This is a genomic window from Paenibacillus prosopidis, from assembly GCF_003337375.1.
In the GTDB taxonomy this organism is placed as follows: domain Bacteria; phylum Bacillota; class Bacilli; order Paenibacillales; family Paenibacillaceae; genus Pristimantibacillus; species Pristimantibacillus prosopidis.
Genome location: NZ_QPJD01000019.1, coordinates 1 through 115,343, shown reverse-complemented (window position 1 = coordinate 115,343; position 115,343 = coordinate 1). Strand labels below are relative to the sequence as shown.

General features: G+C 48.7%; 113 protein-coding genes, 16 tRNA genes and 1 pseudogene. 27 read left to right on the top strand and 103 right to left on the bottom strand.

The features are described 5' to 3' along the window. Nucleotides 1–36: 36 nt before the first annotated feature. Both DFP97_RS25155 and DFP97_RS25150 read right to left on the bottom strand, forming a co-directional pair. On the bottom strand, nt 37–315 hold the full coding sequence (locus DFP97_RS25155) for a DUF2277 domain-containing protein (protein ID WP_114383454.1): 279 nt from the start codon (nt 313–315) through the stop codon (nt 37–39). Between the two features lie 227 nt (nt 316–542). Next, nucleotides 543–1,898, bottom strand: coding sequence for an MFS transporter (locus DFP97_RS25150; RefSeq protein ID WP_245976592.1), 1,356 nt, complete (start codon nt 1,896–1,898; stop codon nt 543–545). A 124-nt stretch (nt 1,899–2,022) separates the two neighbouring features. Here DFP97_RS25150 and DFP97_RS25145 point away from each other — a divergent pair, with 124 nt between their 5' ends. Further along, nucleotides 2,023–4,260: a UvrD-helicase domain-containing protein gene (locus DFP97_RS25145; RefSeq protein ID WP_245976591.1), complete on the top strand. Its 2,238-nt coding sequence runs from the start codon at nt 2,023–2,025 to the stop codon at nt 4,258–4,260. Between the two features lie 91 nt (nt 4,261–4,351). Here the strand turns inward: DFP97_RS25145 and DFP97_RS25140 are convergent, their stop codons facing one another. From DFP97_RS25140 to DFP97_RS25130, 3 genes are all read right to left on the bottom strand, one after another. Further along, nucleotides 4,352–4,855, bottom strand: coding sequence for a ferritin (locus tag DFP97_RS25140; protein WP_114383410.1), 504 nt, complete (start codon nt 4,853–4,855; stop codon nt 4,352–4,354). A 97-nt stretch (nt 4,856–4,952) separates the two neighbouring features. Continuing rightward, the gene (locus tag DFP97_RS25135) at nt 4,953–5,174 is read right to left on the bottom strand and encodes a DUF1450 domain-containing protein (RefSeq protein ID WP_114383452.1); all 222 of its coding nucleotides are present in this window, start codon (nt 5,172–5,174) and stop codon (nt 4,953–4,955) included. 121 nt (nt 5,175–5,295) lie between these two features. Beyond that, nucleotides 5,296–6,729 carry a S41 family peptidase gene (locus DFP97_RS25130; RefSeq protein WP_114383409.1) on the bottom strand — a complete coding sequence of 478 codons (1,434 nt, stop codon included), beginning with the start codon at nt 6,727–6,729 and terminating at the stop codon, nt 5,296–5,298. 137 nt (nt 6,730–6,866) lie between these two features. Between DFP97_RS25130 and DFP97_RS25125 the strand changes: the two genes are divergently transcribed. After that, nucleotides 6,867–7,673, top strand: coding sequence for a Cof-type HAD-IIB family hydrolase (locus tag DFP97_RS25125; protein WP_114383408.1), 807 nt, complete (start codon nt 6,867–6,869; stop codon nt 7,671–7,673). A gap of 87 nt (nt 7,674–7,760) precedes the next feature. Continuing rightward, nucleotides 7,761–7,958 carry a cysteine-rich CWC family protein gene (locus DFP97_RS25120; protein ID WP_114383407.1) on the top strand — a complete coding sequence of 66 codons (198 nt, stop codon included), beginning with the start codon at nt 7,761–7,763 and terminating at the stop codon, nt 7,956–7,958. Here the strand turns inward: DFP97_RS25120 and DFP97_RS25115 are convergent. The 8 genes from DFP97_RS25115 to DFP97_RS25080 form a co-directional block, all read right to left on the bottom strand. Continuing rightward, a complete protein-coding gene (locus DFP97_RS25115; RefSeq protein ID WP_114383406.1) occupies nt 7,955–8,422 on the bottom strand; it encodes a hypothetical protein in 468 nt (155 codons plus the stop codon). The genes DFP97_RS25120 and DFP97_RS25115 overlap by 4 nt on opposite strands. A gap of 38 nt (nt 8,423–8,460) precedes the next feature. Further along, nucleotides 8,461–8,976, bottom strand: a complete 516-nt coding sequence (locus DFP97_RS25110; protein ID WP_114383405.1) for a GNAT family N-acetyltransferase — start codon at nt 8,974–8,976, stop codon at nt 8,461–8,463. 159 nt (nt 8,977–9,135) lie between these two features. After that, complete coding sequence (gene fur, locus DFP97_RS25105; protein WP_114383404.1) at nt 9,136–9,615, bottom strand: ferric iron uptake transcriptional regulator; 480 nt, start codon at nt 9,613–9,615, stop codon at nt 9,136–9,138. Between the two features lie 154 nt (nt 9,616–9,769). After that, complete coding sequence (locus DFP97_RS25100) at nt 9,770–10,552, bottom strand: SDR family NAD(P)-dependent oxidoreductase (protein ID WP_114383403.1); 783 nt, start codon at nt 10,550–10,552, stop codon at nt 9,770–9,772. 19 nt (nt 10,553–10,571) lie between these two features. Further along, nucleotides 10,572–10,982 carry a DUF4265 domain-containing protein gene (locus tag DFP97_RS25095; protein ID WP_114383402.1) on the bottom strand — a complete coding sequence of 137 codons (411 nt, stop codon included), beginning with the start codon at nt 10,980–10,982 and terminating at the stop codon, nt 10,572–10,574. A gap of 41 nt (nt 10,983–11,023) precedes the next feature. Further along, on the bottom strand, nt 11,024–11,320 hold the full coding sequence (locus DFP97_RS25090; protein WP_114383401.1) for an antibiotic biosynthesis monooxygenase family protein: 297 nt from the start codon (nt 11,318–11,320) through the stop codon (nt 11,024–11,026). 89 nt (nt 11,321–11,409) lie between these two features. Beyond that, nucleotides 11,410–11,691, bottom strand: a complete 282-nt coding sequence (locus DFP97_RS25085; protein WP_114383400.1) for a hypothetical protein — start codon at nt 11,689–11,691, stop codon at nt 11,410–11,412. A gap of 2 nt (nt 11,692–11,693) precedes the next feature. After that, nucleotides 11,694–12,068, bottom strand: a complete 375-nt coding sequence (locus DFP97_RS25080; protein ID WP_114383399.1) for a VOC family protein — start codon at nt 12,066–12,068, stop codon at nt 11,694–11,696. Nucleotides 12,069–12,272: 204 nt separating this feature from the next. Between DFP97_RS25080 and DFP97_RS25075 the strand changes: the two genes are divergently transcribed. Beyond that, complete coding sequence (locus tag DFP97_RS25075; RefSeq protein ID WP_114383398.1) at nt 12,273–13,274, top strand: serine hydrolase domain-containing protein; 1,002 nt, start codon at nt 12,273–12,275, stop codon at nt 13,272–13,274. Nucleotides 13,275–13,458: 184 nt separating this feature from the next. Here DFP97_RS25075 and DFP97_RS25070 read toward each other — a convergent pair whose 3' ends face one another. The 9 genes from DFP97_RS25070 to DFP97_RS25030 all read right to left on the bottom strand — a co-directional run bounded on the left by DFP97_RS25070 (nt 13,459) and on the right by DFP97_RS25030 (nt 22,969). Further along, entirely contained in the window at nt 13,459–15,561 is a 2,103-nt protein-coding gene (locus DFP97_RS25070; RefSeq protein ID WP_114383397.1) for a transglycosylase domain-containing protein, read from the bottom strand. Between the two features lie 167 nt (nt 15,562–15,728). Next, nucleotides 15,729–15,962: a hypothetical protein gene (locus DFP97_RS25065; protein ID WP_114383396.1), complete on the bottom strand. Its 234-nt coding sequence runs from the start codon at nt 15,960–15,962 to the stop codon at nt 15,729–15,731. A 205-nt stretch (nt 15,963–16,167) separates the two neighbouring features. Continuing rightward, nucleotides 16,168–16,779: a spore coat protein gene (locus tag DFP97_RS25060; RefSeq protein ID WP_114383395.1), complete on the bottom strand. Its 612-nt coding sequence runs from the start codon at nt 16,777–16,779 to the stop codon at nt 16,168–16,170. A 156-nt stretch (nt 16,780–16,935) separates the two neighbouring features. Then, nucleotides 16,936–18,003 (bottom strand): sulfate ABC transporter substrate-binding protein, encoded by a 1,068-nt coding sequence (locus DFP97_RS25055; RefSeq protein WP_114383394.1) that lies wholly within the window; start codon nt 18,001–18,003, stop codon nt 16,936–16,938. Between the two features lie 29 nt (nt 18,004–18,032). Further along, nucleotides 18,033–19,097, bottom strand: coding sequence for a sulfate/molybdate ABC transporter ATP-binding protein (locus tag DFP97_RS25050; protein WP_114383393.1), 1,065 nt, complete (start codon nt 19,095–19,097; stop codon nt 18,033–18,035). Between the two features lie 3 nt (nt 19,098–19,100). Further along, nucleotides 19,101–19,898, bottom strand: a complete 798-nt coding sequence (locus DFP97_RS25045; RefSeq protein WP_114383451.1) for a sulfate ABC transporter permease — start codon at nt 19,896–19,898, stop codon at nt 19,101–19,103. Next, the gene (cysT, locus tag DFP97_RS25040) at nt 19,898–20,704 is read right to left on the bottom strand and encodes a sulfate ABC transporter permease subunit CysT (protein WP_114383450.1); all 807 of its coding nucleotides are present in this window, start codon (nt 20,702–20,704) and stop codon (nt 19,898–19,900) included. Before cysT ends, DFP97_RS25045 begins: the two co-directional genes overlap by 1 nt. Nucleotides 20,705–20,950: 246 nt before the next feature. After that, entirely contained in the window at nt 20,951–21,583 is a 633-nt protein-coding gene (locus DFP97_RS25035) for a YigZ family protein (protein WP_114383392.1), read from the bottom strand. Nucleotides 21,584–21,619: 36 nt separating this feature from the next. After that, the gene (locus DFP97_RS25030) at nt 21,620–22,969 is read right to left on the bottom strand and encodes a glucose-6-phosphate isomerase (protein WP_114383391.1); all 1,350 of its coding nucleotides are present in this window, start codon (nt 22,967–22,969) and stop codon (nt 21,620–21,622) included. Nucleotides 22,970–23,165: 196 nt separating this feature from the next. On the opposite strand from DFP97_RS25030, the gene DFP97_RS25025 reads away from it, so the two are divergent. Continuing rightward, nucleotides 23,166–24,059 (top strand): NAD(P)-dependent oxidoreductase, encoded by an 894-nt coding sequence (locus DFP97_RS25025; protein WP_114383390.1) that lies wholly within the window; start codon nt 23,166–23,168, stop codon nt 24,057–24,059. A gap of 125 nt (nt 24,060–24,184) precedes the next feature. Here the strand turns inward: DFP97_RS25025 and DFP97_RS25020 are convergent, their stop codons facing one another. Genes DFP97_RS25020 through DFP97_RS25010 form a run of 3 tightly spaced genes read right to left on the bottom strand, consistent with a single transcriptional unit; the run spans nt 24,185 to nt 26,646 of the window. Then, nucleotides 24,185–24,376, bottom strand: coding sequence for a twin-arginine translocase TatA/TatE family subunit (locus DFP97_RS25020; protein ID WP_114383389.1), 192 nt, complete (start codon nt 24,374–24,376; stop codon nt 24,185–24,187). 47 nt (nt 24,377–24,423) lie between these two features. Continuing rightward, the gene (locus DFP97_RS25015) at nt 24,424–24,993 is read right to left on the bottom strand and encodes a RidA family protein (RefSeq protein ID WP_245976590.1); all 570 of its coding nucleotides are present in this window, start codon (nt 24,991–24,993) and stop codon (nt 24,424–24,426) included. A gap of 48 nt (nt 24,994–25,041) precedes the next feature. Then, entirely contained in the window at nt 25,042–26,646 is a 1,605-nt protein-coding gene (locus DFP97_RS25010; protein ID WP_114383388.1) for a flavin monoamine oxidase family protein, read from the bottom strand. Nucleotides 26,647–26,986: 340 nt separating this feature from the next. Between DFP97_RS25010 and DFP97_RS25005 the strand changes: the two genes are divergently transcribed. Then, nucleotides 26,987–27,223, top strand: coding sequence for a MerR family transcriptional regulator (locus tag DFP97_RS25005; RefSeq protein WP_114383387.1), 237 nt, complete (start codon nt 26,987–26,989; stop codon nt 27,221–27,223). A 24-nt stretch (nt 27,224–27,247) separates the two neighbouring features. Further along, the gene (gene tatC, locus DFP97_RS25000; RefSeq protein WP_114383386.1) at nt 27,248–27,997 is read left to right on the top strand and encodes a twin-arginine translocase subunit TatC; all 750 of its coding nucleotides are present in this window, start codon (nt 27,248–27,250) and stop codon (nt 27,995–27,997) included. Nucleotides 27,998–28,054: 57 nt separating this feature from the next. On the opposite strand, the gene DFP97_RS24995 is transcribed toward tatC, so the two are convergent. The 5 genes from DFP97_RS24995 to DFP97_RS24975 all read right to left on the bottom strand — a co-directional run bounded on the left by DFP97_RS24995 (nt 28,055) and on the right by DFP97_RS24975 (nt 33,385). Beyond that, complete coding sequence (locus DFP97_RS24995) at nt 28,055–28,576, bottom strand: DUF420 domain-containing protein (RefSeq protein WP_114383385.1); 522 nt, start codon at nt 28,574–28,576, stop codon at nt 28,055–28,057. Between the two features lie 195 nt (nt 28,577–28,771). Next, nucleotides 28,772–29,089: a pyrimidine/purine nucleoside phosphorylase gene (gene ppnP / locus DFP97_RS24990; protein WP_114383384.1), complete on the bottom strand. Its 318-nt coding sequence runs from the start codon at nt 29,087–29,089 to the stop codon at nt 28,772–28,774. 50 nt (nt 29,090–29,139) lie between these two features. Continuing rightward, nucleotides 29,140–31,158 (bottom strand): transketolase, encoded by a 2,019-nt coding sequence (tkt, locus tag DFP97_RS24985; protein ID WP_114383383.1) that lies wholly within the window; start codon nt 31,156–31,158, stop codon nt 29,140–29,142. Nucleotides 31,159–31,321: 163 nt separating this feature from the next. After that, nucleotides 31,322–32,224: a formyltetrahydrofolate deformylase gene (gene purU, locus DFP97_RS24980; protein ID WP_114383382.1), complete on the bottom strand. Its 903-nt coding sequence runs from the start codon at nt 32,222–32,224 to the stop codon at nt 31,322–31,324. Between the two features lie 30 nt (nt 32,225–32,254). Beyond that, the gene (locus tag DFP97_RS24975) at nt 32,255–33,385 is read right to left on the bottom strand and encodes a deoxyribonuclease IV (protein WP_114383381.1); all 1,131 of its coding nucleotides are present in this window, start codon (nt 33,383–33,385) and stop codon (nt 32,255–32,257) included. A gap of 99 nt (nt 33,386–33,484) precedes the next feature. Between DFP97_RS24975 and DFP97_RS24970 the strand changes: the two genes are divergently transcribed. The 3 genes from DFP97_RS24970 (at nt 33,485) to DFP97_RS24960 (ending at nt 35,512) form a co-directional block, all read left to right on the top strand. Next, nucleotides 33,485–33,922, top strand: coding sequence for a DUF2621 domain-containing protein (locus tag DFP97_RS24970; protein WP_114383380.1), 438 nt, complete (start codon nt 33,485–33,487; stop codon nt 33,920–33,922). 170 nt (nt 33,923–34,092) lie between these two features. Next, entirely contained in the window at nt 34,093–34,578 is a 486-nt protein-coding gene (locus DFP97_RS24965; RefSeq protein WP_114383379.1) for a hypothetical protein, read from the top strand. Between the two features lie 25 nt (nt 34,579–34,603). Continuing rightward, complete coding sequence (locus DFP97_RS24960) at nt 34,604–35,512, top strand: TIGR01777 family oxidoreductase (protein ID WP_114383378.1); 909 nt, start codon at nt 34,604–34,606, stop codon at nt 35,510–35,512. 2 nt (nt 35,513–35,514) lie between these two features. On the opposite strand, the gene DFP97_RS24955 is transcribed toward DFP97_RS24960, so the two are convergent. The 15 genes from DFP97_RS24955 to DFP97_RS24885 form a co-directional block, all read right to left on the bottom strand. Beyond that, nucleotides 35,515–37,017, bottom strand: a complete 1,503-nt coding sequence (locus DFP97_RS24955; protein ID WP_181873671.1) for a DUF6382 and FHA domain-containing protein — start codon at nt 37,015–37,017, stop codon at nt 35,515–35,517. A gap of 29 nt (nt 37,018–37,046) precedes the next feature. After that, the gene (locus DFP97_RS24950; protein WP_114383376.1) at nt 37,047–37,559 is read right to left on the bottom strand and encodes an A24 family peptidase; all 513 of its coding nucleotides are present in this window, start codon (nt 37,557–37,559) and stop codon (nt 37,047–37,049) included. Nucleotides 37,560–37,583: 24 nt separating this feature from the next. Next, the gene (locus DFP97_RS24945) at nt 37,584–38,555 is read right to left on the bottom strand and encodes a TadE/TadG family type IV pilus assembly protein (protein ID WP_114383375.1); all 972 of its coding nucleotides are present in this window, start codon (nt 38,553–38,555) and stop codon (nt 37,584–37,586) included. After that, nucleotides 38,521–40,788 (bottom strand): hypothetical protein, encoded by a 2,268-nt coding sequence (locus DFP97_RS24940; protein WP_114383374.1) that lies wholly within the window; start codon nt 40,786–40,788, stop codon nt 38,521–38,523. Before DFP97_RS24940 ends, DFP97_RS24945 begins: the two co-directional genes overlap by 35 nt. A gap of 25 nt (nt 40,789–40,813) precedes the next feature. Beyond that, nucleotides 40,814–41,536: a TadE/TadG family type IV pilus assembly protein gene (locus DFP97_RS24935; RefSeq protein ID WP_114383373.1), complete on the bottom strand. Its 723-nt coding sequence runs from the start codon at nt 41,534–41,536 to the stop codon at nt 40,814–40,816. 12 nt (nt 41,537–41,548) lie between these two features. Continuing rightward, nucleotides 41,549–41,734: a Flp1 family type IVb pilin gene (locus DFP97_RS24930; RefSeq protein WP_114383372.1), complete on the bottom strand. Its 186-nt coding sequence runs from the start codon at nt 41,732–41,734 to the stop codon at nt 41,549–41,551. A gap of 26 nt (nt 41,735–41,760) precedes the next feature. Continuing rightward, nucleotides 41,761–42,645: a type II secretion system F family protein gene (locus DFP97_RS24925; protein WP_114383371.1), complete on the bottom strand. Its 885-nt coding sequence runs from the start codon at nt 42,643–42,645 to the stop codon at nt 41,761–41,763. 15 nt (nt 42,646–42,660) lie between these two features. Then, nucleotides 42,661–43,524: a type II secretion system F family protein gene (locus tag DFP97_RS24920; protein ID WP_114383370.1), complete on the bottom strand. Its 864-nt coding sequence runs from the start codon at nt 43,522–43,524 to the stop codon at nt 42,661–42,663. After that, nucleotides 43,521–44,756 (bottom strand): TadA family conjugal transfer-associated ATPase, encoded by a 1,236-nt coding sequence (locus DFP97_RS24915; protein WP_425453559.1) that lies wholly within the window; start codon nt 44,754–44,756, stop codon nt 43,521–43,523. Before DFP97_RS24915 ends, DFP97_RS24920 begins: the two co-directional genes overlap by 4 nt. Then, entirely contained in the window at nt 44,746–45,915 is a 1,170-nt protein-coding gene (locus tag DFP97_RS24910) for a P-loop NTPase family protein (protein ID WP_114383369.1), read from the bottom strand. Before DFP97_RS24910 ends, DFP97_RS24915 begins: the two co-directional genes overlap by 11 nt. A gap of 162 nt (nt 45,916–46,077) precedes the next feature. Continuing rightward, the gene (fsa, locus tag DFP97_RS24905) at nt 46,078–46,719 is read right to left on the bottom strand and encodes a fructose-6-phosphate aldolase (protein WP_114383368.1); all 642 of its coding nucleotides are present in this window, start codon (nt 46,717–46,719) and stop codon (nt 46,078–46,080) included. Between the two features lie 21 nt (nt 46,720–46,740). Continuing rightward, a complete protein-coding gene (gene ndk, locus DFP97_RS24900; RefSeq protein ID WP_114383367.1) occupies nt 46,741–47,139 on the bottom strand; it encodes a nucleoside-diphosphate kinase in 399 nt (132 codons plus the stop codon). A gap of 35 nt (nt 47,140–47,174) precedes the next feature. Continuing rightward, entirely contained in the window at nt 47,175–47,975 is an 801-nt protein-coding gene (locus tag DFP97_RS24895; protein WP_114383366.1) for a pyruvate, water dikinase regulatory protein, read from the bottom strand. After that, nucleotides 47,972–48,658, bottom strand: coding sequence for a CBS domain-containing protein (locus tag DFP97_RS24890; protein WP_114383365.1), 687 nt, complete (start codon nt 48,656–48,658; stop codon nt 47,972–47,974). Before DFP97_RS24890 ends, DFP97_RS24895 begins: the two co-directional genes overlap by 4 nt. 44 nt (nt 48,659–48,702) lie before the next feature. Continuing rightward, entirely contained in the window at nt 48,703–50,502 is a 1,800-nt protein-coding gene (locus DFP97_RS24885; protein WP_114383364.1) for a M3 family oligoendopeptidase, read from the bottom strand. A gap of 115 nt (nt 50,503–50,617) precedes the next feature. Here DFP97_RS24885 and DFP97_RS24880 point away from each other — a divergent pair, with 115 nt between their 5' ends. Together DFP97_RS24880 and DFP97_RS24875 are read left to right on the top strand one after the other, a co-directional pair. Further along, nucleotides 50,618–50,788: a YycC family protein gene (locus tag DFP97_RS24880; protein ID WP_114383363.1), complete on the top strand. Its 171-nt coding sequence runs from the start codon at nt 50,618–50,620 to the stop codon at nt 50,786–50,788. Next, nucleotides 50,785–51,027, top strand: a complete 243-nt coding sequence (locus DFP97_RS24875) for a hypothetical protein (RefSeq protein ID WP_114383362.1) — start codon at nt 50,785–50,787, stop codon at nt 51,025–51,027. Before DFP97_RS24880 ends, DFP97_RS24875 begins: the two co-directional genes overlap by 4 nt. Here DFP97_RS24875 and DFP97_RS24870 read toward each other — a convergent pair. Together DFP97_RS24870 and DFP97_RS24865 are read right to left on the bottom strand one after the other, a co-directional pair. Further along, complete coding sequence (locus tag DFP97_RS24870) at nt 51,024–51,764, bottom strand: DUF2225 domain-containing protein (RefSeq protein ID WP_114383361.1); 741 nt, start codon at nt 51,762–51,764, stop codon at nt 51,024–51,026. The two genes, DFP97_RS24875 and DFP97_RS24870, sit on opposite strands and share 4 nt — an antisense overlap. A 5-nt stretch (nt 51,765–51,769) precedes the next feature. Beyond that, nucleotides 51,770–52,159 carry a globin domain-containing protein gene (locus DFP97_RS24865; protein WP_114383360.1) on the bottom strand — a complete coding sequence of 130 codons (390 nt, stop codon included), beginning with the start codon at nt 52,157–52,159 and terminating at the stop codon, nt 51,770–51,772. 424 nt (nt 52,160–52,583) lie between these two features. Between DFP97_RS24865 and ylbJ the strand changes: the two genes are divergently transcribed. The 3 genes from ylbJ to DFP97_RS24850 all read left to right on the top strand — a co-directional run bounded on the left by ylbJ (nt 52,584) and on the right by DFP97_RS24850 (nt 56,235). Beyond that, nucleotides 52,584–53,684, top strand: a complete 1,101-nt coding sequence (gene ylbJ / locus DFP97_RS24860; RefSeq protein WP_181873670.1) for a sporulation integral membrane protein YlbJ — start codon at nt 52,584–52,586, stop codon at nt 53,682–53,684. A 98-nt stretch (nt 53,685–53,782) separates the two neighbouring features. Beyond that, entirely contained in the window at nt 53,783–54,580 is a 798-nt protein-coding gene (locus DFP97_RS24855) for an NAD kinase (protein WP_114383356.1), read from the top strand. A gap of 239 nt (nt 54,581–54,819) precedes the next feature. Next, nucleotides 54,820–56,235, top strand: coding sequence for an immunoglobulin-like domain-containing protein (locus DFP97_RS24850; RefSeq protein ID WP_114383354.1), 1,416 nt, complete (start codon nt 54,820–54,822; stop codon nt 56,233–56,235). 79 nt (nt 56,236–56,314) lie between these two features. On the opposite strand, the gene DFP97_RS24845 is transcribed toward DFP97_RS24850, so the two are convergent. The 3 genes from DFP97_RS24845 to DFP97_RS24835 form a co-directional block, all read right to left on the bottom strand. Further along, nucleotides 56,315–57,580: an ATP-binding protein gene (locus tag DFP97_RS24845; protein WP_114383352.1), complete on the bottom strand. Its 1,266-nt coding sequence runs from the start codon at nt 57,578–57,580 to the stop codon at nt 56,315–56,317. A 487-nt stretch (nt 57,581–58,067) separates the two neighbouring features. Beyond that, a complete protein-coding gene (locus DFP97_RS24840) occupies nt 58,068–59,174 on the bottom strand; it encodes a rhamnogalacturonan acetylesterase (protein ID WP_245976596.1) in 1,107 nt (368 codons plus the stop codon). Between the two features lie 58 nt (nt 59,175–59,232). Beyond that, the gene (locus DFP97_RS24835) at nt 59,233–60,885 is read right to left on the bottom strand and encodes a rhamnogalacturonan acetylesterase (protein WP_114383350.1); all 1,653 of its coding nucleotides are present in this window, start codon (nt 60,883–60,885) and stop codon (nt 59,233–59,235) included. A gap of 295 nt (nt 60,886–61,180) precedes the next feature. Here DFP97_RS24835 and DFP97_RS24825 point away from each other — a divergent pair, with 295 nt between their 5' ends. After that, a complete protein-coding gene (locus DFP97_RS24825; RefSeq protein ID WP_114383346.1) occupies nt 61,181–63,124 on the top strand; it encodes a rhamnogalacturonan lyase in 1,944 nt (647 codons plus the stop codon). A gap of 59 nt (nt 63,125–63,183) precedes the next feature. Here DFP97_RS24825 and DFP97_RS24820 read toward each other — a convergent pair whose 3' ends face one another. Further along, nucleotides 63,184–63,846, bottom strand: a complete 663-nt coding sequence (locus tag DFP97_RS24820) for a YutD family protein (protein WP_245976588.1) — start codon at nt 63,844–63,846, stop codon at nt 63,184–63,186. A 25-nt stretch (nt 63,847–63,871) separates the two neighbouring features. Beyond that, complete coding sequence (lipA, locus tag DFP97_RS24815; RefSeq protein ID WP_114383344.1) at nt 63,872–64,816, bottom strand: lipoyl synthase; 945 nt, start codon at nt 64,814–64,816, stop codon at nt 63,872–63,874. A gap of 132 nt (nt 64,817–64,948) precedes the next feature. Between lipA and DFP97_RS24810 the strand changes: the two genes are divergently transcribed. Further along, entirely contained in the window at nt 64,949–66,004 is a 1,056-nt protein-coding gene (locus tag DFP97_RS24810; RefSeq protein ID WP_245976587.1) for a M23 family metallopeptidase, read from the top strand. 65 nt (nt 66,005–66,069) lie between these two features. Here the strand turns inward: DFP97_RS24810 and yunB are convergent, their stop codons facing one another. Beyond that, the gene (gene yunB, locus DFP97_RS24805) at nt 66,070–67,224 is read right to left on the bottom strand and encodes a sporulation protein YunB (protein ID WP_245976586.1); all 1,155 of its coding nucleotides are present in this window, start codon (nt 67,222–67,224) and stop codon (nt 66,070–66,072) included. Between the two features lie 276 nt (nt 67,225–67,500). After that, complete coding sequence (locus DFP97_RS24800; RefSeq protein ID WP_114383343.1) at nt 67,501–68,400, bottom strand: sugar phosphate isomerase/epimerase family protein; 900 nt, start codon at nt 68,398–68,400, stop codon at nt 67,501–67,503. A gap of 199 nt (nt 68,401–68,599) precedes the next feature. Here DFP97_RS24800 and DFP97_RS24795 point away from each other — a divergent pair, with 199 nt between their 5' ends. The 3 genes and pseudogenes from DFP97_RS24795 to DFP97_RS31760 all read left to right on the top strand — a co-directional run bounded on the left by DFP97_RS24795 (nt 68,600) and on the right by DFP97_RS31760 (nt 69,501). Beyond that, nucleotides 68,600–68,815, top strand: a complete 216-nt coding sequence (locus DFP97_RS24795) for a hypothetical protein (RefSeq protein WP_114383341.1) — start codon at nt 68,600–68,602, stop codon at nt 68,813–68,815. Between the two features lie 185 nt (nt 68,816–69,000). Continuing rightward, nucleotides 69,001–69,216: pseudogene (locus DFP97_RS32155) on the top strand (YiaA/YiaB family inner membrane protein); the annotation flags it as partial. Nucleotides 69,217–69,300: 84 nt separating this feature from the next. After that, complete coding sequence (locus tag DFP97_RS31760) at nt 69,301–69,501, top strand: YiaA/YiaB family inner membrane protein (RefSeq protein WP_245976594.1); 201 nt, start codon at nt 69,301–69,303, stop codon at nt 69,499–69,501. A gap of 304 nt (nt 69,502–69,805) precedes the next feature. Here the strand turns inward: DFP97_RS31760 and iolB are convergent, their stop codons facing one another. The 10 genes from iolB to DFP97_RS24740 all read right to left on the bottom strand — a co-directional run bounded on the left by iolB (nt 69,806) and on the right by DFP97_RS24740 (nt 81,108). Next, nucleotides 69,806–70,624 carry a 5-deoxy-glucuronate isomerase gene (gene iolB, locus DFP97_RS24785; protein WP_114383339.1) on the bottom strand — a complete coding sequence of 273 codons (819 nt, stop codon included), beginning with the start codon at nt 70,622–70,624 and terminating at the stop codon, nt 69,806–69,808. A 27-nt stretch (nt 70,625–70,651) separates the two neighbouring features. Beyond that, nucleotides 70,652–71,686 carry an inositol 2-dehydrogenase gene (gene iolG, locus DFP97_RS24780; protein WP_114383338.1) on the bottom strand — a complete coding sequence of 345 codons (1,035 nt, stop codon included), beginning with the start codon at nt 71,684–71,686 and terminating at the stop codon, nt 70,652–70,654. Nucleotides 71,687–71,738: 52 nt separating this feature from the next. Then, entirely contained in the window at nt 71,739–73,184 is a 1,446-nt protein-coding gene (locus DFP97_RS24775) for a CoA-acylating methylmalonate-semialdehyde dehydrogenase (RefSeq protein ID WP_114383336.1), read from the bottom strand. A gap of 17 nt (nt 73,185–73,201) precedes the next feature. Then, nucleotides 73,202–74,221, bottom strand: a complete 1,020-nt coding sequence (gene iolC, locus DFP97_RS24770; RefSeq protein ID WP_114383334.1) for a 5-dehydro-2-deoxygluconokinase — start codon at nt 74,219–74,221, stop codon at nt 73,202–73,204. 3 nt (nt 74,222–74,224) lie between these two features. After that, on the bottom strand, nt 74,225–75,136 hold the full coding sequence (gene iolE, locus DFP97_RS24765) for a myo-inosose-2 dehydratase (RefSeq protein ID WP_114383332.1): 912 nt from the start codon (nt 75,134–75,136) through the stop codon (nt 74,225–74,227). A gap of 26 nt (nt 75,137–75,162) precedes the next feature. Then, nucleotides 75,163–77,028 carry a 3D-(3,5/4)-trihydroxycyclohexane-1,2-dione acylhydrolase (decyclizing) gene (gene iolD / locus DFP97_RS24760; RefSeq protein WP_114383330.1) on the bottom strand — a complete coding sequence of 622 codons (1,866 nt, stop codon included), beginning with the start codon at nt 77,026–77,028 and terminating at the stop codon, nt 75,163–75,165. Between the two features lie 513 nt (nt 77,029–77,541). After that, complete coding sequence (locus DFP97_RS24755) at nt 77,542–78,543, bottom strand: LacI family DNA-binding transcriptional regulator (protein ID WP_114383442.1); 1,002 nt, start codon at nt 78,541–78,543, stop codon at nt 77,542–77,544. Nucleotides 78,544–78,697: 154 nt separating this feature from the next. After that, nucleotides 78,698–79,501, bottom strand: coding sequence for a sugar phosphate isomerase/epimerase family protein (locus tag DFP97_RS24750; RefSeq protein WP_114383329.1), 804 nt, complete (start codon nt 79,499–79,501; stop codon nt 78,698–78,700). A 105-nt stretch (nt 79,502–79,606) separates the two neighbouring features. Further along, a complete protein-coding gene (locus DFP97_RS24745) occupies nt 79,607–80,434 on the bottom strand; it encodes a TrmH family RNA methyltransferase (protein ID WP_114383327.1) in 828 nt (275 codons plus the stop codon). A gap of 8 nt (nt 80,435–80,442) precedes the next feature. Beyond that, nucleotides 80,443–81,108 (bottom strand): potassium channel family protein, encoded by a 666-nt coding sequence (locus DFP97_RS24740; RefSeq protein WP_114383325.1) that lies wholly within the window; start codon nt 81,106–81,108, stop codon nt 80,443–80,445. 178 nt (nt 81,109–81,286) lie between these two features. Between DFP97_RS24740 and sspI the strand changes: the two genes are divergently transcribed. After that, nucleotides 81,287–81,526, top strand: coding sequence for a small acid-soluble spore protein SspI (gene sspI / locus DFP97_RS24735; RefSeq protein ID WP_281271013.1), 240 nt, complete (start codon nt 81,287–81,289; stop codon nt 81,524–81,526). On the opposite strand, the gene DFP97_RS24730 is transcribed toward sspI, so the two are convergent. Together DFP97_RS24730 and DFP97_RS24725 are read right to left on the bottom strand one after the other, a co-directional pair. After that, nucleotides 81,520–82,725 (bottom strand): alpha-D-ribose 1-methylphosphonate 5-triphosphate diphosphatase, encoded by a 1,206-nt coding sequence (locus tag DFP97_RS24730; RefSeq protein WP_114383323.1) that lies wholly within the window; start codon nt 82,723–82,725, stop codon nt 81,520–81,522. The two genes, sspI and DFP97_RS24730, sit on opposite strands and share 7 nt — an antisense overlap. Before the next feature lie 170 nt (nt 82,726–82,895). Further along, entirely contained in the window at nt 82,896–83,459 is a 564-nt protein-coding gene (locus DFP97_RS24725) for a GbsR/MarR family transcriptional regulator (protein ID WP_114383321.1), read from the bottom strand. 242 nt (nt 83,460–83,701) lie between these two features. Between DFP97_RS24725 and DFP97_RS24720 the strand changes: the two genes are divergently transcribed. Genes DFP97_RS24720 through DFP97_RS24710 form a run of 3 tightly spaced genes read left to right on the top strand, consistent with a single transcriptional unit; the run spans nt 83,702 to nt 86,617 of the window. Further along, a complete protein-coding gene (locus tag DFP97_RS24720) occupies nt 83,702–84,910 on the top strand; it encodes a quaternary amine ABC transporter ATP-binding protein (RefSeq protein WP_114383319.1) in 1,209 nt (402 codons plus the stop codon). After that, nucleotides 84,897–85,733, top strand: a complete 837-nt coding sequence (locus DFP97_RS24715; protein ID WP_114383318.1) for an ABC transporter permease — start codon at nt 84,897–84,899, stop codon at nt 85,731–85,733. Before DFP97_RS24720 ends, DFP97_RS24715 begins: the two co-directional genes overlap by 14 nt. A gap of 20 nt (nt 85,734–85,753) precedes the next feature. Beyond that, the gene (locus DFP97_RS24710; protein WP_342773308.1) at nt 85,754–86,617 is read left to right on the top strand and encodes a glycine betaine ABC transporter substrate-binding protein; all 864 of its coding nucleotides are present in this window, start codon (nt 85,754–85,756) and stop codon (nt 86,615–86,617) included. A gap of 63 nt (nt 86,618–86,680) precedes the next feature. Here DFP97_RS24710 and DFP97_RS24705 read toward each other — a convergent pair whose 3' ends face one another. The 8 genes from DFP97_RS24705 to DFP97_RS24670 form a co-directional block, all read right to left on the bottom strand. Further along, nucleotides 86,681–87,781 carry a Gfo/Idh/MocA family protein gene (locus tag DFP97_RS24705; RefSeq protein ID WP_114383316.1) on the bottom strand — a complete coding sequence of 367 codons (1,101 nt, stop codon included), beginning with the start codon at nt 87,779–87,781 and terminating at the stop codon, nt 86,681–86,683. Between the two features lie 58 nt (nt 87,782–87,839). Beyond that, nucleotides 87,840–88,562, bottom strand: coding sequence for a ThuA domain-containing protein (locus DFP97_RS24700; RefSeq protein ID WP_114383314.1), 723 nt, complete (start codon nt 88,560–88,562; stop codon nt 87,840–87,842). A 39-nt stretch (nt 88,563–88,601) separates the two neighbouring features. Then, nucleotides 88,602–89,765 (bottom strand): Gfo/Idh/MocA family protein, encoded by a 1,164-nt coding sequence (locus DFP97_RS24695; RefSeq protein ID WP_114383312.1) that lies wholly within the window; start codon nt 89,763–89,765, stop codon nt 88,602–88,604. Between the two features lie 21 nt (nt 89,766–89,786). Beyond that, nucleotides 89,787–90,827, bottom strand: a complete 1,041-nt coding sequence (locus tag DFP97_RS24690; RefSeq protein ID WP_114383310.1) for a LacI family DNA-binding transcriptional regulator — start codon at nt 90,825–90,827, stop codon at nt 89,787–89,789. A 161-nt stretch (nt 90,828–90,988) separates the two neighbouring features. Then, entirely contained in the window at nt 90,989–92,056 is a 1,068-nt protein-coding gene (locus tag DFP97_RS24685; protein ID WP_114383308.1) for an undecaprenyldiphospho-muramoylpentapeptide beta-N-acetylglucosaminyltransferase, read from the bottom strand. A gap of 174 nt (nt 92,057–92,230) precedes the next feature. Further along, nucleotides 92,231–93,817, bottom strand: a complete 1,587-nt coding sequence (locus tag DFP97_RS24680) for a peptide chain release factor 3 (protein WP_114383306.1) — start codon at nt 93,815–93,817, stop codon at nt 92,231–92,233. Nucleotides 93,818–93,859: 42 nt separating this feature from the next. After that, on the bottom strand, nt 93,860–95,416 hold the full coding sequence (zwf, locus tag DFP97_RS24675) for a glucose-6-phosphate dehydrogenase (protein WP_114383304.1): 1,557 nt from the start codon (nt 95,414–95,416) through the stop codon (nt 93,860–93,862). 139 nt (nt 95,417–95,555) lie between these two features. Further along, nucleotides 95,556–96,389 (bottom strand): YwmB family TATA-box binding protein, encoded by an 834-nt coding sequence (locus DFP97_RS24670; RefSeq protein ID WP_114383302.1) that lies wholly within the window; start codon nt 96,387–96,389, stop codon nt 95,556–95,558. Between the two features lie 142 nt (nt 96,390–96,531). Here DFP97_RS24670 and DFP97_RS24665 point away from each other — a divergent pair, with 142 nt between their 5' ends. Then, nucleotides 96,532–96,891: a hypothetical protein gene (locus DFP97_RS24665; protein ID WP_114383300.1), complete on the top strand. Its 360-nt coding sequence runs from the start codon at nt 96,532–96,534 to the stop codon at nt 96,889–96,891. Between the two features lie 175 nt (nt 96,892–97,066). Then, nucleotides 97,067–97,834, top strand: a complete 768-nt coding sequence (locus tag DFP97_RS24660; RefSeq protein WP_114383298.1) for a hypothetical protein — start codon at nt 97,067–97,069, stop codon at nt 97,832–97,834. A gap of 316 nt (nt 97,835–98,150) precedes the next feature. Here the strand turns inward: DFP97_RS24660 and DFP97_RS24655 are convergent, their stop codons facing one another. Beyond that, on the bottom strand, nt 98,151–99,533 hold the full coding sequence (locus DFP97_RS24655) for a molybdopterin molybdotransferase MoeA (RefSeq protein WP_245976585.1): 1,383 nt from the start codon (nt 99,531–99,533) through the stop codon (nt 98,151–98,153). Nucleotides 99,534–99,883: 350 nt separating this feature from the next. On the opposite strand from DFP97_RS24655, the gene mobB reads away from it, so the two are divergent. Further along, nucleotides 99,884–100,405, top strand: a complete 522-nt coding sequence (mobB, locus tag DFP97_RS24650) for a molybdopterin-guanine dinucleotide biosynthesis protein B (RefSeq protein WP_114383296.1) — start codon at nt 99,884–99,886, stop codon at nt 100,403–100,405. A 5-nt stretch (nt 100,406–100,410) separates the two neighbouring features. Here the strand turns inward: mobB and DFP97_RS24645 are convergent, their stop codons facing one another. The 28 genes from DFP97_RS24645 to DFP97_RS24510 all read right to left on the bottom strand — a co-directional run bounded on the left by DFP97_RS24645 (nt 100,411) and on the right by DFP97_RS24510 (nt 115,195). Beyond that, nucleotides 100,411–101,061 carry a response regulator transcription factor gene (locus DFP97_RS24645; RefSeq protein ID WP_114383438.1) on the bottom strand — a complete coding sequence of 217 codons (651 nt, stop codon included), beginning with the start codon at nt 101,059–101,061 and terminating at the stop codon, nt 100,411–100,413. A 67-nt stretch (nt 101,062–101,128) separates the two neighbouring features. Beyond that, on the bottom strand, nt 101,129–102,127 hold the full coding sequence (locus DFP97_RS24640; protein WP_114383294.1) for a sensor histidine kinase: 999 nt from the start codon (nt 102,125–102,127) through the stop codon (nt 101,129–101,131). Nucleotides 102,128–102,246: 119 nt separating this feature from the next. Beyond that, complete coding sequence (locus tag DFP97_RS24635; protein WP_114383292.1) at nt 102,247–102,936, bottom strand: PspA/IM30 family protein; 690 nt, start codon at nt 102,934–102,936, stop codon at nt 102,247–102,249. Nucleotide 102,937: 1 nt separating this feature from the next. Beyond that, nucleotides 102,938–103,426 (bottom strand): PspC domain-containing protein, encoded by a 489-nt coding sequence (locus tag DFP97_RS24630; protein WP_181873669.1) that lies wholly within the window; start codon nt 103,424–103,426, stop codon nt 102,938–102,940. Continuing rightward, complete coding sequence (locus DFP97_RS24625; RefSeq protein ID WP_114383290.1) at nt 103,414–104,100, bottom strand: PspA/IM30 family protein; 687 nt, start codon at nt 104,098–104,100, stop codon at nt 103,414–103,416. The genes DFP97_RS24630 and DFP97_RS24625 overlap by 13 nt, the downstream gene beginning before the upstream one ends. Before the next feature lie 35 nt (nt 104,101–104,135). Further along, nucleotides 104,136–104,432, bottom strand: a complete 297-nt coding sequence (locus DFP97_RS24620; protein ID WP_114383288.1) for a LiaF transmembrane domain-containing protein — start codon at nt 104,430–104,432, stop codon at nt 104,136–104,138. Nucleotides 104,433–104,707: 275 nt separating this feature from the next. Next, on the bottom strand, nt 104,708–106,294 hold the full coding sequence (locus DFP97_RS24615; RefSeq protein ID WP_245976584.1) for an ABC transporter substrate-binding protein: 1,587 nt from the start codon (nt 106,292–106,294) through the stop codon (nt 104,708–104,710). 140 nt (nt 106,295–106,434) lie between these two features. Beyond that, entirely contained in the window at nt 106,435–107,979 is a 1,545-nt protein-coding gene (locus DFP97_RS24610) for an ABC transporter substrate-binding protein (RefSeq protein WP_114383287.1), read from the bottom strand. 84 nt (nt 107,980–108,063) lie between these two features. Beyond that, on the bottom strand, nt 108,064–108,996 hold the full coding sequence (locus tag DFP97_RS24605) for a carbohydrate ABC transporter permease (RefSeq protein ID WP_114383285.1): 933 nt from the start codon (nt 108,994–108,996) through the stop codon (nt 108,064–108,066). Nucleotides 108,997–109,047: 51 nt separating this feature from the next. Continuing rightward, entirely contained in the window at nt 109,048–110,025 is a 978-nt protein-coding gene (locus tag DFP97_RS24600) for an ABC transporter permease (RefSeq protein WP_114383283.1), read from the bottom strand. A 115-nt stretch (nt 110,026–110,140) separates the two neighbouring features. Further along, nucleotides 110,141–111,757, bottom strand: a complete 1,617-nt coding sequence (locus tag DFP97_RS24595; RefSeq protein WP_114383281.1) for a helix-turn-helix domain-containing protein — start codon at nt 111,755–111,757, stop codon at nt 110,141–110,143. Next, the gene (locus DFP97_RS24590) at nt 111,750–113,501 is read right to left on the bottom strand and encodes a sensor histidine kinase (RefSeq protein ID WP_114383279.1); all 1,752 of its coding nucleotides are present in this window, start codon (nt 113,499–113,501) and stop codon (nt 111,750–111,752) included. Before DFP97_RS24590 ends, DFP97_RS24595 begins: the two co-directional genes overlap by 8 nt. 173 nt (nt 113,502–113,674) lie before the next feature. Next, nucleotides 113,675–113,756 (bottom strand) — tRNA-Leu (locus tag DFP97_RS24585). Between the two features lie 14 nt (nt 113,757–113,770). After that, a tRNA-Arg gene (locus DFP97_RS24580) sits at nt 113,771–113,847 on the bottom strand. A gap of 23 nt (nt 113,848–113,870) precedes the next feature. Continuing rightward, a tRNA-Cys gene (locus DFP97_RS24575) sits at nt 113,871–113,944 on the bottom strand. A gap of 7 nt (nt 113,945–113,951) precedes the next feature. After that, nucleotides 113,952–114,026, bottom strand: a tRNA-Gly gene (locus DFP97_RS24570). A 7-nt stretch (nt 114,027–114,033) separates the two neighbouring features. After that, nucleotides 114,034–114,108, bottom strand: a tRNA-Gln gene (locus DFP97_RS24565). Nucleotides 114,109–114,139: 31 nt separating this feature from the next. Further along, nucleotides 114,140–114,215, bottom strand: a tRNA-His gene (locus tag DFP97_RS24560). A 17-nt stretch (nt 114,216–114,232) separates the two neighbouring features. Continuing rightward, nucleotides 114,233–114,306, bottom strand: a tRNA-Trp gene (locus tag DFP97_RS24555). A 9-nt stretch (nt 114,307–114,315) separates the two neighbouring features. Next, nucleotides 114,316–114,400, bottom strand: a tRNA-Tyr gene (locus tag DFP97_RS24550). Nucleotides 114,401–114,403: 3 nt separating this feature from the next. After that, a tRNA-Thr gene (locus tag DFP97_RS24545) sits at nt 114,404–114,479 on the bottom strand. A gap of 29 nt (nt 114,480–114,508) precedes the next feature. Then, nucleotides 114,509–114,584, bottom strand: a tRNA-Phe gene (locus DFP97_RS24540). 12 nt (nt 114,585–114,596) lie between these two features. Continuing rightward, a tRNA-Asp gene (locus tag DFP97_RS24535) sits at nt 114,597–114,673 on the bottom strand. A 36-nt stretch (nt 114,674–114,709) separates the two neighbouring features. Next, a tRNA-Met gene (locus DFP97_RS24530) sits at nt 114,710–114,786 on the bottom strand. Between the two features lie 15 nt (nt 114,787–114,801). Next, nucleotides 114,802–114,877 (bottom strand) — tRNA-Val (locus DFP97_RS24525). A gap of 69 nt (nt 114,878–114,946) precedes the next feature. After that, nucleotides 114,947–115,021: transfer RNA gene (locus DFP97_RS24520), tRNA-Glu, on the bottom strand. A 4-nt stretch (nt 115,022–115,025) separates the two neighbouring features. Continuing rightward, a tRNA-Ser gene (locus DFP97_RS24515) sits at nt 115,026–115,116 on the bottom strand. Nucleotides 115,117–115,119: 3 nt separating this feature from the next. Further along, a tRNA-Asn gene (locus tag DFP97_RS24510) sits at nt 115,120–115,195 on the bottom strand. Between the last annotated feature and the right edge of the window lie 148 nt (nt 115,196–115,343).

Below are 115,343 nucleotides of genomic sequence, written 5' to 3'. Positions count from 1 at the left end.
CGTTCTCAGCTAACCTCCTACGTTGGCCTGATTGCCTTAATCCTCTTTATCACCGAACCTTTTTGCCGATCTAGCGCGTGCACGTTCGATTTCGACCTCGCGATTGCGAGGCTCGGCACTGGTAACCAACGAACCTAACAGATTACGGGCAACCTCAGCCACCTGCCCGACGGCACGATTAAACGCCGCCTCGTTCGCCTTCGAGGGCTCGTTGAAGCCCGAGATCTTCCTCACGAATTGGAGCGAGGCCGCATGAATTTCATCATCGGTAACCTGAGGGTCAAAGTTGAAAAGTGTCTTGATGTTTCGGCACATAGTGTTCTCCTTTTGATAACCGTTTTTTATCAATCTTACTACACTCCGATTTCTCCCCTCAAGGAGCAGCCACCGTACCCATGCCGCTAACGTCCGCGTAACGCTTGAACTATAACCGGAATCTACTCCCGGCAGCTGGTCGCCATTCGTGAAAATATAAGCGGCATCTTCGCCCGGTCTTAGCTGCAGCTCCTGCGGATTTTGCTTTTTCCAATCAAATGCTTTCTTCATTGGCTGATATCAGCCTTGGCATGGATCGTACTTCCACTGCGGATGGGATATAAGTAAAAGAAGACAAGCGCAAGAACTAAAGCAACTAACGGAATAACGCTCAGCATGGAACGGATGCCCCATACCGCCGCTTCCGTTTGCACGGCATCCTTCACATAGCCGGTTACTTCCAAAATAAGGCCGATAACGACCGCCTGCAGCGATATGCCCCATTTTACAATGAACCCGTTCATTCCGAAGTACATGCCTTCTCTGCGGACGTTTGTTCGTTTTTCATCCTCATCAATGATTTCGGACAATAGCACGTCAAGCAAAACGAGCAAGCCAGCCAAGCCGATTCCGATTGCAGCAGCCGCAATAGCAGCGGCAGTCACGCTCGATACGAACAGAAACGGGATCATCGCAGCCGCGTAAATGCATACTGCATAAATAACCGTTCTGCGCGGACCCCACTTTTGAACGAATCTTCCCCATATGTATACGCAAGGAATGGCAGCGATAAATATAACGCCAAGCAGTACCGTATTGCTGTCTTCTGAGGCCACCAGCACGTATTTCGTGAAAAACGGAATCGCGGCGGGAAGCACGGCGAACGTGAACTGTACAAAAAAGCTGCCGATCACATAAAAAACAAAAGCCCTATTTGAAAATGTGAATTTTAGCGACTTCAGAAACCCTACCTCTTCGCGTTGAACGACTGTTTTCTCTTTACTGGACGATACCATAATGATGAAAAACAGCAGCGCAATACCGGCAAAAATAGCCCCCATCGGTCCCCAGCCCAGCTTGCCGTATAAGAGCGGCGGCAGCGCAACGCCGATAATCATTCCGACGATACCGAACATTTGGCGCCAGGACGATACGGATGCGCGCTCCTTAATGGTCGTGAACATTTCCGGAAACAAAGCAGAATAATTGAGAACAACCATCACAAATAAAATATCATAGAGAAGAATAACCGTCAGAAAATACCAAAACAACGCAGAGCCCGTAACGACCGGAAACCAGACTGCCGTAAATAACGCTGCTAACGGCACCATACCGAACATCATATAAGGAATTCGTCTGCCCCAGCGGGAATTCGTCCGGTCGGATATATGGCCGAATAGAGGATTGAGCACCGCATTCACGATGCCGTGAATAACCATCGCAACGCTTATTAAGCTCGGTCTGACGCCAAGCACGTCCACATAATAAAATACAATGTAGGATGCAAATGCCTGCGCTAGCAGATTGACGGATAAATTTCCTGAGCTGTACGCTAATTTCGATTTAAAGCTTGAATTGGCCATGAATAACACGCTCCCGGTTACGATGAAAGTCAACATATAATCCGCTTGCAACATTTTCATCTTACCGTACAAATCCTTTTTATTCCATAATTAACTTTTAAAATGGCATGCAGCGGTCATTCATCAACCCGCTTCTCCAATGCATCTGCTATAATAAATGAATATTATTTCTGAAGGTGATGAAGTGAGCAGCAACTATTATACATTTCCGATCGGTATCCATAAAAGCGAGGTTCCCTTTGCCCCAAAAGCAGAGGCGGAAACAAGCTGTCAGCTCGTCGGCGCAGAAGAGGCTGATGCTTCATTTTTCCGCGCTTTTGAGCAATACGGGATCTCTCTCAACAGACCGCAAATCGCCGCGGTCCGCCACAATACAGGCGCTGCGCTACTACTTGCAGGCGCCGGCTCGGGCAAGACGTCCGTCCTCGTATGCCGTACTGCTTATTTGATAGCGGTGCGCAGCGTTCAGCCGCAGCATATCTTACTTATGACCTTCTCCAAAAAAGCGGCGGATGAAATGCGCGGCCGAATACGTTCGCTTCCTGTTCTTGATGCCCGCGCAGCAGGCGGCGTAGAAGCGCGTACCTTCCACTCGTTCTGTCTCCAGCTGCTGCGGGGACGGGGTTACCGTCAAGCCATTCTCGGAGAAACCGGACAGAAGCATATTTTTTTCAAAAGGCTAATGCGTGAGCTTTTACTGCAAAATGACTATGAGCCGGAAACGCTGCTAGCCCGGCTCTCAGCGATTAAGCTGCAAATGATCAGCATTAACGATCTGCCCGAAACGACGACGGAGGAGAAGGAGCTGAAGCTGCTTTTCTCGCGCTATGAACAGTGGAAGAAGGACATGGACAAGCTCGACTACGATGACCTTCTGCTGGAAGCCTACCGGCTGCTCCGCGATGATCCGGCGCTGCTGGCCTCGCTGCAAAGTCGTTTCCAATACATCATGATCGACGAGTTTCAAGATACGAACCAAGTCCAGTATGTGCTTGTGCAAATGCTTGCCGACAAACACCAAAATTTAATGGTTGTCGGTGATGACGATCAGACGATTTACTCCTTTAACGGCGCACGGAACGATTATATTTTAAATTTTGAGCATCAATATCCGGGAGCGGTTACGATTGTTCTAGACATTAATTACCGCTCTACCAGCACGATCGTCGGACTTGGCAATGCCATCATTCAAAATAACAAGCTGCGCAAGGAGAAGACGCTGCTGGCCGTCAAGCCGAAAGGAGTCAATCCTTCCTACGCCCGGCTCAAAACAACTCAAGACGAAGCGCAATTAATTGCTGATACAATCATTGCGCAAACCGCGCAAGGAGGCAAACGGTCATTTGGTGAATTTGCCGTTCTCTTCCGAACAGCGAGCAGCAGCAGGGCGCTCATCGAGCTTCTGCTGACGCGGCAGCTCCCGTTTATCGATTTCGGAGACGGTCAGCTGTTTTATGACCAATGGGCCATTAAGCCGTTACTCGCCCATTTACGGCTCGTGATGGACCGCCGGAACTTTGATGCGATGGAAACGATGCTTCCGACGCTTTACATGAACCGTGAGCAGGCAATGGCCTTTATATGGAATCAAGATAAGCAGCGGGCGAAGAAATGGCCGCTCATTCATTTGCTGGAATATCCGCAGCTGAAGGATTTTCAGAAGGACAAAATTAAGGAACGGATTAAGCTGATTAAGTCGTTAACTGAATGCAAGCCTGCCGCCGCTATTACCCAGCTTCGCCAAGGCTTCTATGATCAATTCCTTGAAACAAGCAAACGTCATGAAGTGACCGAGCATAAGGAAGGACTGAAGGAGGTTCTCGATGAATTCGAGGCTGCGGCAAGCACGTTTGATACGATAGAAGCTTTTATAAAATACATTGATGATATTACGGATAAACATGCTGCCGTGCAGCAGCAGCAGAAGCATGAGCCGAATCGCAGCGCTATATCTCTCATGTCCATCCACAAATCGAAGGGACTGGAATTTCCGGTCGTATTCGTGATCGGGGCTTCGGAGGGCATCCTTCCTCACAGCTCCGCGCTCGCCGCGGACAAGCATAGCGACCGAAGCTCCATACAAACGGGAAACGATACAAAGGCTGAGGCTTTGGAGGAAGAAAGACGTCTGGTATACGTTGCCGTTACAAGAGCTCAAGAGGAGCTTTATATCAGCTCACCTGCCTTATACCGCGGCAAGCCTACTGAATTATCCCGCTTCATCCGTTCCGCATTTGTCGCTGAACAAGAGGCAGATGCTGGCGCCGAGACGGCCCTCGCCTGGATTTGCTCCAGCGATTCATGCCAGGTGTGGCAGCGAATTATTACGTACGAGGATTCTCAGGCTGCTTCGCGCGCTTGTCCGATGTGCAATTCGCCAATGGAGCAGGGGACCAAAGTGCTGCCCAAAAAATCAAAGTGAGAAGATGCGGGAACCAGAAGAGGCCGTTCCTTCAGTAGATAGTTCTACTGCGGGAACGGCCTCTTCATTGCAATTTGGTTAGAGGAGTAAGCTACAGCGCAGGAGGCGTGAAAGACCGTCCCGCGAACTCGGCATCCAGCATATAGAAGGCATTGCTGTCTTTGTCGATCCGTTTTAGCTTCTGGATAATGTTGTCGAACAAAGCTTCTTCTTCAACCTGCTCGTCAATGAACCATTTCAGGAAGTTGATCGTCGCATGCTCGCGATCATTCATCGCAAGGTCGGACAAATGATAAAACCGCTTCGTGTTCTGCTGCTCGTGTCCATATCCCTGCTCAAAGGTGTCCAGTATCGACGCATAGCTGTTGTTCGGCTCTCCCAAAGCGGAAAGCGTCGCACGGCGTCCGCGGTCATTAAGGAACTTGTATATTTTCATAGCGTGAAACCGTTCTTCCTCAGCTTGTACAATAAAGAAGTTGGCAAAGCCGTCAAGGCTTTCACCGGAACAATACGCAGCCATCGCAAGATACACATGCGCCGAATAAAACTCAAAATTCATCTGCTCATTTAACGCTTCCGCTAATCCATCATTCATAGCTAGTGCACCTCAGCTTTCCTAGTTTGTACTTATTCTAACATAAAAATAAAGAACGGCAAATGCCGTCCTTTGTAAATGTATCCATTTTATATTGTTATCCGATCATTTTTTTCAACTGCTTATACAGCTTCTCTGCTGACGGCGCGCTTACCGTCTTCGACTTAACGACGACAAAGCATTCCAGCTTACACGTCTTACAGTTGCCTAGGCAATCGCTCTTTTTCTGCTTGATGTCCGGATAGCGATCCTTCATTGCTTTATAAATCGGCTTTAATCCGTTCTTGAAATTATGCTTGCAATATTTAATCTTCTTCATCCGAATCACCCCGCAGCGCAACGGCGTATTAGCTTCCTACTATATGATAATGATTATCATCCTCGTTGTCAACTGCGAAATTTTTAATGAATGAAACAAGCAGCTTCCTTCCAAGCTTTCTTTATTGCTTCTTCAGTAATTGATTCAGCACTTCCTGTCCCTTTATCAGCTGGCTGTCCTCGCGTTCAAGCTTCTCGCGGAGGCGGTCAAGAAGCTTATATCCGGTCTTGTCATTAAACTGTCCGGTAACCTTGAGCTTCTCATCCGATTGGAATCTGCTAATCGCTTCAGCTGTTTGATCATCAAACAATCCTTCTTGACCCGTTGGCCCGTAGCCAAGCTCTTTCAGCATCAGCTGCAGCGTCTTCACCTCTTCGCCGTAGCTTCCCGCCTTCATGTCCGTGCCGATTGCGAGCGGCTTTAGCTGGGCATAGTCCGGGAGAGCGACAGCATAATCCGGCGATACGCCTGTTTTGTTAATCCAGGTCCCTCCCGGCGTCTTCCACTGCGCCTCGGTCAAGCTTAATACGGAGCCGTCCCTGAATTGATTGAACGCTTGAACGACGCCTTTACCGTACGTCTTCTCACCAATGACAGCAGCTCCAGCCGACTCCTTGAGCGCCGCAGTCAATACTTCGCTCGCACTGGCCGATTGACCGTTTACCAATACGGCAATCGGCAAAGTCCACGCCTTTTCCTGCTCTGATTTGTACGTAACCGTTTGCCGCTCATTTTTGTATACAACGTTTAAAATCACTTTATCCTTCGGAATAAGCGTATTCGCGATTTTAATCGTTGGCTGCAGTAAGCCGCCCGGATTCGAGCGCATATCGAGCAAAAGGCCTTTGAGCGGCTGCTTCGCTTGCAGCTCCTTAAGTGCTGCAGCAAATTCATCCGCCGTTTTCTCGCCGAAACGGCTTATCGTCACATGACCGATTCCGCCTTCTAACAGCTCTGAAGTTACCGTATGAATAGGAATGGCTTCCCGCTTCAACGTTACATCGAACGGCTCTACCTCAACTCCGCGTTGAATTTGCAGCGCCACGGAGGTTCCCTCTTCGCCTCTAATAACGCCCAGCAGCTCCTGAAATGTCTTTCCTATCAGCTTTTGCCCGTCAACCGTAACGATAACATCGCCTGGCAGCAGTCCGCCGCGCTCAGCAGGCGCCCCTTTCGTAAGTGCGGAAATAACGAACTGCTCCTCTTCTTGTCTGATCTCCGCTCCGATTCCGTATATTTGCCCTTCATACGATTGCGTATAGGCGTCTCCTTCTTCCTCAACCAAATAATTGGAGTACGGATCATCCAGCGACGCGACCATGCCTTCTGTTGCTCCGTGAATTAAATTTTTCGGCTCCGCGCCGTTCAAGTAATCATTTATAATTTTTTTATAGGACACGGTGAATTGCTGGAACGTTGGCTCTCCCAGCATCGGATATCTAAATCCCATCCAAAGCAGCCCCAGTGCAAATCCAATTGCCGTAAACAATACCGCTCCCAGCGCGCAAAGTGTCAGAAACCGTTGTTTCGCGGCGGCAGTCGTAAAATAGTTCATTCGTTCATCTCCTTAAAAGTTTTACGAAGCAAAACTTACTTCGAAAGCACACGATCGGTCTTGTATGTAGGGTTCTTTTTCGCTACAATCAACCTATTCTTAAATATAGAGAGCTGGAGAGGAGCATCACCGCTAGTATGTATAAACTAATCGCTATTGATGTGGATGATACCTTGTTGACGGATGACATCATTGTAACGGAAGGCACGAAGCGTGCGATGGCGGCAGCTATAGCGCAAGGCGTAACCGTAACGCTGGCAACAGGCCGCATGTTTGCATCCGCCCAAAAAATCGCAAAACAAATCGAACTCAATGTTCCTATTATTACTTATCAAGGGGCACTCGTCAAAACACTGCTCGACGGACAGGTTTTATATGAAAGAAATGTACCGACCGATGCAGCCAAAGAGATTCATGCTTTCGCTGAAGCACACGGCCTTCACTTGCAGCTTTATGTAGATGATGAGCTTTACGGTACGGAAAACAATGACAAAATAAAGGCCTATTCCAAGCTTTCCAATATTCCTTACAAGATAGAGCCTGACTTCAACAAATTGCTCGACTATCCGATGAACAAAATGCTCATTATCGATGAGCCCGCCCGCCTCGATGAGATAGCGGAGCAGCTAAAGCCGCTAGTCGGCGATCGAGTTCATATTACGAAATCCAAAGCGCACTACTTGGAGTTTATGCATAAGGAAGGAACGAAAGGTCACGCCTTGCGTTTCATGGCAGAGCATCTCGGCTGTACGATGGACCAAACGATCGCCATGGGCGATGCTTGGAATGACAACGAAATGATTCTAGCCGCTGGTCTTGGCGTGGCGATGGGCAACGCCATACAATCATTGAAGGACATCGCCGACTATGTAACGCTAAGCAACAACGAGGAGGGCGTCCGTCACGTCATCGAGAAATTCGTGTTGAACGCTTCAGCAGAATAGCCTTTTAATCGGTTATAACAAGCGAAATAGCCCCTTCGCTTCTAGCTAGCGAAAGGGCTGTTCCATTAAGAGAAGGAGTAAGAAGATATGAACTGTCCAATTTGCGGACGACCGAATGAATGCGGCATCATCGCGTTCAAAGAGCAAGGCACAGAATGCTGGTGCTTCAATGAGGAGTTTCCGAAGGGGCTTCTTGAGCAAGTTCCTGAAGAAAGCCGTGGCAAGTCATGTATTTGCCGGCAATGCACGATCACATATAATGATTCGGTCCAGCCTAAGGTCTAGATGAATGGCTCATACGTTTCTGCACAGCGCTGCATCAGTAGGCAAAATGACCGGTTATGACCAATAAAAAATGAGGAGAGATCATACCGGTTCCGTGCCGGTTCGTATGTAACGAGCAGTCGATGTTTCATGAACGCCATAGCGAAGCTTACGAATCTTGTGGCGCTATCCGAAGCATGTAAGGTTATATAGGCATAAAGCGAATGATCCTCTGGATCGTCCAATAAACTCACGCCCGCACACGAAAACTCGGTCGGTATTTGTAATCGGCGAAGCAGCGACAGCGCCGGGTACAGCTCCGCATCCACAGTGAACGATTCTAGAGTCATCGTATGCTTGGCCTTTCTCCTTCGCTTATCCAACTTAGTCCAAGCTGTGAGCTCTTTAGCTCTGCGAAGCCAATGCTGCTCCGACTGGGCGCTCAGTACATGCTCTTTATCATCATTCAATGTGATGCTCACCATTTCCCCCTCCTTTAACAATCTCGTGCAGCGATCTTGACCTAATATATTCCGCCGATCCGTTTCGTCATATGAACGAGCTGTTCCGTCGCCCAATGCCGTTCCACGTAGCCGCTCGACTTCCAGAATGGATAGCCGCCTGGCAAGTGCAGCTCCGTATGCAAATATCCATCCGTATAGCCCGCTCGGCGCGCGAATGTCTCCCATTCTGCATACAAAGCCGAGCCTACACCTTGTCCTCGGTAGTTTTGACTGACATAAACCTTCGTTACTTCACCAATAGCCGGACCTTGAAAGAACGGCTCCATAAACGGAAACCTTCCATCATATGGCCGCACCGCCGCTGTACCGATAATTTGGCCAATTTCATTTTCGGCTAGAAAAAAGCATGCATGGTCAGGCTTTACATATATATCGTCGAAATGCGCCAAATCAGCTGGATTTTCGTTATATGTACCAGGGGCATACAGCTGCTTCATTGTACTTAACACAAATTCGAATATGTCGCCTCTCCGCTCGCTGCCGGCAGCCGTAATTCGATAGCTTTTATTATTCATTTATTATGCTCCTTAGTTGCATATAATTTTATACGTAATTATTACGATTTATTATATCAGAATCATTGCGATTTGCAAGGAAGGCTTCAACCGTTTATTCAGAAAGGAGCCTCTCCACAATAGTGGAAAGACTCCTTTTTTCAAATTGCGACTTGTCTATTAAGATACGGCTTTGCATTCTTTCTTGCATTCGCCTTTGCTGCAGCTTTTATAAGTACCGGTAAAGTCGAGACGGTGATCGGACACTTTAAAGCCGTATTCACGTTCTAGCCGCTCCTCAAGTTCACCTAACCAATCCTCTTTAATTTCCTGCAGCGATCCGCAAACATCGCAAATCAAATGATGGTGCATATGCTCATGATCTTCGCCGCGAAGGTCATATCTGGCCACTCCGTCGCCGAAATTCATTTTCTCAACAATGTGCAGCTCTGCCAGCAGCTCTAACGTCCGATATACCGTGGCAAGGCCGATTTCAGAATATTTTTGCTTCACAAGCATGAACATGCCTTCTGCGCTCAAATGATCTCTTTCATTTTCGAGCAGAACCCGCAAAATAATTTCCCGCTGAGTAGTCAATTTGTATCCGTTCGCCATCATGTGCCGGTTAATTCTATCCATTTCCGCCGTGATGTTCAACATGCCTGGATACCTCCTTTTATGAAAAGCCTTTTACATGAACACAACACGAATATGTTTTTATCATCTTTGTAAAGGCTTACTTTTAGAATGATTATAATCTAATGGTAGTATACTTTTGGGAATTAAGCAAATACCATATTTTAATGACTCATACTTATAAGACAGAGGATATGCCGCCGTCGATATTAACTGAAGTACCCGTCACAAAGGAAGCGGCCTCGGAAACAAGGAATCCAATAACATTAGCGGCTTCTTCTGTCCGTCCAATTCTTCCAAGCGGTATATTATGCCGGGGATCTGATGCGAACTCATCCCATGATAATTCAGGAGCGTTCTTCTGCCACATTTTTTCTATTTGGGCACTGCGTATTAACCCGATGCAAACCGCATTGACACGTATACGGTCAGCAGCCAAATCTTTGCTCATTGCCTTGGTAAGCGCAAGTCCTGCCGCACGGCTTACGGACGAAGGCAGCGACGATGCGGACGGCGTTTTTCCCCCGATAGCGGTTACGTTGACGATCGCCCCTCCTCCCGCTTTACGCATGTATGGAAGGACCGCTTGCGAGAAATGTACGGCCCCGAAAAGCTTCAAGTCCAAATCAGCCGTCCAAGCATCCGCCTCTACTTCCTCGAACGGCCTTGCAGCTGCTGTGCCCGCATTGTTAATGAGAATATCTATCCTGCCGAACCGTTCTACCGTTTCAGCAACTGCTATGCGTATATCCTCCGGTATTGACACGTCCGCACGGATCGCCAAAGGCTCTCTTCCCGTCTGTTCCTTTATATGTTGCGAAGCACTCCCCAGCGTATCCGTATCTCTGGCAACGATCGCCACCTCTGCTCCCTCGGCAGCAAGCAATCGCGCAACAGCAAGCCCAATCCCTCTGCTCCCGCCGGTAATAACCGCAACTTTCCCGTTTAGTCCCAGCTCCATATTAATTCCCTCCATTTGCTTATTTTTGGACCGTTTTTATAACCTTTTGCACCTCTTTATGAATATCTATTTCCGTATTCGCAGGCAGATTAACGATGAATATTCCGCCAAAAACCTGCTCCGACTTGCCCTGCCAATCACGAATTTTATTTTTAAGCAGCTTCAGCTCTAAGGAATGAACGACCTCTTTGCTAAGCAGCCAGTTGAATCTTGTGAATTCTGATTTTTTAACTGTTTCTATGTATATGGAAACATCCCGTATCGTATTTACTTTAATAACGTCCCCGAAAGAGACCTTCTCCGTAAACACAGGATTTTCCTCAATTTTATAAATATCTTCATCCAGCTGCGTTACATCTAATACTTCAACCTCTAGACCCGCGCCATCAAAGCAAAGATGTAATTGTATAAAGTCTTGAATGCTGCTCACCCTCTATGCCTAATATCAAATTAAAGTTATGCGAATTCCTTTTAACCAAGGTCTACATTCGTATAGTGCTCTACAGTAGGAAACGGGTCATAGAAGTGGTGCAATAAGCTTTTCCATTCCAAATACTCCGCCGATCCCCGAAAACCTTCGGTATGATCCTCGAGCGTCTCCCATCTCACCAGCAAAATATATTTACTATCTTCCTCTATACATGTCTGCAATTCATGGCTGATATAACCTTTTATTTTAGAAATGATAGTCGAGGCCTGCTTAAAATTACGTTCAAACTCGTCAGAAAGCCCTGATTTCACTTGTAGTACCGCAACTTCCAGGATCATATTAAAATGCCTCCTCTACTAATGCATAGCATATACGAATTGCTAAAAAAACACCACATACAGCAATGAAAAAAAGCCCAAACCGGGGCTTATTTCGTACGTTTAGCAATCAAAACGACTCTAGTTACATAATAAACCGAGCCAACGAATAAACAAACCGCTGCGATAAATAACCCGCTTACGTTGCTTCTGGTGCCAAACGCAACCTTATTCTGCAAATTGTCTACACTTGCATAGCTGTTAACAATATCCGGAACATATGCTTTTGTAAGTAAATATCCATTCACTACTTGCCAACCAATGAAAACAACTGCAGTTAAAAATGTAACCATGAGTGATTCAATCAAAACTTTTACTCTACTTTTCTTCATGTTCACCCTCCGAAAGCGATTCGGTAGCCATCTACGTCTTGAATCGTAAACTCACTAAAGAAATCATTCAAATCCGGTCCCTTAACAATTGGAATCCCTTTCTCCTTAATTTCCTCAAGCAGCGCCCGTACATCGGTATAACAAAAAGCATCGAAATACAGTCCGCCCTCCACGGAAGAAAAAGGCTTTACGTCCTCTTGATTTTGTGCCGGGTGAAGGATAAAGGTAACCGCATCCCTGTTCATATGAACGTTCCGTACGTCCGGACCGCCGATTAGCTCATAGCTAAAGCCAAGCTTTTTGTAAAATTCAATCGATTTCTCTAGATTCTTTACGAGCAAAACCATTGTGGGTCCGTTCAATTTGATGTCTTTCATCTTTAAGTAACTCCTCTCGGTTCATTTCTCATACGCTATATGACTATTCGTTAAAATGTTTTTAATTTCCTTTTTTTAGCTTAGTAAATCTCTCCTTGAAGCATATGTATTTTCTAGGAAAGGAAAATCCATATATTTCACGAATACTTCAAAAATAGAAATTAGATCGGTTTTTGAGAAATATCAGAACCATTGGAGGATTAGATGATCTTAGATAATCGGATATCAAATCATGCGTTTGCGGATCTAAATGAATATGTTCTAGAAACAAAAAATCTTATTTCTGCCTCTGCCGCATCTACTTTTATTATTCAAAACGATTGTATCGTAAATGAATGGTATGCAGGCTTTCATGACAATAGTGACGGGAGCCGCATGGTAGATGCAGAATCCCAGTTCAATGTCGCCTCCATTCGCAAAACTTATCTGGGCATTGCTATAAGTCTGGCTCTGTATGAAGGAAAGATAAAGAGCCTCAATGACCGCGTGACAGACTACTTGGATGATGTGAACGAATCCGTAATGAGTAATACGACGATCCGCCATTTGCTAACCCATACGCATGGTTTAGAGGGCCTTCATAAAAGAAGTTTTCCACCGGGTTCAAATTGGAAATATAATAATGCAGGTGTTAATTTGCTCATTCAAATGATTCAAAAACTTTTCGATCAACCGCTCGCTCATGTAATGGAGGAGAGAGTGTTCAAGCCTTATGGCTTTATGGAAACAGGCTGGAGAAAACACAAGAAAAACAAACTGGTATGGATGAATGAATCCTATGCGGGAGATCAAGGCGGGGAAGCCAACCTCTTTGTAAGCACGCGGGAGCTGGCAGCCTGGGGTTATATACATCTAACTAAAGGCAAATTAGAGGGTAAACAAATCATTCCCAGTAAAGTATTTGAACAAGCTGTCTCGATTATCTCACCTGCACACCCTCATGGATCCTTGCCTCAGCATGGATTTTTTTGGTGGGTACAGGATCAACCGAGGCCTACATCCGAGCTAGGAAGTGATCTTCCAAGGGGGACGTATCAATCCCTTGGCTTGTATGGTAATGCCTGTATAGTCATTCCGGAATGTAAAGCAGTCGTAGTACGAATGATTAACCAGACCGAATCTAATCCTCCGGGCTATGATTATTTAAAGGATATTCGAACTTTTGGTAACATTGCTTACAGATGCATTCGCAACCTTAAACGCTAATTTCCGCTGGATAAAATAGACTGCCATTTATTACCGTTCCTCTATCGACTGTTGAGCTCACAGGTTTCAATCAGCGGGATATGAGAACTCACGTTAAGTTATTCTTTCTTGAAAGAAAGGCTGCCCCTAAAGCAGGTTTACCTACCTTTGGGACAGCCACTTATCCATTCTAATCAACAATTATTCAGTCATTATCATTGTCATCATCATCATTACCTCCTTTACCTTCTTTTCGTTCTTTCTCTCGTTCTTTCTCTTGTTCTTTCTCTTGTTCTTTCTCTCGTTCTTTCCTTTCCTTTCTCTCTTGTTTACTTTCTTTCTCTCTCTCTTTCTTCTCATCTTTATCATTATCATCGTTATCATCATTATCATTTTTATCTTTGTTGTTCTTCTTCAGCACATTGACGGGTGCCTTAGGAAACGACATGACCGGCTCATCCTCCAATGCTCCTGACATTAGCGCTTGGAATACAACAGCCGCAGCCTTTGAGCTCGTCGTTAGATAATGAGTGCTGTCGCTCTGGTCGTAGCCTAACCATACCGCGCCTACAAGCTGAGGCGTATAGCCGACAAACCAATTATCCTTGGCGCCATATCCGGTTGTACCAGACATCTGAGTCGTACCTGATTTCCCGGCGAGAGGACGGCCCTCTATAGCAGCCGACTCGCCGGTTCCTTCTCGAATGACGCCTTCAAGCATAGCCGTCATCGTGCGTGCAATTGCCGGCTCCGTAACCTTTACTCCAGACGTCCCCTCCGCTTCTGCTAAAACGGTACCATCAGCCGACTCTATCCGGATAATGGCATGTGCTTGCATTCGGATGCCGTCATTGGCAAAAACGCCAAATGCTTCAGCCATATGAAGCGGCGATACGCCTTCTTGAAGTCCGCCGAGCGCAAGCCCAAGCATCCGGTCCTCATCCGTTAACGGAATTCCGAATCGCGAGGCGGCATCTATTCCTTTATCGATCCCGATCTCATTGAGGATTTTTACGGCCGGTATATTATAAGAGTTAATAAGCGCTTCATACAGCGTTACTTCTCCATGATAGCCTCCTCCCGCGTTTTGAGGCTCGTAGCCGCCGATATTAATCGGTTCATCAATTAGCTTATCGTTCGGTTGATAACCCAGCTCAAGAGCAGGCGTATAGACAGCAACCGGCTTTAACGTTGAACCCGGCTGACGCTTCAGCTGCGTGGCCCGGTTAAATCCTCGGAACGGCTGCTCGCCTCTGCCTCCGACTAGCGCTCGAATCCCTCCATCGCGTGGATCAACCAGTATGGCTCCGCTTTGAATAAGCTGGTCTTGCGAGCTATCCGGAAACAGCGATGCCTCTGCGTACACTCGCTCCGCCGCTTCCTGCATTTTAGTATCCAGCGCGCTATAGATCCGAAGACCGCCTTGCAGCACTTCATTTTCCGATAATCCGTATTGCGTCATGGCCTCTCGAATCATGTGATCCACGTAATACGGATAACGAATGTCATCCACTCTGCTAGGCTTCGAGGTTAATATTTCAATCGGCTCGTTGACAGACACGTTATATTCCGTCTCAGTAATCAAGGATTGGTCCTTCATAAGCTGCAGAACAAGGTTACGTCTTTCCTTAGCCTTTTCCATATGCTTATAAGGTGTGAGCGCCGAAGGGGCCTTAATCAGACCTGCCAGCAAAGCGGATTCCGCCACCGTCAGTTGATTGACCTGCTTTCCGAAATAGGTATACGCCGCTCTTTTGATCCCCCACGCCCCATCGCCGTAATAGATTTGATTGAGATACATTTCCATAATTTCTTGCTTGTTATAGTTCTCTTCAATCTTCTTTGCTAAAAGCACTTCGTTCCATTTCCGCGACCAGGTTCGTTCATGCGATAAAAAGACGTTTTTGGCAAGCTGCTGCGTTATCGTGCTGCCGCCTTGAACTGTGCCGCCCGCAGAAAAATTAGTAAAAAAAGCGCGTGCGATCGCCCGCATGTCCATTCCATCGTGCTCGAAATAACGCTTGTCCTCAACCGCAACAACCGCATCGACCATATGCTTAGGGATATCGGCATAGCCGATCTCCTCGATTTTATTGAAGGACAAGCGCGTTGCCTCTTGCCCGTTTTGATCATACAAAATCGTTGCCGCAGGCAGCGGCACCTCAAGCTGGTCAATATCTTGCGCAGCCACCAGCACCCGGAACGTAGCCCATCCTCCTAGTACAATCGCCGCAAGCACAGCAGCGGCAAAGATCACAGCTTTTTTGGCATTTATTTTTTTAAACTTAAGTGCCGTATTTATATTCATCCATGTTTCCCCCTGATAGCCCACTTCTCTTTTCCTTATACATTTCGTTAAAGGGAATGTTTTTTAGTACGTTTGGCTCAGCCGATATCCACTAAAATAGAAATAGGGTGGACCCGCAGTTCAGATCTCTCTGATGCGAATCCACCCTTTTTAAAGACGCTATTTGGTTATGCATGCATTTCCGAATCAGAATCCTCATCGTAATCATTCGTCAAAACCTGAAAGAAGTCTTTCCGCTTGCCCAAAAACTGCCGATATTGCACCTGGGCAATTTCATCATCCGGATTGGCTGCCAAATAAATCTCCAACTCCGCTATCGTTTGTTCAATGTTTTGAAGGACGTCCTTGCCGGCATAGCTGTTTTCAAAAAGCTTACGTAAATGCTTCATTGCATCATTCAACTTATGTTCCTCCTGCTGCCCTATTCTATTGTTTTGCAAATATAATGGTAGACCTGCAAAAATCGGGCTTCGTTACTTAATATATTCAGGAGCTGCAAAAGTAGAACGGCTTTCGTATAGAATGGGCAATGGGTTGAAACGCTAAAAAACCCCACTGAAAGAGTCAGCGGGGTTTGATTTAGAAATCCGACTGGTTTGCCGATTTTTACTGCTGCATATACATTGGAGCTGCCGTCTGTTGCCGGTTCTGCTGCATTCCCATGTTATTCATCATATTTCCTGCCGTTTGATAACTGTTTAACACTGTATTTGTTGTTTCCTCTTTCATGGTCGGCACTTGATAGTAACCGCTTTGGTTCATGAATTGCCATACCTCATATGCTTGCTCTGAACAGTTTATTGCACCTTGCTGCATCATTCGGCGAAGCTGCGGATCTGCGCATTCAAGCGAGGCAATCATCTTCATGGTTGCAGACGATTTATGGCACCCAAGCAGACCGCTCGCAACATCCCGGTCATCCATTTGGTTCATCGATAAGTTCGGGCTTTGCTGAGCAGGATTATCAAGACCGTAAATCGGAGCCATATTATTAGGTGAACGGTAAGGTACTGCTTGGCCTCTTCCTTGCTGATTCAAGACTTGAACGGTTTGATTGTACTCGTTAATCGTAAACTGAAGCTGACGATCAAGCATTTGAAGTAAACGTTGATCCTTCACGTGCGGACGGTACAATTGAAATAGATTGATACTATCAATCGTAGCTGTCAAAATTTCATGTACTTCCATTGTTTCATGTGCGCCCATATGTGCTGTCAATGCAAACTACCCCCTGTAAAGGTTTGATGTGGTCATAAACCTCGATTAGTATATCCATATATAAATAAGGTATCCATTCAATTTTAAGGCCCAAAGAAAAAAAGCCGTCCAAAGCAATCCACGCATGGAATAGCTTCAAACCGACTTTCTTTTGACTTATATATCCGCCAGCACCTGATACCAGATGCCCTTCTTGGAATAAAGGTTTTTTCTGACCTCGGACCAGCCGCCCAGGTACGAAATATCGAACAGATCCTCTGGCACTTCAAAACGGTCCTTCGTATCCGATGCAACCTTCTCGTCTACCGAACGGAAACCGTGTTCGACGAAAAGCCGCTGCGCTTCTTCGCTATGTAAGTAAGCGATGAAGGCTTCCGCTACCTCGCGGGTTCCATGCTTATCCGCATTTTTATCGACGACCGCGGCAGGATTTTCAATCAAAATCGTACTCTTCGGAACGACGATTTCATACTCCATACCTTTCTTCAGCCGGGCCAGCAGCTCATTCTCATATGTTACGATGACGTCGCCAACGCCATATTCGAAAGCCGCCATCGATGCCCGGCCGCTTTTATCAAGCGATTCGACATTAGCGTGAATGGACTTCAGGTAGCTTTTTGCATATTCAGGGTCCTTTGTACCGTTCTTTTCTTCGGACTTCTTCAGTCCCGCTCCGTAGATCGCGTTTATATCCCATTGCGCTCCGCCGGAAGTTTTCGGATTCGGATAAAGCACTTTAACTCCATCCCGAGTCAAATCGTCCCAATCCTTAACGCCTAACGGGTTCCCGGCACGCGTCCCCATTACGACTATGGAATTGGTGATAAAACCTTTATTAATTTGAGACTTCCAATCATGCGTAATAAAACCGGCATCCGCTACCTTGTCAAGATCGCCTTCCATCGCAAGAATAGCAACGTCTGCTTCGAAGCCGCCGGCTATGGCACGCGCTTGCGTACCTGAAGCCTCGTAGGATTCTTGGAACGTCACCTTCTGCCCAGTCTCCTGAAGCCAGTACGACTGGAACGCAGGCAGAAGTTCAGCGAAAGCGTCCTTTACAACCGAATATGCACCGATTACAAGCGTTACGTCGCCGTCTTGTACGGAAGAATCAGCCGGATGATCGTTCGGCTCAGCTTTGCCGCAGCCTGCTGCAACGAGCAGCATAACTGCAGCAAGCAGCAGCGCGATCATGCGCTGGCTTGTTGCTCGATTTATTTTCATGTTCGTATACAACTCTTTCTAAGTTGATATTAAATATGAATAGGCATTGGATCTACCTTCAGTTTATTTTCCGCAATCCAGCTTTCGTTATCGTTGAACAGATAGGCACGATGCACAAGCACGCTTACCTGGTCGCCAGGGTGCAGCACTTCCTTCTCAAGCGAACGGTAAGTGATCAGCTTTGTATCGCCGACCAGCAGCTCTACCATCCACTCGCTGCCGCGGAAATGCAAATGCTTCACTTTCCCTGGCAGTGTTGCGGATGCCAGCCTAATCTCTCCCGGCTTGCCGATTTCAATATATTCCGGACGAATGAGCGCTTTTGTTCCCGGACGGCTTCCCGCATCCTCAAAGCCCTTGAGCTTCCCAATGTTGTCAACGATCGTCGATTCGCCAATAAAGCTTGCAACGAACGGAGTCTCCGGATTTTTGTAAATATCCCACGGACTGCCCTTTTGCTCCAGCTTACCCTTGCTAATGATCATAATTTCATCGGCTACCTCGATCGCTTCCTCTTGGTCATGCGTCACGAAAATAGACGTAATACCGACGCGCTCAATCATGTCCTTAAGCCATGTACGCAGCTCCGTACGGATTTTCGCATCGATCGCAGCGAATGGCTCATCGAGCAGCAGCAATTGCGGCTCAGGCGCAAGCGCTCTAGCGAATGCGACACGCTGCCGTTGTCCGCCGGACAGCTGATGCGCATAACGGTGCTCAAAGCCTTTAAGGCCTGTAAGCTCCACTAAGTACATAACGCGTTCGCGGATTTGCTCCTTCGACTGCTTCTTTACCTTAAGGCCGAAAGCAATGTTATCATATACGGTCATATGCTTGAATAGAGCATAGTTTTGAAATACGAAGCCGATTCCGCGCTCCTGCGGCGGGAGGTCGTTAACGCGTTTGCCATGGAAAATAATATCGCCTGAGGAAGGCGTCTCAAGCCCCGCAAGCATACGAAGTATGGACGTTTTACCGCCGCCGCTCGGTCCGAGCAAGCCGATCAAATGACCTTTTTCGATTTCAAAGCTGACATCCTTCACTGCGTGAAAATCGCCAAAGTTTTTGTTTAAGTTCCGTACTTCGATATGCATGGCTTAATGCACTTCCTTTCGTTTTTTTGCCCATTCCATCAGCAGCAGCAGTCCGACTGAAAATGCCGCAAGGACAAGGGCAACGCCGTTGGCGGCAACAACGTTAAAATTTTCAACATCCTGATAAACGAGTGTCGTCGCGGTTTGCGTCTTATTCATAATGTTTCCGGAAACCACGAGTACGGCGCCAAACTCACCGAGCGACCGCGCCACTGTCAGCACAACGCCATAGATGACGCCCCACCGGATCGAAGGCCATGTTACTTTCCAGAACGTATACCACGAGTAAGCACCAAGCGTGGAGGCCGCCTCCTCCTGCTGCGCTCCAATTTCCTGAAGCACCGGCATAACCTCACGCACCATAAGCGGGAAAGTCACGAATAATGTCGCGAGAATCATCCCTGGCAGCGCGTATACGATTTTGAAGCCGGCATCCTCGAACAATGCTCCGAGTACGGTGTTAGGTCCGAGAATGAGGACGATCATCAGACCGCCAATTACCGGCGATACCGCGAACGGCAAATCGACAAGACTATTCAACAACCTCTTCATCCGCCGGCCAATCCATTCCGCACGAACGAGATACATCGCAAGCATAATGCCAAACAACGTATTTAAAGCCGTCACCACGACAACGATAATTCCAGTCATCATTAGCGCATGCAGCGACTCCGGACGAGTAATTCCTTCAACAAATCCGCTCCAGCCTTCCGCCCATGAGCCGGTGAAAATTTTGATCAAAGGCGCAATAAGCAGCAGCGCGAATACAATATAAGTTAACGTAATCCACAGTCTTCTCATCATTGACCGGACCTCCTTGCTTGAATGAGGTTAACCGTCCATAAGATGATAAACGATAGCGTCAGCAGCAGTACAGAAACTGCGGCCGCTCCCTGTGGATTGCTGCTTTCTATTTCCCCGAAAATATAAACGGATGCGATTAACGTCTTGCCCGGAATGTTGCCGGCAACGAGCACGACTGCGCCAAACTCTGCGAGTCCGCGCGAGAAGGCCAGCATAGCGCCGCTTAAAATGCCAGGCAGCATGGTCGGGAATATTACTCTAAAAAATGTCTTTGCGCGTGTTGCACCTAACGTATAAGCCGCTTCTTCCTCCGATTTGTCCATTTCCTCGAGCAGGGGCTGTATAGCCCGAATAACGAAAGGAAACGTGACGAACAGCATTGCCACTACGATAGCCGGCTCATGGAATACGATCTCAAAACCGGCTTTCCCAGCTAAACCGCCAACGAGACTATTGGGTCCAAGCAGCAGCAAAATCATCAGACCGCCTACCGCTGTAGGCAATGCAAATGGTAAGTCGACTAGACTATTAAGCAATCTTCGTCCGGGAAACCGATAACGAATAAGCACCCAGCCAATCATCGTTCCAAGGAAGATATTCAAGAGCGTTGCGATGACCGCTAATTTTACTGTAAGCAGCACGGCTTTCCAGGCTAACGGATCCGAGACGCTTTCCCAAAAGGGAGTCCATCCGAGCGAAAATGACTGCGTGTAAATTCCGGCGATCGGTAAAACGATAAGAAAGATAAAGTAGAGCATAATGGTGCTCCGAAAACCGAAGCTCCACCACTTGCCGCGAAACATAGCATTCACTGTGACTTAACCTCCAGACCATCGGCTCATGCCGTAGGTGTAGCAAAACGACTAAAAACATAATTCCTATTAAATTACTAGGTATTAATAATGTAGCATCCAAACTGGGATTAAGTCAATGCTAAATTTAGAAAAACTAATCGCTTTTATAGCATATTCTTATGAACGTTTCTCAAGGTTTTATTCGTATGTAAAAAAAGAGAGGAGATCAGCCTAATGCCGATACTCCTCCATTTCTTATTCACCTTCGATATAATAGACGCTTTCGCCCTCGGTAATGATAGCTTGTCCTTGCGTCAGGTCGGTTATCCAAGCGACAAATGCCTCTGCCTTAGGCGCCTCAGGCAAACAGCGTACGATGACACGGTCCGTAAAGTCCGTGCCGCCGACGCGTGTGCCCCTGCCGTGCAGCTCATTTTCCAGCTTGCCATACCACGTATAGTCTACATCTACGAACACCTCGCGATGCAGCACATTGACGATTTCATCCGCCGCCTCGATGCCGGCAACCGCTCCTTCGGTGTAAGCGCGGACGAGGCCGCCTGCTCCTAGCATAATGCCGCCAAAATACCGCGTCACTACGACAGCGACATTTTTGAGTCCCTTATGCTTAATGACTTCTAGAATCGGCTTGCCCGCCGTACCGCTCGGTTCTCCGTCATCGGACGCCTTCTGGAACTGATCCCGTTCGCCAACCAAATAGGCTGAGCAGTTATGTGTCGCTTGCCGGTGCAGAAGCTTAATTTCATTGATGAAAGCGACTGCTTCCTCCTCCGACTCCACCGGCTTCGCGTGCCCGATGAAACGGGACTTCTTAATCACGATCTCTGCGCTTTCCTGCCGTCTGACCGTTGAATACTTTTCGAGCATAAGCTGCGGCTCCCGTATACCGGTCGTGCCGGTTTATTACAGCCGCGCTTCCAGCTCGGCTTTCTCTTTCTCGAAGCCCGGCTTGCCTAGCAGGGCAAACATGTTCTTTTTGTAGGCTTCAACGCCCGGCTGGTCGAATGGATTAACGCCAAGCAGGTAACCGCTGATTCCGCAGGCTTTCTCAAAGAAATAAACGAGGTAGCCGAAGGAGTAAGGCGTCATATCCGCAATATTAACGATCAGGTTCGGTACTTGGCCATCCGTATGCGCAAGCAGCGTTCCTTCGAATGCTTTCTTGTTCACGAAGTCCATCGTTTTGCCTGTCAGGAAGTTTAGGCCGTCAAGATCCGCATCGTCGTGCCCGATCGTGATTTGTTCAGCCACTTCATTCACCTGAATGACCGTTTCGAAAATGTTCCGGTTGCCCTCTTGGATGAATTGACCCATCGAATGAAGGTCAGTCGAGAAATCTACCGCTGCCGGGAAGATTCCCTTGTAGTCCTTGCCTTCGCTTTCGCCGAAGAGCTGCTTCCACCACTCGGATACAAAATGCAGCGATGGCTCGTAGTTAACGAGAATTTCGGTTGCTTTGCCTTTGCGGTAAAGCGCGTTGCGGGCAGCCGCATATTGGTAAGCCTCGTTCTCGGCGAGGTTAGGGTTGCTGTATTCTTTCGACGCGTCAGCCGCGCCTTGCATCATCGACTCGATGTTGATGCCCGCAGCGGCAATTGGCAATAAGCCTACGGCCGTAAGCACGGAATAACGTCCGCCTACATCGTCGGGGATTACGAAAGACTCATAGCCTTCCTCAGTAGAAAGCTTCTTCAGAGCGCCCTTCTCTCTGTCTGTCGTTGCGTAGATGCGTTTGCGGGCCTCTTCCTTGCCGTATTTCTTCTCAAGCGCGGCACGAAATACCCGGAATGCGATGGCAGGCTCAGTTGTCGTACCGGATTTCGAAATAACGTTGATCGACCAGTCGCGTCCTTCAACCAATTGCAGCAAATGAGTTACGTATGTCGAGCTGATGTTGTTACCAGCGAATAGCACTTGCGGCGTTTTACGCTCCTCCTTAGGTAAAATATTATAGAACGAGTGCGACAGCATTTCGATCGCCGCGCGGGCTCCCAGGTAAGAGCCGCCGATGCCGATTACGATCAGCACTTCGGAATCCGATTTGATCTTTTCAGCGGCCTTCTGAATGCGGGCAAACTCTTCCTTATCGTAGTTAGTCGGAAGGTCGATCCAGCCCAGGTAGTCCGAGCCTGCTCCCGTTCCGTTATGTAATTGCTCGTGCGCGAGGCGAACCGACTCCGCCAAATAATCGATTTCATGCTTGCCGACGAAAGTCAGCGCTTTGCTGTAGTCAAATTTAACTGTTTTACTCATGAAACAAAGACCTCCTAAAATTTTTGCGAAGTAAAATAACTTCGTAAGCCTATTCTTGAGAAAAAAAGCACAATTTCAACTTTTGTGTTTAGGATATCGGATTATCCCGTCAAACACAAGCGTACGAAGAATGAATTCTTCATGAAGACCATGTATAATCGTAGGAAAATACATAATAGGCGTGGAGGGAAAAGCAATGATAAAAGTAGGATTTATCGGACTTGGCGTTATGGGCTTAGGCATGACGGCAAATTTATTGCAAAAAGGGTTCGAGGTGACGGTATATAATCGTACGCCGGGCAAAGCTGCCTCGCTAACCGCCCTTGGCGCGAAAGAACTGGACAGCCCGGCTGCCGTGGCGCAAGCCTCGGAGGTCGTTATTACGATGATTAGCAACGATGCGGCCATACGCGAGGTCTATTGGGGCGAGAACGGCATCTTCGCCGGAACTCGCAAAGGCCATACGCTCATTGACTGCAGCACAATCTCGCCGACTTTGGCGAAGGAGCTCGCGGCTGCAGCGGAGAGCCTCGGTGCCTCGTTCCTCGACGCTCCGGTAACAGGCAGCAAGCCGGCCGCAGAGGGCGGAACGCTTGTCTTTATGGTAGGCGGGCCGGCAGAGACACTTCACGGAGCCCAGGACGTCTTGCTTGCAATGGGACGCAAGGTTATTCCAATGGGCGCCAACGGCAACGGCTCGGTGGCGAAGCTTGCTCATAACACGATCGTTGGCATCAATGTTGTCGCGCTGGCAGAAGGCATGGCGATCGCCGCAAAAGGCGGCATAGACGGCGCCTCGTTCATCGAGCTCGTCCAATCGGGCGGTGCAGCGAGCAAAGCAGCTGAGCTCAAAGGCGCTAAGCTGCTCGAAGGCAATTACGATGTTCAATTTTCGCTTGAGCTGATGCTGAAGGACTTGAAGCTCAGCTCCGTCCTGTCGGACGGCTTGAAGGTGCCAACGCCAATGCTGGAGGCGGCGAAGAGCCAGTTCCAGATCGGAGACAGCATGGGCCTTGGCGAGCTGGATATGTGCAGCGTAGCCCAAGCCTATGAGCAATGGATCGGCCGCAAGCTTGGCGATAAAGCATAGGGAGCCTTCCGAGGCGTCTGCGCCACAACCGTGGCAGAGACCATTACAGTGACCATTACAAACACAAATAAAGGGTTGCCCATCGAGTAGATTTGTCTACAATCGAGGCAACCCTTTGTTTATCGCTACTTAGCAACCTCCTGTTTCTCAATGACATCGTCTTTCGTCTCTGCGACAAGTTCCTTGGCTGACGACTTGAACTCATGCAGCGTTCGTCCTACTGCTCTGCCCAGCTCTGGCAGCTTGGACGGTCCGAATATTATTAATACCACTACAAGAATCATTATAAGTCCTGGCAAACCAATACTTTGCAGCATCAACCATCATCTCCGTTTCTTTATTGTACAGTGCACGGCTTCTGCGCTTAATCTTGATTGTGAGGGATCGGATAAGCAGCTACCGCCTCAATCTCGATCAGCCAATCCTTGTTGACCAGGCTTGCGACGCCGACTGTGGAACGCGCCGTCTTGACGGGATTGTCCTTCGTATTAAAGAACTTCGCATACGCGTTGAACCAGCCTTGATAATCGAATTCCCCCTTCTTGGCAGCGTCTGGGGTAATGTACACCCGGAGATAGACTACATCCTTCATGGTAAGCCCTTGCTCCATAAGCTGCTTCTCGATGTTCAGAAGTATCCCTTCCCCTTGCTTCTCCGTATCACCGTAACGCTCGTACACCGTCTTGCCGTCCTTGTTCAGCAGCGGCGGAACAGTGCCGCTCGTTGAGAATGTCGCCGTCCTCGCCGGTATAGCCACCGCGCTTGAGATTGACGAGCTCGGGCTTCCGTAGAATTCAGGCTCGTGGACTGGCGTTAACGGTAATTTATTAGGCGTCAGCGCGCTGGCATAGACGGATGCCCCCAGGAAACATGACAATAGGATGCCTCCGACAGCTATTTTCGCATTGCGCTTCATCTTGATCTTCATTTCCATATCCAGCATTCCTCCTATATTTTCATGATCCGATACGGATCCGCCTGCTTACTCTTTCATAACGCGCTGATGAATATCGGTGACGACTGCGCGGGCCGACTCGATGCCGCCTGCCATCCATGCCGTAATATAGCTCATATGCTCACCCGCGAGGTAGACTCTCCGGTCCGGTTTGCATAGCGTCGGATATACCGTTGTGCGCTGATCTCCCGTATACGATACCCAGCCGCCGAGATTATACTTGATTCGTTTCCAGTCAACGGAGAAAGAAGCCTCGAACTCCTTGTGATATTGCGGATGAATCTTTGCACCCTGCTGCAGCGCATGCGCTTCCCGCCCAAGATACGTCATCTCACCCAGCTTGTCTGCATTTGCGCCGAACGTATAGTAACCTAGCAGCAACCCTTTTTTCTGCATATAGCCTGTCGGAGGATAATAGATCGAAGTGATATCCATGTTGGTAAGTGTATTGCCTCCGTAGATTTGCTCGTCCTCTTCCCAGAATCGGCGACTGAACTGCAGGCCGATCTTGCCCGCAGACGCATAGCCGATACTGTCGATTGCCTGCTTCATCTCAGGAGAGAAATCGGATTTGATCGATTTCAGCACGGATAAAGGTATCGTACAAATGCAATATTCGCCTTCGATCTTGCGCTCCTCTCCTGAAGCAAGATCCTTATAATGAACGGTAACGCCCGTGTCGCTTTGCAAAATCTCAATAACCTCGGAATGGAATTTGATCTTGCCCTTCAGCCGTTTCTCGAAAGCATTTGGGATCGCATCAATGCCGCCGACCGGATGGAACATCATCATTTGCTGGTCATAGCTGTATTCGCTGCTAAAGTAATTGCCGAAGCCCGAATTCAGGATCGCCTTCATGCTGAACGGATCCCGGACAACACCGGCATCGAGCCTCGCGCCCGGCTCATCCTTGTAGCCGCCTCGCGAAGAGGCTTTATAGAACAGATCGGCATCCAGACCACCTTCCGAGCGCAGATAGGCAACCAGCTTCTCCTTCTCCTCTGCGGTGAGCGGCATATCCAGTGCGTTTTGGTTAACCGCTTTGGCCATCAATTCGCTTACGTATCCGCGAACGTCCGCTTTCGCTTCGCGCTTCCTGATCTTTTTCCCGGACAGCTCGCCTACATTCTCGTTATAGTAATAGGCGTGTTCATTCACATTATTGAACGGCTCAATCGGAATACCGAACTTCCGGATGTACTCCATCGTGACATGGAACTGCGGAATACGCATCGGGCCTGCATTAAAATATAAGCCGTCCGCGAAGCGCGCCACTTGCTTCGAAGCCCCTACTTCAGCGACCGTTGTGCCGCGGCGCACAGACCAGATGCGTCCTCCCGAACGAGCGCGTGCTTCAAGAATCGTGCAATCGTAGCCGGCTTGCCCCAACTCGTAAGCGGCGGTCATCCCAGCGATGCCGGCGCCTAATATAATAATTTTTTTGCCGCCGCGCTTGCTCATCGACAGCTCGTTCCCATCCGGCGGGACGAAATCTGCTGCCTTCATCGTCTCCGGGGACAGCAGCCCAAGTGTACCCATTACACTGAATACGGCCGCCCCTCCACCGAGCTTTCCCACTGTGCTCAGAAATTGCCGCCTTGACATCTCACCAGGCGTTTTCGTCGACTCCATTCCGCTCACTCCATTCGTCGGCTTTGTATGTATCACACCGACAAGATAACATGGACTGCAGAACAGACACTATTGTTATGTCAGAAAAACTTACATAAATATTCTTTATCTCTTATTTGCTTATTGATAAACAAGTCAATTATAGTCATATTCACCTATAAGAATCAGGTTATAATTGCCATATTTGAGAACTGTAGTCCATCAAGACCATTGTTATTTTACATACAGCCTGCTAAAATCTCCATCAAAGCCAATCTGTTGTTAGAATATCTAACCTAAACCTATCATCTGTATGCAGAAAAGCACCCACTTATTTTCAAATGTTCTAGGAGGCGAAGCAATGAACAGTAAAGTGATGACTATCGGAACGGTTCGCGAATTAACCGGCTTAACGGAGAGGCAGATTCGTTATTACGAGGAGAAGCAGCTCATATTCCCCGACAGGACGCAGGGCAGAGCCAGGAAGTTCTCATTCGAGGATGTGGACATTCTTAAGGAAATTCATACGAAGCTTCAAGATGGCTTCCATACGTACGAGCTTCGTAAGTCGCTTGCTCATCATCATGTGCGTTCCTAATACTCGGAAAGGATGTGCATCTTAATGAGCAAACGAACAATCATGCCGTTATTGGAGCATATCATCGAGCTTCGCAGACAGCTGATTTGGATTATTGCCGTATTCGCCGTCTTCACTGCTGTCGGCCTTGCTTTATCTCCGGTCATACTCGATTATATCAAAAGCACACCGCCGGCTTCGACGCTCGAATGGAATGTTTTCTCACCCTTCGATGGTATCCGCATGTATATGAGCGTTGCGCTCGTATTCGCATTCGCCGCCTCTTTGCCCGTCACGCTTTATTTGATCTGGGGCTTCGTCAAGAAAGGTCTTCACCAGCACGAACGCAGCGCCGCACTCAGATATATCCCTTACAGCGTTATATGCCTGCTTCTTGGACTGAGCTTTGGGTACTATGTCGTGCTGCCAATGAGCTTCTCTTTCATCACTGATGTGTCCGAGAAGATGAATCTTGTCGAAACCTACGGCGTTACCCAGTACTTCAGCTTCATGATTAACATCGTCCTGCCGATCGCCGTCGCTTTTGAGCTTCCGATTATCGTCATGTTCCTGACCAAAATCGGCTTATTGACACCTGAGCGCCTTAAGAAATCGCGGCGTTATGCTTATCTCATTCTTGTTATCGTCGCCAACGTGATCTCGCCGCCTGACTTTGTCTCCGCCTTTATCATCTTGATCCCGCTTGTGGCACTCTATGAGACCAGCGTATTCCTCTCACGGGCTGTGCACCGCAGGAGGCTTGAGCTTATAGAAGGCGCAAGCACGGCCGTTTAACGGTTTTATATGCAGTCAAGGCCGCCGGGATCTACCCGGCGGCCTTGACTGTTTTTTTCAATAATAAGGAGAAATCATAAGATATACGACAACACCCGTGAAGCTAACATACAACCAGATCGGCATCGTCCATCTGGCAATCCGCCGATGCTTCTCCACGTTCATCTGCAGCCCTCTGACAACAGACATCAACGCAAGCGGTACTACGACAATGGCTAGCACGATGTGAGTAAGCAGGACGAAGAAATAGATGCCGCGCAGCACGCCTTCCCCGCCATATTTCGTCGATTCCGTCAAGTAATGGTACGTCACATAGGAAACCAGGAACAAGGTTGTGGACGTGAAAGCAGCCCCGACAAATGCGCGATGCATGCGTACGTTCTTCTTCAGAATGGCGATTAGCGCCACAAGCAGCGTGATGAACGTAAAGCAATTGAAGATCGCGTTCAGCAGCGGCAAAATCGTGACATCAAAGTGAACCTCGCCCTCGTAAGCCGGCAGGAAGAACAGCACTGCGATAATTGCAACAAGAACGAGCGACAGGATGGCGATGAGCGGCGTATAGTTTTTTTTCTTCATGATCGGAATCCTCCAGTCTGAATAACATTAAGCTTGTATTAACTGTATCCGATACGTCCTGCCAAAACAATTCGATTCCGCCGTTCTTTGTCACGAAATATCGAATTTTCGGCGTTTTTTCACCTATACCTGCTGCAAGAACGGAAAAAGGCTGCAGCGCCTAAGCGTTGCAGCCTTCTTCCTGGTATGCCTTGCTTACTCGTAGATGTACGAGCAGCAATAATCTGTTACTTCAGCAACCTGAAGCTTGAACTTCGTGTTCGCAGGCACTTTGAATTCGCCTTCGCCTTGAATGTGCAGCCATTCCGTTTCGCCCGGGAGCAGCACCTTCAAATCGCCAGCCAAAATCTCCATAATTTCGAGACAGTCCGTTCCAAACTCGTAGTCGCCCGGCAGCATGATGCCGAGTGTTTTTTTCGTGCCGTCCGCGAACAAAACAGCGCGGCTCGTTACTTTACCGTCGAAGTAGACGTTAGCCTTTTTGACGACTGTTACATTTTCGAATTGAGACATGGTAGAAATAATCCCCTTTATCTATCGGATGCTAAGGCTTGATGCCGTTATTACAGCATTGCTTTCACTTTGCTAACAACGTTCTCAACCGTAAAGCCATACTCTTTAATTACGCGATCGCCAGGTGCGGATGCGCCGAAACGGTCGATGGCAAGAATGTCGCCTTGATCTCCCGTGTAACGCTCCCAGCCAAATGGGTGAGCCATTTCGATAGCCAGACGAGCTTTAACCTCAGGAAGCAGGACGGAATTTTTGTATTCCTTCGATTGCTTCTCGAACAGATCCCAGCTCGGCATGCTGATGACACGAACTTGAATGCCCTCTTCCGCCAAAGCTTTTTGAGCTGCTACCGCCAGCTGTACTTCAGAGCCGGTTGCAAGAATTTGCGCTTGAGGCTTGCCGTTTGCTGCATCGGATACAACATAAGCGCCGCGGCGTACGTTTTCGTGAACGTTGCTCACTGTGCCTTCAAGAATCGGCAGGTTTTGACGAGTCAGAACAAGCGCTACCGGGTTGCCTGTATTCTCAACAGCGTAAGCCCATGCAGCGGAAGTTTCGTTAGCGTCAGCAGGACGAATAACCGTCAGGTCTGGAATGATGCGGATCGAAGCCAACTGCTCGATCGGCTCATGCGTAGGGCCGTCTTCACCGACAGCAATACTGTCATGCGTCAAAACATAAACGACAGGAAGCTTCATTAGAGCAGCAAGCCGGATAGCTGGACGCAGGTAGTCGGTAAATACGAAGAACGTACCGCCGAATACTTTCAACCCGCTGTGAAGAGCGATACCGTTCATAGCAGCAGCCATTCCGAACTCACGAACGCCGAAGTAGATGTTGCGGCCGTCATAGCTGCCTGGCTTAAATTGCGGCAAGCCTTTCAGGTGAGTCATAGTCGAACTCTCCAGGTCAGCGGATCCGCCAACGAGGTTAGGCACGTTTTTCGCCAAGCCGTTCAGCGCGTTACCGGAAGCTACGCGAGTCGAAAGCGGCTTGTCTTCTGTAGTGTATTTAGGAAGATCTGCATCCCAGCCCTTTGGCAATGCGCCGGATACCGCAGTCTCGAATTGAGCGGCAAGCTCAGGATAAGCTTCTTTGTACGCCGCGAAATTAGCACTCCACTCAGCGTTTGCTTGTTCGCCGTTCTTTTTCACTTCTGCAAAATGAGCTTTAACTTCATCAGGTACGTGGAACTCAAGATCTTCCGACCAGCCGTAGGCTTGCTTAGTAAGCTTAGTCTCGTCAGCGCCAAGCGGAGACCCGTGAGTACCTGCGTGACCGCCTTTGCCGCCTTTATTCGGGCTGCCGTAACCGATAACCGTCTTCACTTCGATCAAAGTCGGCTTGGACAGATCCGCTTGAGCCGCAGCAATTGCTTTGGACAGTGCACCCAGATCGTTACCGTCCTCTACGCGCAGCACTTGCCAGCCGTAGCCTTCAAAACGTTTTTGAACGCTTTCGGAGAATGAAAGGCTCAGTTCACCGTCAAGCGAGATGTCGTTCGAGTCATATAGTACAACCAATTTGCCGAGACCGAGGTGTCCCGCGAAGGAAGCAGCCTCGTGAGAAATACCTTCCATCAAGTCGCCGTCGCCGCAAATCGAATACGTGAAGTGATTAATAAGCTCGTGACCTTCTTTATTATAAGTAGCCGCAAGCTGTGCTTCCGCAATTGCCATACCAACTGCCATCGCAACACCTTGTCCCAGTGGACCAGTCGTAGCATCAACGCCAGCCGTGTGGCCGAACTCAGGGTGTCCCGGTGTCAGCGATCCCCATTGACGGAAGCTTTTCAGCTCTTCAAGCGGCAGATCGTATCCGGAAAGGTGAAGCAGGCTGTACAACAGCATCGAGCCGTGACCTGCCGAGAGAACAAAGCGGTCGCGGTTTATCCATGTAGGGTTCGACGGGTTATGCTTCATGTTTTTTGCAAATAGTTGATATCCCATTGGTGCAGCGCCCATAGGCATACCAGGGTGGCCTGATTTTGCTTTCTCGATAGCGTCGATTGCGAGAGTACGGATTGTATCGATCGAAAGCTGTTCAATCGATTTTTGTGTAACAGTCATTCCAATTTCCTCCTATGATCTAGTCTAATCTAATGTCACCCTCGTTATATGGTTTCTCAATAACGATACAGCGTCATACCAGTACACAATAGCTTTGAATATTGTATCACTCTGAATGTATGTTTTCCATCATAAAAAATAGAAATCCCGTATAAAGATACAGTTAATTGAATACGACAGTCTTGTTTTGGTGTACGATTACACGATCTTCGATATGCCACTTCACGGCGCGCGCAAGCACGACGCGTTCGATGGTGCGTCCGATCCGTTTTAAATCATCCACATTGTCGCGGTGGCTTACACGCTGCACGTCCTGCTCAATGATCGGACCGCCGTCAAGCTCCTCCGTTACGTAATGCGCCGTTGCTCCGATAATTTTCACGCCGCGGGTGTATGCTTGTGCGTATGGCTTGCCGCCGACAAAGGCCGGAAGGAACGAATGATGGATATTTATGATGCGGTTCGGGAACTGCTCAATAAACTTCGGCGAAATGATTTGCATGTAGCGGGCCAGAACAATGATATCCGCCTTGTCCGCAACCACTTCCAGCTGCTCGCGTTCCGCCTCTGCCTTCGTGCTGGCCGTAACCGGAATATGGTGGTAGGGAATTCCAAACGACTCGACAAGCTCCCTCATATCCGGATGATTGCTAATAACCATTGAGATATCGGCATCGAGGTCTCCAGCCTTCCACTGCCACAGCAGCTCAAGCAAGCAGTGATCCTCTTTCGATACGAAAACGGCAAGACGCTTCTTGCGGCTGGCGCGGAACGTATGCCACTTCATATCGAAACGATCGGCAACTCTTGCGAAATCTTCAACCAGCACAGGCAGCTCTTTATCCAAATCGTTCAGATCAAATTCGAAGCGGATAAAAAACATTCCGCCCTCCGGATCCATCGAATATTGATCCGACTGCACGATATTCGCTCCGTGCTCATACAAGAAATGTGATACGGCCGCTACGATACCCGGGCGGTCAGGACAAGAGATCAGCATGCGCGCACGGCCGCTGGGTCCGCTTGGTTGCTTCGTATTTTCGGGTGAGATAGATTGAGATGACATGAACTTTAAACTTCCTTCCTATGACAATTACTAAACATTCGCCAGCAGTTGTTTGCCGGCAAACCATGCTGTAATCCGTTGATTGATTTGTTCCTCTGTTAATGAGGAAGTTAATGCTCCGCCAGCAACGAGAAGGTCATACAAACGCTCCATCGGCTCGCGCGGATCTGCTTTTTTCGCTTTTGCGTCGTTTTTGAGCAGCTCCCAAGTGGAAAGAATAAATAATCTTGGATCAATCTCTTGTTTGCCAAAAAAGTGATGCAGGCGCTCCACGTCTTCGAAGAACTCATCGCCAAAGCGACTGCCGGCATTACCGCTGAGCAAAGCGATTTCCGCCTCGTACATCGGACGTTCCAATTTATCTTCTTTGCCGATCCAAGGCGTCTCTAGGATAAATGGCCTTCCTTTGAGCGCGTCATGATGCACGATGGAACGGATGGCATCGTGTCCAAGCCAGCCTGCGCCAACCGGAGCGTGCCTGTCTTTGCCTGCTCCTCGCGAATTTTTACTATCATTCACGTGGACAACCGCTACACGGTCCAAGCCGACAACATGGTCGAAATGCTCAAGCACACCATCCAAGTCATTTATTAGATCATAGCCTGCATCGTGCATATGGCAAGTATCCATACATACAGTCAAACGGTGATTGTCGTGAACCTTGTCAATGATAGCAGCCAGCTCTTCGAAGCTGCGGCCGATTTCCGTACCTTTGCCTGCCATAGTCTCAAGCGCGATGTTGACATTCGTTTCTTTCGTACCCGACAGCACCTCGTTTAGCCCTTCTGCTATACGGGCAATGCCGTATTCGGCATCCTTATCTGTATAAGCGCCGGGATGCAGGACAATATTACGGACACCAATGTAGTCGGTACGGCGAATTTCTTCCTGAAGGAAAGAAACCGCGAGCTCGAACGTATCACCCTTGTACGAGCCCAGATTCACAATATACGGCGCATGAACTACAATCTCATTAATACCCGATTGCTCCATAAGCGCTTTGCCTTCTTCAATATATAAGGTGTCGATCGGCTTCCGTCTGGTGTTTTGCGGCGCGCCGGTGTAGATCATGAATGTGCTTGAACCATATGATACTGCTTCTTGAGCCGCCGTGAGCAGCCCCTTGTCCGAAAATGATACATGGGAACCTATTTTTAACATGAATTACGCCCCTTTCGGTTGATCAAACCTTATTTTACAAGGAATGTCGAAATAAATCTAGGAATACGGTATAATTCATTATTGAGGTGAACGACACATATGAAATTTGCGCCTGATTGGTTCATGTATTTTATCGTTTTTTGGGCGGTCGTCATGGTTGGCGCTATGTCGATTGGCGGTTTTTTCATGTTTCGAAAATTTCTCAAGGTGCTTCCGATGCGGGACGGCAAGTCCAAGCTCGATTGGCAAAATTACTGGGTTGAGCGGAGCCGCAGCATGTGGACTGATGATTCCAAGCAGCTGCTCGACGAGCTCGTGTCCCCGGTGCCAAGCGCTTTTCGCGATATAGCTAAACATTCCATCGCCGCCAAAATCGGCCAAGTGGCGATTGAACATGGTGCATCGTCTGTTACGCGCGAGCATTGCATCGAAGGCTACATACGCGCCACTCCGAAACGTGATTACCGCAGTCTGGTCAGCTTTCTTGACCGGCAAGGAATCGACTACGGACCGTATAAGCATCTACTCAACAAATGAGTTTAGGCCGCTTCGAGCGGCTTAAACTCATTTGTGTTTTTGAACAACCATACGGCCGACGTATCCTATGGGACCATGCAGCTTTTGCGTCGTAGCACCTTTTGAGGGTTAAATATAAAATGTAACCTTACTTGCGCCTATTTCGTTTAAAACTACAGGAGGTGTTTTTGATGAATACATCAAAGCGAAGAAGAAACAAAAAAGCAGCTACAGCAGGAGCAGTTCTTCTAGCTGTTATGCTCGCCGCATCAGCCTGCAGCGGTGCTGAGACAACGAATACGTCCAATGAGCAGCAAGGTACTGTAACCGAGGGACCGGTGGTCGACCAGCTGCCTGACGAAAGCGGAGTAATTGAGCCTGATGTCTCTGCACCTGAACCAACTGCGGATACGAACAACAGCGGTGATGCAGAGGATCCTGCCCCAGATGAAGTCAAACGCGGAGAAGGAACCTTTATCGGCCTGGCGGACTCGCACTCCATTGAGATTGAAACGGAAGCTGGGGCTATGCCCCTTCAGATAACGGAGGAGCTTGCAAGCACGGTAGAAAATTTGCCTTCCGATACGAAAGTAGCCTTTGAGTATACGGAAAAGGCAATTGAAGGCGAAACCGAGCTCAAGCAGTATTGGCTCGTCAAGATCGAACAGATTAAATAGCGGTTGTAGAAGGAGCGAAAGCAGGATGCGTGTTGCAATTGCCGGCGGGACAGGCTTTATCGGAAGTGCGCTGACGAAGGCTTTGCTGGCGAGAAACGACGAGGTATGGATTATTTCTCGAAAGATCCCGAAGGCACAGCACACTCGTGCCGGTCTCCAACATGTTACGTGGAGCGGGCTTGCAGCCAATCCATCATTTCTAGAAGGAATGGACGCAATTGTTAATCTCACGGGTGAGACCATTAATCAACGATGGACAGCCGCAGCGAAGCAGCGTGTTCTTGATTCAAGGCTAACGGCAGCATCCCGCATCGCTGAGCTTCTTATAACGCAAAAGCACACGCCGCCGCTCGTCATAAATGCATCCGGCATTTCGGCATATGGCATTTCGGCTGACGGTATTTTTGATGAAACAAGCCCGACCGCGGTTACTGACTTTTTATCGAAAGTAATAAGAAAGTGGGAGCAAGCGGCAGACGCTATACCAGCTGAGCGTATTGTCAAGCTGCGTATCGGCGTCGTGTTGGACAAACAGGCTGGCGCATTTCCGTTAATGGCGATCCCCTACCGTCTGTTCGGAGGCGGCAAAATCGGCATCGGAAAGCAGTGGCTATCGTGGATTCATCTCGAAGACATCGTCAGGCTCATCTTGTTCTGTTTAGACAATGACCATATCAAAGGTCCAGTCAACGCTTCCGCGCCAGTTCCGGTGACAAATGATGCTTTCGGCCGCGCGATAGGCAAGGCGATGGGAAGACCTCACTGGTTTCCCGTTCCGGCGGTTTTTGTGCGTGCGTTGTTAGGTGAAATGGCTGATATGGTTCTCTACGGACAACGTGCACTGCCAAGCAAAGCGCTCGATAACGGATTTATCTTTCGTTACCCGACCATCGACAGCGCTATGCTCGAATTGTTTGGCCGAAGCAAAGCATAATCTCATCCTGATTTCAGCTCATAGGTAGGACCCTTATAGCCTGCTAGTTGGATGACGTCTCCTGTCGCAAGCTTATAAGTCTTGTATGGGATCATCGTTTGACCATTTAGCAGGCTTCCGTTTCTAGAGCCAAGATCCTTTCCTCCATACTCCCCATTTAAGTACTCAATCTCCAAATGAATGCGGGACACTCCGTTAGCAGGATCCGCATAGCTTACCTGTTCTCCTCCTCTACCGATTTTAAAGCAATGCTCTACCAGCTCGATTTTCGTTTCTTGTCCATCCCAGCATCGCTTGAGCCATGCTATCTGCTCGCGAGGCAATTGCTTCTGATGCTCCGCCTCAAGCAGTACCGTTGGCTCAGCAAGCGGAAGAGGCCGATTGGCTGCCACAACATGCAGGGTGTTTTCCGGCATCTCTACACTACCTTCACTCCTGTCATTCCGTGATTTTACTAGGGTAGATTCATTCAGCTCATCCTCTGTATGCCAATTGTGAAGCTTTGCAAAAGGCGCCGAATCCGGCAAATGCTGCTCCATCTCGATTTGCTCTTCTTCTAAGGATGGCAATTGGCTTATACGTTTGCGCCATACGAGTAAAACACCAATGATCAGCAGCAAGGTAATGCCTGCGCTGATCAGCAAGCTTTGACGTGTTGGTGCAGCTAAATGTATAAACCGCCATACACATGCTATAGCGACTGCAAGTCCCGCAGTAACCAGCCAGTTCCTCTTGGTTACTTGATTATCCTGTTCCTCCTCCTCCACATATGGAATATCATCAAATGTGCTTTTGACAGTAACAGAGCTGCTGAAGGGCTTTGGTTTTGCATGGGATTCGCGCGTAGGCTGCATCATCTGTTGTTGCTGCGGTTCAATGACCTGTTGCTGATAAAGTTGGCGCGGCTCTTCCTGATTATCAGATTTTGAGCGATGGCCGCCAATCAAATCCAGCAGCGTCGCCCGCAGCTCAGCGAGCGGCCATTTCGATGCATTTAAATGATGCAAAACACGCTTTAATCCTTCTCCATCAATTTGTCCTATATAGGAAGTCCACCTTACGATCAAAGAGAGTAAATCTCCTGAACCTTTCGGCTGCTCTCCGCCATTGCCTTTCAAAGGTATATATACCAGCCGAATGTCATGCAGCTGCTCTCCGATAAATATGTATTGGTCATCGAGCAAGCAGCCTTCTGGCCGAAGCATGTAATGCTTGCACTCATTTAATGCATCCGTAACACCTAAAAGGAGCAGATAGTATTGATCCATCGTGAGCGTCTGCTGCTGAAGACGGTGTAAAAGCATTTTCTTGCCTGTCAGCTCATAACGAAATGTAACTTTACCATCCAGCTCAAACCAATCAATCGGCAGTAAGTAAGGTATTCTCTGGCCGTGAAGCATGTTCAGCTCGATTTCGTCTAATTCGTTTCTATGTATGCCTTCAGCTCGGTCCAATATCATTTCATGTCCGCGATTCATAGCAAAATCAATTCGATAGCTTTTCATTTTACCTGTCTCCTTTCTCATGTGATGACTTAATTTATCATTGACCATACGGTAACAGCAGCAGGTGCTACCGCCAGCATAAACGGAAACTTTTTGCCTGATTCGGCCCATTGCAGCCACTGGTGCTTTCTCCAGCCTAATCCGGGAACGATAAATGAGGTTACTCCAGCAGTGACCTTTTTCCCAAAAGAGCGATTAACGAAAACAAAACATACCCCGATTAACCCTGCGTACAAAATGGCATACAGCATCATTTGCAGTACGGTCCAAACGCCTACCCACGCGCCGAGCGCTCCAAACAGCTTTACATCCCCCGCTCCAATACCTTTCGCAAGGTGGAGAAGCAGAAGTGGAACAAAGCCTGCTGCTGCACCCCCAGCTGCCGCAGCTGCTCCAGCCATTCCATTTACAGCTATATGGTATATACATGCGGCCGCGAAGAAGCTTACCGTTAATCGATTCGGAATAATTTGCGCCCTGACATCTGTGATAAAAGCGATAATTAAAAATAAGGTGATTGCTGCTGTTTGAACGATGTTCATTACCCGCTCCCTCCTGACCAGCTGCTACTGGCTTTCACTGCTCTTCTCTACTACAAAGTGCATCGATACTTGATTGTTTGGATTAGCGGCCTCTGAGGCAGTAAGCTGCCACACTCCAGGGGTCGTATTGCCGGAAACGTGCCATGTCCACTGCGCAAATCCATTTGCGTCGGCAGACGCTGCTCCCAGATGCTTTGCTTTGCTCGAGCCGCTTTTGTACATGACACCCAATGATACAGCAGCGCCTGGAGACGTCTTCACAATGACGGTTGCCTTCCTGCCAGGGCGAAGCGGCGTCGGTTCTATGGAAACAATTTTCAGCGGAATAACGTTATCGGTGCCGCTTTCCATGCCGTACCTTGCAGGAGCAGCATCGCTTACCCACACACGCTCGGCAGCCTGTTCCTTGAGAACGATCGGCTTGCCGTAAAACGGAAGCTTGAGGGGAAAGTCATATTCCACTTCTATTGCCAAATAGGGCTCATCGCTCTTGGTCAAATCAGGCAATGATAACAATTGCAGTCTTAGCCGTTCAGGATCTATGATCGCTTTGTCGGCGAATTCTCTTATTAACGGTTCAACTACAGTGCGGCCAATTTCAGTTGCAGCCATATTTTGCAAGGGACGAAAGTCGCCGCGAAGCGCGGACGAAACTAACCCTCCGGCTGGCGCCGGCAGCCATTCCGCAGCTTCCGCAGCAATCTCACTCCATGAAGAAAGCTGCCCTATGACCGGTGCCGACAGCGGTTTGCTGGCGGCTGCCTGCTCCCAGGCTAAATTCGCGGGATGAATATGAACAGCAATTTGCCTTACGGTTTGCGAGGCAGCAGAATGAAGTGCCATCTGTGCGGCGCAAAGACGGATAAGCACAACAAACACTAGCAGTACAACGATGATTAAAGGCATTACTAATGCGGCTTCTACTACGATTGAGCCTTGTTCATTGGTTCGGCGTCGGCAATCAATATGACCAGCCAATGGTTTGCGTTGTCTCATAACGGTTGCCGACAACCTTTCCTTCCAAAAGTCCGAAACGTCCTAACACTCGCATCAGTCCAGGAACGAACCAAAGCTCCGTGGACACGAGCGCTTCTCCCGTCACAGCGCTAGGAACGGCAGACAAAATCGTTCCGCTGTTTTGTTCAATAACGGCAATCATGCGAGCCAGCCTCACTGCCTCATTTCCGCTGTGCATGAGCATGAACAGCCTTAGATAATCCGTATAAGCAAGCTCGACCTTCACAAATTTGGACAAGGGAGCTGTACCCCGCTCCGTGAACGCCAGCATATCCTCGATCGACTTTTCCAAGCCGTAAATAAGAGCTGCTGATAAAATTAGCAAAGGATGGCCTAGCGATCTGCTTTCAATAAGCCCTTCCATCATCCGCACAGCCAATCGGGCGGCAAACAGCTCCCCATATGCAGCAGCTATATTTCCTACAGGATTGTGAAATCCATAAAGGACATATTCCGCTTCTTGATTATTGAAGGAAATGGCATGGGACAGCTCAGTCGTATCTCCTTCAATGATCATGGTACGCAGATTTTGCGGAGCAAAGGATGCGTAGCGATGAACAACATATTCGCCGAAATAGAGTGAGTCTCTGGTTCGCTCGAGCATACCTGCCATCCCGGTGAATAAGCCTTCCATAAGTACCGTCGATTGCTCCGCAGCTTCATGTGCACCGCTTGCTTGCTCTGTACCAGTCACAGCATTCACCGCTTCAGCAGACTGTTGACTGAACAACAGGTTAGCGTCGAAACGCCTCTTCACCTGCTCGAAGAGCTTAATATGCTCCTCCGTTTGAGGCACAGCCGTCAAACCGTGAAGCATGCCGCGTGCCTGCTTCCATAATGATCCGGCTTGCTCCTCCTGCTGCTTCAGTTGTGCTTTTAAATTGCTGCTCTCGAGCGTTTGCTTTCGCTTCTCCATAATGGATGCTGGACGAATGTACCTCTCCCCATAAATCCCGTAGGCAAGCCGCAAGTTTGTTACGCCTTCAAGCAATGCATCTGCTGATGGATTAATGACCGGCTTCGACAACGAGGCTGAAATATTCGATTGAAAACCACCAGCCTCCATATCGAGCGCAGCAGCAGCACTCCCTTGCTCCTCCAGCTCCTGTTTGTATGTGACAAACCAACTATCAGACAAAACCAGCTCATCCGCAGATTGCTTTACTTGCTCAATGTCGGATGCGGAGCCTGCCGGTACTTGATGCTGCTCGGAACCGGTGACCTTACTTTTTGACACCTTATCATAGCCCGTATCGGGCGGTGACTGATTGGCTTGCTGAACGAGCTGCTGCATATCCTCGTTAAGCGTCCTAGCCAATTCCCATTCCTTTAAAGCCTCTCCTTGAAGCTTAACATGCTGCTTCAGCATCGCAGCGCTCTGCCGCCGCAGCTCTATGGCTGCCGATCTCGCTTTCTCTTCGTACGCTTCAATCTCATTCGTATATTTCGCATCACCGTCATTCGGAGGCGATTGATCATGTATGACATGAGCCGCATACGCGCTGTACTCACTGGCAATGCTCAAGGCCGTATCGCCGCCAGAGGCTAACGCTGTCGTTTGCACAGGGATCATAGCATCGATACCGCTGCCGCTTATTGCTGCCGCTGCCTGCTGCTGCAGTTGAAGAACCCGGGCTAAATGTGCTTCCCGCCTCTCATATAGCTTGCGCATCCTTTCCAGTAGACCTATCGTTACAGCAGATTCCTTCATGGCTCCGGCCATCGGTGCAAACTTCGCTGCCAGCTCCAGTGTAAAATCAACCGGTGCCTTATATTTCATTTCTTCGAGCACTTGTCTGGCGAACACATCATGACTCCCAAGAACTGCAGCCGTATGCAGCGATGAATCTTCCACCTTCGAACGAACAAGCTGAAGCGTTTGCTTCGCCGAAGAGGCGCTGCCTTTTGTATTCGCATTCATGGCTTCGGCAAAAATCGTCTGGCCTTCCGTTCCTCCGCGGCCAAACAAGCCGTATCTCTCATATAACGTGGAATCATATGCGGAAAGGACAGACCGCACTCCCGAGCGGACAGCATCTTCGCTCAGCTTATGAAGAGCAGCAATTCTTGCATAATCAATGAGCAGAGAGAAGAACAGCAGGAGCGAAGAGAGGACGATAACCGCGAACACCGTTACCGCACCATCATCCCGTAAAAGAAGCCTCTTTAGCTGGCGAATGCATTCGGTCATATTCCTTTTATGAACAACCACCCCCGCCTTGCACCTCCCTTCATTTTCACTGCGCCGCAGCTTCTGCAGCCCCTTTGTAAGGAGCAAGAACCTTGCCCGCCTGAGACTTGGATTGTGCTGCTCCGCCTCCGTTATTCGCAAACTTCGTGGAATAATAGCGCACCAAATCAACGCTTCGAATAAACTCCATAGGATCAACAATAGAAGCCGAGGCTGCCGATTTTGGTTCTCGCTTCAACCAGCCTTGTTCTAAAGACACCGATAACGGCTGCTTCAGCTTTACTTCGATCAATCGTTTTAATGCGCCGCGCGAATAACTGATTTTACCCTCGTACATAAGCCCTGCTTGCTTCATCCACAGGACCGACTGCTCCATTTTGCGCCCGGCTAATTCGGACTTATTCTCCCCATCCGGAATTTCCAGCGGAAGAGCAACTGATGCATCAGCAGCATCGCCTGCCATTCCAAACAAGCTGGTGAGCATTTCATCCTCTCCGACACGCCAATATAAACCGTCATACTTCGAATCCGCAAGCATGCCGCTCCTCGGATCGCGGTAGCTGTTATCCCAGCTGAAGGCCGCACGCTCAGCCGTTGCCGAAGCTGCATAATACAGCACGACCTTCTGATACATGTACATGCCGAAGAGAATAAATAGCAGAATGATTGCCATCAGCATTGGAAATACGAAAGTCGATTCCAGGGTAAAGCTGCCCTGCTCCTTCTTTAACCAATGCAGCAGCCTCTTTCTAAGTCTTAGCCCTCTCACCGCCGCCACCCGCTAACTAAAAATTTTATCAGCCTCATCATCCGCTTTGCCCATTAGCCGTTCGACCAGCTCAACAATCCAGTCCTTAAACAAAAGCGCGATTATAATGACAACCGCAATAATTAAAATGATTTCAAGCGTTCCAAGTCCGTCTTCCTCATTCCAAAATGACCGTAGAGCATGACCTAGCTTTTTCATCGTCCCATCTTCCTCTCCCTGTTTGGTTAAGACATTAGAAGCACTGCCGGCGCAGCTACTAAAATCATTAATATAAGTAAAATACCTATAAGGGGAAACACAAGCTTGGAGGAGGCTTCCTCGCCCCGTGTCCTCGCTATTGCCTTTCGCTTCTCCCACAGCGTATAGGACAGCTCTCGCAAAGCGAGTACAAAATGCTCGCCTCCGCGGCGGTAATTAAGCAGCAGCACTGTCGTGAATATAGAAACCTCCTGAACGGCGCACCTTCGGTTAAATCTCTCCATGGCGGAGCTGAACGATTGCCCGTTGCGAAGTGATGCAACCGCATCGCTCCACTCCTTATAAAGCGGGTGCTTGTCCGTTTCCTTCAACACCAAGCAGCGTACCAACGCATGCTGCACCGTTTCACCGGCGCCTACGAGCAGCATGAGCTTGCTAAGCATTTCCGGCAGCTCTATAATGATCAGCTGCTTGCGCTGCTCGACCTTACGACCTGCTTCAATGATCGGCCGTACGGCAAGCAAGCTGCCGAATACGATGCCTATCATAAGCAGCAATTGCTCCTTAGCAAGAAAACTGAGCCATGCGCAGACGGTTAAGGCCGCATAGCCGTTACTGACAGAAGCAGCAACATTTGCCTTCGTTCGCTCTATAGTCCAGTCGCTGCCATTCAAAATAAGCAGCTTCATATGGTAGCTGCCGAGCGGAAGCTGTAAGGAATCGAACAAATGAAGCCGCTCCAAAATTCGTGCAAACGGGTCAATCATGATGCTCTGTTGAAACCAAGGCTCCGTTTTTTTGGTATGGGTCCCCTTTTGCATAGCTCGGGACCAAACAACGTGCATAGCTCTTACGCCAACGATATAAAGCCATATTGCAGTAAGAATAGTCGCGGCGACTGCAGCAGTCATCCATCCGCCTCCCTTCTACATCCGTATGCCCATCATTTTTGCCATGAACCAGAAGCATAGGAGCAGGAGAAGCAGCGCTATCGTCAGCAATACGTATCCGGCTCCTCCATATAGAGGGGCCATGTAATCCGGTGCAGCAAAGCCCAGGAAGGCCAGAAAGACGAATGGTACGCCCATCATTATGCGCGACTCGAACCTTTTCTGGGCGATCATGACGGAAATCTCCTGTTCGATTCCCAGCTTCTCACCGATGATGATCGAGGTTCGTTTCATTACCTCAAGCAAATCTCCGCCTGAGCGTTTGCAGGCTGCCAGCGCATCAACAAACTGTGTGATTTCGTCGATTTCCGCCCGATTGGCGAAGTTTCGCAGCGCGTACTCCAGCGGCTCGGCATTCTCTAGACGAAAGCGGACAATTTGAAATTCCAACAGCAGCTCCGTTCGCGGATCGGGATAAAGCAGCTTCAAATCATCAAGCGTTGACAGAAAAGCATTTTCGAGCGAGCGTCCGGCTGCAAGCGATGAAGTTAATGAAAATAGCGCTTCCTTAAATTGCAGCTTCAATCGTTCCTTTCGTCTTAGTAGAAGTGTTCGCCGCCTATAACGCGGGGCAAGCGTTCCGAGTATGGCTGCCATACATGAAACAGTAATCGAATGATAGAATAAGTAGAATGCAGCAAATATAACTAAGGATCCAACGGCAGCAGCAGCAATAAACTGTTGCCGACTCAAGCGGTATTGCCCGTAATTCGTCAATTCACGGCCTGCTCGAATGATTGCTATAGCGGCATCGCTCTCCCAGCCGCACCATTCAAGTCCCCTTTGAATACGTCTAGCCGTCAGGCTGTTCAGGCTATTCAAACGATTCCAGCTGCTCATCCAGCCATTCCCCCGCTCATGCTCTTCCCGGCCAACGCTAGCTTGTCCGTTCTCGCGAGTCGGTTGCCTGTCCGCTTCAGCCCGCCAAGCACCTGCCCATCCGATTCGCCTTGCTCCTCGAACAGGAACAGCGGATTAAGCTGTACCTCACCCGCTTCTACTCCTGTGATCTCACATATTTCAGTTACTTTGCGCGATCGGTCGCGAAACCGCGATAAATGAATAACGATATCAATTGCCGAGGCGATTTGCTGACGGATGACCTGCACAGGCAAGTCCGCTGCGCTAAGCACCATTGTTTCCAGACGGGCCATCATATCCTTGGCACCGTTCGAATGTCCCGTCGACATAGATCCAGCATGTCCTGTGTTAAGCGCCTGCAGCATATCTAACGCTTCTCCGCCCCGCACCTCGCCGACGATAATACGGTTAGGCCGCATGCGGAGGGAAGCACGAATGAGGTCGCGTATCGTTATCTCCCCCTTGCCTTCCGTATTCGCGTTACGCGTCTCCATTGAAACCAAATTAGGCATTGTCCGAATTTGCAGCTCAGCAGAGTCCTCAATCGTTACGATCCGTTCATCGTTCGGAATAAACTGCGAAAGCGCATTTAGGAACGTCGTTTTGCCAGTTCCGGTACCACCGCTTATGAATATGTTGTACTGCGCCCCGATGATATCCTTAAGAAAAGCTGCGGCATCCGCAGTCAACGACCCGATCGATACGAGCTGCTCCATCGTGAGCGGCTGCTCGGGAAACTTTCGAATCGTCATACATGGTCCCTTCAAGGCTACAGGGGGCAGCACGACATGCACTCTTGAGCCGTCCTTCAAACGGGCATCGACAATCGGCGATGACTCGTTCACGACGCGGTTTACGCTGGCTACGACGGTTTGGATCAGATCCTCCAGCCGCTCCCTGTTTTCGAATGATACGGGAAGCAGAGTCATCCGCCCTTTCCGTTCAACGAAAATTTCTGCGTGATGGTTAATCATAATCTCACTAATCGAAGCATCCTCCATTAACGGCTGTAATATATCGAGGCCTCTGAACGAATGAAACAGCCTGCGTACCAGCTTAACCTTATCCGTTGCGGTGAGCGGATTGCATTCGCACCACTCGAACACGATTTCCTCAGCAATTCGCAGCAGGCTGTCGTCGGATAACTCACCGCTAAAATCAATCCGCGAACGCACCTTGTTACGCAGCTCGAGCACTGTTTCATCGGTCAGCAACCCCCTCGCCTCCTTCCTTCAGGATGTATTTAAACAGCCGGTCCACCGCAGCCCGAAACAAAGGGGAAGAAAGCAGCGTTACAGTTGCTTCTCCGCGCCATTCCGGTACCTCTGGCAATGGAACAGGCGCGCATGCCAGTCCGCCCAGCTCATTCGCTATCGGTTGCGCCGTAGAAGCAGCATGATTTTTCACAAATATAAATTTGTGCGATAGCCGTTCAAACCTCTTGCCCCACTTTTGCTCACCGTACCGTAATGCCATCATTTGCTTCCTGCGTATGGAAGCATCGTCGTTTAGAACCCATAGCACCTCATCGGATCGCTCAAAAATAGCAGTGTGCAGTTCATCCAGTCCGTCATCCAAATCAATGACGATGAGATCGTAATGTCCGCTCCCGGCAATAACATTCACTATGCTAAGCGCATCCTCCGCTCCAAGGGTGATCCGGTCTTCCGGATTCGTACAAGCTGCCAAATAATCCCCCTTCAGCAGCGGATGCCGCTTGCGATGCTCCATGAGCCATCTCAAGGCTTGGTCTGGCTGAGATTTCAAACCGTACAGAAGCTCGGAAAGCCCTTCCCCTTCCCCTTCACCCTCTCCCTCGCTGCTGCCTTCAGCCTGCATCCGCCCAAGCCATACATCCGACGTATGCCACCGTTCCAAATTCAAATAAAACGTTCGATAGCGGTGTGAGCTCGCAGCATGCACGAAATGCAGCGCCAATGCGGTTTTCCCGACGCCGCCCGATGCCGAATAAACGGAAATAACCTGCACCCCTGAAGCCTCCTCGACAGCTGCAGCTGTATGCGCTAGTTTGCCGGCAGCAGCCGCATGGAACTCGAATAAACGCTGAAGCAATAATGGTAGCGGTTGAAACTGCTGCAGCTCATTCTCCTCCTTGCTTTCTCCGGGCTTCATCACTAGCGCAACAGTCGGAACATTAGGGAGCCTTTCCTTCAACTCATTTAACAACTCCGGCTGCGCAGCCAATAAATCAATACTGTAGCCTTGCTTCACGTACTCCTTACAGGCTTCCGCATTCGTAAAGGCCGTTACCTGCCACTGCTCGCCAAGCGGACTTTCGCGGACATAGTCCGCTAACCGTCTCATATATTCCTGCTCCTTCACCGCAACAGCAAGCTGATATCTCTTCAATTATTTCCCCTCCCTTCAGCTCCGAAAACACAAAAAAAGCACCATAAAAGGCGCAGAAATCTGCAGCCTAATACGGTGCTTCCGTGTTTGAAAGTTAACTTGTTAAAAATTTACCATATTCATATTCCATTCGTCAACTACTCAATTTATTCTTTCTGAACCTTATTTTTGTTTAGCCCAGTCGCTTAGAAACTTCTCGATCCCGATATCGGTAAGCGGGTGCTTCCATAGAGACGGCAGCAGCGATCCTGGTATTGTCGCAATATGCGCTCCCGCAATAGCCGCTTGCTCCAGATGGCCGATATGACGAATGCTTGCAACGATGATTTCGGTTGAATATCCGTAGTTTCGGATAATAGCGTTCAGGTCACGAACCAACTTTAAGCCCTCTACGCCAATATCGTCAAGCCTTCCAACAAACGGACTTATGAAGGTGGCTCCGGCTTTGGCAGCCATAAGCCCCTGGGCAGCGGAGAAAACAAGCGTCACGTTCGTTTTAATTCCTTTCTCCGCTAGCGCGTGCGTTGCGTACAGGCCATCCTCCGTCAATGGGAGCTTAATAACTACGTTCGGAGCCCATTCCGCTATTTCAAAAGCTTCCTTCAGCATATCGTCGGCCTTCGTGCCAATAACCTCTGCGCTGACAGGACCGGATACGATGCTGCTGATTTCCTGGATGACTTGTTTAAAATCCCGTCCCTCCTTCGCGATGAGCGAAGGGTTAGTTGTTACTCCATCAACAAGCCCAAGCTTGGCAATCCGTTTAATTTCCTCAACGTTCGCTGTATCCAAGAAAAATTTCATAATCCGGTCATCTCCCTTTTTTTAATGGAAAAATAGTTTGATTTCCCGCTCCGCGCTATCATCGGAGTCTGAGCCATGGATAATGTTGCTCGCCACGTCGATCGCGAAGTCGCCGCGAATCGTTCCTGCCAGCGCATCTGAAGGATTTGTTGCCCCAATGAGAGCTCTTGCATTTTTTACGGCATCCTTGCCTTCCCATATCATTGCGAATATAGGTCCAGACACGATGAAATCTACCAGCTCATCAAAAAACACCTTTGTGCGCAAATGCTCATAATGCTGCTCGGCATGCTCCCTGCTTAATTGCATAACCTTCGCATCCACCAGTCTGAAGCCCTTCTCCTCGAAGCGCGCCATAATGCGTCCTACCAATCCTCGTGCATATCCGTCAGGCTTAACCATTACAAATGTTCTATCCATTTTGGATTCCCCCTTGTCTCTAACGGTATAGCCATTTATTTGTTAAGCCATTCAGTTATAATGCCCGCAGTCTCCTCAATTGCCCGATTTGTAACGTCAATGACAGGACAATCCAGCGATTTCATGACGGCTTCCGCATATTGGAGCTCCTCCAGAATCCGCTCCGTTGAAGCATACTGTGCCGATGAAGGCAGCCCGAGCGTCTTCAACCGTTCCGAACGTATTCCGAGCAAATGCTCCGGCTGCATCGTTAGTCCGACGATTAACCGTCCAGGCGCAGGCTTCAGTTCCTCTGGCGGATTAACTTCCGGCATAAGGGGGAGGTTGGCCGTTTTAATCCCTTTGTGAGACAAAAATATGCTGAGAGGCGTCTTCGATGTTCGGGATACACCAATGAGCACCACCTGTGCCTGCATGAATCCCCGCGCGTCTTTGCCATCGTCGTACTTCACTGCAAATTCTATCGCATCCATCCGGCGATGGTAAGCATCGTCAATGGAGTGCAGCAATCCCGGCTCCCGCTTCGGAAAGCTGCCGAACGTATCGACATATGCCTGCATCATCGGCCCCATCACGTCAACTGCCCGTACGCCAGTTCTAAGCGCTTCTTCCTTCATCAATTCCCGAAGCTCAGGCTGTACGAGGGTGTAGCTTATAAAGCCTCCTGTGTATGCTGCTTCCGTAACGATACGCACAATCTCATCCTCTGATTTCAAATGTCCGTACCGTTTAATTTTTACGTGTTCGGATGAAAACTGGCGTAAGGTCGCCTTCGCCACCGCTTCCGCCGTTTCACCGACAGCATCGGAGCATACATAAATAATTTGCTGTGTCATAAATCCTGCTCCCCCAATTCCCCAACTGTCGCGATGTCCGCCATCAGACGTATAATGTTCGACTTCGATACCCAGCCGGTTACTTCCGGATCCAGCGCTTGCTCCTCACGAGGGACAACGACCGGAAGGCAATCAACCTGATGGAGCGACATTTTGCGTATCGCCTCCATAACAGAATCTTCGGGCATGAGCGACACGATATTCGGATAGCGGGTCATCACCATGCTGACGGGAATAGCTGCGGCGCCGGCATTTCCCAGTGTTATTTTGAGCAAATCCTTAGGAGTTACTATGCCAACGAAGCGCTTCTGCTCGTTAACGACAAGGAGTGTATCCGCATTTTCAGTGAACAACGTGATGACGGCATCGTGCACGGATAACGAGTCTGGCACATTGACGGGAACCCCCTGCACCTCTCTAACCTGCATGCTGTTTAAGCGCTGCAGCGGTTCACTGCTGGAACGATACGTATTACCGAGAAAATAGCCGACCTTCGGCTTCGCATCAAGCAAGCCCAGCATGACGAGAAGCGATAAATCCGAACGCAGCGTCGGCCTGCTGACTCCGAGACTTTCTGCCAATTGTTCGCCGGTAACCGGCGCATGCTTCTTTACGAGCTCAAGAAGCTCCAATTGCCGTGATGATAGCTGAATCGTACTCCCCCCAATCTTTATATGAGTCATAATTATTTGATATAGCACTACTATTCGATGATTAATATATCATATTAATTTTTACCATACAATTCGTTTGTCATTTCAATAAACTGCTCCACATCGACAGCGGTTAGAGCGACAGCATCGCGCCAAAAGTCAATTTCCTCCACATTCACGCCAAGATGCTCCTTCGCGAGCTGCTCGACGCTCATTCGTCCGGTATCCCGCAGCAAGGAAACGTACCGTTCTTTAAAGTCCGCCCCTTCCTTTAGCGATCTCGCGTAAATGCCTGCGCTGAACAAATAGCCGAACGTATATGGGAAGTTGTAGAACGGCACATCCGTTAAGTAGAAGTGCAGCTTCGCTGCCCAGAAATTCGGATGCACTTCACCAAGCATATCGCAATACGCTTCCCGCTGAGCCGCTTCCATCAACGAGTTCAACTCCCCGGCGGATACAAGTCCTTCACGGCGGCGCTCGTAGAAACGGGTCTCAAACAAAAAGCGCGCATGGATGTTCATGAAAAAAGCGACCGATCGTTGAATTTTGTCCTCCAGCAGCCCCAGTTTTTCCTCCGGATCAACCGCTACTTTCATCGCGCAGTCCGATACGATCAGCTCTGCAAATGTCGAAGCCGTCTCTGCCACATTCATCGCATACTCTTGGGACAATGCAGGCAAGTCGTTCATGACATGCTGATGATAAGCGTGGCCAAGCTCATGCGCCAACGTCGAAATATTCGAGGCCGTACCTGAGTAGGTCATGAATATGCGGGTTTGCCCGCTCTTCGGAAAAGAGGTGCAAAAGCCGCCAGGCCGCTTACCGGCGCGGTCCTCCGCCTCAATCCAACCATCCTTAAATGCCATTTCGGAGAAATCAGCAAGCTCCGGGCTGAACGTTCGGAACTGATCTACAATAAAAGCGGCTGCCTCATCATACGGAATCGTCCGCGCCGCAGAACCAATCGGCGCTTCAACGTCGTGCCAGTCAAGCTTTTCTACCCCTAGCAGCTTCGCTTTTCGCTCCAGATATCGGACAAGCTCCTGCTTGCCATCCTGTATAGCTGTCCACATAGCTTGCAGAGTTGCTTCGCTCATACGGTTCATCTGCAGCGGCTCCTGCAGCACAGATTCCCAGCCGCGTTTCTCATACAGCTTTAGGCGAAAGCCGGAAATCCGATTTAACGTTTCGGCGCACAGGTCCGCTTGCTCCGACCATTCCCGCTCCCACTCTGCGAACGCAGCCTGCCTCACAGCCCGATCGCCGTCCGAGAGTCGGTTCTGCATTTGACCAGCCGATAAAATCTTCTTCTCTCCATCCTTACCGACATCGTTAAATTTTGCTCTAGATACGATCAAATTGTAATAATCGCCCCAGCCGTGATAACCGTCTACTGCCAAATCGCCGGCTAGCGCTTCTAACTCAGGAGCCATCTTCAGTTTCGCAAGCTCCCGCCTCTCGGCCAGGTTGAATGCAACCTCGGTCAGCTTCTCGTTTTCAATCAGCTTCGTCCATGCTTCATCATTGAGACCGCGAAGCGTATTATCGAAGCGTGTAAGTACGCCAAGAAACTTAGCGGCTAACGTCTTCACTCGGTCATTGAGCGAGCTGGCTGCTGAATCCTTAACATTTTGCGCCAATAAGCAGGAAACGAAAGATTCGGACTCGCGCAGACGCAGCAATACGCTTTGCAGCAGCTCCGTCATTGCCGCAATCTCCTGACTGCCAGTCCCAGCTTTCTTTGAAAGTGCGGCATCGAGCTTGTCTATATTTTCCCCGATGCCTTTCAGTTCCTGTGAAAAAGCAGCCGAACTTGAGCCTCCATCATAAAAAACGTCCAAATCCCAGGTTTGCGGAAATCCATTCTGCATCTGCTTCATCCTCTCTATTCAGATAAAAAAAGCCGAGAAAGGGTCGCGTTTTTATTTGCGCAAACCTTCCCGGCGGTGTATAACTTAATTATATCGAAAATGGAGGAATATCACCATGTCTAAACCGTTGCAAATATCAGCCGATACAGCCGTTAAGCTGGCAGAGCAGCTTGGCGTGCCGTTAGAGCATTTGATGCATATGCCTCGCCATATCTTATTGCAAAAGCTCGCAGAGCTTGCTAAGAATGACAGTCCCGCATCGCCCCCGAGTGAAGAAAAATCATGATTCCGTTTGAGAAAGCGTGGCCTTATGACATATTAATGGGTGATCTCTACGTATCAAGCTGTCCCTTTTGCAATGCGGACAATGTACTGCTCCCCGTACGTCCGTCAGAGCTTCAGGACATTCAAGACGGCATGAAGAGATTGCTCGTCTTCCCGTGCTGCCGCAATAAAGTTACGATAGTGGATGCTGACCGTGATTACTTGCTAACGGATCGCACACTTCGCAAACCCCGCCGCTAAGCGGTCGATGAGATGGTCGTATCCGCATGGACATGGCCATCCGGTTTCGATGTATCGCCGGACGAGCTTGCGCGGCCCGCTTCCATTTCCTCGCGGATTTGCTGCCACTGCTCGCGGCATGCCCGGATCATTGCCGCATCGATGATCTTTTTGTCGTTCACGACACGAGAGAACCATCGTACAGCATCGTTCAGTTCTCCAATACGACGATTTAACTCCCCAATAATATACATCAGCTTTGCGTTGTTAAGAGAGACGCCTTCCACTTCATACACGCGTATGTAGGCTTGCAGCGCAAACCGCATAAACCGCTTTTCTTCACTCTGGTTCGCTTCATAACGGTACAGCCAAGCAATGTGATGCAAAATACCTGCAAGCACACGATCCTTCTCACCAACAGCTTGGGCAGAAAGAAGTGCGAGCTTATAGCAGGTCATAGCCTGCTGAGCATCACGTTCACTACAATAGTCCTGCTTCTCCCAGCGAGCACCTATTTTATCTATGTACTGCTTCTTCTGCAGATCACTTAAGCGTTCAAGCCCATTTTCGGTCGAAGCAAATCCGCAATTCGGGCAAACCCGGACGACATAAAAGTCAGGATTTACATCCGTTTTATAATACCCGCAAAAGTCAGTGTCCGTCTTGACCGCTTTTTTGAAGCTTGGACGAACGCGTGATGTCATATAGGTTGATTCGCAGCATATGCATTCTATTTTCGATTGGTAGAGCGGTTCCATAGGGATCACGTCTCCTCTTCCGATGTGTTCACAAAGTGATGTGCAGGACCGGATAATCTGTCAAGGACGATCGCTTGCAGTTGTTCATCTAGTCCGACTTCTTGCAGGGCTCTTCGCATGCAGTCAAGCCATGCTTCCGCCCGCTCTGGAGTAATAGGGAATGGCAGATGCCGCGCTCGCATCATCGGATGGCCATATTGATCAGAGAATAACGATGGGCCTCCAAAAAACTGCGTTAGAAATAAATATTGCTTCTCTATAACGGGATCTATATTTTGTGGAAATAGAGGTCCCAGCAGCGGATGAGCCTGTACTTTTGGGTAAAAAGACTCAACTAATAGTCTTACTGTCTCAGATCCGCCGATCGCTTCATAAAGGCTTATATTCCTATTCATCGTCAATTTCATCTCCATTTTGTAGGTATTTAGTATTATATCACAAAAAATTTTTTTTCAGGGACAAAAAAAAGCCCGCATCGTTTTGCGGGCCTCATCATTTAGACGGTACTGCTTAACCTTCATAGTCCTCTTCACCAGGTGCTGTAAGAGATTCTCGTATGACATAGACGAAAGCACAGACAAGGATGCCAGCGATTATACTCATGCTCATCACTCCAACCATTTCAAAGGTAATTCCATTGTACCATAAAAAATGAAGGAATCCAGCTTTTTTGCAAGCGTTTTCTTAATATGAAAAATTTATTTTTTACCATGTCCAGTGATGGATCACCCATGTCCTACATATACGTTTAGGAGGGGTTGTACAACGCCTCGGTTCCGTATTATTTTTGACATTCAATCTTACAAGGAGGCGGTCATCTTGCTGCGCGCGCTCGTCCATCCTTTATCGATAACCGCACTCGCCGCACTATTTATTGTGCTGTTAATGACCGTCTTTCCAACCGAAACGCTGCACTCCTCGCTTCGTGGGCTCTCGATCTGGTGGCAGGTGCTTTTTCCAGCGTTATTCCCATTTTTCGTAATATCCGAGTTGCTGCTCGGCTTCGGGATCGTTCATTTTTTCGGCAAGCTGTTAGATCCGCTCATGAAACCATTATTTCGTCTTCCCGGCATCGGAGGCTTTGTCGTTACAATGGGCTATATTTCCGGGTACCCTGTCGGCGCAAGGCTAACCGCTCAGCTGTGGGAGCAGCGGCTTATCAACCGTTCGGAAGGCGAGCGGTTAGTCGCTTTCACGACGACGTCTGATCCTATTTTCCTAATCGGGGCTGTATCAGTCGGTTTCTTCCAAAATGTAGCGCTGGCACCCGTGCTTGCGGCGGCGCATTACGGCGGCGGACTGCTGATCGGCTTCCTCATGCGCTTCCACGATCGTCATGCTCCTGCATCGTCGGCTAACAGGCGCATCGGTACAGCTCCAGGCTCAACTGAAGCTTCAACTGAAACTGTAAAAAAACGCCGTCCCTCCCGCGTTGCGGAAGCGCTGAAAGCCATGCACGACGCAAGGCTGCTGGATGGAAGGGATCTTGGCAAGCTGCTGCAGGATTCCGTTCAGTCGGCGCTGCGTTTAATGATCGTCGTTGGTGGTCTTGTCGTATTCTTCTCCGTCGTGATGGAATTGCTTACGCATGCAGGCATCGTTGAAGCGCTTGCTGAAGCGCTCCGTTATTTATTCGGTGCAATAGGCCTGCCCAAGCAGCTGGCAGATGCAGGCGTTTTCGGCTTATTCGAGGTAACGCTTGGCGCTCGCGCAGCAGGCACTGCAGGTACCGGGCTGATGCATCAAGCCGCGATTGCCGCATGGGTACTTTCCTGGGGAGGATTATCGGTACATGCTCAAGTAGCCAGCCTGCTCAGCCGGACCGATTTGCGTTACCGCCCTTTTATACTGGCGAGGCTGCTGCATAGCTTTGTAGCAATGACGCTTGTATATGTCCTTTGGGGCTGGCTCGGACCATGATCAGTCGGGCTTATTAAGTCTCGCGCTCGGCTCATTGAAAATGAGGGCAATTTCCTTTATCATCTTAAGTACTATGGAGATCGGAAGGAGATTTACCTTTGAATTATGCGGTTATCGATCGAGGGGATTCGTTATCCAAAGCGTTAACGGAAAAGTTTCACCAACTAGCTGCAGAGCGCGGCTTCATTCGAAATGACGAAACGCCGGAAATCGTCATTTCCATTGGTGGGGACGGTACGCTGCTGCAAGCTTTTCATACTTATGTCGATCAAATTACGGATGTCGCTTTTGTCGGAATTCACACAGGCCATCTTGGCTTCTACGCGGATTGGCAGGCAGACGAGCTAGAGGAGCTTGTCGGAATGATGGCTAACGAAACACCGAGAATAGTAAGGTACCCGTTAGTGGAGATCGAGCTGGAAACGCCTACAGAAAGCCGTCACTATTTAGCACTAAATGAATTTACGCTAAAAGGTGTAGACGGGACGCTTGTCGTACAAATCAACATAAATGATGAAATGTTCGAAATGTTCCGCGGCGACGGAATTGTCATTTCTACCCCTTCAGGAAGCACGGCTTACAACAAAAGTTTAGGCGGCGCAATTGTCCATCCGTCAATTGAATCGTTGCAAATCGCTGAGATCGCATCCATCAATAATCGCGTCTACCGTACGCTTGGCTCATCGGTGCTGCTCCCTCAGCATCATCATTGCGACATCATCTCGAAGAAAGAGCAGCGGCTGCAGCTTACGGTCGATCATGTCAGCATTATGCGCAGCGACATCCGCTCCATTCGCTGCAACGTATCCAGCCGCAAAGTCAGCTTTGCCCGCTATCGTCCGTTTCCTTTCTGGAACCGGGTACGCGAAGCTTTCCTTGGATACGACGTACGTTAGCAAGCCGTTAACATTTTGTTAGGACAAGTATAGGCAAACCTCATTTCCCGTGATGCTGGACTCATGGCGAGTGAAGTTTGCCTTACTATTTTTACGAATAGCTATAAAATCCGATTTCAGCTTGTTTAAAAAGACCGATTGAAAGATTTTTTGCGGTAGCCCCCACAAACTTCCATATCTAACCGAATCCTCTCAGTAAGGCAACAATTACCATTTTGAGAAATGAGGAGTGATCGGGTATGAAGAAGTGGTTATCGCTAATCGTAATAGGTTCCTTGCTTCTATTCAGCAGTACTGCAATGGCTAGTGGCGACAAAGGAAAGCATGAACCAAAGGATCACGGGAAGAACGTAAAGGAATGTGTACCGCCGGGCTTGCTGAAAGCGCTCGATAAAGTTAAGAATGAGAAGGCGAGAGCGGCTATAAAAGCGAATATTGAAAAGCATCAAAAGAAATGTAAAGAAGATAAGGATGAAGAAAACCAAGGCTTATCGGATGCTCAACGCGTTTCCGGGGACAAAGCAACACTGCAAATCCGTTACGCAGACGGGAATCGGGCCGATTGGGTAACGAGTGCTATCCAGCTTCCCGTTAAAGGGAATAATGGCTCTGCCATTACGTGGAGCTCCAACAAACCGAATGTTATTTCCAATAATGGACTAACTGTGAACCGGTCGCAATCGGCGGATGAAACCGTCGTGATGACGGCTAACCTTCGCTACAACCAGGCAACGGCCAGCAAGACGTTTACGTTGATCGTCAAAGCAGTCCCAGCAACTATGACGGATGCGCAAAAAGCGGCTGCTGATCTGGCTGGGCTCCAAATACAATTCAACGGCACGGATACGGCCGACCGCGTGACGCAGCCGTTAAAAGCGCTTCCCGCCAGAGGTAACAACGGCTCGACGATCACATGGTTCTCCGGCGCCCCGACGATTATTTCAAACGATGGAAAGACTGTTAACCGACCGGCCTCCGGCAGTGGAGACGCGATCGTCATCATGACGGCGTATGCCGTTAACAACACCGCCTCTGCGACGAAAACCTTCCAGTTAACCATTAAACAGCAGCTCACGGATGCACAGAAGGTCGCAAGCGACAAAGCTGCCCTTGATATTGATTTCGGCGGTTCGGATACGATAAGCCGCGTTACCCGGCCGTTAGATCAATTACCAACGGCAGGGGCAAACGGTTCGGGCATCCTTTGGAGCTCCAGCGCTCCGGATATCCTTTCAGCCGACGGTAAAACCATTCATCGTCCCGCGGTTACGGCAGGAGACGTAACAATAGCTCTGACTGCCGTCATCACGAGTAACGGGGTGTCGGACCTCAAAGTCTTTTACTTAACTGTCAAAAGAGAATTTACGAGCGTCGAAAAGGTAGCTGCCGATAAAGCGGACCTGAATATTACATTCGCCGATAAGGATTCCGCGGGTTCCGTCACCAAACCGATCGGACTTACCGGCATAGGTTATTACGGCAGCACGATCGTCTGGTATTCGTCTAACCCGTCCGTCATTTCCGATAATGGAACGGTCGTAAACCGCCCGGCTCATGGCAAAGGCGATATTACAGTAACAATGATGGGACTGATCAGTAACAATGGAGCCGGAGATATAAAAACGTTCACGCTTACTGTGAAGCAGCTTCCATAAGCAGGTTGTTTCAGGTCTGTTCTTTGTCATCAAATGGCGAGGGCAGACCCTTTTACCATCAGCATCCGCTTCACTAAGCTCAAAAGCTGTTTTGTAATTCTAACGGCAAAGAAATGGTGCAAACGGTTCCTTTGCCTTTTTCACTTTCATAAACTATGCTTCCTTTCATCGCCTCAATGATTCGTACTGCAACAGAGGTGCCGAGTCCTGTCCCACTTTCTTTCGTGGTATAGAACAGAGTCCCGATTCGCTTGATCTCTTCTGGGGTCATCCCTTTGCCTTTGTCAATTATTTTCAGTTCAACTCGATCACCTTTTACTACCAGTTTTATTTGTACTACTGCCTTTTCAGGTGAAGCTTCTACTGCGTTTTTAATTACGTTGACTAATGCTTGCTGCAGCTGACCGCGATCGGTGTACATATGAATTTGCTGTTCCACTTGGTTATCGAACTGTATTCCTTTGTAACTTGCCAACGGCGTTAAGAGTATAGTGATATTCTCAATTAAATCAGATAAAGAAAAATTTTCGTATTTTGTCAATTTTGGCTTTGAAAAGTTGAGATAATCATTAATGATTACCTCTGCTCTTGCAAGCTCATCTAACGCAAATTGTAAATAACTTCGATTTTTCCCCTCGACGATTGTTGCACTCATGAGTTGTAAAAAGCCTTGAACAACAGTCAACGGATTGCGGATCTCATGTGCAATGGATGCGGCGACTTCACCTAATGTCTTAAGCTTTTCTGCACGTTGAATTTCCTCTTTCATTAAAGCTCTTTCAAAGTTAAATTCCTGAAGCGTACAGGATAACCAAGTCCCTAAGGTTTGAATCAATCCAAAAAACAAAACTGCCCAGATGGGCTCAAAATCCAAGGGCTTTTCAACCTGTTTAAGGAATGTATATGAAATTAAAATAAGCAGCATAACAACAGAGGGGATTACGGAAATGAGGACCACTGCTCTTATTCGCCTGCGCCCGGTTAATCGAGCGATTTTCTTGGCAAATAATAAAGGTCCCAAAAACGCCAACGTAATGCTTATAAATCCAAACAATAGCGCGTCTCCGCCTAGATAAGTACGGGTAGCCAAAATCATCAGGAAATTAATAAAACCAGCAACCGGTCCACCGTACACCGTAGAAATCACAAGTGGGACATACCTGAGATCCCAGTATAAATCTAGTGCGTAGTATGAGAAAATCAGGCATAGTGAAGACGAAATCCCGTGCAAAAGACCTATCGCATAAGGAGAGTTGGAGTACCGAGAGCGGTCGCCAAACACGGTAAAGACTAAAACTGGAGCTAAGACAATAAGGACGTTAAGAAATAATTTTTCCAGCAACATGACCTTTTGCGAACCCCTTATTAAATGATTTATTATGCCTTACTCCCCTAATGGGCAACACTACCAATATTAATTCTTTATTTCTGTTCGATTTCCTCTTTATTACTATTACTGTCAATTATGATCCTCCTTGTTTTCCCACTAAAAAATAAGGCCAGTAAGTGGATATAAGACCTGCAATGAGAGACGCCAGTGTTTTCGCAGATCAGGATTCACTCTTATGCGGACATAGGATTCGCTATTTGTGTGAAAGATGCCTAAAATGCAAACTGTGCGACATAGGATCTGCTATAGCCTTAAAATGTACTTAAAATAACTATACGCCTGGCCGAGGACATTGGATCCGCTTCCATTCTTTCAAAATTTGCCTTAACATCTCAACGCTTACGTTAACTACCTTTAGTTGAGAAAAGGTCACCGGAAAAGAACAAGCTCAAACCGCCATATTTCTTAGTGGCGTTTGAGCTTGTTCTTTTATATATATTGCTTATTCATCAATAGAAAAACCATCCAAGCCTTGTTTCTGCAAGTCCTCGGCTACAATTCGTGCGAGTTCCGCTGCTCCTTGGCGATTAGGATGTAAGCTATCTCCCGTCATATAAAGCGCACTTGTAGCGATCGGACCTATTGATGTAAAGTATGCTGAACTTAAAACGTTAAGGTCAACGAGTGGAACATTTTCTTCTTGCGCCAAGGCCAGCGTGGCATGCCGATACCATCTGTTCACGGAAGTGTGCACGCCCTCGGAATTAAAATCTGTCGCTCTGCCTTGAGGAGTGGATAAGACAACAGTGGCACCTGTAGCTATAACTTGCCCGACCATATCGCGCATAATCTCTTTGAATTCCGCTTCGGTCGTATTGTTTTTTGGGTTTGTATCATTTATTCCTAACTGCAGTATAAAATAATCTCCTGGCTTAATGTACTTCAGTATGGCTTCCAGTTGTCCATCATTCCGGAAACCCCTTGCAATCTGACCGCCTGAAGCCATATTTCTCACTTGAAATGTTTTTGCGCTAATAAAGTCCGGAAAAAGTTGTCCCCATCCGGCCTGCACACTACTGTCTAACGGATAATAATTACACACGGTCGAATCTCCGCCTATGTAGATCGTTCTATTAGTAACAGGAGTATCAGAAAGCTTCCTGATCTTTAAGGCGCTTAAGGTGAAAGCCGTACCTGCCTTGCCTTCCGTTACGAGTATGTTTAATTGTCCGTCTGTAATCGGAATTTGAAATTTATCTGCAGCGGAATTTCCTGTCATATTGATGATTTGATAAACCCCTTCCGCCGCCACGCTTGCTCTTGCGGTGTTTCCTAATGTGACCTTAATCTCGTAAAGTCCATTTGGAAGATCTACATTAAACGTGTTTGTGCTTTTCGTGCCATAAGTTAGAAATTGAACGGCATCGCTTGCCTCACCCGTGCCGGATGCAGTAACATTCAGCATATTTTCCGGCGTATTAAATCCATAACCTTTTGTCTGGCTGTAGCTTTCAGAAGCGCTGACCCCAATATAACCCGATTCCACACTACCGCTGCCAAAATCAAACTTTAACTCGCTCATTGTCGCCTCAACATGCAAATTCGGCATGACGCTAAATAAGACGGCCACCATAAAAAAAGCACATAACGCTTTCATCCATTTCCCCTTATTCACTATAATCGCTCCTTTGCAATAAGTAAGCTTCAATCGGCAAATCTAAATCGCGAACGCCTTCGCTAACAAGTCTTGCAATTTGTTCGGCCCCGAACTCTTGAAAGTGGGTATTATCCTGTACGCCGTTCGGCCAGTTCGGATATATCCCTGGTTCCAGCCAAAAGAAAAGCGACTTGGATTCCTCAATTCCGACCGAATTGTAAAACGCGATGCTTCTTGCATTCAAATCGAGCAAAGGTACGCTTTTCTCCGCCGCCACCTGCTGCATGGCCTCGTAATAGTCCGGAAAATCATTTTTGAAAAGGCCTGCGCTATCCCAGCTTCTTCGTCCCACTGGCGTAATAAGCACGGGCTGCGCTTGCCGCTGCCGTGCGCCGTCAACATACATCGCCAAGTATTGCTTAAAAGTGGTATAAGGATCCGTATGCCGCTCGGGTACGCTGGAAGCATCATTGTGTCCGAACTGAATGAATAAAAAGTCATTCGGACGAATTTCCGTCAGAATGTTATCCAGGCGCCCGTCCTTGACAAAGCTCTTGGAGCTCCTGCCTCCAATGGCTTTATTGGTGAAGGTCACATCTTTTGTAAAATAATTCGCGATTTTTTGTCCCCAGCCGGCTTGCGGATAATAACGGGAAGAATAGGTCATCACTGTCGAATCGCCTGCTAAATACACGTTCGGTACTTGACCCTGAACACGATTCGGCAGTTTGGTTAGCACCAATGCATTCATGCGCGCATCCGAACCTGCCAGCTCCAGGTTCATTTGACCGTCAATGATGGCGATGTTAAAGGAAACGGATGCAAATTGGCCTGCTGCAGTCGATACCGCCCTTACTTTCGTTATCCCTTCCGAAACGCCATCCATGAGGTTCGCACTCGTTTGATCGCCCGCTATCAGAGTTACCTGATAATCCCCGTTCGGCAGATCCACATCAAAGGAGGTCCCGCCCGGCATCACGAAATCACTGCGAAGATTATCGGGAGCCTCGCGGTCCGCGGAGGTAACCTTCGTCACATCCGCAAAACCGAATCCTCTGCCGGTCGTGTATTCTGTATTCTCCAGTATTTTCTCGTAACCCGGTTCTACGAGGCCGGGACCAAAATCAAACCGGTAAACCTTTGAAATTTCTATAGCATTTACCGCAGGATAAGTACCGGAAAAGGCCAGGTTCAATTGACCGTCTTGAACTTGAACCTGAAAGCTCTGTTGATCAAATTTCCCGGCGGCGGCGGAAAAATCCGCTGCGTGAACGGATTCTGCCGTTACGCTCATGGACGATGGGGCCTCCTGGTCACCGGATATAATGGTAACTTGATAAGTGTGATCAGGAACATTCGCTTTAAACGAGGTATCGTTCGGCAGGCATAAATCGCCGCGAAGCGCGTCAGGATACTCCCGACTCTGGGAAGTGACCTTAGTAGCATCCTCAAATCCATACCCTAGCGTCACGTTGAAAGCGCTAGACGGTAACAGCTGTGTATAACCAGTAGCCGCCGCCCCTGTCCCGCAGTCAAATAGAAGCAGCGATTTCTTGGAGGGGGCCGCCTCTGCTGCCGGAATGACGGATTGAACGCTACCAGTTCCGATTACACTTAACAATAGAGTAATGATTACCATGTTTTTGATTCTTTTTTTATTCATCTACTCATCCTCCGCATTTATTTTGAATGAAAAAAAGTAAGCTTCCCACCTCCCTTTATCGTTTAAAATAAATTTATACAAGTCAGTATTTTCCATCAATAAGAACTTTTTGCATATAACAAATAAGTTATGATGAACTGGCCTATAACGGTTTAGCATTTTTTTGCCGGACTCGCACTTTCTTGTCAGCAAAAATATTCAAACCGTTTAAATATCTCCTATTTACGAAAGATGGTTCCATAATTTACTTTAAGCATGTCGCAATCAAAGACAGCATTCCATAGAGGAGGATTTGATGATGAAAAAGAAAAAACAGAAAACGCCGTGGAAGCGGCGGGCTGCCCTTACCGGAGCTTGTCTGCTTGCATCACTGCAAATCGTCACGGTAAGCGCTCCATTGAGAGCGGTTGCGGAATCAGGTTCGGTAATATTAGCTACAACAGAGGGAAAACGGCAAATGGAGTTTCTGGACCGCGGAGTTACAGCTGTTAAAACGGACAATGGTGTATTTGTAAGCTGGCGGCTGCTGGGCACGGATCCGGCAAGTATTTCCTTCCATGTATATCGTGATGGAGTAAGATTGAATGATACGGCTATAACTTCCTCCACGAACCTCCTTGATCCGGAAGGAACGACAGAGTCCCGTTATACCGTCACGCCTATATGGAGCGGCAAGGAACGGCAGCCGTCGGGACCGGCCTCCGTATGGGGGCAAGCTTATCGCGATGTACCTCTTCAAAAGCCGGCTGGAGGCATCAATCCTGACGGTTCAGCCTACACGTACAGCGCGAATGATGCAAGCGTCGGGGATTTGGACGGAGACGGTAAATACGAATTGATCGTCAAGTGGGATCCGTCCAACTCGAAGGATAATTCCCAGGACGGAACTACCGGTCCCGTCTATATGGATGCCTACAAGCAGGACGGATCGTTCCTGTGGAGAATCAGTTTGGGACGTAATATTCGAGCCGGTGCACATTATACGCAATTCATAGTATATGATTTGGATGGCGACGGCAAAGCGGAACTGGCCTTTAAAACGGCTGACGGCACCATTGACGGGGCCGGCAAAGTAATAGGCGATCCAAATGCCGATTACCGCAATTCGGCCGGCCGCATCTTGTCGGGACCGGAATTCTTGACCGTATTCGAGGGGGCCACCGGCAAGGAGCTGGTGACTATTCCTTACAATCCGCCGCGCGGCAATGTGAGTGACTGGGGAGACGGCTACGGCAACCGGGTGGATCGGTTCCTGGCTGGCATCGCCTATTTGGACGGAAAGCATCCAAGCTTGATCATGGCCCGGGGATACTACACACGGACGGTGATTACCGCATATAATTGGCGCGAAGGTCAGCTTTCCGAAGTATGGACGTTTGATTCCAGTACCCCTGGACTATCCGGATACGCTGGTCAAGGGAATCACAACCTGAGTGTGGCCGACGTGGACAGCGACGGCAAAGACGAAATCATATACGGCGCCTGTGCCATTGACAATAACGGCCAAGGCCTGTACACCACGGGTCTCGGACACGGCGACGCGATGCATCTAGGGGACCTAGATCCGGGCAGGCCTGGGATGGAGCTCTTCCAAGTCCATGAATCAAAAACTGCTGCTTACGGCTTGGAATTCCGTGACGCAGATACGGGGGAAACCATTTGGGGTCTGTTTACCGGTAAAGATACGGGACGCGGAATGTCAGCGGATATCCATCCCGGTTATCCGGGCGAGGAAGTGTGGGCTTCTGGCGGATACGGGCTATTCAGTGCATCCGGTGTCAAGATAAGCAGTACACAGCCGAATTCCATCAACTTCGGTATCTGGTGGGATGGCGATCTTCAGCGCGAGCTGCTCGATCATAATTGGAACGCCACAACCGCCACAGGCGTCGGCAAGATCGAAAAGTGGGACTACGTCAACAACCTGCCTGTAACGCTATTATCTGCGGACGGAACACTCTCAAATAATCATACCAAAGGTACCCCTAGCCTCCAGGCTGATTTGTTCGGCGACTGGCGGGAGGAGGTTATATGGCGCACAGCTGACAGTACGGCATTGCGGATTTATACGACGACGGACGTTACCGGATACCGGCTTCCTACACTCATGCACGATCCCGTATACCGTCTGGGGATCGCTTGGCAGAACGTAGCCTATAATCAGCCGCCGCATACAAGCTATTACCTGGGCGAGGGAATGAATCCTCCTCCATCTCCTGCTGTTTTTGTAGCAGATTAAGGCCGGCGCTTAGGCAGAATAATTATAATACATGTAAAAAAGACACCGGAAAGCTCCAATTAGGAGCGTCCGGTGTCTTTGTTTGGTCGATTCATTTCGGCTGATGCGGCTGCGGCTGCGGTTTCGCTGGCAGCTAGCCGGATCGGCTTTTTACCCCGATGGTCGTTGCCGCGGTAGCCCTTGCGCTGCTGCTGCTCACGCCGGCCGCCTCCGCCCCTGTTATCTCCGCCGCTTCGGTTGTCGCCGCGCTGTCCGCGATTATGCCTTTCATGCGTCGGTGCAACGGCAGCTTCCCGTGCGCTGGCTACCTCATCATCATCCGCTTCCCCAGCTTCAAACAATTCCGAATAGCCAGCCTCTGCTGCTTCGCGAAGATCGGCAGCCTCCAGTCTCGGATGCTGATCCTCTAGGTCGAAGTCATAATCTTCCGGTTCCTTTTTCGTGCTTTGCGTTTTTTCAAGAATGAAGTACGCACAGCCGAAATTACAATATTCGTTGATGTAATCAGGCATATTCGAAAAGGTACTTTCCTTTGAAGCCTTCGAATGGTTATCTCGAAAGAAGCCCTTCAGCCGCAGCTGACTGTAGCCCCAGTCGCCCACAATAAAATCGTATCGTTCCAGCACTTCACTGTATCGATCCCGAAACGCTTCAGGATTCCATCCGTTTCTGTTTTCATGTACTATTTCATAGGATTTGCCGCCGATATGAATCAATGCCATGTTCTCCACCTCATCTGAGCGTCAATTACATGCTGCTTGAGCAAGCGCCTGAGGAAACCTCACGGTCAATTCCCGCTTGGGCGTTATCTGCAGCAATGGCTGCGTGTGCCGAATCGGTTTGCTCATGCGCATGATAAGAGCTGCGTACTAACGGCGCGGATTCTACGTGCCGGAAGCCGCGTTTCAGCCCTTCTTCTTTTAGTTTTGCAAATTCGTCCGGGTGGACATAACGTACGATCGGCAAATGGTTAGGCGTTGGCTGCAAATATTGACCCAGCGTCAAAATATTTACATCGTTGGCGCGAAGATCATCCATCGTCTGCAAAATTTCATCCCATTCCTCTCCTACGCCGAGCATGATGCTCGATTTGGTTGGAATATTCGGTTTCATCTCTTTCGCACGTCTAAGCAGTTCCATCGTTCTGCTGTACTTCGCTTTCGCCCGAACGCGGTCCGAAAGTCTCTCCACCGTCTCAACATTATGATTCAAAATATCCGGATTAGCATCCATTACAATTTGCAGCGCTTCTTTATTACCTAGAAAATCGGGAATAAGTACCTCCACGCGGCAAAAAGGCATCCGTTTGCGAATCGCACGAACGGTTGCAGCAAATATAGATGCTCCGCCATCTTTTAGATCATCGCGTGCAACGGATGTGACAACGCAGTGCTGTAAGCCCATTTGCTCGGCTGCTTCCGCTACCCGTTCCGGCTCTTCCAAATCGAGCTCGGTTGGCATACCCGTCTTAACCGCGCAGAAACGGCAAGCGCGCGTGCAAATATCGCCCAAAATCATGAATGTAGCTGTCCGGTTGGCCCAACATTCATAAATATTAGGACAGCGTGCTTCCTCGCAAACGGTGTGCAAGGTTTTGGAACGCATCATATCTTTAATTTCGGCAAAGTTGCCGTCTGTTGCTAATTTTATGCGAAGCCAATCAGGCTTTTTCAGGGTTTCCTGCTGTTTCATGCGGCATTACCTGCTTTCACGTTCATTTATAAGTCCAAATCTCATGGGTTTATTATAACATGTTTCGAATAAAAACCAATGATTTGCGAAACATAACGTTATAACCGTCATGCTTTTGAAAGGGTGAGACGATTGAAACTGACTATACCTCTTGCAGCAGCGTTAACTGCAGCCACCTTGCTCATTGTCCAGCCAGTCAGCAATGTGATCGCATCCCCTGGTCAATCCAAGCAGACAAAAGCGGCAAATGAGCGGGCAGCTGCGGCAGAGCCGAATGAGCTCACTGCAAGAAGAAGCTTGTATGACAAATTAAATGTACTCACTAACATTCCTTGGTATTGGATAGCGGCAATCGATCAGTATGAGCGTTCCATGTCCAAGGCAAGGCCGAAGGCCCGGCCTATGCTTGGCAGTTCCGTCGGCGTATTTATCGATCAAGAGCGCTGGGCAGGACCTTTAAATCCGGATTTGGAGGATAGCTCCCCTGTATCCATCCGCTGGTTTAATGGCATCGGCCGCGATGGTGACGGTAACGGGCACGCCGAGCGAACAAGCGATGTTGACCTGCTGTACTCTCTTGTAAACAGCATTTCCACCTACGGGACAGCTGAAGATGATTTCTCAATCGGGCTTTGGGAATATTATCAAAATAGCCGCTCCGTTCAACGCATTCAGCAATTTGCCCGAATCTACGCTCAGTTCGGCCGACTCGATCTGTTCGAGCATGCATTCCCTGTGCCGGTAGGTAGCAACTACTCATACCGCAGCACATGGGGAACGGGCAGGAGCTGGGGCGGAAGGCGAACCCACGAGGGTACGGACATTTTTGCCAATCATGGCGTACCCGTTCGCAGCACCTGCTATGGCGTTATTGAAGTAAAGGGCTGGAATCCTTATGGAGGATGGCGGATCGGCATACGCGATCTGAACAACTTTTACCATTATTACGCTCATCTGTCCGGCTATGACAAATCGGTTAAAATAGGCGATATCGTGAAGCCCGGTCAAGTTGTGGGCTGGGTCGGTAGCTCAGGCTACGGCAAGCCGGGTACGCAGGGGAAGTTTCCGCCTCACTTGCATTACGGGGTGTATAGCGACCGCGGACTAATCGAGTGGTCGTTTGATCCCTATCCGATGCTGCGCCGCTGGGAACAAGCTGAGCGTAAACGGTTGCGATCCCGAAAATAAAGCAAGTAAAAACGACTTTATCGCCCTTCCAGGGTAATAAAGTCGTTTTTTTACGCAGGGGCTTATTATTCGGGTCCTGAATTGCCGGTATTGTTTGCGGCACCGTCATGAGTGTTAGTGTTACCCGCGCCCTCGCTTGGCGCTTCCGTTGTTTCACCTGAGTTGTCAGCACCAGAATCAGTAGGGTTTTCGCTGTTCTCGGAACTCGATGACACTCCTCCGCCTGTTCCCTGTCCGAGCGGAACGGATATGTTAGGCGCTTCCGCCGCCGACTCGCCTACCGGCTTGCCGGTATTGTCGTAATAGTACATTGGAACATCTCCGACTACGAGCAGGTACGAAATTGGAATTTCGGTTTCAACTAACTCCGGCTCGGTATCGAACGGAATGATAATCGTGACCTCCGCAACAATCCGTATGTATACCTCGACTAAAATCATATTTATTCCCGCGTCCTTCTGACGCGTGCTGAGATCGACCTTTACACTTCCAACGGGCTCGAACTTCACTGGAACTCTTGGTCCAAAGGAGGAAATAATCGCGCTGTTCAGCGCGTGTCCGATCGGAATATGCTCCGGGATATCCTTCATTTCACTTAAAGTACTCTGAACCGTATTTATCGTTTGTGAAGTGATGCTCATATGCTCAGCGTAATTAAGCATGAAGCCCGATATTTTTCCGTTGCTGTTCATCTTCCAATCAATCAGCTTCTCGGATTCAGAGCGCTGCGCAACCTGATCGGTGATCGCCTTGTTTATCGCCTGCGTTGCCACTTGTTTTACCCGTATTTTCGCGATATTCATAAGCGGCGGACGCAAATTCCGTTCCACATATACAAAGGCTTGAATCGAGAAAATCATTATCACGATAAGTGAAATAATGACAAAAGTCCGTCTCCGTACACGAGGTTTAGGCGGACGGGTGCCCCATGCGCCTGCAGTTCCTTCGCTATTGCTGCCTCGAGTTCGTCTGCCGAACGTGAAAACTGACCGACGCGCCCCCCATTTCCCGCTGCCGGAGCTCGAGCGGGCTCCCCATTTCATAGAGGAGGAACCTGATCCCGAACCCCATTTCTTCGGGATGGAGCTTGATGAAGCCGCGCTTGAGCGGCTGCCCCAGCTAACCGTCTTCACTTTAGAAAATGGACGACCCGACCAAAGCTGCATCCGGCTGCCGCCAAATGGACGAAAACGCCAGCCTTTCCTACCCCATTTCGCCAATCGGAATCCCTCCCGCATCATCCTGTCCGCTTTCTATACCCATACTTATGCGGGACTCGGCCAAAAAAGAAGAATGCCCGGCAACTCATCAGCGGCGGCGCCTATTCTTCAGGCAACGAGAAGCAGCCGGAGTGCCTCAGGTTCTTTTACGTGAAATGAGGTGCATTTCTGGCACCCCATTAAGGCCTCGGGCTCTTTTACGTGTAATGAGGTGCATTTCTGCACCTCATGACGAATTGTTCCGAGCATACTGGAGCGCTTTGTTTCTAACTACACTTACAACAAGGAGTGGATGTATGCGATATTCTCGCGCAGCAGCGTCTCCGATGGAGCAGAGCCGCTGAAGTCTTCGAAGCTGAGCCAGCCGTCGTAACCGACAGCACGTAGATCGGCAATGACCTGCGGCCAATGAACGATTCCCTCCGCGATCGGGGCCCACGCAGCCCGCCAAACCGGATCATGCGGCTTCGCTTGCTCTGAGGAGACAGCACCCCCGGCTCCTCCGACCGAGACTGGCATCGCAGCATTCGTTTTTTGCCACACTGCATTTTTCACATGGACATGCGCTAAATAGTCACCGAGAACTTCAATTCCAAGCTTGTATTGCTCGAAGCCCTCATAAACCATATTTCCCGGATCATAGATTACTCCGATCCGATCGGCATCAAATCCGTCAACCAGCTGGCGGGCTAGGGTTGCGCTTGATGCGATGTTGCCGAAATGCACTTCTATGGCACCCTTCACGCCATAGGTTCTGCTCAGCTCTTGCGTCTCGTGCAAATACTCGCGAGCTTCCTTCAACAGATCCGCATAATGGCGGCTGCGATCATAGCCAGGTACACCAATACGAATCGATGGTGCGCCAAGCACTTTAGCCGCGCGCATCGCACGCTCCGTTGCAATCAGGTCACCGCTTTGAATGTACGCCGCCACATTCGGCACTTCTAGGCCCGCATCATCGGTGAGCCGCTTTAATGCAACAAGCTCCTCCTCGGATGCGTCCGACTGTACGGTAGATAAATTATTTCCCCAGAACGACGGCGTTTCTTCGCGCTTAGCCCTATCGGATTTCGTAAATCGCCATTCGACACCATCATAGCCATTTCTGCTAAGCAGCTCTACGGTTCGGTCAAGCGTACAATCAGGAAGCATTACGGTAAAAACGGATATTTTCATACTCCACCTCGTCCATAAATTAGTTTTTAACGCTTTCCTAATCGTAGCATATCGCGACCTGCACCTCTTCGTTCAGCTTTGCCTATATGGTCTATTCATTTGACTGTGGTTGCTTTTGACGATGAGGACTTTGCAATCGGTAGCAGATGAGATAGACTGGAACAATAAAAATCGCACTTATCAAAGCAGGAGGCCACGAATGGCAGTCAATCGTCGCATTTTCACCGATCAGGATTTTGAAGAAGCTATCGAGAAGCAGGCGCGCATCCGCGTTTTTCAAGACAATCATATCGTCGACTCCAGCTCGCTAGTCGTACGATTTGACGATCGCATTGTCGTTACCCAATCAGGGGTAAGCGATATCGCTTATCACAACCGGAAAGAGTGTGAGTTTTTCGAGCTTAAAAAGCGCTAATACGCAACAAACACGGTGTCGTCCTTTTAACATAACAGGATGGCACCGTTTCGCATTTTAAAAGCCTGAAATGTGCAGCGATTGTATCTAGTACCTGGTACTACAAATAGTTGGTACTTTTGCAAACAGGAATAAGCTGTAAACTAAAGCTATCAACAACCACTTGATACAGGAGGCTTTCTCTAATGGAAAAAATGGAAACGATGCACGTTCGCAAACCAGCTAACTTTTACCGCCGCCGCAACACCCCGACTTACAGCTTTATGGCGTGGGCTGCCTTCCTCATCGCATGCGGCTTTGAATTTATCGGGATATACACGCTCAAGCAGCCCATGTCCGTGCAAGGCTATTACGCCGTAACCGGCATTCTTCTAATCATCACGTCCTTCCTTCTGCAAAAAGTAGCGCGCGATAACGACGAGGACAAATTTCTCAAGGATTACAATCCCGGTTACAGAAGCCGAAATACTTCCGCCTTCACGTTTATGGCATGGGCCGGCTTTATCATTGCTATCCTCGCTCAATATATTGGGATTTACACGCTGGAAGAGCCGCTCTACGTAAAAGGCTACTATGCTCTTGCAGGTGCCTTTCTGATCGTGGCCTGCCTTGTCTTGCAAAAAACGATTCGGGACAATGAGGAAGATCGCCTGCACATGAATGCTGCTGAGGAGTTTGAAAGTTAATAGGAAAGAGCAAAACCTCCCTTCATTTGAAGAGAGGTTTTTGCAAATTTTCTTAGATTTAAGGGAATGTAGGATCAGTAATAGTTTCTTTGCGATTGGCGCATAACTAAACAGAAGCCAAAGGAAAGGAGCATCATTCATGAGCGATCAACACAAACCCAACTCGCAGCATGTCGCGCCAAAATCAAGCGATCCGAGTAAGCAGGGAAGATCCGCAGCACAGAAAAAATCGAAATAAACCTCATTAAAGATGTTCTTCCATTTAAGGCTGCCGGTAACAATCGGCGGCCCTTGCTTGCTTCTTTTACTTTGCTAATGACTTGCTCATAATCCAGGCATGATCCGGGTCGTTATGGAATTTCCAGGCGCGGGCCGGACCGGCCATGACATTTAGATAGTAAACATCATAACCGGGCGGTGCAGACACAGGATGGTAACCGCGCGGCACCAGTACGGCTTGACCGTCTTGGACAATTAGCGTCTCATCCAATGAACGATCGTCCGTGTATACCCGCTGTATCGCAAAGCCTTGCTCTGGCTGAACCTTGAAATAATAAGTTTCTTCTAATAAGGACTCATCAGGAAGCGCATTACGGTCATGCTTATGAGGCGGATAGCTCGACCAGTGACCGTTAGGCGTAAACACTTCAACAACGAGGAGGCTGTCAGCCGGTTCCTGCTCCGGCAAAATATTATGAATTTGCCGTTCGATATTCCCATAACCCCGGGTTTCAACGCCTACCTGCCCCGGTGCGATGAGCCGCGCCGAATGATTACCGTTTCCGGGTGCGCTGCAAATCGCTACTTCAACATCCGTAAGCGCAACGATTTCATACTCATCCCCATTCGGAACATACACCGAATAAGGCGGTATTTTTTCAAACACGCTCATCCTCTGCCCGATATTTTGCCATGCGCATTGTGCTGTGGTCACGTTCGCCTTACCGCTGAGCAATACCAGACATACTTCTAGTTCCCCCGTTGCGCAGCGCAAGGATTGGCCCGCCGCAAGGCGGTGAACTTCAAATCCCACGTAGGTCCAACCTGCACTTTCCGGCGTTATGGACAACAGCTTCGTATCCTGGTCCGAATGGTGAACCGGCTTAACGATTAATTTTGACAATCCCCTTCACTCCTTCAATTGTCCAATCTACGCGAGCGTCATTCTCAGTTCATGAACCTCGCTCAGCTTTACCGGACGGTTCAAACTTACAGATAACTTCGCGGCTAACGCGATCTTCTCCGCTTGCAATCCGTCGTTCCCGTCTACGACAAGAGGCTTGCCGTTCAGAAGACTTTCAATGAATTGCTGGGTTTCATCCACATAAGCGCCATTGTAGCGTTCCAAGAAGAAATGAAGCGGTTTGTCAGAGACGATCCCTTCCGCAGTGCTTACGACCGCACTATTCGGATGATCGTTGGCTACTGTTACGCTTCCCTTGGACCCGAACACTTCCACACGCTGATCGTAACCATATACTGCCTTACGGCTGTTGTCGATCACGCCTAAAGCGCCATTCCGGAACCGGAGAGTGATGATTGCGGTATCTATATCCCCATATTTGCTAAATACCGGATCGACCAGCACTTGACCCTGTGCATACACTTCCTCAACTTCACTTCCGGATAAATACCTCGCCATATCGAAATCGTGAATGGCCATATCCATAAAGAGACCGCCGGATACTTTAATATAATCTTCACCCGGCGGGTTCGGATCGCGCGAAGTGATTTTAATCAGATGCGGCTCTCCGATCGTTCCTCCTTGGACATGCTCGCGCACCCGTTTGAAATTATGGTCGAAGCGCCGGTTAAACCCGATTTGCAGCTTTACGCCGGCTGCCTTGACTGCTTCGAGCGCTTCTTCCGTTTGCGATATATCCATGCTCACCGGCTTTTCGCAAAAGATATGTTTGTTCGCCTGTGCGGCTTGCTTGATAAGCGGTACATGAGTGTCTGTCGAGGAACAAATAAACACCGCGTCAATATCCGGATTGGACATAATATCGTCGCTGTTTTTAGTTACGATGCCAATCCCTCTTTCAGCTGCCCAAGCCTCGAGCTCTGGTCCCGCGAACAGGTCGCTGATTGCCGTTATTTTAGCATTTGGAAATCTTAAAATGTTGTCCGCATGAATTTTGCCAATTCTCCCGGCGCCAATAATACCGATATTTATTTTTTTCAATTCGCTCTTCCCCCTGCTCTTCCCGAGCTTCCGAATAAATGCATTTTCGTGCCTACCAGCGGGTCGTTACCATTTTTTTGCGAGTGTAAAACTCTACGCCGTCCGTACCGTTGGCATGCAAATCGCCGTAGAACGATTTTTTCCAGCCAGAGAACGGGAAGAATGCCATAGGTGCCGGTACGCCAAGGTTAACTCCCAGCATCCCTGCATCGATCGTTTCGCGGAATTGACGCACGCTGCCGCCGTTAACCGTAAACAAACAAGCCCCGTTTGCGAACTCGGAACGATTCGCCAGCTCAATCGCATCTTCCAGCGTTTCAACCCTCACCACGGACAGGACTGGCGCAAATATTTCATCCTCCCAAATCTTCATGCCGCACTGCACTTGATCAAAAATCGTGGGACCAACAAAATACCCCGCTCCGGATGAAGCCGAATCCGTACGGCCGTCGCGTACGAGCAAAGCGCCCTCATTTTGTCCGATCTCAATATATTTCACCGCGCGGTCCTTTTGAGACCCCCGAATTACCGGACCTAGGAACACGCCCTCATCCAAGCCGTTGCCGATCGTAATCTGATCGGCTGCTTTAACCAATCTGCTCACAAGCTCGTCGCCGATGCTGCCGACTGCAACAACAACGGAACAGGCCATACAGCGCTCTCCAGCGGATCCGAATGCGGCGTTTACGATTTCCTTGACCGCCAAGTCAAGATTGGCGTCCGGCAGTACGATGGAGTGATTTTTGGCGCCGGCCAGCGCCTGCACACGTTTACCGTGAGCGGACGCGGTTTTGTACACGTACTCCGCTACTGGTTGCGATCCTACGAAGGAAACCGCTTTAATGCCCGGGTGCTCCAAAATACCGTTAACCACATCGTGCGCGCCATGCACAATGTTTAACACGCCTGCAGGAAGACCTGCTTCATGGAACAGCTCCGCCAGACGTCCCGCAAGAAGCGGCGTACGCTCAGACGGCTTCAGCACGAACGTGTTGCCGCAAGCAATAGCGAGCGGGAACATCCAGCAAGGCACCATCATTGGAAAATTGAACGGCGTAATTCCCCCGACTACGCCGATCGGGTAGCGGTACATTCCCGATTCCAAATTGGAGGCGATATCCGGGAGCTGCTTGCCCATCATCAGCGTCGGAGCGCCAGCCGCGAACTCCACGCATTCGATACCACGCAGTACCTCGCCGTACGCTTCGCTGTAGCTCTTTCCGTTTTCTTTTGTAATGAGCCCGGCAAGCTCTTCCCAATGATCTACCAGCAGCTGCTGGTATTTAAACAGGATGCGTGCACGGCGGGGCACCGGCGTACGGCTCCAGGTTTTAAATGCTTCCTGCGCCTTCTGAACGGCCAGATCCACCTCGCCTTTCGTTGACAGCGGAACCTGCGCTAAAATTTCTTCCGTTGCCGGATTATAAACCGGTTCAAATTGGGTTGCCGATGATTCTATCCATTCACCGTCGATCCAGTTTTTGAGCAAAGTTGTCATCGTATCCTATCCCCTTTCTAAAATGAGAAGCTGTTACTGATCTCGCCAGCATTACTGCGGTTAATATACGTCTCTACCTGTTCGACTGTCGGCATCGCATCGGAGCAGCTGTGGCTTGAAATAACGATACAAGCGGAGGCGCTGCCGAATTCCATGCTCTTCTCCAGCGTCCAGCCCTGCATGACGCCATACAGGAATCCGGCCGCATACGAATCGCCTGCGCCGAACGTCTTCACCACTTTAGCCGGAAAACTCTTCGCCCGGTGACTGGCGCCATCCTTCGTATAGGCAATAGATCCTGCTTTACCGTGCTTGATAATGACAATTTTGGCTTTGTAATCAAACCACTTGGAAGCTGTCACTTGATCGTCCCGTTCCGGGTTGCGGTCAAATCGTTCCATCATATCGAACTCTTCCCGGGTGCCAACGATAATGTCGCATTTTTCCGCCGCCAAATTATAATAAACCGCCGTTTCCTCATGCGAGCTCCACGTGTAAGGACGATAATCAATGTCGAACGCTACGACTACATCATGCTTCTTGGCGTACTCAAGCGCTTGAAACACCGCTTCCCTTGACGGACTCTTCGCCAAAGCCGTTCCGGAAATGAGCAGCAGCTTGGAATCGGCTATTAAATCTTCTTGCACTTCCTCCGCGTTAAGCTTAAGATCCGCCACATTATCCCGGTACATTAAAATGCTGCAATCCCTTGGGCTCTTGATCTCCGTAAAAGCCAGGCCCGTAACCGCGCCGGTATTATCGGTAATGACATTTCCGGTATCAATATCGTTTTTCTTCAAGTAGCCTTCGATAAACCGTCCCATTTGATCATTCGCGATCTTTCCGATAAACGCCGTCTTCATTCCAAATCTGGACATGCCTATCGTAATATTCGCAGGAGAACCGCCGACATATTTGGTGAAGGTTACGGTTTCCTCCATGGGCCGGTTGATTTCATTGGCGTTCAGGTCGATGCACAGCCTTCCTATCGCTGTGAAATCAAACCTTCTATTTGCAGGAAATGCAATGTACTCCACGATCTATTCACCCGCTTTCTTGATAATGACTGCATTCAAGTAGTCCAGCGCTTTCCTGGCGTATTCATACGGAGGATGCTCGGCCGGATCCTGTTCACCCTCGAGCATCGCCCACCCGTCGTAACCGCGGTCCAGCAATTCATTTATAATGGGCTGCAAATCAAGATCGCCCGTTCCAGGGAGGGTAAATACGCCTCTTCGGATGCAAGTGATAAAATCCGCCTGCTCCTCCCGCGCGCGCTCCAGTACGCTCTTACGAATATCTTTTAGATGGACATAAGCGATACGGTCATAATGCTTTCGCAGTACAGTAAGCGGATCTGCTCCCCCATAATAGGCATGACCGGTATCGTACAGTAAGCTAACTGCGTCGGGATCGGTCAGCTCCATCAGCCGGTCGATCTCTTCAGGCCGTTCGACAACAGTGCCTCCATGGTGATGGTAGGTTAAGGTCAATCCGTATTCCTTGGCTATGGCTCCCGCTGCATTCAACCCTTCGGCAAGGCTTTTCCAGCCCGTTTCATCCAGTCTTATGACGCCTTTTTGGTCCGGCGAACGCCTCGGATCGAATTGCGGCGATCCTCCTATCTCGCATGTGCTGATTACCTTGCAGCCCATTTCTTTCAAAAACTCCACATGCGCCCGATAGCCCGCCAGTTCCTCTTCCCGGTAGGAAGGGTCTGAAAACAGAACCGATTTCCACTGTGAGACGAGCTGCATTCCCCGTTTAGCAAGCTCTTGTTTCAGCAAATCAATGTCTTGGGGATACTTGCGGCCCATTTCCGTTCCTAGTAATCCTAATGATTGCATATCATCGAGAATTTGTTCATAAGTGGTATGTTCGCCGTGCTCTTTCACGTCCTCGCCAACCCAATTAATCGGATGAGCTCCAATCCGGAACGGTATTTGTCTCATAGCGTGCCTCCATCGTAAAAATAGGTTTAAAATAAATGGATTTGTTCAATCCGGTTCTTCATTTCCTTATGAGCCGAAACGACTTTCCCGCTTGCGGATACCTCAGGCACGCCGACGTTCCACCAGGACTCGTACCCGCCCGTATTTGTACCCGGCAGGACTGGAATTTCGATCAGCGTCGTAACCGTTTCTTCCTTTGCTTGCCTCAGCGCTTCCTCCAATTGCTCCGCCGTTCCGGCTTTATACGTCTTGACTCCCATGCTGCGCGCGTGTGCGGCGAAATCGATCGGCATATAGCTGCCTGTCAGCCTGCCGGTTTCCGCATCCCGATAACGGAATTCGTTGCCGAAGCCATCGCTGCCATGTCCCCTTTGCAAATTATGAATACATTGATACCCATGGTTATCAAACAAAAGGACCGTAAATTTTGTACCCTCCTGCAAGCTCGTAACGATCTCCGAATGCAGCATCAGGTAGCTTCCATCACCCACAAGGGCGTAGACTTCCCGGTTTGGCTCAGCGAGTGCCGCGCCGAATGCGCCAGACACCTCATATCCCATACATGAAAAGCCATATTCCATATGGTAGGTTTTCGGCTCCTCGCATCTCCATACCCGGTGCAGGTCGCCAGGCAGACTGCCGGCTGCGCACACAATGACTGCAGAGGAACCGATCGCCCTGTTAATCACGCCTAGCGCACGGGTTTGTGTCAGCCCCTGTTCGTTTTCCAGCGCGTATAAACGATCAACCTCAGCGTCCCATTGCTCTTTTAATGCCAATATGTCCCCATTCGCATAGGCTGAGCGGTATTGAACCGCAGACAAGGCTTCCCTTAACGCGTTCAGACCCTCCCTTGAGTCAGCGATAAGGGAAACACCGTTCAGCTTCGATGCATCCAAACCATTCACGTTAATATTGAGAAACTGCACTTCCGTATTTTCGAACGCTGACTTCGATGACGTTGTAAAATCCGAGTAACGCGTACCGACGCCGATAATTAAATCCGCTTGCTGCGCAAGTCTATTGGCTGCCAGCGTCCCCGTTACCCCAACCCCACCGACGCTTAGCGGATGCCTCCATGAAATGACGCTTTTTCCCGCTTGCGTTTCGGCAACCGGAATGCCAAATGTCTCTGCAAATTCCAGCAACTCTCCCGCCGCCTCGGAATACAGCACGCCGCCTCCGGCCATAATGAGCGGATTCTTCTTGCCTTTCATCAGCTCCACTGCCCGGAGAAGGGCAGCAGGTGCAGGCGAACAACGATCGACATAATGCACTCTTTTGCTAAAAAAGGATTCCGGATAATCATAGGCCTCCGCTTGAACGTCCTGCGGCAGAGCCAGCGTAACCGCTCCTGTCTCGGCAGGGTTAGTCAGAACTCTCATCGCTTGAACGGCTGCTGACATTAGCTGCTCCGGGCGAATAATCCGGTCCCAATATTTACTGACCGGTTTGAAACAATCCGTTGCGGAGACCGTGTAGTCTCCGCTGTCTTCAAGCTGCTGCAGAACCGGATCGGGCTGTCTGCTTGCAAAATTATCCCCCGGCAGAAGCAGTACCGGAATACGGTTAACCGTCGCAGTAGCAGCGGCAGTCACCATATTTAAAGCACCGGGGCCGATAGAGGAGGTACACGCATAAATTTGTTTTCGGTTCGTTTGTTTGGCATAGGCGGCTGCGGAGTGAACCATCCCCTGTTCATTTTTGCCTTGAATATATTGCAATTCACCTGCACTGCGTTCCAAAGCTTCGCCAATACCTGTCACATTCCCATGTCCGAAAATCCCCATAACGCCTTTTACAAACTTCGTTTCAACTCCATCGACGGAAATATACTGCTGATCCAAAAACTTCAACAGCGCTTGGGCCATTGTCAATCGTATCCTGCTCATGAATGATTACCTCCATATCCGTTCTCATCGTAATGATGAATATTCCAGAAAACGCTTTCAAACCACATAAAAAAATGGAACCGACACTTTGACTACCCAGTTGTGATTCGTTAATAAGAAAACAAATTGTAGTTGGGATACAAACAAGGGTAACCGATTACCCTTTTGTGACGATTATACTTTAGTTTTTTGAACAATTCAATATCCGTTTTTGATTCTTTTTGATTGAAATCACCGGATTTTGTGAATAAAACTCGATTAGGTCGTAAGAACCACCTTTAATCCATCTAAAAATATCGGATTTAAGGGTAACCGGTTACTCCAATAACAAGAGGCTGTCTCGAAAGTAGATGTTTCTACTTTTGAGACAGCCTCTTCTCTAATTAGAATGAAACCCCAAGAACGCTATGTTGGATTAAGAATCAAGTCTGGACGATTTCACAGTACGAAATACTGGATGGATTCCACTGTAGATTGAAGGGGAACTTGCGACGATGACGATGAGATCCGCGGTTACATATTCACAGGAGCGGTCGAATCCCGATCCGCAAGCTCGGGCAGCAAGCGAATACGCTGCTTCACCGTATCACTATGTTCGATTTTGCTGATAATGATGTCCGTTACATGCTTTCCTAACTCCCGTACAGGCAGCGAGATAGACGATAATCTCGGCGATACAATTGAACAAAGCGGCGTGTCGTCAAATCCAATGACCGATAACTGTTCAGGGATCCTTATTCCCCGCGCTTTGGCTGCCTGCATGACACCAATCGCTAAAATATCATTGCAACCGAAAATCGCACTCGGCCTATCCTCGCTATCGAGCAGCACAGCCGCGGATTGCTCCGCTTCTTGCAGAGTCGCTCCGCCTACTACGATCAGCTTGTTATCAACGGGGATGTTTGCTTCTGAAAGAGCAAACTTATAACCGCGTATCCTTTCATCGCTGCTAATGGAATCTTCACCGACAACGCCAATTTTACGGTGTCCAAGCGAATGAAGATGCTTAGATGCCAAGTAGCCTCCCATATAGTCATCGACTGTGACGCTGTCAATAGAAATTCCGGGACGCTCATGCGCAAAAAGGGCGATCGGGAATCCCTCCTCGACAAGCTGCTTCAGCAGTTCATCATTTTTAAATTTGGATGCTATGATAAAACCGTCCACACGTCTCTGCCTTAGCAGAGTAATGTGGCGTGTTTCTTTTGCGAAATCGTTGTCAGTACTGCACAACACAATGTTATACCCGAGTTCTTGGCCGTACGCTTCGATATGCTTCAAATACTGGGCATATATTGGATTATCGATGTCAGGAATCAGAAATGCAATTTGATAGGTCGATTTCCCTTTCATCGCAGATGCCAGCACATTAGGGCGATAATTGAGATCTTCCATGATCCGGTTGATCCTTTCCCTCGTTTGGTCGCTGATTCTGCCCGTATTATTTATCACCTTCGACACCGTTGCTGTAGAAACCCCTGCCAACCTTGCAATGTCATAAATAGTCGATTTCATGTGAACACTCATTTCCGGCATCAATGATAGAAGCGATCACCTGCCAAAGGTGACTGTCTTGTGCGCTTTGATGTTCATTATAAGACTATGACTATAATAGGTAAAGAACATTAAAAGTCCCAACGACTTTAGATAATCGTTAGGACTTCGTTGTCTAGGAGAATTGACTTGTAAACCTTTCACGAAACCGTTGATTCATCGCGTAACAAATATCCCACAAATCCACTACGGGTTGATTGGTAAACGGTTGGGTATGCATATATCCCGGAGGACCAAACTCCGGCGTAAAGGTCACAAATGGGCGCCCTCCGGTGTTATGATTGGCGCAAATCTCATCCCACCATCGTTCGTGCTTCAACAATGCGTATTCATATTCGGGCGCACGATAATCCGGAACCTGCGGCCCTTGCTCATAACCTACCCTGCCATGAATGTGAATCGTATGCTGAATGGCGAGCTTCAGGTTTTCCTCTTGATCCGGCAGCATGGATTCACAGACGCAGCACCAATGGCTAAAGTCCGCCACGATTTTGAGGTCCGGAAAATCTCGAAGCAAACGACCCGTACTCCATGGCGTATAAGTAGCCCGGCCGCGATGGGTTTCGTGTCCGATAGGAATCCCTGCCTGTTGTTCAAGCCGAAGCGCATGTTCAAAAAAGACGAGTTGCTCATCATACGGCATGGAGTCCTTCGCGCTGTGAGAATTGATTAATAATGGTTTAAATCCGGCGGCTCGCTCAACCTGTTCCTCAAACGATGCTTTATGATCTCCGCTGGTATACACCAGCATAATGAGCTCCAAATCATATTTTTGCAGCAGTTCTTTAAATAACGATTCATCTTCTAAGGCAGGCATTCCGCTTTCAACACCGGTATATCCGGCTTCAGCAATTTGCTTCAGCTGTGTATCCCAGTGCCCCGGCATCCCCCAAATTGCTTTAAACGTTTTTAATTCCATCCACTTTCACTCCCGTTCTGGTTACAGTCTACCGCTCCAGCGTGGATCGGCAGGCAATCACTAAGCTTCAAACAGGTGAATCGGAAATATGCCCTTTTACGAAATTTATAAGTTATTGTACTCCCGCTGCCTTAAGCTCTCATAGAGCAAGACCGTGGCTGCCATAGCTACGTTGAGCGACTCCGCTTGTCCAACCATTGGAATAATGACGGACTCATCCACTTGTTCCCTCACATCCCGCGACAATCCTTCCGATTCACTGCCCATGAGCAGCCATGTCGGCTGGGTCCAGTCATAGCCATAGCAAGTATGCTGGGCCTGCAGGCTTGTGCCAATTAGCTTAATGCCATGGGCTTTCGCTTGCGGCAGAAGCGCTAGCAAATCTGCTTCAATAATAGGCAAATGAAACAAAGAGCCCATCGTCGACCTGACCGTTTTGGGGTTATATAGATCGACGCTGCCTTTGCCAAGGATAACCGCATCCGCTCCAACTGCATCAGCACTACGAATAATCGTTCCGGCGTTTCCTGGGTCGCGCACCCCGTCAAGTACGACGACGAGGCAATTACCTGTGAATAACGTTTTCGTATCGGCAGATAACTTAGTTACAACGGCGAACACTGGCGGCGGAGTATCCGTTCCCGTACATTTCGCCATGACCGCGCGGGATGCTTGTACCCATTCCGCATCGTTTGTTCCTGCTGCTTGCCTCTCTTCTCGCACAGTCGCCAGCTCTGCAGGAATTCCGCGCTCCGCGTCATAGATGATTGCCATTACACCGACGCTGCCCTTCAGAGCTTCCAACACTAAATGAACACCTTCAATTAGAAACTGTCCGGTGCGATCGCGGTATTTTTTGTCGAGCAGCGATGCCCACTGCTTGACCTTGTCATTTTGTACAGATGAGATCAATGGATCATAATTTACATTCATAGTGTTCGTTAACCTTCCGAATAAGCGATTTCCAGGTTTTTCAAATCCGAATTTTTACCCACGATAACGATAACGTCCTCACTGCCGATCAAATCTTCCGCATAAGGGGCAATATTCATTGAAGTGCCTGTTTTTATAGCCATAACGTTACATTTGTATCTCGCCCTAATGTCGAGCTGCTTTAAGCTTTTGCCGATCATTTGCTCCGGTGCCTTAATCTCAATGATGCTGTAATCATCGGAGATTTCGATGTAATCCAGGATGTTTGGAGAGACAAGATGATGAGCGACACGCAGACCCATATCCCGCTCCGGGAAAATGACTTTATCAGCGCCGATTTTATGCACCACTTTGCCGTGCAGCTCGCTTTGCGCTTTGACGATCAAGGTCTTTACTCCAAGATCCTTCAATATTAATGTCGTCAAAATACTCGACTGAATATCTTGACCGATTGCTACTACAACGACGTCAAAGTTCCGTATTCCAAGCGCGCGAAGCGCATCCTCATCCGTTGAATCCGCTGATACGGCATGCGTGACCGTATTAACGACCTCCTGCACCCGCTGCTCGTTTGAGTCAATTGCCAGCACCTCGAAGCCCATCTCCGTCAATGCTTTGGCAACGCTTGAGCCGAAGCGTCCCATGCCAATTACTGCGTACTGTTTTTTCGCCATCGTTACAAAATCCTCCTTTTAGGATGATTGCTGCAGTTAGCCTAACTAAACGTATTCCGAAGCGCTCTTTCCCTTATACCATTTTCACAGTATATCATATCCAGTTTATTCGGATGAAAGCAGCTCTTGCTGGACATATTATATTAGTAAATCTGAATGCGGCAGGAGGTTATTAAGGTTGAACACAAATACTATTGATTTGCGCCAAGCGATCGTTATGCGTGTACAAGATAAGTCCGAGCAAGAACTCTCGGAAATCATCGAAGACTCAATTGGTGCCGATGAGCACGCTTTGCCCGGACTCGGAGTATTGTTTGAAATGATCTGGCAGCAGTCGACTGAACCGGAACAAAGCCGAATGGTTGATTCTCTGCACAAGCATCTTCACCATTCCGAGCACGCAAATCCGTCTCAATAACGAAACGCCGCCGAATAGACGAGATTTCCGCCGACGATTGTATTCGTTACCCACGGGTGGCCTTCGTAACGATCGACTACGATAAGATCGGCCGCTTTGCCGGGCTCGATGGAACCAAGCTCGCTGCCCGAGCCTAACGCCTGCGCAGGATGAAGCGTAGCCATCCGCACCGCCTCCGGCAAAGCTGCCGTTCCTTCATCACTTAGCTTGAACACCGCAGAGAGCAAGGATGAGGGATGATAATCGGAACAAATAATGTCCGCTGCACCTGCCATAATGGCATCGACTGCCCTTAGGTTTTGGTCATGCGACAAGCCTCTAACCACATTTGGAGCACCCACGCATACATGAAGTCCCCGCTTGGCAGCGTAGTTCGCCGTCACCAAATTAATCGGAAATTCGCAGATGGATACGCCATAGCCTATCGATTCCTCAACCTTTTCTACCGTATCATCGTCATGAGACGCAATAGCTATACCCCGTTCAGCTGCAAGCTTGCCTAATTGATGCAAATGTTCCCAGTTAACCTGCTGCCTCCGCTCAATTAACCCGTCAACAATGACTTGAACCTCATCGATACCTACACCTTGATTTTTCATCACATAACGCTCAAAAGAACCCGGCTCGTGATATTGTCCTTGTCCTGGCGAGTGATCCATAAACGATAAATATTCAATAGCATTCTCATCCAAATACCGTTCCACAATAGGCATTCCAGCCAAATGCGACACCTCGAACCGCAAATGAATCCGGTTGCGGATCATCGACCGTTTGCTCCGGTAGCGATGAATGTGCTCAACCATTCCCGTTAACAGGTGATCGCCGCGCAGACTTAATCCAACGCCGAGCGAAAGCGAGTGGTACATCGTCGTAATGCCATGCACCGGCAGCTTCCGTTCAAACTCCAGCAAAGCCATATCCAGCGGAAATAACGTATTCGGACGCGGCTGCACTTCCTTCTCAATCGCATCGCAATGAATGTCGATCAGTCCAGGCAGGACGTAGCGTCCCCCCGCATTAAGAACAACTGCAGACGGATTTTGCTGCCTCCAATCCTCAATGGACGAAGCATCACGGAGCAACGATTCAATACGGCCCTCTTTGACAGTCACTGCCGCTTCTATTACCTTATCCGGCAATACTAACTTCCCATTCATCACAATCATTGGCTCTTTGTTCGAATGCGTGCAGTCACTCATTGGTTTGGTCGACCCCTTACCCTTAAGTTATAGAAGTAAGCTTACCATATTCTGGTCCTGAAAATCATCCTGCCGGGCTTCTTGAAAAAGTAGCCACACGATAAAACAAAAGCCCAGGCATCATGGCCTGGACTCCCATTGTCGAGCTTTTCATTAATCAAACCTTTTCCTTATGCTTCATCCTCTTTCGGAATAAACCGGAAAATATCTCCGGTCTCGAACGAATCGATCAGCCTATCCAGCCATTTGTAATATTTTATGGCGTCATCGATTTTTTTTGAGTCATTGTTGAGCACTTCTAAAAAGGCTTCATCACTCTCATATTGCTGCTTGAGCGCATCGATTTCCTTCATTGACCGATTTAAGACGCTCATGTTTTGATCGACGGCTTTTCTCCATTTAATAGAGAAGAAATCGGCGAAGTTTTGATGCCAATCCGGTACGACCTCATATAAATCCTTCCGCGAGCCTTTGCCCCATACTTTATTGATCATCTTCAAATCATGCAGCGTCCGCATGCCCGTGCTCATCGACGTCTTGCTCATCCCCATCGTCTCGCTCATCTCATCAAGCGTCACCGGCTCCTGATTGAAGTACATATTTCCGTATAAATGGCCAATGGATAGCGTTATGCCGTATAAATCCATATTTTTCCCTATTGATTCAATGACGCGTCGGCGCGTGTTTTGCAATTTTGCGCGTTGATCGTCTGTTAGTGCTGCAAGTTCATTCATGTCGGTTCCTCCCGAGGAATGTCGTTTCCCCTATCAATGCTACAACAAGTATTGTAATCAAATGTTTGTCTATATGTAAAGATAGCAATTTGTATGAAAAAGGGAGTTATCAGGAGGATTCCGCACGTAAAGTTCGTAAAGTTATAACTGTACAAAGTATACGGAAGCTCACGCCTTTTGACCTTTACAAAGATAACCATCTACACTTATAGAGTCGAAATATTCCACAAGGGGGGCAAAACATGGCGATCATAGAAGCCAAGAGGCTGACCAAAATATTCGGAGCCGATCCGAAAAAGGCGATCCCGCTGCTGGATAAAGGATGGTCTAAAGATAAAATATTCGCGGAAACGAAGCTTACGGTTGGCGTTAATCAAGCAGACTTCGCGATCGAAGCAGGACAAATATTTGTCATTATGGGCTTGTCCGGTAGCGGCAAGTCGACACTCGTTCGGCTGCTGAATCGGTTAATCGAGCCAACATCGGGCCAAGTATTATTTAACGGAACGGACGTACTGCGTATGTCGCCCGAGCAATTGCGGCAGTTTAGAAGAAAAAATGTGGGCATGGTATTTCAGAAATTTGCGCTGTTTCCGCATCGTACCGTCATTCAAAATATCGAATACGGCCTTGAGGTCCAAGGCATCGATAAGAAGAAACGCAGAGAGATGGCGATGGAATCGCTTGAGCTTGTTGGACTCAAAGGTTGGGAGAACAGCTACCCCGATCAATTGAGCGGCGGCATGCAGCAGCGTGTCGGACTGGCAAGAGGGCTAGCCAACGATCCTGATGTCCTGCTGATGGACGAAGCTTTCAGCGCGCTAGATCCGCTTATTCGCAAGGATATGCAGGATGAGCTGCTTGAGCTTCAAGCAAAAATGAAAAAAACGATCGTTTTCATCACACATGACTTGAACGAAGCTCTTCGAATCGGTGATCAAATCGCTTTGATGAAGGACGGAAGCATCGTCCAAATCGGTTCGCCTGAAGAAATATTAATGCAGCCTGCCAACAAATATGTTGAGCGGTTTGTCGAGGATGTCGATTTGTCCAAAGTGCTGACCGCATCACATGTAATGGTGAAGGCTGAGACCATTACGATAGAGAAAGGCCCGCGCGTAGCTTTGCAATTCATGCGGGACCGCGGGATATCCAGTCTATACGTCGTCGATAAAATGATGCGCCTGCTCGGCGTAATCACCGCCGATGATGCTGTCCATGCGATAAAAAACGGACTTAAGCTTGAAGAAGCGATGCAGCGGGAAGCACCTTCCGCTGTTCCGGAGACGCTGCTTCATGAATTGTTTGAATTAATGAGCAATTCAAAATTTCCTGTATCCGTTATCGATCAAAGCGGGCGTCTGAAGGGTATCGTCATCAAAGGTGCTGTTCTTGCAGCATTATCCGGAAATACCGTATTAGAGGCAGGTGAACGTCATGAAACTGCCTAAAATTCCGCTGGCCGACTGGATCGAGTGGCTGGAGGGCTGGCTTGAAACGAATCTGGAGCCATTATTCGGCTTTATACGTGTTGTCGTAGGCGAAACCGTTAATGGACTAGAAGCTGCACTAAGCTGGTTTCCCGCTATTGTCCTTATCCTATTATTTACCCTTCTCGCTTGGTTTATCGGCAAGTGGAAAATGGCGTTGTTTACGTTAATCGGGCTGTTTGTTATTGAAAATCTGGGATACTGGAGCCAAACGATGCAGACACTCGCACTCGTACTGACAGCAGCTTTTATATCGGTACTGATCGGGGTACCCACCGGCATCCTGTGCGCACGCTACAACAGCATCCAGAAAATCGTTACGCCAGTGCTAGATTTTATGCAGACAATGCCGGCATTCGTATACTTGCTGCCTGCTGTTACCTTCTTTTCTCTAGGTGTGGTGCCTGGCGTTATCTCATCCATTATATTCGCCATACCGCCTACGATTCGACTGACGAATCTCGGCATTCGCCAAGTGCCGGAGGAGCTGGTAGAAGCTGCAGACGCCTTCGGCTCAACTCCTGCGCAGAAGCTGTTTAAGCTTCAGCTTCCGATTGCGAAGCCGACGATTATGGCCGGCATTAACCAAACGATCATGCTGTCGTTATCGATGGTCGTTATTGCATCTATGATTGGCGCACAAGGCGTTGGCGCATACGTATACCGTGCCGTTACGCAGGGTAATACAGGCGTCGGCTTTGAAGCTGGTCTCGCAATCGTCATATTGGCTATCATACTAGATCGGCTGACCCAGCAGGTTATCCGTAAAACAAACACGGCCTAATTTTATGAAGGAGTGATCTTTTGAAACATAACAAAATGAAAGTAATCACAGCTGCTATTCTGATGATCGTACTGCTTGCGGGATGCTCGTCCGCTGGCGCAAGCCATAAGAAAGTGACGCTAGCCTATGTCGCATGGGATTCTGAAATTGCTAGCACCTACGTCGTTAAGGAAGTGTTCGAGCAAAAGCTCGGGTTTGAGGTCGAGCTGATGCAGGTCGACGCAGGACCGATGTGGGCCGGCATTTCCGACGGCAGTGCCGACGCGATGGTAGCCGCTTGGCTTCCAACGACGCACGCATCCTATGTATCGAAATACAACGGTCAATATGAAGACCTGGGACCAAACCTGGACGGTACAAAAATCGGTCTGGTCGTTCCTCAATATATGGAAATTAACAGCATCGAGGATTTGAATGATACGGTTGGAGCTTCTGTCGACTATACCATTATCGGCATTGAGCCGGGCGCAGGCTTGATGATGTCTACAGAGAAAGTTTTAGACGAATATGGCCTGCGGGACAAATGGACACTGCTTGAAAGCTCCTCTGCTGCAATGACGGGTCAGCTGGAGAAAGCGTACGCGAACAAAGAGCCTATTATTGTGACCGGATGGACGCCTCACTGGAAATTCGCCAAGATGGATCTGAAATATTTGGAGGATACTAAAAACGTTTATGGCGGAGACGAGCAAATCCATACGATTGCCCGTAAAGGCCTGAAGGAAGATCAGCCTGAAGCTTTCGCCTTCCTTGATCAATTCAACTGGACACCTGAAGATATGGAGAACGTCATGATTCAAATTCAAGAAGGTCAAACCCCTGAGGCTGCGGCTAAAGCATGGGTTGAGCAGAATGCGGAGAAAGTGGATGTTTGGTTGAAATAGTAATCTCGTTTTACAATGGCTGACCCCTGTGATCATAAATCACAGGGGTCAGCTTTTTTACATTTAATCCAAGCAGAACGGCTGCAATCCTAATGGCAGCGGCGCCGGTCTCTCGCAGGTGCTTTTCATCATATAATGAGCTCCTTGCTCCGAAGCGTCGTGGAAGCCGTGCATCGCTTCCAGAACGTGAAAGGCTAGCTCGCCATTCGCCCGATGCTTGCGGCCGGTCTGAATCGCTTTGGCCATATCGGCGGCGCCTACGCCGCGCGCGTTCTCCGCATATCCGTATGCAAGCGGAATGTCTGACCACTCGTTCGAGCCTGAACGCCAAATTTTGATCGTACCGCCAAATGTATTTGGGTCCGGAACAAGCATTGTGCCCGCGCTTCCGTATACTTCAATTCGGGGAAGCGTAGAACCCCCCTTCACATCGAAGCTCGTCAGCAGCGTGCCGATCGGACCGGATGCAAAATCCATTACGCCTGCAATATGCGTTGGCACTTCTACCTGTACCTTCTGACCATATTTCGGTTTGCTGGTAATCGTTCTCTCTGGATAGGAGATGCGTGCCGAGCCCGTTACGCGTGTTATTGGACCAAGCATAGCAACTAACGCCGTCAAATAATAAGGCCCCATATCAAACATTGGGCCGCCGCCCTTTTGATAGTAGAAATCCGGCGCAGGATGCCATGATTCATGTCCGCCACCGACCATGAAAGCGGTAGCGCCGATCGGCGTGCCGATCCAACCGTCCTCCAGCAGCTTAATGCTCGTTTGAATGCCGCCGCCAAGGAACGTATCCGGCGCGCTGCCTACGAGAAGTCCTTTTTTCTCAGCAAGCGCCAATACTTCCGCAGCTTCCTCGCGCGTAACTGCAAATGGCTTCTCCACATAAACGTGTTTACCCGCTTCGAGCGCGCGTAAGCAAACCGAAGCGTGCGCCTGAGGGATCGTTAGATTAATAATCAATTGGATATCCGGATCAGCAAGCAGCTCCTCGACCGAGCAGCCGCGGACACCGAATTCTTCGCCTTTCGCCCTGGCCCGCTCTACATCCAAATCGGCACAGGCTACAACCTGAAGCGCATCAAAGCGATTGCCGTTCTCAAAATAAATTCCGCTAATATTACCAGTACCGATAATGCCTGCTTTTATTTTATCCATGTTCACTAGTCCCTCGTCCCATATCCTGGTATTATTTTCCAACTCGCTGATTTCGCTATTACAATTGATTATCCGCCATGCCGCTGTATGCTGCCGCGCCTGTGCCAGCCGCTGCCGCCAGTGCTTTGCCTTCCGCACTCCACAGGAAGCCGCGTCGCATAAGCTCCTTTACAGCCGGAATTTCTATGATGTTCGCTTGATGGCCAAGCGAGTTGTAATAAACCCTTCCAACACCCCAACGCTTCGTCCAGACGACAGGCATATCGACCGCTTTATTGAGCGAATGAGGGCCTGGCGTTAATGGAAAGCGCGTCGTTGCAAGCACTTCAACTGCCGGATCGACGTGCAAATAGTACTGCTCTGTGCTAACGGTGAAATCCTCGATGCCTTCTGTCAGCGGACTCGACGAGTAGCTGATATTGACCTTATATTCAACACCGTCATTGCCGGGGTGCGCCACCCATTGGCCGCCCGTCATAAACTGCCAGTCGACGTTTTCGCGGAACGCATCGCACATGCCTCCATGGCAGCCTGCTAAACCGACGCCGCTTTGCACAGCTGCAGATACGTTATCGACCAGCTTCTGATCAATGCGCGCCATCGTCCATACGGGAACGATTAGATCAAGACCCTTCAGCTTCTCCGCGTCAGAGAAAGCTTCCAGCGTATCAGACACTTCCACCTCAAAGTCTTCATTCTCCAGCAGCTCACGGAAAATCTCAGCTACCTCCTTCGGCTGATGTCCATCCCAGCCGCCCCATACGATTAAAGCTTTTTTCATTGCCGTTTCCTGCCTCTCTACAGCTCTATTTGATAACATTTATGACAACTCGCTAATAGCAACCCAACGACGCTCGGCAATCGAACGTTCTACTGCCTCGAGCACCTCTTGGCATTTCACGCCGTCCACAAAGTTTGGAACCGGCTGGCGATCCTCTGCAAATGCCTGCATCAGCTCATGCACCTCATGCGTGAAGGTGTGCTCATAGCCAATCGTGTGCCCTGCCGGCCACCAAGCATCCATGTAAGCATGAGCGGGATCAGTCGCGAGCACGCGGCGGAATCCTTGTACATCATCTGCATCGTCGGCAAAATAAACCTGAAGCTCGTTCATCCGCTCAAAATCAAACTTGATGCTTCCTTTACTGCCGTTTATCTCAAAACTATTTGTACAGCGGTGGCCTGCTGCGAACCGTGTAGCCTCGAAGCTGCCGAGCGCCCCGTTCTCGAACCTGGTCATGAACAGCGTCGCATCGTCAACGGTAACTTCGCCGCGCGGCGCATCCTCACTGCCTTTTGCGCTAAGCCCCGTCATTGCCGAAGCAATCGGGCGCTCTTTAATGAACGTGTCGCTCATTCCGATTACTTCGTTAAACTCGCCGACGAGAAAACGAGCCATATCGATCAAATGCGCGCCCAGGTCCCCGTGCGAGCCGGAGCCTGCAATTTCCTTCTGCAGACGCCAAACGAGCGGGAAGTTCGGATCAATGATCCAGTCCTGCAGGAAAACAGAACGGAAATGATAAATTTTCCCGATGCGGCCATCCTCGACGAGCTTCTTCGCGAGCTGTACCGCCGGAGCGAAGCGATAGTTAAAGCCAACCATATGCTTCACGCCGGCTTTCTCAGCCGCCTCCAGCATTTCGCGTGAATCCTCGAGCGTGAGCGCAAGCGGCTTCTCGCAGAACAGATGCTTGCCTGCCGCTGCTGCAGCGAGGGCAATAGCCTTATGCGCATCACTCGGCGCATTGATATCTATTAAATCAATATCATCACGGTTAACAAGCTGCTTCCAATCGGTTTCTGAGCTTTCCCAGCCGAACTGTGCCCGGGCCTGCTCCAGCCCTTCCGGATCACGGCCGCATATCGCCTTCATCTCCGGCTTTAACGAATCCGGAAAAAACATCGGCAGCGCCCTATATGCGTTACTATGCGCTTTGCCCATAAACTTGTAGCCTACCATACCCACTCTAACTTTCTCCATTTGAATACCGCCTCTCATCTATTAGGATGTTTCTCTTGGGACAAGACTCACGGGCAGAACATGCTGACGTAAAGGATCTGTCTCATCTCCGCGCGCTTGATCAAGCAGACTGGCAGCAGCCAGCTTTCCCATTTCATAAAATGGCACCGATACCGTCGACAACCGCGGACTAATTATACGCGAGCCGTCTGAATCATCGTACCCGACTAACGCGTAATGCTGACCTGCCTCTAGAGCTAACTCACGTAAGCCCTGCATAAGTCCGATCGCCATCCGGTCATTTGCCGCGAAAACCGCATCAATGCTGCCGTCACGAATTTGCTTCGCAATCTGCTCCGCCAGCTCATAACCGCTTTTCCGGCTGTAATTACCGGTATACACGAGCTGCTGCCGGAAGGGTATCCCAGCCTCCTGAAGTGCCGCTTTATAGCCTTGCAGTCTGTCAGCACTATTGGAATATTGCGCGGGACCGTTCACGAAGGCCACCTTGCGTCTGCCTCGCTCTACCAAATGCCGGACGACTGCCATGCTCCCGGTGATATGATCTGCATCGACTGTTGCATATTGCTCCTCATCATACCGTTGGTTTACGAGGCAGAAGGGGAACCCTCCCGCCTTCAGCTCCGCTAGCGCTGCACGCTCCTCCGGAACATTTTGCGAGCCAAGCACGATACAAGCATCAATCTTCTGTGTCCGAAACAGCTTGGCATAATCTCTCGCCTCGTCCGGCTCTCTGAAAATAAGCAGCAAATCGTACCCGCAGCGCTTCGCCGTCTCTCCGATTCCGCTCAATATTTCCGAGAAATAATACGTCGAGAACAAATGAACCTTCGGTACGAACGGTAATATGACACCAATGTTCCCGCTTTTACGACGTGCGAACTGCTGTGCGAGCGCATTCGGAACATACCCCAGCTCAGCAGCAGCCAGCAGCACGCGTTCGCGCGTTTCCTCTTTCATTGGACCGACGTTGTTCAATACTCTGGAGACGGTCGCCTCCGAGACGCCGGCCAGCTTCGCTACTTCTTTCCTGCTAATAATCGATGGCCTCCTGAAAAGCATAGTTCATATTCAAACAAATTTAATTTAATGTACACGCGTACATTATGGCATGAAAACGGTTTAGCGTCAATAAGCTTATAGACGAAAAAAACGATCCGGAACAGTGACAACAAAGTTCCAGACCGCCATTTATTATGCACAGTTATGTCTTTTTCAACTTATTACCGCTTCGCAATTTCATTAATCCATCCAAATACGGCAGGTAAAGCGTTTGTTTGCTCGCTCGTGTCCATCCTTTTTATATAAGCATGACGGTTATCATATAAGCGTTCAATGCCATGAACCAATGTATCAACCGTGAGCTGCTCTTCATACAGAACATCGCAATAGCCCGATTTCTCAAACGACTGCGCATTCAATATTTGATCGCCTCTGCTCTGCTCCTTCGTAAGCGGAATAAGAAGCATTGGCTTTTTTAAAGATAGAAACTCAAAAATTGAATTAGATCCCGCGCGTGAAACGACAATATCAGACATCGCCAGAACGTCAGGTAACTGCTCGTTTATGTAATCAAATTGCTTGTAGCCAGGTAAAACCAACGAGGGATCCACTTGATTTTTACCGCACAGGTGTACGATTTGGAACTGCTTCGTTATGCGGGAAAGCGCCTGCCTCACCGATTGATTAATTTTACGTGCCCCAAGACTGCCGCCCATAACCAGAATGACCGGTTTGCTTCGTACAAAGCCGCATAACGCCCGGCCAAGATCCGCATTTCCTTGCTTTACTTCTTCGCGTATAACCGCCCCTACATGACGGCACTTGCCATTCTTCAGCATGCTTCCCGTTTCCGGAAAAGTCGTGCATACACCTGTCGCAAAAGGAATCGATATCCGATTAGCCAGTCCCGGCGTTAGATCCGACTCATGAATGAGAAGCGGCACCCTATTTAGCCATGCGCCTATTACAACCGGAACCGAAACAAAGCCGCCTTTTGAAAATATAACGTTCGGCTTGTGCGTCTTAATTAAACGATACGCTTGATAGAGTCCCTTTACTACCTTGAATGGATCTTTCACATTTTGAATGTCCATATACCTTCTTAGCTTCCCGGTAGATACAGCAAAATATTTGACGTCCGGGATTGTGGAGATGAGCTGCTTCTCAATACCGCTTTCCGAGCCGATATAAGCAACCGACCAACCCTCCTCGAGAAATCGGGGGATCAATGCCATATTAACGGTAACGTGTCCCGCCGAGCCTCCCCCGGTGAACATAATTTTTTTCATGAATGCCATGCCACCTATTCATCTGTTATCCTTTTATTATACGGGTAAAAGTTCTCTTTAGCACTGCTGCCATTCGTTGCATCGGAATGCGGTCTCAAACAAAAGCATCCCCGCTGCATGCGCTGCTGCGCACAAAGCAAGGGATGCTTTCTCACTAGTATTATTGCCGCATTCTTAAGGAGCGGTTTCCAAAAACTTAGAAGTCGGATTTTTGTCAATAGCCGTCCGCATTGCATATTCGTTTTCGAACAATACGACATAGTTGCCCTTCTTGTCCTTAACAAGCGTCGTGTTGATCCGGAACTTGCTTGGGTCGATTTTGTCGTCGACGATCCACCTGGCGAATTGGAACTGCATACGGTGCAGCTGAATGTCAACGCCATACTCCGCCTTCATCCGATGCTCGAACACCTCGAATTGCAAATGACCGACAACGCCGAGAATCGTCTCGTCAAAGTTGCCTGTCGAATGGAACACCTGAATGGTACCCTCTTCCGTCAGCTGGTCGATTCCCTTCTGATACTGCTTATGCTTCAGTGCGTTTTTAACCGTCACTTTCGCGAAGATCTCCGGCGAGAACGTCGGCAGCTCATCGAATACAACCTCAGAGCCTTGCGATAAAGAATCACCGATACGGAAGATGCCCGGATCGAACAGACCGATAATGTCGCCCGGGTAAGCGGTATCGACGATATCACGATCCTGTGCGAGAAATTGCTGCGGCTGCGACAGCTTAATGTCTTTGCCGTTACGCACATGACGTACGCTCATGCCCCGCTCGAAGCGGCCGGAGCAAATGCGAAGGAACGCTATCCGGTCACGATGCGCCGGGTTCATGTTCGCTTGAATTTTGAAGACGTAGCCGCTGAACTTTTCGTTCGTCGGCTCAACCACGCCGGTCGTGCTGTTGCGCGAGGTTGGCTTTGGCGCCAGCTGCAGGAAGTTTTCCAGGAACGTCTGAACGCCGAAGTTGTTAACCGCGCTTCCGAAGAAGACAGGTGTCAGCTCGCCTGCCCTCACCTTGTCAAAATCAAATTGATCGCCCGCGACATCAAGCAGCTCCAAATCCTGAATAAGCTGATCTGTCAAATAGTCGCCCGCCATCTCACGAATGAGCGGGTCGTTATAGTCGCTGACAGGACGAACTTCAATCGTGGAATGGTCATTGCCCTGGAACAGCTCGACCTGTGTTTTCATCCGGTCATATACGCCGCACAGCTCGCGCCCCATTCCGATGGGCCAGTTCATTGGTACCGAACGGATTCCGAGTACCCGCTCCAGCTCTTCCATGAGTTCAAAAGGACTTTGTCCTTCACGGTCCAGCTTATTGATAAACGTAAAGATTGGTATACCGCGCTTGCGGCAAACCTGGAACAGCTTGATCGTCTGCGCCTCGACGCCTTTGGCAACGTCAATTAGCATGACGGCGCTGTCCGCGGCGGTTAGTGTACGATAAGTGTCCTCACTAAAATCCTGGTGACCAGGCGTATCAAGAATGTTAACCCGGTGTCCCAAATAATCGAACTGCATGACGCTGGACGTTACCGAGATCCCCCGCTGCTTCTCAATTTCCATCCAGTCGGACGTTGCGTGGCGACTAGCTTTACGCGCCTTAACAGTCCCTGCAAGCCGAATGGCTCCTCCGAATAGGAGGAGCTTCTCAGTTAGTGTCGTTTTCCCCGCGTCAGGATGCGAAATAATCGCAAAAGTACGTCTTTTTTCTACTTCCTGTTTAATCTCTTCACTTAACGATTGGCTCATGCTTGCCTTCCCTTCATCATGCAGAGTATACGAAAGCAGCGTCTATTTCCCGCTGTTCGATACCCAAATAACATTATCTTCCTCTTGCCCATTGACCGGCCACCAGTGGAAGCCATCCTCTGCCAACAGCTGATTTGCTGCATCCGGGCCCCATGATCCAGCCGGATAGTGCTTCAAATCGCTCTTCTCTTCACGCCATGCTTGCGCGATACGGTCCACAAACGACCATGCTTGGGAAACCTCATCCCAGCGTGTGAAGTATGTAGAATCGCCGCGCGCTGCATCATGAATGAGACGCTCGTATGCTTCAGGCGTATTCAAGCCGATCTGGCAGCTTTGGCAAAATTCCATCGCAACCGGTTGTACGGAATTGTTCTCGCCCGGCGTTTTTGCATTTACTTTAATGTATATGCCCTCAAGCGGATTAACGCGGATGACGAGCAGGTTCGGTGCCAAATCATGACGCTGCGCGAACAGCACGTTTTGAGGCATCGATTTGAACTCGATAACGACTTCAGTCGTTTTTACCGGTAGACGCTTGCCTGTACGGATGTAGAACGGCACGCCTGCCCAGCGGAAATTATCAACGAAAACCTTAGCGGCAAAATACGTTTCCGTCGTCGATTCCTCATTCACGGATTCCTCTTGACGATATCCTGGAAGCTCTTTGCCTCTTAAGCTGCCTTCGCTATATTGTCCACGTACTACCTTTGAACGAACATCTTCACTGGACGTGTAGTTTCGAAGCGAACGAAGCACCTTTACCTTTTCGTCACGAATATCTTCTCCGTGCAAGCGGCTTGGCGGTTCCATCGCGATCATCGTCAGCATCTGCAGCATATGATTTTGGCCCATATCGCGCAAGGCTCCGGATTTGTCATAATAACCGCCGCGGTCCTCAACGCCGACCGTTTCCGACAACGTGATCTGAACGTTCGCAATATGGTTATTATTCCACAAAGGCTCAAAAAATGCATTGGCAAAACGAATCACTTGAATATTTTGGACCATTTCTTTACCGAGGTAATGGTCAATGCGGTAAATTTCTTCTTCCTTAAACACTTGATTAATTTGCTCGTTCAGCTTCTGTGCGGATGGAAGATCGTAGCCGAAAGGCTTCTCGATTACGACGCGGTGCCAGCCGTTCGATTCCAGCAAGCCGCCGTCGCGCAGGTTGAAAGATACAGGACCAAATAGGGAAGGCGCAAGCGCCAAATAAAATAGACGGTTGCCAGGAATAGCGTATTTCGCATCTAATTGCTCCGACAAGCGGCTAAGCTCACGGAAGCCTTCTACATCGTTAATATCAAGCGACATGTATACGAAATGCTCTGCGAACTGATTCCAAAGCTCGGCATCGTCTGCTTTGTAACGACAAAATTCAACGATCGATTCATACAGGTCAGCACGGAATTGCTCGTTCGTCCTAGGACGGCGAGCTAGGCCGACAACGGCAAAGTTTTCCGAAAGCTTGCCTTCTTTATATAAACTGAAAAGGGCGGGAAACAGCTTGCGTCTTGCCAAGTCGCCTGTTGCTCCAAACAGATAATAAACTGCGCCCTCTGCGGAGACGGAATCAAGATTATTGTTATAGGTCATTTGCCTCATTCTTTCCTATGAATTTTTATACAGCTTTACATGTTATGTAGTTTAGCATATCCATCCTTAAATCGCTATTCAACAGGCCATAAAAAATACTGATAAGGAACGTAATTTCTTCTGATCACAGCTCACCCGACTAAGGTTTTTCCGCAGTATTCACACTGTAGTCGCCCGTAATGACAGGTATTCCGATCGTCAAAGCGGTCTTGTCGGAATTTGTCTCTTTGTGTAGACCGATTTGTAAGTTTGCGGCTTTCCCGCTTCCGATGATAATTGTCGAACGCAGCATCCCGGAATATAACGTTTCGCTTACGGTTCCTCCATCAACAAATCGGTCAACCGACTTGGCATTTGCTTGTTTCATTAAATCCTGTATAGCTTGACCGTTTGCCGTATAGCCTTGAACCTTCATGCTGCTCGTAAAGGTTGGCGCAGCACGCGCCAGCTCTTCAGAAATGGAAGCAGCGGCTTGAATCAGTTTATGCTTATCCTGCAGCAGCGTCTGGTTCGTTTCAAGCAGCACCATGAGCTGCTCGCTGTCAATTGCCGTTTCCATGAGGCTAATCGATAAACGCCCGCCGTAAGCCTGCACCACCCCTGTAACTGTTTTGCCCTCGTTTTGGACAATTTTAGGTGTGGCATTTCCTTTTTCATCCGAAAAAAATTTAAGTACAAGCTCCTGCATCGTACCGGTATTCCCGGTCAAGTCCCACCTTACCGTCCAGACAGCCCCCGCCGAACCGCCCGTTAACTGGGCGTCGCCCCAAGTCCAGAGCGTCTGCAAATCATGAGTGAGCAGCTGCTCGGCTACGGTTGCTTCCGTCTGCTCGCTGTCTGCTTGCCACAGTGCCCCTGCTGCGCCTAACACCAGGACGAGCAATGCGAGCACAATGCCGAATCTGCTTCGTTTTGAGCGCTGCATGGGTGATTTGCGATTGATGACGGGCCTCGTTTCTTTTGGAATGTACATAATTTATATTCTCCTATCATCTCGGAATGGGTGAATATCCATACACGTTTGCCTGTAGGTGAATACACTGGTTGCAGGAATGATTAAGCGCAGCACGTAGTTAGTTTTTCTGCAAAAAATATTTAGGAGGTGTCACCGGCGAATGGAACCGATTTTCCCTTTACAAGAGGATGTCGTTCAACAGTATTGCGGATTGCCCGTATGTGTGATCATGAATGACGGCACGCGCCACGTTGGCATACTCAGCTCCTGCCGGGGCGGTAGAGTATTGCTCAATGCAAATTCGAACAGCGGTACTGAGGCCATATTGAATAAAGTGCAGCCGCAAGCTTCAAAAAAGAAAAAGGGCGGCAAAAAAGCGGATAACCAACAGTCTGAGCAAGCGCAAACGCAGTCCTATCCTTATGACCCGTATTTTTATGGTCCGCAGCCTTACTATCCTTGGGGAGCGGAGCTTATTCTCGATTTCGCGCTTATCGCATTCCTGTTTCTATTGTTATAATGGCCGAAGCGGCGCAGCTCTAAAGAGCAGAGCCGCTTTTTTTTCTTAAAAAAATACGTAATGTGAAAACAATTGTGGGGTGTGCTTCGTGCTGACAGGTTTCGCCAGCCTTTTTACAGTGTGTATAGTATGCTGGCGCTGCAATTATAAAGTAAGTGTGGAAGGAGTTTTTAGTATGACCGGATTTATTCGCTCGATTCGAGGCATTGAACGGACGAACGTCTACGCGCCGATACAAGCAATAAACCGTTATGCTTCTTACCCTTATCGGGAAGGCGAGCCTCAGCTGCCGCCAAACAGCGAGCGTGACTGGAATTACGTCTATAAGGAAGCCGCTGACAGCGCTGCTAAGTGGGTCCGCACAGCTAAGCAAGCTCAGTATGACTTAGACCGTTTGATGTGGGATTTGAGCCGGCAGTTTGATGCAGGCATGCCAGTAACTGATCATATACATAACCTCACCCGGCTGCTCAATGATTTGGAGTCGCAGTATCTCCTGCATGCCGGAGATTTAAAGCCGGGGCTATGGGCCAGTATTGAACTTGCTTTGCAGCATCCGGCAGCCAAGGAGCTTGGTCTGCAGCGCGGCCGGGAAAGCGGCAAGTGGGTTGTTGATCTACCATACTTTCGCCAGTCGCAACAACCGAAGGGGAATTTGAGTTTGGATGCTAAAATAGAAGCTGGTACGTATGCGAGTGCTAATTCTGGTGCTTCCAATCCTTTTGAACCCGCTTCAGCCCCCCGCATGAAACGGCTGCTGCTTGGTGCTGACGGTATGCTTACCGGATTAAAACATGCTTTAACCTATGCCGACCACCAAAAGGCTGTAGACCTACTGCAGCTCCGTTTGCCGACTTCACTTCCGTACGCTGCCTATTACGGATCAATCCAATCTTACTGGCCGCTTCCTACTGTCGGCATAATATTAAATCGCTATTTGTAATCGTAGCTCCCGCTGAGCTGCACAATATATAAGTGGATCAAACCATGAAAAAATATTTATTCTACATGGTTAGTCCTATTAGAAAGAGAAAGCTGTCTATTCCTCTATTCGTCTAAGCCCATCTTATTTCCTGCCATTTAATCGATGATTTTCCTGTAATTGAGACCGCAGACCCAAAGCGGCTATGTGGTGCAGGAATGCACCTTATTTCACTGTTCCCACAACCATGGCATGGCATTGGCGTGGCCCATCGTTGCACTTGAGTGTGCAACTTCTTAAAAAGTTATTTCTGTTCAGACCGGCTAAAAGAGTATCTTTAGGGGAGCAGAATAACCTGGATCATTTCACCGGCTTCGGCACCTTTTGAGCCTGAGGGGATAACTGCAAGTCCGTCTGCATCTGCGATCGAAGCCATCATGCTCGATTTCGAGAATGCGAGCGGATCAGCCAGTAACCTCCCGTCCGGCTGATGAAGCAAACGCGTGCGAACAAACCGGTCATGCGGACTTGATTTATCTATGCTTGTATGCAGCTGTGCCGTGACTGTACGAGGAAGCGCCTCCTCTACACCCTGCAGACGAAGCAGCGCTGGACGTACAAACAACTCAAAACCCACAAAGCATGCACCCGGGTTACCTGATAAAGCAAACAACAGCTTCCCGTTAATAACAGCCGCAGAAGTCGGACTCCCGGGCCGCATCGCTACCCGGTCGAACAATACTTTGCTGAGGTCATGCTGATCGCTTGTCCAGCTTCCTTTTTTGATAGAACGGAAGATTTCGGACATCACATCGAAGTCTCCGACAGAAACACCGCCGGTCGTAACGATTAGATCGGCCTCGTCCCACACACGGGCGAGCGCCGCCGCGACCGCACCCGCTTCATCTGGCAGCGTGCCGCATATGAGCGGCACAGCGCCGCTTTGCTCTACCATGGCCGCGACCATACAGCTGTTGCTGTCGCGGATCTGGCCCGGCGCAAGCGACGCCTCAACCGGCAGCAATTCGCTGCCGGTCGCGAATACCGCAACGCGCAGGCGCTTGTGCACCGGCACGACGGCATAGCCGAACGTGCCGAGCAGCGCAATATGGCCCGGCCGCACAAGCGTGCCGGGCTGCGCCAAAGCGCCCCCAAGGCGAAACTCCTCGCCTTGGGGCGCTATGTTCTGCCCGGGCAAGCCGGCGCGCTTAATCAGCACCGCCGCCGAGCCATCGGCCAGAATGGCTTCCGCCGTCTGCTCTAGCATGACGACGGCGTCAGCCCCCTCAGGCACAGCCGCGCCGGTCATAATGCGCACGGCAGTGCCCGTTTCAACGGCCGCCAGGGCGAGACCGCCCGCCGCGACCGAATCAACGACGCGCAGCGTCACCGGCTGCTCCGGCGACGCTTGCGCCACATCTGCTGCGCGCACGGCATAGCCGTCGAGGCCCGAGCGCGCGAAGGGCGGCCAATCGCTTGACGCATACATCGTCTGCGCAAGCCTTCGGCCGCCGCTGAGATGCAGCGGCACAAGCTCGCTGCCGCATCGCAGCCCTTCCGCAGCAGCAAGCACCCGCTGCTGCGCCTCTTCAACCTTCACAGCCCGCCGGTTAAACCGGCCAAGCTGCTCATTTCCATTCCCGGCTGCCCTCTCTAGCTCCGAAGGCACCTTCACACCGTTTATCTCCACTCGCTCTTCCGTTCCATTCCACTCTGACACAACCTAGCCCCCCGCCAAAATTCTGCAATGTCTCATGATGCCTCACTAACATTTTCCTTTATTCCTTATTCCTTCATACCGTTCTTTCTTTCATTCCTTCATCACTTTATTTCATTCCTTCATACTGTTCTTTCTTTCATTCCTCCATCACTTTATTTCATTCCTTCATACCGTTCTTTCTTTCATTCCTTCACTCCATACCGTTCTTTCATTCATTCCTTCATCACTTTATTTCATTCATTCGTTCATTCCATTCTCTACCCGCAAACAGCTTCTTTAGCCTCAATTTTACAATGTGTGATAAACTATTGGCAATTACAGTCATCCTATTACCAAAAAAGGAGCTCGCCATGCAGCCTGCAATCTCCCGTTCTCCACTCATTTTTCAAATCGTCGGATACAAAAATACCGGCAAAACCACATTGGTTTGCCGGTTAACGGAGCGCTTTAAACAAGCTGGATATAAGGTTGGAACGATTAAGCACGACGCGCATGATTTTCAAGTGGATACACCGGGCACCGATACGTGGAAGCATCAAGCTGCCGGCGCGGATATAACGGCCATTACGTCTTCCGTAAAAACGGCGATCATCAAGCAGCAGCCTGAGCCGCTTGACCGGCTTATTGAGCAAATGACGGAAGCAGATGTCATTCTTATCGAAGGCTTCAAAGCCGCTTCCTATCCTAAAATTATAGCCATCCGCTCCGCCGCGGACTATGAGCTGATTCAGAAGCTGAGCTGTCCGCTCGCTGCCGCAGTGTGGCCCGAAGCCGGTTCCCCGGCAGCAGCTAACCCTGTCGTTCCGGCCATCGATATCAATCAGATCGACCAGCTGTACCATATGTTATTATCGCTTCCTAAACAGAACTAGCTCTATTAGTCCGCAATTCCTTGCTTGTGCGCGTAAATAGCTGCCTGTGTGCGATCATCCACATCCAGCTTGTTAAATATATTCGTAATATGAAATTTTACCGTCTTCACGCCAATGAACAGCTCATCGGCAATTTCCTGATTGGAGAGTCCCTGCGCCACCCGTTTAAGAACGTCCATCTCACGGTCCGTCAGCTCCTCATGCAGCGGAGCTTGCTCCTGCTGCTTCGGCTGGCGGAAGCGATTCATCATTTTTGCCGCAACCTGTGATTCCAGCACGGATTGACCGCGGGCTGCCGCTCGAATCGCATCGGCGATTTCTGTGGCTCGCGACGTTTTCAGCAAATAGCTGAAGGCGCCTGCTTCAATAACCGGATACAGCTTGCTGTCATCCAAATAGCTGGTCAACACAATGACTTTGCATTCAGGATAAAGCTCCAACAGCTTCGCTGTCGTTTCGACGCCATCCATTCCGTCCATAACTAAATCCATCAAAACAACGTCAGGTTTGTATGCTTGCGCTAACCGAATACCATCCATGCCGTTACTCGCTTCCCCGACAACTTCGATTCCATCCTCTGTGTCCAGCACCGCCGCGAGCCCGATTCGCACCATTTCATGATCATCGACAAGCAGAACCTTTATTGGCTGACTCAATTGCTCAATCGCCTGCACACCTACACCGCCCTTATTATCATTTCATTTGTCATAATAATTGCCTCTATCATATCGTTTCCCTTAGTACACCCATTGGCACCCAGATGTGAATGAGCGTTCCTTCGCCTGGCTTCGAAATCATTTGCAAAGATCCGCCCAGCTCATTCACCCGCTCCTCCATCGTCAATAAGCCGTAAGACGTTTGCTTCTTCGCCTCCAGGTCGAAGCCCACACCGCTGTCCTGCAGACTCATATGCACTTGGTTGCCGCTTTGCAGCAGCCTGATGTCCATGCTTTCCGCTTTCGAATGACGCAGCGTATTCGATAGCGCCTCTTGGGCAATCCGGAACAAATGATCCTCTGCATTCGGCTGAAGCACAATCGTTTCATCTACCTCAAGTGTTATCGTCATCGGCACCTTTTGCTTCAATTCCTCCACTAATGCCGTAAGCGCCTGTCCTAAATTTTTACCATCCAAATGAACGGGCCTAAGATGCAGCAGGAGCGCCCGCATTTCCGATTGCGCGACTGCGGCCATCTCTTCAATGAGCTGTACTTGGCGCTTAGCCCGTTCCCAATCCCGTTCAATCGTCCGGCTAACAGCGGTTGCTGTCATCGATATAGCAAATAGCTGCTGGCTTACCGCATCATGCAGTTCCCGCGCCAGACGCTGCCGCTCTTCAATAACCGCGGAAAACTTCACCTTCTCGGTCCAGCTTGGATCCCCCTGCTCCTCGGCAGTCATTTCACCGTCTGAGGATCTGTCGTTATCCAGCGTTACCGCATAGCGGCGCTTCATCTGCTGCTCGCTAAGCCGCTTCAAAGCTTCCTTAAGCTTAGAGTTTTGCAAGTAGCTTCCCAGCGCTACCGCCGCCAAAGCTGCTCCAATTATAGTCAGACCTATAACTGCCCATTTGCCTTGAAGCGTGAATAGCTCGACATAACCGATTCCTTGCAGCACAATAACAACCAAGCTGATTATAATTAGCAGCCATAATATTGTTTCTGTAATATTTCGTCTGCGGGCCGCATGATTCGGTTGCTCGACCCTCTTACCCTGTTCCACACGGCTCACTTCCTTATATGTATCATTTTACCAATTAAGATAGACCTATGCCATATCCATTCCAAAAAACATGAAAGAGCAGACCGTCAAACGGTCCGCTTCTTCCAAGCCTTCAATTCCTATTCTTGAGCAGGAGGCGTGTTCAGCTTATTCTTGAGCGCTTGCAGCTGCTCATCGACCTTATGCTGCTTCTCTGCTTCGGCTGCATTAAAGCTGCCTGTCGTTCCGCTGTATGTGTAAGGTGTACGAAGCACATCGGCTTCTGCTTCCAGCTGCATGATTTTCTCTTCCATACGGTAGAAGCCGCGTGATGCAGAGCCGCTGTCAATCGTATGGTTTGCCGACAATTGCGCCATTTGCTTTTGCGCTTTCGCAACTTGTGCGCGGGAAGCGAGCTCATTGCGCTTATTGCGCAATTGGTAAAACTCATCCTTCATCGCGTGCAGCTGCTGAAGCAGCTCATCAGCTTGCGTCTTCGATTGTGCATGGAGCTCCACGTATTCCGATACCTTCTGGTCAAAATACAGCTTCTCTTCCAGCAGCTTGCGGGCAAGCTCCTCTTGACCGGCTCTCAGGGCCGCTTCAGCTTTCGATTCGCGATCAGCCACACTGCGTACCGCTTCCTCAAGACGCTGCTTCATACGGCGTTCATTAGCCATTTGTTTCGCTACCGTTACTTCTGCTTGATGAATTTCCGATTCCATATCACGCAGGTACTGATTTAACATAATGACCGGATCTTCAATTTTATCCAATGCCTCGTTTACCGATGCCTTCGTCATATCCTTCATCCGTTTAAAAATTCCCATGTTAAAATTCTCCCTTCTCGTATTTAGCAATTTTTGCTTTCAATTCTTCAATTTCCCGGCGTAATGCCTTTTTCTCCAAATCGTCCATCATGCTATCGAACTGCGTTGATGTCGTAGCGCCAGCTCCCGGACCCGGAGCGCTCCAAGCGCCTTGACCTTGTGGCGGGTTTTTGTAAGGTCCGCCGAATTGCGAATGTGATTGTGGACCAAAGCCGGAGCCATTAGCTCCGAATCCAGGGGAATATCCTCCGCCGTATCCGTTACCGAAGCCGTTTGGGCCAAAGTTAGAGTAGAGCGGCGGTTCCTTCGGTACGACTAAGCCAGCAATAATATAGATCAAAATAACAGCACCGCTTGTGAAAATCGTAACGACTATAAGTAATATCCGCAGCAGCGTCGCATCAACGTTTAACATTTCGGCTAAACCGCCGCAGAGGCCGAATAGCTTTTTGTCGCGTGAAGACCTGTACAGTTTTTTCAAGACGACCATCCTTCCTTCTCAAGCTTTCGCTTCAACTGCTCAAGCTCCCGTTCTATAACCGATTGTACGGTGTTACCCGCTTCTGATACAAACTCCTGCCCCATCCTGCGAATGTCGCGCAAGCTTTTTGCCTCGTGCTCCATACCGCGAATGCGATCCTCTAATCTTCTAAACACAGCTCCCGGTTGAACACCCTGTTCACCGAAGCCGCCGTTGTAACGGCTGTTCATCCGCTGCTGAAGCCGGAGCGATTCCATGCGTGCCGCATAATACTCGCGTTTGTCGTATACCGATTGGTACTCGCTGCGCATCTCGCGAAGCTGATCCTCGAGGTCAAGCGTATTTTGCCTGCTCTGCTCGTAAAGCTCCCGGTATTGGATTGAGCGCTCCTCGCAGCTTGCTTTCTCATGGAGAGCTATGCGGGCCAATTGCTCCTCGCCTGCTTTTAGAGCCGTCAACGCCTGATTCTCGCGCCGTTCCTTCTGCTGCTCGGCTTGCAGCCATTGCGCCTTCAGGTGATTGCTATGGCCAGCGTACTGCTGATATAGCTTCTCTGCCTGTATAATGTCCTCTCTTGTGGACCATAGAAACTGATCAATCATTCGAACCGGGTCTTCCGATTTCTCTAATCTTTCATTTAGAGTGGCGACTGTAATGTCACGCACACGCTTCATAATGCTCATTGAATATCCTCCTATCTATAATCACTCGCAACCGCTTAGTACGCTTTGCGTTTGTCTTTCTTAAACAATCCGACACCGACGACGATCAATCCGATTGCCAGAACCAGCATGATGATTCCACCCAGCTTACCTATTAGCATCATCGCACCGATTACAATAAGTATACCGCCTATCCATTTCTTGCTGTTCATCCAACCGACAATACCTAATCCGATTAAAATAAACGGGAGCAGGAAGCCAAGGATAGCACCGAAATTAATACCGATAAAATTAAGTACCGCGATACTACCGACGATGACGAGCAGAACGCCTAACGCGCTTTTTCCATTCATGTTCAATTCTCACTCCTTTCGCTATTTAGTTTTATTCGTTTCCGTTGTTGCGCTGAATTTGTTCCTCTTGCTTATGTACTTAGTTTAGATCAATTTTCTCCTTTATAAAACGGACCTTCGACGGTTTTCGAACTAGACCTAGGTCGAGTCGTTTGCCCTCCTAGAGGGGAAAAATAGAGCTTTTAACTATATTCCCTGGCTTTATCCCGCTTCATTGAAAAAAGAGCCAATCATGCGAATATCGCTTGACCCGCTCTTTATAGGTGAGCTGCTGGTTATTGGCTTGCAAGAAACTTGTCGAATTGAGCTTGCTTCTCCGCAATAATCTTCTCGATTCCTGCTGCTTTCAGCTTCTCAATATACTCCGGCAGTACTTTATCGATATCAACGGAGCCTGTTTCCAAAGCGTTTTGATATTGACGGTTAACATTAACGACAGCCGCTATCTCAGCTTTTACCGAATCGCCGTTAAATACAAAGCCTAGACCCGGGGACAATATCGCATTTTGGTTGAAGTCCCGAAATTTATTCCATTTCTCCGGATCCTCTGTATCCCATACATAATTCAAAAATTGATTGCCGAACATCCAATTTGAACCGGGATTGTATTCCTTCGTATTTTCAGTCTGCTTAATGACCTTATCGTTTACATTTATATAGTGCTTTCCCTCAATGCCATAATTCAATAAATTATTTAAGTATTTATCCGTATGAAGCAGGTTAATAAACATCATTGCCCGGGCGGGGTCTTGGGACGTTGAAGAGATGCCAAGCATCGCTCCTGCTGTTTCCGATGTTGCAATCGTTTTCGAATTCAATTCCAACTGAGCCAGCTTGCCATTTAGTCCGGTTTGAATAGCCAGCTCTTTGTCCTTACCTGGCTTTAAAGCGGCTGTAACGGAAAATACATCACCGGACTTCAAAGCATCGTTATTCATCGTTTGGTTGGTAGCCGCATCCTTATTAATGTACCCTTTTTTAAAAAATTGACGCGTTATTCGCAAGGTTTCCACATAGCGGTCAACCTCGAAGTTTGGCATTACCTTCGTGCTCTTTCCATCCTTTAGGATAATGCCTGGAATAGAAGTATCGCCAAGCGCATCATAATTGCCGACGTAGTGAGCGTTTAGCGTTTCGCTCTGCTTCAAATATAAAGGAATCATGTTTGGTTTCTTCTCAAGTACGATCTGATATACGGAGTCCAAATCATGGATTGTTTTTACTTTAGACATATCCAAACCAAGCTCCTCGGCAATATCGGCACGATAGACGATCCCGCCTTGCGCGGCCCTTTCCTTATTTGTCGGCACGGCATAGTTTTTCCCGTCAATTTTGGAGCCAGCCAAAAATACTTGATCAAGCGATTGCAAAATACCTTGTCCATACTGCTCCAATAAATTGTCAAGCTCAAGGAAAGCGCCTTTCGATACATTAACTGCGTGTTTGCTCCATTGCGCTGTGAAAATAATATCAACTTTCTCGCGGGAAGCGACCATTAGATTGATTTTGTCATCCCACGGTCCCCAATCAATCGGAATAAGATCTATTTTCGCATTTATTTTATCCATCAAATAAGCATTCATTGCTGCTTCGATTTCCACTTCATCCTGTTGTGGCGATCCTATATAGACAAACTTTAACGTGTAGTGTTCCAAGTTATTAGTCGTCTTTAGCTCGGCGTAAGTAACTTCATTCGATAAAGCGCTTTCATTGTTTACGCCTTTATTCACATTAGTTTTGCTGTTAGGTGACGAGTTATTCGTATTCCCTTGCCCGGAGCAAGCGCTTAATAGGATAAGGCAAGTGATTATAATTGTAATCATCCCTGCGTGGAAAAAAGGATGGCTCGTCGTCTGTGTCATATTCGAATTGCCCCCCTATTAGGATGATGTATTGCAAATGTTAGTAGTTTTAATTCTAAAGAATACAGAAAAAAATGCAACAGGAAAAACCCGCACCTTCTTCCAGGTGCGGGCTTCTTCACTTTTTTTGCAGCAGCCTATTACTTGCTTGCCAGGAAAGCGTCGAATTGTTTTTGCTTCTCTGCGACGACTTTGTCTACGCCTGCAGCTTTCAGCTTTTCTTCATATTCTGGAAGCACTTTGTCAACGTCTACAGAACCTGTTTCAAGCGCTTTTTGGTATTGTTTGATCACGTTGGCAATAGCGCCGACTTCTGCTTTCACAGGCTCGCTGTCAAATACGAAGCCAAGTGCTGGAGATACCTTTGCGTTTTGGTTGAACTCTTTGAATTTCGCCCATTTATCCGGATCCTCTGTATCCCAAACATAGTTGAGGAACTGATTGCCGAACATCCACGCAGAGCCCGGGTTGTAATTCGCTGTATTGCCTGTAGCTGTCATAATTTCGCCGTTTCTTGTGTAATGATCACCTTCGATACCGAAGTTGAGCAGATTGTTGATTTCTTTGTCCGTATGCAACAGGTTAATTAGCATCATTGCACGATCGGGATCTTTGGATGTTGAAGAAATACCGAGCATCGAACCTGCTGTTTCTGATGTAGCAACCGTCTTCTCCGTCATAATGATTTGCGCAAGCTTGCCTGTCAAACCGGCAGCGCTTGCAATTTCAGCATCTTTTCCCGGCTTCATAGGCTCGACTGTAGAGAATACGGTACCAGCCTTCCATGCATCCCCTGAAGACACTTGCGTTGTTGCTGCGTCTTCATTAATGTAGCCCTTCTTAAAGAAATCGCGGGTAAGGTTCAAATATTCTTTGTAGCGGTCTATTTGCTCTACTGCCGCTACCTTCGTAGCATCTTGGTCTTTCAGTATTGCGCCTGGAATCGTGGAATCACCCAAGAAATCGTAATTAGCAAAGAAGTGCGAGTTAAATGTGCCTGCCGTTGTGTACAGCGGCGTCATTTCAGGTTTCTTCTCTTTTACAATCGAGTAGACTGCATCCAGATCTTGAGGCGTTTTTACATTGCTCATATCAATTCCAAGCTCATCGGTAATATCCTTGCGGTAAACGATACCGCCAGCTGCCGCAAGCTCCTTGTTCGTTGGTACTCCGTAGTTTTTGCCGTTGATTTTTGCACCGTCGAGGAATGCTGGATCAAGGGATTCCTTGATACCTTGGCCGTATTTATCAATCAGGTCACCGAGTTCAATAAACGCGCCTTTACCAACGTTTTTAGCGTGTCCGTTCCACTGCGCCGTGAATATAATATCTACTTCTTCACGGGAAGCAATCATGAGGTTGATTTTATCATCCCATGCGCCCCAATCAATCGGCATCAGATCGATCGTCGCATTAATTTTTTCAGTAAGCAGCTTATTTAAAGCTTCTTCGACTTTTTTCTCATCCGTTTGCGGTGTGCCCGGATAGACCAATGATATTTTATAAGGCTTAAGATCTGATGCTGCTGTTGCATCTTCTGGTGCAGCTGGCTTGTTCGTTGCGGCATTTTCTTTCGCAGGCTCAGCATTGTTTTTAGAATTATTGCCTGAGCATGCCGATACAACTAATACGATGGTCATCAACAATAGAAGAAGCATGGATGTTTTTTGTTTAACGTGCTTCATAGCGGGTGGACCTCCCTCAAGATATAAGTTTATATGCTAAACCGGCATTGCCGGTTACAGCCGATCGTTAAGCTAATCCTATAATCAGCCTTTAACAGCGCCGACGGTCAGCCCTTTCACAAAGTATTTTTGAAAGAACGGGTAAGCAAATATAATAGGTCCGATTCCGACGACAACCATCGCCATACGAACCGTCTCGCTCGGGAATTTGAATGTTCCTCCTGCTGCATTGATGGCCGCTGCAGCCGTGCTGTTATTCGCGAGGAATTGAATATTCAGCATGGTCTTGTACATCAAATATTGAACGGTAATGTTAGCATCCTTTGTAATGAACACCAAACTCAGAAACCAATCATTCCAATACGTAAGCGTTTGGAAGAGCGCAACTGTCGCCAGTACCGGAAGCGATAATGGAAGCACAATTTTCACGAAAATGGTTAATTCGCCTGCGCCGTCAATTTTCGCCGATTCCAATACGGCGGCCGGGATCGTCGTCTGGAAGAATGTCCGGATAATGAGGACGAAGAAAGCAGCAACAAGAAGCGGCATAATAAGCGCCAACAACGTATCTTTTAGATCAAGCACTTGCGCATATACCAAGTACCAAGGGACAAGCCCTCCCGAGAACAGCATCGTAAAAAAAACGAAGAAGGTAAAAAACTTAGCGTGCGGAAAGTCTGTCCTGGATATCGGGTAGGCATACAATGCCATGATGATCAAGCTGAGCGTCGTTCCAATGATGGTTACAAATATGGAAATGCTATAAGAACGAAAAATTTGGGTTGCATCCTTAAACAGGAATTGATAGGCTGCAAAATCAAACTTCGAAGGTATAAATTGATAGCCATCGCGTATAACCGCTCCTTCGTCAGATATGGACACCATGACGATCAATACGAGGGGAACGATGCATAGCAGTGAATAGATAATGAAAAATATATTGATGCCTAGAGAAGCCGGTTTCGACAACTGGTTTTTCAGATTGGACCCGGACGATATTTTCTCGACTGCTTCCATAGGTTCACCTCCAAGGGTTATTCGTAAATAGAGCTTGCTTTGTAAGCATGACTAAAATAAGGCGTTATCTTTGTTGATGCGGCGTACAACCCAATTCGACAGGAACACCAGTGTAAAACCGACGACTGATTGTAGCAGCCCCGCCGCAGAGGATAAGCCGATATCGCCTACTGTCAGGAACGTACGGTATACGTAAGTGTCAATAACATTCGTAACCGGGAACAATACACCTGATTCTCTTGGTACTTGGAAAAAGAGCCCAAAGTCTGCATTGAATATTTTCCCGATTTGAAGCAGTGTCATAATCGTAATGATCGGCGTGATGAGCGGAATCGTTATGCGTGTCATTTGCTTCCACTTGCTTGCTCCATCAATGGTTGCGGCCTCATAATACTCATCGTCGATTCCGATAATGGCTGCCATATAAATAACGGTGAAGTAGCCCATGTTTTTCCATGTATTCACAAGCGGTAAAATGTAAGGCCAAACCTCTTGCGTAAAGTACCATTGCACCTTTTCGAGTCCTAATGCCGGAAGAAGCGAGGTGTTCAAGTAGCCATGCTCATCGCTTAAGAATCCGAAGACAAGATAACTAATGACAACCATCGATAGAAAATAAGGCAGAAACATAATCGTTTGGTGGAGCTTAGCGACAAATCGGCTTCTTATTTCATTCAGCATAATCGCGAACGCTAGCGGAAAAATTAAATTTAAAATAATAAAGCCCGAGTTGTACAGCAGCGTATTCCGCGTAATAATCCATGCATCTGAGGTTTTAAATAGGTATTCGAAGTTTTTAAGCCCGCTCCATGCGCTTCCCAATATGCCATCTGCATAGTTGATATTCTTGAATGCGATAATGATGCCGAACATAGGAATGTAATTGTTAAAAACCAGCAGCACGATGGCCGGGAGCATCATCACGTAAAACATCCAATACTTGCGGAAAATGTCCAGCTGCGATCTCTTCTTGGTCGTTATTTTTGGAATGTAGGCGGTCGATACCGCTTCCGTAGTATGTTTAGCCATCGCCTTCCTCCTCCTCTTTCCACTACTTTAAGTACTTGCTCTCTGTATTAATTGTATAAAAAAAAGACGCCGATAGCTGTCGGCGCCGTGACCTTATTAACGTTCCTGTGACTTCCTATAATACGTCCTGATACTTTTTTCGGTATTCCTGCGGTGTTAGTCCGGTCATTTTCTTAAACAGCTTGGAGAAATGTGAAAAATTAGCGTAACCGACTGTAACCGCAATGTCACTGATTCGGTTGTTCGTCTTCTCCAGCTCAGTACGGGCCTTCGCAATTCGGAGTCTAACCAAGTAGTCCGTTAATGAAAAGCCGGTTTCTCTACGGAACAAGCGCGATAAGTAAGCAGGATTCAAAAACACGTGCTCGGCAGCTTGTTCACGGCTGAATTCCTCGCCAAGATTTTCTTCCATGTACCGCTGAACCTTCTCCACCACCTGAGATACGTCTTTGCCGTTCTGATTGGCGTACTCGGTCACCTGCAGGCTTAGCTGCTGCGTCCACGCCCGCATCCGGGACAGCGATTTGAGGACATTCTCGCCAACCTCCCACTCTTTCTTCGCAAACACTTCAGTCATTGGCACCGATTTTTTATTAAACCATTGAAACAGCATGTTCATGAAGCCAAAATAAAAGGAAGCCATATACGTATAGTCAACCTTATTCTCCTGCATCTGATCGAAGCATTCGTCAATGCGCATCGATAATTCCGTTTGCTTGCCTGACTCAAGCAGAATCGCCCAATCGGAGAAAGGAACCTGCTGCGGAGCCGTGTGATCAAGCGTTCGTTTGTGATCCCGCTCCAAAATAACTGCGCAGGTCTCACTCACATTACTTCGTTCAAGCGCCAATAGCGACTGTACGGCTGAGCGAATTTGCCGGACCTCGACTTTCTCTCCAATGTAACAGGAAAGATGACAATGCAGCATATTTTTGCATTGATCGATAAACTGGTTGCATCTGTCCTCTAGCGTTGCTGAGAATTCGCTCTCTCCATCCTCTGAGCTATAAAATAATGCATAAAGGATTCCGTTACCATCCTGCACAATATGTCCCGGATTGCTCTGAAGGATAATCTCCTCGGCAGCATTTTTAACCCCATACGTCATAATTTCTTCATCACGAGCGGACCATTCTTCCCGCCATTGCTCAATACTGATAAGCACTGCCCTAATTGGACTATCAGCTTGAAGCGGCAATGCGTAGGTCTGCATTGCAGAATCGAGATGCTGTGGCGCGGCAGAGTGCCGATAATGTAATACATCCTGCCAGAACCGCTCGATTAAGATAGGACGCTGTTTGTTCCATTGCTCGTAAAACATATCGTAGGTGCCTCGGATTTTTGCGAGCTGCTCTAAATTACGCACCTTATCCAGCGCCTCGTTCACGCACTCCTTCAGCACTTGATGGTCAATCGGCTTAAGCAAGTAATCAAAGCAATCAAGTTGAACCGCCTGCTGCGCATACTTGAAATCGGCATGACCTGTTAGGAATATAGTTACGATAGATGGACAATTTTCGTTAACCCATTCGAGCAAATCAATCCCGCTCTGATTAGGCATATCGATATCGGATAAGACGATGTGTATCGTATGCTCCGTCAACAAGGCCCGTGCTTCTTCGACATCGTATGCCGTATAAATATTAGCTATGGGCAATGATGACCAATCTATCCCTTTTTCTATTCCGCGAATTGCTATTTCCTCGTCATCAACGACTAATAAATTATACAACTGCCCTGCCTCCTTCCAATGGCTTTGGAAATACGATAGTAACAATCGCGCCGCTGCCTTCCGAATGATTGCCGAATGTTATTGAAGTCCTCTCCCCGTACAGCAGATCAAGCCTGTGAATGACATTCATAATACCTAAGCTGCTTTTTTCCTCATGCTGCAGCGGCTCTTTGTTTTGAAGCTTTTTCAGTACCTCAGGACTAAAGCCGACTCCATTATCGCTAATGGTTAGAGCAAAGCCATTGTCCTCAGTCATTTCAGCCCTAATATGAATTTGGAATAATTGTCTCCGGTTTTTAAATCCATGAATGATCGAATTTTCCACAAAAGGCTGTATGGTCAATGCAGCAATCGGGTAGTTTAAAATTGTATCCATCCCTTCGAACGTACATTGCAGTTTGTCCGGAAACCTTATTTTTTGAATGGTTATATAGTTTTCGATATGCGTCAATTCTTCCTTGAGCGTTATCGTATCCCGGTTGGCTTTCATTATGAAACGGAAATAATCTGCTAGATGCAGCGACATCTTCTTAACGGTTTCCGTATCGTTCAGAGCGGCAAGATTATAAATAATATTTAAGCTGTTCATATAAAAATGCGGATTGATCTGTGCCTGAAGCTGTTTCAATTCACCTTGCTTCACTCGAAGCTGTTCTTCATAGACGTCGATTTTTAACGTTTTGATTTGCTCCGCCATAATGTTGAACGTATTTCCCAAAAATTCGAACTCAAGTGACTTGTTCTTCTTCAGTCTTACATCCAGCATGCCAAGAGAAATCTTCTTCATCCCGAGTATCAACTCATGCAGCGGTTTAAAAAGCATATTGCGCATAAAAAATAAATAAAGAAGTAAAATCGCAAGAAATCCAATCGGAGCGAATAGCGTCACATTTCGGAAAAACAAAAGGTTGCGCAGCAGTGTCTCCTCAGGGATGACAACCTGGTAAGCAATATTGACCCTTTCACTCATCCGGTTCATAACCAAATAGTCAGCCCCTGTTTCATGATCAGTCAGTGATTCATAAGGCTCTTTTAAAATTTCATCGTTCAAATCAAGAGGTGATAAGCTTTCCGTTAAAGCTTGTACAAGGCGGTTGTCTTCACGAAGATAGATACCGTTATGACCAATATCACCATCGCTCCATTGAATAGAGAGCATTGTATTAATATCCTTTACTTTAATAATCGCTCCGACATAAAGCTCCTCTGAAACCTTAATGAAATTGATAAGAAAATATTTGCCGGGCATCCGGTCGTCTGCTCGGACTTCCCATGTTTGCTGATCATTATGTGCCAGGTTTTCTGCAGTCGTCATGTTGTCCATATGGGATTTAATGATATTTTTCGTATCATTATACACGCTATTCGTTCCAAAAATGATGTCATTGTGGTGATATAAAAAAACGGCATCAATTAAGTTATATACGCCAACATCGCGATTCAACTTAGCATCAATCCTGATCTTAGTTAAAGTGTACCCGTCACTGTCCATCGGAAAAGACATTAGAAGCCCTACATCGGAATCAAGCACCGACATCTTGTACAAATAATCATTTATTTGCGCCAGGTTGTGATCGGTCTGCCCGACAAATATATCGAGTGTGTTCCGGTATGTCTCCGATACCTTTTCCCTGACGATCTCTCTTGAGTAACTATTATTTATAAGCATATAAACGACAACCGGAAGCATAACTCCCATAAATCCGATGATAAGTCGAGTTCGAATTGATTTACCGAACTTCACGGTATGCTTCCTCCTATCTATACTCTGTATACCTTTAATTCTACCATTTAAAGCGTTTTCTTAACATCGTTAAAAATTTGAATATAAGTGTAAATAACCAATTAATGATCTGTCTGGAAACACAAAAAAACTCTTAAGATCTAGTAGATCTTAAGAGTTTAATAGGCATGTTATGGTGCCGGTGAGAGGACTCGAACCTCCACGGTTTCCCTCACGATTTTGAGTCGCGCGCGTCTGCCATTCCGCCACACCGGCATTCAGAAGAAATATGGCGTGCCCTAAGAGATTCGAACTCCTGACCTTTTGATTCGTAGTCAAACGCTCTATCCAGCTGAGCTAAGGGCACATATTTTCTGTTGTTAAAAATTGTGGAGGCGCCACCCAGACTCGAACTGGGGGTAGAGCTTTTGCAGAGCTCTGCCTTACCACTTGGCTATGGCGCCAAATTAATGGAGCGGAAGACGGGAATCGAACCCGCGACCCTCGCCTTGGCAAGGCGATGCTCTACCGCTGAGCCACTTCCGCATATAAATGGCTGGGGATTCAGGGATCGAACCTGAGAATGACGGAGTCAAAGTCCGTTGCCTTACCGCTTGGCTAATCCCCAACAAGATATAAAACGCTAATTTTTAAATTAATGGGGCGGACGAGGGGAATTGAACCCCCGAATGTCGGATCCACAAACCGATGCGTTAACCACTTCGCCACGACCGCCACGATAAATATTCAATTGGCAGGGGCAGCAGGAATTGAACCCACACCAAAGGTTTTGGAGACCTTTGTTCTACCTTTAAACTATGCCCCTAAGGTAAACTGGTGGAGGATGATGGATTCGAACCACCGAACTCAGAGAGAGCAGATTTACAGTCTGCCGTGTTTAGCCACTTCACTAATCCTCCATGTGGTGCCGTCGAGAGGACTTGAACCCCCAACCTACTGATTACAAGTCAGTTGCTCTACCAATTGAGCTACAACGGCATATTCACTTGTTGCTTGCATTGCTTAAATGGTGGCTCGGGACGGAATCGAACCGCCGACACGAGGATTTTCAGTCCTCTGCTCTACCGACTGAGCTACCGAGCCTGATGTTTTAAATGGCGGAGCTGACGGGATTCGAACCCGCGGTCTCCTGCGTGACAGGCAGGCATGTTAGGCCTCTACACCACAGCTCCACATCATATTCTCGGAAACTTCCGAAAGGTAAAGATTGGTTGCGGGGGCAGGATTTGAACCTGCGGCCTTCGGGTTATGAGCCCGACGAGCTACCGGGCTGCTCCACCCCGCGTCATTATTGTAATCATGGTGGAGGATGACGGGATCGAACCGCCGACCCTCTGCTTGTAAGGCAGATGCTCTCCCAGCTGAGCTAATCCTCCATGTCTTGAGCGACTTTTATATCATACCATAGGTTTGAGTCTATAGTCAAGCTCATTTTAAATCTTTGTTGGTGACCCGTAGGGGATTCGAACCCCTGTTACCTCCGTGAAAGGGAGGTGTCTTAACCCCTTGACCAACGGGCCATAATGGCAGAGAGGAAGGGATTCGAACCCTCGAGACCCGGTTAGAGCCTACACGATTTCCAATCGTGCTCCTTCGACCACTCGGACACCTCTCTATATGGCTCCCCGAACAGGACTCGAACCTGTGACAACTCGATTAACAGTCGAGTGCTCTACCAACTGAGCTATCAGGGAATATAAATCATTTTCAAAGCGAATTGCGCCTTGAAAACCGGATACGAAAGAAGTTGCTGCTGAACTTTAGCTGTTTGTCTGCCGGATGTATGGGTCCAGGCAAACGGTTTTAGGATAAGCCCTCGACCGATTAGTATTCGTCAGCTGC

Bases quoted from the DNA above. Each gene is read 5' to 3' on its own strand.
- DFP97_RS24605 (WP_114383285.1), bottom strand. From the start codon at position 108,996: ATGGAAGCAGTCGAGAAAATATCGTCCGGGTCCAATCTGAAAAACCAG.
- DFP97_RS24845 (WP_114383352.1), bottom strand. From the start codon at position 57,580: ATGTTGCTGGAAAAATTATTTCTTAACGTCCTTATTGTCTTAGCTCCA.
- DFP97_RS24865 (WP_114383360.1), bottom strand. From the start codon at position 52,159: ATGAATAGGAATATAAGCCTTTATGAAGCGATCGGCGGATCTGAGACA.
- DFP97_RS24695 (WP_114383312.1), bottom strand. From the start codon at position 89,765: ATGGAGAAAGTTAGAGTGGGTATGGTAGGCTACAAGTTTATGGGCAAA.
- iolD (WP_114383330.1), bottom strand. From the start codon at position 77,028: ATGAGCAGGATACGATTGACAATGGCCCAAGCGCTGTTGAAGTTTTTG.
- DFP97_RS25115 (WP_114383406.1), bottom strand. From the start codon at position 8,422: ATGGTGAGCATCACATTGAATGATGATAAAGAGCATGTACTGAGCGCC.
- DFP97_RS24945 (WP_114383375.1), bottom strand. From the start codon at position 38,555: ATGAGACAACGCAAACCATTGGCTGGTCATATTGATTGCCGACGCCGA.
- DFP97_RS24670 (WP_114383302.1), bottom strand. From the start codon at position 96,389: ATGTACATTCCAAAAGAAACGAGGCCCGTCATCAATCGCAAATCACCC.
- DFP97_RS25135 (WP_114383452.1), bottom strand. From the start codon at position 5,174: ATGAAGAAGATTAAATATTGCAAGCATAATTTCAAGAACGGATTAAAG.
- DFP97_RS24705 (WP_114383316.1), bottom strand. From the start codon at position 87,781: ATGGATAAAATAAAAGCAGGCATTATCGGTACTGGTAATATTAGCGGA.
- DFP97_RS25045 (WP_114383451.1), bottom strand. From the start codon at position 19,898: ATGAGAAGACTGTGGATTACGTTAACTTATATTGTATTCGCGCTGCTG.
- purU (WP_114383382.1), bottom strand. From the start codon at position 32,224: ATGTCATCTCAATCTATCTCACCCGAAAATACGAAGCAACCAAGCGGA.
- DFP97_RS24700 (WP_114383314.1), bottom strand. From the start codon at position 88,562: ATGAAAAAAGCTTTAATCGTATGGGGCGGCTGGGATGGACATCAGCCG.
- DFP97_RS24660 (WP_114383298.1), top strand. From the start codon at position 97,067: ATGACCGGATTTATTCGCTCGATTCGAGGCATTGAACGGACGAACGTC.
- DFP97_RS24725 (WP_114383321.1), bottom strand. From the start codon at position 83,459: ATGAATGAACTTGCAGCACTAACAGACGATCAACGCGCAAAATTGCAA.
- DFP97_RS24970 (WP_114383380.1), top strand. From the start codon at position 33,485: ATGAAATTTGCGCCTGATTGGTTCATGTATTTTATCGTTTTTTGGGCG.
- DFP97_RS24615 (WP_245976584.1), bottom strand. From the start codon at position 106,294: ATGACACAGACGACGAGCCATCCTTTTTTCCACGCAGGGATGATTACA.
- DFP97_RS25050 (WP_114383393.1), bottom strand. From the start codon at position 19,097: ATGCATATCGAAGTACGGAACTTAAACAAAAACTTTGGCGATTTTCAC.
- DFP97_RS25125 (WP_114383408.1), top strand. From the start codon at position 6,867: ATGTATAAACTAATCGCTATTGATGTGGATGATACCTTGTTGACGGAT.
- ppnP (WP_114383384.1), bottom strand. From the start codon at position 29,089: ATGTCTCAATTCGAAAATGTAACAGTCGTCAAAAAGGCTAACGTCTAC.
- DFP97_RS25075 (WP_114383398.1), top strand. From the start codon at position 12,273: ATGATCTTAGATAATCGGATATCAAATCATGCGTTTGCGGATCTAAAT.
- DFP97_RS24995 (WP_114383385.1), bottom strand. From the start codon at position 28,576: ATGAAGAAAAAAAACTATACGCCGCTCATCGCCATCCTGTCGCTCGTT.
- DFP97_RS24960 (WP_114383378.1), top strand. From the start codon at position 34,604: ATGCGTGTTGCAATTGCCGGCGGGACAGGCTTTATCGGAAGTGCGCTG.
- mobB (WP_114383296.1), top strand. From the start codon at position 99,884: ATGCAGCCTGCAATCTCCCGTTCTCCACTCATTTTTCAAATCGTCGGA.
- DFP97_RS24975 (WP_114383381.1), bottom strand. From the start codon at position 33,385: ATGTTAAAAATAGGTTCCCATGTATCATTTTCGGACAAGGGGCTGCTC.
- DFP97_RS24895 (WP_114383366.1), bottom strand. From the start codon at position 47,975: ATGACACAGCAAATTATTTATGTATGCTCCGATGCTGTCGGTGAAACG.
- DFP97_RS24955 (WP_181873671.1), bottom strand. From the start codon at position 37,017: ATGAAAAGCTATCGAATTGATTTTGCTATGAATCGCGGACATGAAATG.
- DFP97_RS25055 (WP_114383394.1), bottom strand. From the start codon at position 18,003: ATGAAAATAAATCGAGCAACAAGCCAGCGCATGATCGCGCTGCTGCTT.
- DFP97_RS24950 (WP_114383376.1), bottom strand. From the start codon at position 37,559: ATGAACATCGTTCAAACAGCAGCAATCACCTTATTTTTAATTATCGCT.
- lipA (WP_114383344.1), bottom strand. From the start codon at position 64,816: ATGAAACAGCAGGAAACCCTGAAAAAGCCTGATTGGCTTCGCATAAAA.
- DFP97_RS24775 (WP_114383336.1), bottom strand. From the start codon at position 73,184: ATGACAACTTTGCTCAAAAACTGGATCGACGGTGAATGGATAGAATCA.
- DFP97_RS24625 (WP_114383290.1), bottom strand. From the start codon at position 104,100: ATGAGCATTATGAAGCGTGTGCGTGACATTACAGTCGCCACTCTAAAT.
- DFP97_RS24885 (WP_114383364.1), bottom strand. From the start codon at position 50,502: ATGCAGAATGGATTTCCGCAAACCTGGGATTTGGACGTTTTTTATGAT.
- DFP97_RS24720 (WP_114383319.1), top strand. From the start codon at position 83,702: ATGGCGATCATAGAAGCCAAGAGGCTGACCAAAATATTCGGAGCCGAT.
- DFP97_RS25025 (WP_114383390.1), top strand. From the start codon at position 23,166: ATGATAAAAGTAGGATTTATCGGACTTGGCGTTATGGGCTTAGGCATG.
- DFP97_RS24820 (WP_245976588.1), bottom strand. From the start codon at position 63,846: ATGGCATTGATTCATATCGGCGGCAAATCCTATGAAATAGTACATGAA.
- DFP97_RS25110 (WP_114383405.1), bottom strand. From the start codon at position 8,976: ATGAATAATAAAAGCTATCGAATTACGGCTGCCGGCAGCGAGCGGAGA.
- DFP97_RS25015 (WP_245976590.1), bottom strand. From the start codon at position 24,993: ATGGAAATGAAGATCAAGATGAAGCGCAATGCGAAAATAGCTGTCGGA.
- DFP97_RS24745 (WP_114383327.1), bottom strand. From the start codon at position 80,434: ATGAATGTAAATTATGATCCATTGATCTCATCTGTACAAAATGACAAG.
- DFP97_RS25130 (WP_114383409.1), bottom strand. From the start codon at position 6,729: ATGAACTATTTTACGACTGCCGCCGCGAAACAACGGTTTCTGACACTT.
- DFP97_RS24755 (WP_114383442.1), bottom strand. From the start codon at position 78,543: ATGAAATCGACTATTTATGACATTGCAAGGTTGGCAGGGGTTTCTACA.
- zwf (WP_114383304.1), bottom strand. From the start codon at position 95,416: ATGACCTATAACAATAATCTTGATTCCGTCTCCGCAGAGGGCGCAGTT.
- DFP97_RS25150 (WP_245976592.1), bottom strand. From the start codon at position 1,898: ATGAAAATGTTGCAAGCGGATTATATGTTGACTTTCATCGTAACCGGG.
- DFP97_RS24610 (WP_114383287.1), bottom strand. From the start codon at position 107,979: ATGAAGCACGTTAAACAAAAAACATCCATGCTTCTTCTATTGTTGATG.
- DFP97_RS24870 (WP_114383361.1), bottom strand. From the start codon at position 51,764: ATGGAACCGCTCTACCAATCGAAAATAGAATGCATATGCTGCGAATCA.
- DFP97_RS25030 (WP_114383391.1), bottom strand. From the start codon at position 22,969: ATGAGTAAAACAGTTAAATTTGACTACAGCAAAGCGCTGACTTTCGTC.
- DFP97_RS24750 (WP_114383329.1), bottom strand. From the start codon at position 79,501: ATGGAATTAAAAACGTTTAAAGCAATTTGGGGGATGCCGGGGCACTGG.
- DFP97_RS24685 (WP_114383308.1), bottom strand. From the start codon at position 92,056: ATGAAAAAAATTATGTTCACCGGGGGAGGCTCGGCGGGACACGTTACC.
- DFP97_RS31760 (WP_245976594.1), top strand. From the start codon at position 69,301: ATGGCATGGGCCGGCTTTATCATTGCTATCCTCGCTCAATATATTGGG.
- DFP97_RS25035 (WP_114383392.1), bottom strand. From the start codon at position 21,583: ATGCTCGAAAAGTATTCAACGGTCAGACGGCAGGAAAGCGCAGAGATC.
- DFP97_RS24630 (WP_181873669.1), bottom strand. From the start codon at position 103,426: ATGGTCGTCTTGAAAAAACTGTACAGGTCTTCACGCGACAAAAAGCTA.
- DFP97_RS24690 (WP_114383310.1), bottom strand. From the start codon at position 90,827: ATGCTTTTCAGGAGGCCATCGATTATTAGCAGGAAAGAAGTAGCGAAG.
- DFP97_RS24825 (WP_114383346.1), top strand. From the start codon at position 61,181: ATGATGAAAAAGAAAAAACAGAAAACGCCGTGGAAGCGGCGGGCTGCC.
- cysT (WP_114383450.1), bottom strand. From the start codon at position 20,704: ATGTTTCGCGGCAAGTGGTGGAGCTTCGGTTTTCGGAGCACCATTATG.
- DFP97_RS24965 (WP_114383379.1), top strand. From the start codon at position 34,093: ATGAATACATCAAAGCGAAGAAGAAACAAAAAAGCAGCTACAGCAGGA.
- DFP97_RS25090 (WP_114383401.1), bottom strand. From the start codon at position 11,320: ATGATCCTGGAAGTTGCGGTACTACAAGTGAAATCAGGGCTTTCTGAC.
- DFP97_RS24850 (WP_114383354.1), top strand. From the start codon at position 54,820: ATGAAGAAGTGGTTATCGCTAATCGTAATAGGTTCCTTGCTTCTATTC.
- DFP97_RS24665 (WP_114383300.1), top strand. From the start codon at position 96,532: ATGGAACCGATTTTCCCTTTACAAGAGGATGTCGTTCAACAGTATTGC.
- DFP97_RS25020 (WP_114383389.1), bottom strand. From the start codon at position 24,376: ATGCTGCAAAGTATTGGTTTGCCAGGACTTATAATGATTCTTGTAGTG.
- DFP97_RS25005 (WP_114383387.1), top strand. From the start codon at position 26,987: ATGAACAGTAAAGTGATGACTATCGGAACGGTTCGCGAATTAACCGGC.
- DFP97_RS25085 (WP_114383400.1), bottom strand. From the start codon at position 11,691: ATGAAGAAAAGTAGAGTAAAAGTTTTGATTGAATCACTCATGGTTACA.
- DFP97_RS25140 (WP_114383410.1), bottom strand. From the start codon at position 4,855: ATGAATGATGGATTAGCGGAAGCGTTAAATGAGCAGATGAATTTTGAG.
- DFP97_RS25080 (WP_114383399.1), bottom strand. From the start codon at position 12,068: ATGAAAGACATCAAATTGAACGGACCCACAATGGTTTTGCTCGTAAAG.
- fur (WP_114383404.1), bottom strand. From the start codon at position 9,615: ATGTTGAACATCACGGCGGAAATGGATAGAATTAACCGGCACATGATG.
- DFP97_RS24920 (WP_114383370.1), bottom strand. From the start codon at position 43,524: ATGAGCAGCTGGAATCGTTTGAATAGCCTGAACAGCCTGACGGCTAGA.
- DFP97_RS24840 (WP_245976596.1), bottom strand. From the start codon at position 59,174: ATGCCGAATTTGCATGTTGAGGCGACAATGAGCGAGTTAAAGTTTGAT.
- iolE (WP_114383332.1), bottom strand. From the start codon at position 75,136: ATGAGACAAATACCGTTCCGGATTGGAGCTCATCCGATTAATTGGGTT.
- DFP97_RS24835 (WP_114383350.1), bottom strand. From the start codon at position 60,885: ATGAATAAAAAAAGAATCAAAAACATGGTAATCATTACTCTATTGTTA.
- fsa (WP_114383368.1), bottom strand. From the start codon at position 46,719: ATGAAATTTTTCTTGGATACAGCGAACGTTGAGGAAATTAAACGGATT.
- DFP97_RS24800 (WP_114383343.1), bottom strand. From the start codon at position 68,400: ATGAAAATATCCGTTTTTACCGTAATGCTTCCTGATTGTACGCTTGAC.
- DFP97_RS24730 (WP_114383323.1), bottom strand. From the start codon at position 82,725: ATGAGTGACTGCACGCATTCGAACAAAGAGCCAATGATTGTGATGAAT.
- DFP97_RS24635 (WP_114383292.1), bottom strand. From the start codon at position 102,936: ATGGGAATTTTTAAACGGATGAAGGATATGACGAAGGCATCGGTAAAC.
- tatC (WP_114383386.1), top strand. From the start codon at position 27,248: ATGAGCAAACGAACAATCATGCCGTTATTGGAGCATATCATCGAGCTT.
- DFP97_RS24600 (WP_114383283.1), bottom strand. From the start codon at position 110,025: ATGGCTAAACATACTACGGAAGCGGTATCGACCGCCTACATTCCAAAA.
- DFP97_RS24680 (WP_114383306.1), bottom strand. From the start codon at position 93,817: ATGAGCCAATCGTTAAGTGAAGAGATTAAACAGGAAGTAGAAAAAAGA.
- DFP97_RS24875 (WP_114383362.1), top strand. From the start codon at position 50,785: ATGATTCCGTTTGAGAAAGCGTGGCCTTATGACATATTAATGGGTGAT.
- DFP97_RS24740 (WP_114383325.1), bottom strand. From the start codon at position 81,108: ATGGCGAAAAAACAGTACGCAGTAATTGGCATGGGACGCTTCGGCTCA.
- DFP97_RS25120 (WP_114383407.1), top strand. From the start codon at position 7,761: ATGAACTGTCCAATTTGCGGACGACCGAATGAATGCGGCATCATCGCG.
- DFP97_RS24880 (WP_114383363.1), top strand. From the start codon at position 50,618: ATGTCTAAACCGTTGCAAATATCAGCCGATACAGCCGTTAAGCTGGCA.
- ndk (WP_114383367.1), bottom strand. From the start codon at position 47,139: ATGGATAGAACATTTGTAATGGTTAAGCCTGACGGATATGCACGAGGA.
- DFP97_RS25070 (WP_114383397.1), bottom strand. From the start codon at position 15,561: ATGAATATAAATACGGCACTTAAGTTTAAAAAAATAAATGCCAAAAAA.
- DFP97_RS24925 (WP_114383371.1), bottom strand. From the start codon at position 42,645: ATGACTGCTGCAGTCGCCGCGACTATTCTTACTGCAATATGGCTTTAT.
- DFP97_RS24890 (WP_114383365.1), bottom strand. From the start codon at position 48,658: ATGACTCATATAAAGATTGGGGGGAGTACGATTCAGCTATCATCACGG.
- DFP97_RS25100 (WP_114383403.1), bottom strand. From the start codon at position 10,552: ATGGAGCTGGGACTAAACGGGAAAGTTGCGGTTATTACCGGCGGGAGC.
- DFP97_RS25010 (WP_114383388.1), bottom strand. From the start codon at position 26,646: ATGGAGTCGACGAAAACGCCTGGTGAGATGTCAAGGCGGCAATTTCTG.
- DFP97_RS24930 (WP_114383372.1), bottom strand. From the start codon at position 41,734: ATGAAAAAGCTAGGTCATGCTCTACGGTCATTTTGGAATGAGGAAGAC.
- tkt (WP_114383383.1), bottom strand. From the start codon at position 31,158: ATGACTGTTACACAAAAATCGATTGAACAGCTTTCGATCGATACAATC.
- DFP97_RS24715 (WP_114383318.1), top strand. From the start codon at position 84,897: ATGAAACTGCCTAAAATTCCGCTGGCCGACTGGATCGAGTGGCTGGAG.
- DFP97_RS25155 (WP_114383454.1), bottom strand. From the start codon at position 315: ATGTGCCGAAACATCAAGACACTTTTCAACTTTGACCCTCAGGTTACC.
- DFP97_RS24795 (WP_114383341.1), top strand. From the start codon at position 68,600: ATGGCAGTCAATCGTCGCATTTTCACCGATCAGGATTTTGAAGAAGCT.
- DFP97_RS24620 (WP_114383288.1), bottom strand. From the start codon at position 104,432: ATGAATGGAAAAAGCGCGTTAGGCGTTCTGCTCGTCATCGTCGGTAGT.